This window comes from Rhizobium sp. CBN3, assembly GCF_030518245.1.
GTDB classification, from domain to species: domain Bacteria; phylum Pseudomonadota; class Alphaproteobacteria; order Rhizobiales; family Rhizobiaceae; genus Rhizobium; species Rhizobium aethiopicum_A.
Map to the genome: position 1 here is coordinate 1 of NZ_JAULSE010000013.1, position 109,840 is coordinate 109,840.

Here is a 109,840-nt window from a genome sequence, read left to right on the forward strand (position 1 = left end):
GAATGCCCAGACTCGCGTAAACCTCAATCTCTCGAACCGCCCGGTGCGGACCCGCATGCCGGGTGGTGTGGCAGGGGTGCGATCACATCGATCGCCCCCTATGCCGATTTCATCTCAGGCCCGAACCGGAGCCCTGGCCGGAAGCAGAGCGTTGATCACGACTGCGACGCCGATGTTTGCCGCAAGCGCCAGCAGTCCGGTGTAAACGGTGAAGGGTTCGCCGCCGAGGCTGATCAGGTGCAGGGGCTTCCAGCCGGCATCCCAGACGAGATAGGTGCCGCCGCAGAAGCCGACGAACCAGCCGGCAAGCAGAGCGGGTGCGCGGAACCAGCTGGTATAGAGGCCGAAGACCAGCGCCGGGAGCGTCTGCAGGATCCAGATGCCGCCGAGCAGCTGCAGGTCGAGTGCGAACTGCGTCGGCAGGAAGAGGATGACAAGCAGCGCACCGATCTTGACGACGAGCGACGTGACCTTTGCGACCTTGGCTTCGCCCGCATCGCTGACTTTGGGATCGACATAGGCTTTCCAGAAATTACGGGTGAAGAGATTGGCCGCGCCAATGCTCATCACTGCTGCCGGCACCAGCGCGCCGATGGCGATCGCCGCAAAGGCGAAGCCGGAGAACCAGCCCGAAAACAGCGTTTTGAACAGCGTGGGAACGACGTCATTGGCGCTGTCGAGCTTCAGGTTGGCGGCATGGCCCATATAGCCGAGCAGCGCCAGAAGGCCGAGCAGCAGCGTATAGGCGGGCAGCAGGATCGCGTTCTTGCGGATCGTCTTGCCGCTGTTGGAGGCAAAGATTCCCGTCAGCGTATGCGGATACATGAAGGCTGCGAGCGCCGAACCGAGAGCGAGCGTGGCATAGGCGACGTACTGATTGCCACCGAGCAGCAGGTTGCCGGAACCCTTGGCCTGGAAAGCTGCGTCCGCCGAGGCGAAGACATTGGCGTAGCCGCCGAGCTTCGACGGGATCAGCGCGACCGCGGCGATCACCACGATATAGATCATGATGTCCTTGACGAAGGCGATCAAGGCGGGGGCGCGCAGGCCTGCCGAATAGGTATAGAGCGCCAGCACGATGAAGGCGATCGCGAGCGGCAGTTCGCCATGCAGTCCGAGCGCCTTCAGAACCGCCGTCATGCCGACGAGCTGCAGGGCGATATAGGGCATGGTGGCGATGACGCCGGTAGCCGCGACGGCGAGCTCGAGACCGCGCGATCCGTATTGCCCGTGAACGACGTCGGCTGCCGTCACATAGCCGAAATCCTTGGCGCGTTTCCACAGGACCGGCATAACCATGAAGACGAAGGGATAGACGACGATCGTATAGGGTAGCGCGAAGAAGCCGTAGGCGCCGACCGTATAGACCAGCGCCGGAACGGCGATGACGGTATAAGCGGTGTAAAAATCGCCGCCGACGAGGAACCAGGTGATCCAGGTGCCGAAGTTGCGGCCGCCGAGACCCCATTCATCGATATGGGCCAGCGTCTCGGGCTTGCGCCAGCGGCTGGCGACGAAGCCCATGACGGTGACGAGGGCGAAGAAGAAGATGAAGACGGCAAGCGCCGTGCCGTCGATGTCAGTCGTCATGGCGAACGCTCCGATAGGCGATCCAGGTCAGCGTCGCGGTGATCGGCACCCAGAGAAGCTGATACCAGTAGAAGAAGGGAAAGCCGAAAAGCGACGGCTCACGGAGATTGTAGAATGGCGGCCAGAGCAGCCCTATGTAAGGAATGATCAGCAGCCAGAGCGCTGCCTTGCTATGTGGTTTTTCCATGTCGGGTACCTTTCAAGCGCCGCGGCCGGCGGTCGCCATGTTCCAGTTGTCGGCGTGGAAGGCAGGTCTGTCAGCCGGTGGTCGCGGCGAGCCCGGTTCGGATCGCTCGACCTTTTCAGCCGATCGAAAGCGGATGTAACGCATATGAATTCCTCCCAACGACTGACACTTGGCCAGCCGCGGATGGAGTCCTAGGACGTCGGTTTTGCCCTCACAAGATGGGTGTCAGGCCGAAATGCGGGGCTCTACCCAGAAGTGGGTAGACCGGGATTCATCTCACTTTGGAGATGATGCCGTGATCCAGCGCATAGCGGATGAGGCCTGCCGTCGTTGCGATACCGAGCTTCTTCTTGAGGTTCTTGCGGTGCGTTTCCGCCGTCGCGGCGGTTATTCCGAGCGCTTCGGCGATCTCCCGGTTGCTCCTGCCGGCAACGATCAGTCCGAGAATGTCGCGCTCGCGTGGCGTCAGCGGATCACTGCCCTCTTCCGCGCGTTCGCCCATCAGTGCGTCGAAGACGCCCGAGGAGAAATAGGTGCCCCCGGCCGCCACGGTGTCGATGGCCGAGACGATCTCGTCGGTCGAAACATCTTTGAGCACGTAACCGGCAGCGCCATGCATGACCGAGGAGGAGATATATTCGCGGCTGTCATGCATGGAGAGCATCACGACCCGTGCCTGGGGAAGCTCGTTCCTGAACAGCTCGATCGCATCGATGCCGCTGAGTTTCGGCATGTTGATGTCCATCAGCACCACCTGCGGCTGGATCTGCCGGGCGATGTCGAGACCCGTTTGGGCAAGCCCGGCGGTGCCGGCGACTTCGATATGGTCGAATGTTTCCAACACGGCTTTCAATCCGTCCAGCACCAGCGGATGGTTGTCGATCAGGAGAACCCTGATTTTCGGCCGTTCGCTCATGCGGCTTCTGCCTGCTTGCCGGCCGGCAGATTGGCCGATCTCGGCATCATCGCCGTCAGCGTCGTGCCGGACTCGCTGCTGTTGATGAGCAGCAGGCCCCGGAAGTGGGCCATCCGCTCCTGCATGTTGCGCAGCCCGAGCCCTGATCCGCCGGCTGCGCCGTCCTTGCTGCCGTCGAAGCCGGTGCCGTTGTCTGAAATCGTCATGCGGGCGCGGCCTCCGTCGCTCCAGAGCTTCACCGAAAGCTTCGAGGCGCCCGAGTGCCGCTCGACATTGTTGAAGGCTTCCTGGGCGACGCGATAGAGGGCGGTGTTGGCCTCGGCTTTCAGTGTGCCGGTAAAGCCTGAAGCGTCGATATCAGTCTCGATCCCCGTGCGCTCGGCGAAATGATGACAGAGCGCCTCCAGCGCGGCTGTCAGGCCGAGATCGTCGAGCACACGAGGGCGCAGATCGTGCGACAGCCGGCGGATTTCCTTGATTGCGCCGTTCAGCGCCTCGACGCCACGGTCGATGGTCAGCGCTGCATCGTCGACATTGATCCTGACCTTGCGGCCGGCGAGATCCATCGCATAGCGCACCCCGAGAAGGTTCTGGGAAACGCCGTCATGCAGCTCGCGGGCGAGCCGCGCGCGTTCTTCCTCCTGGGTATCGATGACCCGCTGCGTCAGCTCCTTGAGCCGGCTGTCAGCCATACGGCGCTCATGGAAGGTCAGCAGCATGCAGGTCGTGAAGACGACGAGCACCGAGGGTACGGCAATCAGTGCGACGATGACGAAGGTTCGTCTGATATTGGCGCGCATCACGGCGTTGGCGGCCGCACTCTGGGCAAAGACGTCGTCGAGATAGACACCGGTTCCCACCACCCAGTGCCATTTGTCGAGGCTGACGACGAAGGAGAGCTTGTCGGCGATCTGTCCGGTCGAGGGTTTCTGCCATTTGTATTGATGCAGGCCGCCGCCGGCCTTTGCCGTGGCGATGAGCTCGGCAATCACCTTGTCGCCGTCAGGATCGGTAAGATTCAGCCAATTTTGCCCATGCCGGAAGCTCTGGCGCGGATGGACGATATTGTTGCCGTCATAGTCATAGACGAAGAAATAGCCATCCCTGCCGTAATCGAGCGAGGTCAGAATTTCAGCTACCTGCTGCTTGGCGGCTTCGTCGTCGGGACCGGCCTTGTCGTAGATCGCCTGGATGGCCGACAAGGCAAGATTGGTCAGGTTGAGGATTTCGGTTTCCTTGGTCTTCAGCATGTTCTGCTCGAACGTGTCGATGCTGTTCTTGGCGAGATTTGCCGATTGCCAGGTGATGAAGGAGGTGATCGCAAGGATCGAAACGACGAGCGGGACGATCGCCAATGCGATGATCTGGTGTCGTAGGGTCAAGGCTCGTTCCTCCCGAAATTGCGTCCGGAATTATGCCGTTTGTCCGAGATGAGTCCAGCAGCTTGCCGGCGGCACGAGATGATGGTTATTCCAGCGGCACGAACAGGCCGAGCTTGACGTCCCGCAGCACGACGTTGGTGTGCATGCGGCGGATCTGCGGGTTGTCAGCCATGATCAGGGCGGCGATGTCATCATAATGCTCGACGTCGCGGGCGGTGACGATCGCGATCAGATCGACCGCGCCGGTGACGTAATAGACCTGCTGGATATGATCCTGTTTTTCCGCCCAGACGCGGAACTTCGCCAAGGCGTCGTAATTGTCCCGCTCGATCTCCATTCCGACAATGAACACCATCGATGTCCCCGTCGCCTTCCGGTCGAGGACGGCGACCTCAGCCTTGATGACGCCCTCCTCGCGCAGCCGCTTCAATCGCCGCTGCACGGCCGAGACCGACAACCCCACGCGTTCGGCGATCGTTTCGGCCTTCAGCTGGCAGTCGCGCTGAACGATATCGAGAATGTCGCGGTCAAAACGATCCAGCTGTTCCATTGTCCAGTCCATTTCGGCGGTTCGCGGCTCAGGCGTTCTGCCTGGTTTGCCGCATAAGGAAGATTATTTTGCACATTTAACGCAGAAGAGGCAGAAATTGCGCGAAAAAACCGCGCACTTTTATCATTATCCTTCGCAAACTCAGTTCAGCCGGACCCATGCATGTCGGATCAGCCCATTCCTGCTCTTCGCGTCGAAGATCTTCATAAAAGCTTCGGCTCGCAACAGGTTCTCAAGGGTATTTCGGCTGAGGCCCATAAGTCTGACGTCATCTCCATTATCGGCTCGTCCGGTTCTGGCAAGAGCACCTTCCTCAGATGCATCAATTTTCTGGAAACGCCGGATCGTGGCCGCATCGCCGTGAACGGCGAGGAAGTCGCTCTGAAGAGCGGCCGCGGCGGACGGCTGCAGCCGCAGAGCTGGCGGCAGATCGAGCGGCTGCGAACCGGGCTCGGCATGGTCTTTCAGAGCTTCAATCTCTGGGCTCATCGAACCGTCCTGGAAAACGTCATCGAGGCGCCGGTGCATGTCATGGGCGTTTCTAGGCGCGAAGCGATCGAAAAGGCGGAAGCCCTGCTGCACAAGGTCGGGCTCTTCGACAAGCGTGACGCCTACCCCGCCTTTCTCTCCGGCGGCCAGCAGCAGCGCGCGGCGATCGCAAGAGCGCTCTGCGTCGATCCCGCCGTCATGCTGTTCGATGAGCCGACATCGGCGCTCGATCCCGAGCTGGTTGGCGAGGTGCTGAAAGTCATCCGCGACCTGGCGGAAGAGGGCCGGACCATGCTGATCGTCACGCATGAAATGCGCTTCGCTCGCGAGGTTTCAAGCCGCGTCCTCTTCCTGCACCAAGGGCGGATCGAGGAGGAAGGCCCGCCGGAACAAGTCTTCGGGGCGCCTGTCAGCGCCCGCTGCCGGGAATTCACCGGTCTCACCGCCCACTGATCTCGCATCGAGCCATCACCCATCACACGAACCAGGAGAACCCTGCGAATGAAACTGCTCCCCACGCTTTTCGCCGGCGTCGCATTTGCGCTTTCCGCCGTTGCGGCACAGGCCGACGTCCGCTTCGGCGTCATGAACGAATCTTATCCGCCCTTCTTCGCCAAGGACGCTTCGGGCGAATGGCAGGGATGGGAAATCGACCTGATGAATGCCGTCTGCGAAGAGATGAAGGAGAAGTGCTCGATCGTCGAGATCTCCTGGGACGGCCTCATTCCGGCTCTTCAGAGCAAGAAGTTCGACGTGATCTGGTCGTCGATGTCGAACACCGCCGAACGCTCGAAGGTGATCGACTTTACCGACAAATATTACAACACGCCGAGCACCCTGATCGGCCCTAAGGACCAGAAGCCGGGCGCCACGGCCGAGGACGTGAAGGGCAAGACCATCGGCATTCAGGTGTCGACGATCCAGTCGGAATATTACAAGAAGTATTTTGCCGCTGCCGCCGAGGAAAAGACCTACCAGACGCTCGACGAGGCTTTCCAGGACCTCGCTTCCGGCCGCATCGATTACGTCTTCGGGGATTCCCTGGCGCTTGACGCCTTCCTGAAAAGCGATGCCGGCAAGGATTGCTGCGCTAACATGGGCGATGTCGCCGACGACAAGGAGATCCTCGGGGCTGGCGTTTCCGGCGGCCTGCGCAAGGAAGATTCCGAGCTGAAAGCCAAGCTGAACAAGGCAATCGCGGCGGTGCGCGCCAGTGGTCGGTATGACGCGATCACCAAGAAATACTTCGACTTCGATATCTATGGCGCGAAGTAAGCTCTCCTAGAAATGGCGACCGCGCAACAAGGCATTCTGGACCTGCTGTCCCCCTATCCTCCGGGATGGGGCGGCGTTCTTCTGGCCGGTGCGGTCTCCACGGTCGCGATCTCCGCCTGCGCCTTCGCCGTCGGTCTGCTGCTCGGCACGGGCGGTGCGCTGGGAAAGCTCTCGGGCAACCCAGTGCTCCGCCTGGTGCTCGATCTCTATACGACGGTCATTCGCGCCGTTCCCGAACTGATCCTGATCGTCGGGCTCTATTATGCCGGCACCGATGGCCTCAACCGGCTGTTGGCGGCATTCAACCTGCCGCCGGTCGAGGTGAACGGCTTCGTCGCCGCCGTCGCCGTGCTCGGTTTCGTGCAGGGCGCCTATATGACCGAGGTGCTGCGCGGCGCGATCCTTGCCATCCCCGTCGGCCAGATCGAGGCCGCCAAGGCTTTCGGCATGGGGCCGATGCTGCGCTTCCGCCGCATCCTGCTGCCGGCGCTGTTGCCGAACGCGCTGCCGGGTCTTGCCAATCTCTGGATGTCGGTCACCAAGGACAGCGCGCTGGTCGCGGTCGTCGGCTATCAGGAGTTAGCGCTCGCCACCCGTCTCGCCGGGGCAAGCACCAAGCACTACTTCGTTTTTTTCTTCGCTTCGGCTCTTCTCTATCTCGCCATCACACTCGCTTCCAACGTCGTCTTCAAACTGATCGAAGGGCGGGTGCGGCGGGGACAGCCGCGTCTGGCCGGAGGAAAGCGGCCGCCATGAGTTTCACCTGGATCTCCTCCTATTGGCCGCTGCTTCTGACCGGCGCCTGGCAGACCGTCGCGCTGCTTGTCATATCAGTGGCGTTCGGTTTTGTGATCGCCATCGGTCTCGCCTTCGCGCAGGTCAGCGGCGGCTGGCTGACGCGGCTTGTCGCCCGCGGCTACTGCACCTTCTTCCGCGGCACACCGCTGCTGATCCAGCTTTGGCTCCTCTATTACGGGATCGGCTCGCTGCTGCCCATGATCCCCGGCATCCGCCAGAGCCTGTTCTGGCCTATCCTGCGCGAGGGCTTTTTCTTCGCTTCCGTCAGCTTCACGCTGAATTATGCGGCCTATGAGGCGGAAGTGCTGCGCGGCGCGCTGCTTGCCGTTCCCAAGGGCGAGCTCGAGGCCGGTCGGGCTTTCGGCCTGTCGCCCTGGAAGCTCACCCGCCGCATCTGGTTGCCGCGCGCCATTCGCATCGCCCTGCCGACCATCGCCGGAGAGATCGTCATGCAGCTCAAAGCGACGCCGCTCGCTTTCACGGTGACGGTGATGGATCTCTACGCCGTCGCCAATAAGGTTCGCCAGGACACGCTGCTGGTCTACGAACCGCTCATCGTCGTCACCCTCTTCTATCTCGCCCTGACCGCGGTGATCGCCCACGTCTTTCGAGGTCTCGAAGCGCAGGTGCCGGTTCGCCGCTAGGCCACGAAAAGCTCGCCACTTTGTTTTGAAAAGCCCGCTGCCGGTAACGGCGCGACAGCCTGAATGGAGACTACCTGATGAGCACAACGCGAATTCTCGACGGGGGCATGAGCCGCGAGCTTCTACGGCTGGGCGCCGAACTCAAGCAGCCGGAATGGTCGGCGCTGGCGCTGATGAGCTCGCCTGACATCGTGCGGGAAGTGCACCAGGAATTCATCGCCGCCGGGTCTGAGATCATCACGACGAACAGCTATGCGCTCGTGCCCTTCCATATCGGCGAAGACCGATTTCATGAGGAGGGGCCGGCGCTGATCCGACTTGCAGGTCGTCTGGCGCGTGAGGCTGCCGGTGCCGTGACCGATAGAAAGGTGCTGGTTGCCGGCTCGCTGCCGCCGATCTTCGGCTCCTACGAGCCGCAGAATTTCCAGCCTGCCCGGGTGCAGGACTATCTTGAGGTGCTGGTCGAAAATCTCGCGCCCTTCGTCGATATTTGGCTCGGTGAGACTTTGAGCCTGATCGCCGAGGGTGAGGCCGTCCGCAAGGCGGTGGCGGCATCGGGCAAGCCGTTCTGGATTTCCTTTACATTGGCGGATGACGAGACGGCGATCAGGGGCGGCGCGCCGAAACTCCGCTCCGGCGAAAGCGTCGAGGAGGCGGCGTCCTGGGCGGTGTCATCGGGTGCGGCGGCTTTCCTGTTCAATTGCAGCAAGCCCGAGGTCATGCGGGCTGCGGTCGAGGCGGCGGCACGGGTGTTCCGGGAGAGGAATGCTCCCATCGAAATCGGCGTCTATGCCAATGCCTTCGAAGGGGAAACAGGCGAGGCAGCCGCCAATGAAGGCCTGCACGATACCCGTGACGACCTGAACGACGATGCCTATTCGCGCTTTGCCTGTTCCTGGGCCGAGGCCGGAGCGACGATCATCGGCGGCTGCTGCGGCATCGGCGCTGCCCATATTCATCGCCTCAGGAACACGCTCTTCGGTTGAAGGGACGACCGACGAGATGCAGGCTGGGACGATGGCTACATCTGCCGGCTCTGTCACTCACTCCGCCTTCGGCGCCGTCTTCTGAAGCTCGAGAAGAAGCTCGATCAATTTCGGGGCCATCACCCTGATTTCTGAGACATGGACGGCGCTCAGCCTCGTCAGAAGCTCGTCCGCCTTGTCGGTCAGGGCGAGCGTCTGGCGGCGCCGGTCGGCAGGATCGGCATGGCGTTCGACGAGCCCGGCATCCGACAGCCGCCCGACAAGCTCGGTCGCCGTATGGGGCGCAATGATGAGCCTATCGGCTAGCATGCCGATGGTCATAGCATCCCCGCGTTGGCCCTTGATCGCCAGCAGAGCCTGGTGCTGCTGCGGAGGCAGCCCTTCAGACTGTGCGGCGGAGGCGCTGAAATCCATGAATTGACGAAGTGCGAATCTGAGGTCGGCAAGAGCCTCGTAATCCTCCCGTCTCAGCGGCGGCGCGGCTTTCTTCAAACTCGTTCTCCTCTGCCGCTGGGTCTGCGGGTGGCGATCCGTGCGGGAGTTATTTCCGGTATCGAATAGATGGGCGGGCGTCAGCCGGTCAAGCGAAGCATGTTCAAAAGGCATGTTCGTCTTCACGCTTTCATCCGTTGATTTAGATCGTATTACGATATATTCAAGCCGCTCAAGCATACCTATTTCCGCGTAGCAGAGGCTTCCATGGCGCAGCATCAAACCAGCAACCGGCCGCACGACTTTACGGGCGGTCTTTCCCGGCGCGAGGCCGGAGATTTCACCACCGACAGGCGGGTTCTCGTCCTGATCGGCATGGCCATCATCATCGGCTCGGCCGGCGCCTTTGCAGCATGGTGCCTCGTCAGCCTCATCGCGCTGGTGACCAATGTTATCTGGTTCGGGAAGATCGGCATCGAGCCCGCCTCGCTGGCCGGCGTAACGCGTTCGCTGTGGGTGGTGCTGGTGCCGCCGCTCGGAGGGCTCGTGATCGGGCTGATGGCCCGCTTCGGATCCGAGAAGATCCGCGGCCACGGCATTCCGGAAGCGATCGAGGCCATTCTGATCGGCGGCAGCCGAATGTCGCCGAAGGTCGCTGTCCTGAAGCCGCTGTCTTCGGCGATCTCGATCGGAACGGGCGGTCCGTTCGGCGCCGAGGGACCGATCATCATGACCGGTGGCGCGATCGGCTCGCTGTTTGCCCAATTCTTTCACATGAGCGCGGCCGAGCGGAAGACGCTTCTCGTTGCGGGTGCGGCCGCAGGCATGACGGCGATTTTCGGCTCGCCGATCGCCGCGGTCATGCTGGCGGTCGAACTGCTGTTGTTCGAATGGAAGCCGCGCAGCTTTATTCCCGTCGCCGTTGCCGCCTGCGTGTCGATCTGCTGGCGCCCCCTGCTGTTCGGCGCCGGGCCGCTGTTCGAGACCCATTTCCAGGTGACCCTGCCCTGGTGGGGAATTTTCGCCTGTGCGGCAATGGGCATCATTTCAGGTCTGCAATCCGGCTTGCTGACGACGCTGCTCTACAAGATCGAGGACCTGTTCGAAGCCCTGCCGATCCACTGGATGTGGTGGCCGGCGCTCGGCGGTCTCGTCATCGGTCTCGGTGGTCTGATCGAACCGCGGGCCATGGGCGTCGGCTACGACATCATAGACGGCCTGCTCAACAATCGGCTGCTCGCACCGGCCGTACTGTCGATCCTGCTGGTGAAGACGATCATCTGGTTGTTTGCCCTGTCGTCCGGCACTTCGGGCGGCGTGCTCGCGCCGCTCCTGATTTTCGGCGGCGCACTCGGATGGCTGGTCGGGCTCGTCATGCCCGGCAACGATCCCGGCTTCTGGGCGCTGCTCGGAATGGCGGCGATGATGGGCGGAACAATGCGCGCGCCGCTGACGGGGACCTTCTTCGCGATGGAGATCACCGGCGACGTCAGCACCCTCGTTTCCCTGCTCGCGGCAACGGTGGTGGCCTATGCCGTCACGGTGCTGCTGCTGCGCCGCTCGATCCTCACCGAGAAGATCGCGCGCCGCGGGCAGCACATCACCCGCGAATATGGCGTCGATCCGTTCGAGCTGTCCCGAGCCAGGGAGATCATGATCAGCGATGTCGACACGCTTCCTGTCAGCATGACGGTCGGTCAGGTATGCGACTTGTTCGTCTCTCAAGAGAAAACTCACCGGATCTATCCGGTGGTCGATGCTGCGGGCAGGCTGGCCGGCATCGTATCACGGGCCGATGCCCTTCTCTGGCAGGGGAAGCCGGAGCTGGCCACCCAAACGCTCGGCGAAAACGTCACAGACGACTCGGTTCCCGTGGGGCACCCTGACGATACGGTCGCCTTCATTGCCGACCTGATGCTGTCGACGGACAGCGGCCGCATTCCGATCATCGATCCAGTATCGGGCAAGCTGTGCGGCCTGGTCGCCCGCAAGGACCTGCTGCGGTTGCGCAGTTCCTACCGGTCAGCGGAACTGGACCGGCGGCCCTATCTGACGGCCGGCGCGAGGAGCAAGCCGTCATAACTGTTCTGCGGTCTTTTCCGGGCAATACGGGGCCGAGCGTCTTCGGCCCACGTGAGCTAACGAGTGACGGCTGCTTGCCACTCACCCAGTCTTGTCTATATAGTCATTATAGTCATTCTGGTCAGGAGAACGCGCGATGCAGCCGTCACCACATGTCGATGAAAGCTGGACCGTTGCCAGCGCAAAGGCGAAGCTTTCCGAAGTCATCGAACGCGCGCAATCCACGCCGCAGACGATTACGCGAAACGGCAAGCCGAGTGTCGTGGTCGTCTCTGCCGAGGAATGGCAGCGGAAGACCGCCCGCAAGGGCACGCTTGCCGAATTTCTGATGCAATCGCCCTTACGCGACGCCGGTCTGGACCTTGAGCGCCAACGCGATGAACCGCGTGATCCGGCGCTGTGAAGCTTTTGCTCGATACCAATGTCCTGTCCGAGGTGACCAAGCCGAACCCTGATGCGCGCGTCCTGGAGTGGCTGAACAAGCTCGACGAGGATCGCTCCTTCATCAGCATCGTATCGGTGGCAGAGATCCGGCGCGGTGTTGCCCTGATGGACAAGGGACGCAAACGCGATGCGTTGGCCGAATGGCTTGCCCACGACCTGACGCAACGCTTCGAGCATCGCATCATTCCGGTGGATGAACCGGTTGCCCTGGCCTGGGGAGACCTTATGGGCCATGCAAAACGCGGTGGCCGCGGCCTGTCGTCGATGGACGGCCTGATCGCGGCTACCGCAGTTGCTCACCATCTCGGCCTTGCGACGCGCAACACCAGGGATTTCGAGGGCTTTGGGATCGAACTGATCGATCCCTGGGCCGGGTGAAATATCTCCAGCCTGCAGAACCGATAGAGGCCGCAGCCTTCAGTGCAGTCCGAACAGGTTCAGCAGCTTCTCGCGGTGTCGGACGAATTCCGGAGCACTGCGGTCGCGCGGGCGAGCCAGATCGATTTCGATCAGGCGCGGTTCGGCTCCCTTCTCCCGCGGCAGGATTAGGATCCGGTCGGCGAGATAGATCGCCTCTTCGAGGTCGTGTGTGACGAGAATGGTCGTTACATCCTCGTCGCGCCAGATCCGCGCGAGCTCCTGCTGCATGCCGATCTTGGTCATGGCGTCGAGCGCGCCGAGCGGTTCGTCGAGCAATAGGATTTCGGGCTGGACGGCAAGCGCCCGGGCGATGCCGACGCGCTGCGCCATGCCGCCGGAGAGCTGCCGGGGATAGGCCGCCTCGAATTGCTGCAGGCCGACAAGCTTGACATAGTGGCGTGCCCGCCCCCTCGCCTGCTCGTGGGAGAGGCCTCTCGTTTTCAGTCCGAAAGCGACGTTGTCGAGTACCGTAAGCCAGGGAAGAAGGCGCGGCTCCTGGAAGATGACGGCGCGTTCGGCGCCGACGCCTCGTATTGCCTTGCCATCGACCAGAACCTCCCCGGTATCGGAATCCTCAAGCCCGGCGAGAACCCTGAGCAGGGTCGTCTTGCCCGAACCGCTGGCGCCGACGATGGCGAGGCTTTCGCCGGAGCGGATATGGAGATTGATATCCTTTAGAACCTGCAGGGGTTTGCCATTCAGTCTGTAGGATTTGGAGAGACGACGGATCGTCACCTCTCCGCGGCGAATATCCTCGGCGATGCTCATCGCGGTTCCTCAGTTGCTTGCCGGCTTGGCGTCGGCGGTAAAGAGAATGTCCTTGGCCGCCAGCTGGCCTTGCTTCAGCTTGCCTTCGCGAACCAGGACGTCGATCCAGAACTGGATGTCGCGCTCGACCGGCAGGCCGCCGGCGCGCACGCCGTAACCGCGGAAGTACTGCGCGATATCGGGATTCTCGCCACGTTCGGCGAGCGCCTTGGCGAGGATCTTCTTGGTTTCCTCGGGATGCTCGCGGGCATAGTCGAGAGCGCGGGCCGACTGTTCGACGAAGATTTTCGAGGCGTCCGGATGTTGCTTGATGAAATCACGGCGCAGGACCACGAAGCCGCCGGCAATGTCGCCGAGTACGTCGGTATCGTCGAAAACCGCACGCAGTCCGCCGTTCTTGAGTGCGGCGCCCTCGAAGGTCGTCTGCCAATATCCGAAGGCGGCGATATCGACTTGCTTGGAGCGCAGCACCTGCTCGAGCTGGGGTCCGGGAACGACGACCTGATTGGCGGAGTCGCTCGGCAGGCCGACGGAATGCAGGGCCTCGCGGATGGTATAATCGAGATGCGCACCGAGCGTGTTGACGGCGATGCTCTTGCCGGCAATGTCCTTGATACTCTTGATCGGGCTGTCTTCCAGCACGTAGAAGGTCGACTGCACGTCGTCATTGATGCCGTTCGAGGGATAGACGGCGACGAAGTCGTTGCCGCCGATGATCGAATTGAGGACGGCGGAGGTGGCGGCACTGCCGATCTCGACATCACCGGATGCGAGAGCGATGAGGGACGCCGGGCCGCCCTGGGCATAGCCGACATTCTCAAACGTGATGCCGGTGCCGTCGAAATAGCCGAGTTCGGCGGCGAGTTCATGGGCGGCAAGGCCGCCTTGGCTCGCGAGGTAGCGCAGCTTCACCGTGTCGGTGGCTGCGGCGGGCGTCGCAAGACCGAGAGCGATCAGGGCCGGCAGGAGAAGATTGCGTGGATGGAGTGTCATGGAATGTCCTTTCGGAAGAGGAAAATCTGGGGAAGCGGGTCAGGTGCTCGGCTGAGACCAGCGGCAGAGACGGCGCTGCAGGAGAACGAGCAGGGCATTGGCGGCAAGCCCGAGGAAGGCGAGCAGCAGGATCGCCGCAAACATCAGCGGGATCTGGAAATTGTACTGGGCGTTCATCACCTGAAAGCCGATGCCTTTGTTGGCGCCGATCATCTCGGCAGCAATCAGCAGCAGGAGCGCAGTCGTCGCCGAAAGACGCAGGCCAACGAAAATCGCCGGGACGGATGCCGGCAGAATGACACGGCGGAAGACGGTCAGCGGCCCGGCGCCATAGGTGCGCGCCATCTCGATGAGCTTCTTGTCCACTTCCTTGACGCCGCCGATGGTGGAGAGCAGCACCGGAAACAACGTCGCCCAGAAGATCACGAAGATCTTCGAGGTTTCGCCGAGGCCGAGCAGCAGGATGAAAACCGGATAGAGCGCCAGCGCCGACGTCTGTCGGAAGAGCTGCAGGATCGGGTCGAGCGCCTGTTCGACCAAGCGAAACTGGCCCATGAACAGGCCGAGCGGAATACCGACAACAACGGCAAAGGCGAAGGCGGTTCCGGAGCGTTGTAGGCTGATGGCGATGTCATCGAGCAAGGCGCCATTGGCAAGATTGGTCCACAGCGCCGACAGGATCACGTTCAAGGGCGGGAAGACGGCGGGATTGATCCAGCCCCTGGTGCTCGACACCTGCCAGAGCACGAGGAAGCTGATGAGCAGACCGTAGCGCGGCAGAAATGCCGCGAGCACTCCGCGCACATGGGAGACCAGAGGGGAACTACTGCTCTTGCTGCTTTTCAGCCGGCCGAAGCTTCTCGGAAGAGCCTGATTGATTTCGTAGGCCATGGCTTTCTCCTCACTCCGCTGCCTCAAGGACGGCGCGTCCGGCAGCCCAACGGTTTGTCGGGAAAGGCAGGCCGAGATTTTCCCGGAGCGTCTTGCCTTCATAGGCAGTGCGGAACAGGCCGCGGCGCTGGAGTTCCGGAATGACGAGATCGACAAAGTCGTCGAGCGCCGTCGGCAGCCAGGGCGGCAAAATGTTGAAGCCGTCGGCCGCTTCGTTCTCGAACCATGTCTGCAGCGTATCGGCAATCTGCTCGGCCGTGCCGACGATGGTGTAGTGCCCGCGGGCGGATGCGATCCACTGATAGAGCTGGCGGATGGTGAAGTTGTTTTCGTCGGCGATCTGGCGGATGAGGGCCTGGCGGCTCTTCATGCCTTCGGTCGGCGGTGCCGGCGGAAGAGGCCCGTCGAGATCGTAACCGTGCAGGTCGAGCGTGCCGCCGGTGAGGCCGTTGAGGAGGCCGATTCCATCCTCTTCGACAATGAGCGAGGTCAGGCGATCATATTTTTCGCGTGCCTCCGCCTCGGTCCTGCCGACGAAAGCGGATACGCCGGGCATGACGAGGATATGATCGGGGTTGCGGCCGAAGCCGCGGGCGCGTGCCTTGATATCGCGGTAGAATTCCTGGGCTGTTTCGATGTGCTGATGGGCGGTGAAGATCACTTCGGCGGTTGCTGCGGCGAGCCCGCGGCCGTCTTCCGACTGGCCGGCCTGCACGATTACGGGATGCCCCTGCGGCGAGCGCGAGACGTTGAGCGGGCCGCGCACGCTGAAATGCTCGCCGCGGTGGTCGGTGTCGTGCAGCTTCGCCGGATCGAAGAAGACGCCGGTCTCCTTGTCGCGGATGAAAGCGTCATCCTCGAAGCTCTCCCAGAGTTTGCGGACGACATCGACATGCTCGGCGGCGCGGCGATATCGTTCGGCATGCGGAAGCTGGGTTTCGCGGTTGAAGTTTTGCGCCGTGAGGTCGCCTGTCGTGGTGACGACATTCCAGCCGGCGCGCCCGTTCGAGATCAGATCGAGCGAAGCGAACTTGCGGGCGGTCGTATAAGGCTCCTCATAGGTGGTCGAGGACGTCGCGATGAAGCCGAGATGGGTGGTGAGAGGCGCAAGGGCGGAGAACAAGGTGACGGGCTCGAAGCCGGCCACCCGGGCGTTGCCGCCTTCACGCGCTCCACCGAAACCGACGGCCAATCCATCGGCGAGGAAGTAGGCATCGAAGAGGCCGCGTTCCGCCGTCAGCGCGAGCTGCTTGTGAAACTCGAAACTGGTCGCGCCATCGACCGGCTGGTCGGGATGCCGCCACGATGCAACATGCTGTCCACCGCCGGGAAGAAATGCCCCAAGCCTGATTTTCCGTGTCATTTCGCATCCTCTCCGTTCATCGTCTGTCGTCGGAATATTAATTACGTACTCTATAAATTTAATAGAGAAACATCATTTCGTAGTTTCGGGAGAAGAGTGAATAGATTTGCGGGATTGGGCTGAAACTGGAAATCAACATCGAAGCGCGCACCGAGACATAGCTCGTCCTGCGGCGGCTCTTCGATGTGCGCGCGGGCAGAGCCCAGCGAGCGTGCTAAGATTTAAGGAAGCACGTGGCTCGGCGCGAGTTCCCGCGGGAAGTGTCGCCGGCGATCAATGCGCGTTCGTGTCCGGGTATCAGCCCCGTTTCGGCCGGGCCGGGGCATGCTCCAGGCCGGTGGCGGCCTTTTTCAGGCAGTCGAGGTAGCGGTCGCGGTTGGCGATGCCGTCGTCGCGCGGCGTGACCAGGCAGAGCGTTGCGGCTGCATGACCCTCCTCGCCCCGCACCGGCACGGCGAAACAATGGGTAAAGCTGTCGACAATGCTGTTGAAGGTGAAGAGACCTTCTCGCTCGGCCTGGCGGACCTCGCCGATGAAGCTTTGCGGATCGAGCCATTCGCCGTTCGGCAGACGAAAATCATGCGACGGAATGAAGTTCAGGATTTCCTGATCCGACAGATGCGCGACCAGCAAGCGCCCGGAGGCCGTCCACGGGATCGGCACCGACTGGCCGATATCGGTCGAAATGCGGAATGGCCGCGCGCCTTCGCGCATGCGCACGACCGTATATTTGTTTCCGTCCAGCATGCAGAACTGCGCCGTCTCCCGCGTTTCGTCGGCGAGCTGTTCCAGTGCCGCCTCGCATTCGCGGGTGAAATCGAAATGGTTTTCATAGGCGGCGCCGAGGAAATAGAGCTTACGGCCGAGGTAGACGCGCCCCTCGCCGCCCGTGAATTCGAGAATGCCATTGCTCAGCAGCAGGTTGACGAGTTCGTAAACCGATGAGCGCGGTGCGCCGATCTGCGCTGCGATTTCATTCGGCTTCAAAGCCTGCCGCTTCTGGCGCAGGAAATCGAGGATTTCGAAGGCGCGGTCGAGCCCTCGGGCACGCTTGCCGATTGCTTCGTCCTGAATTGCGTCCATTGCTGTCGATCCCAATTTCTGTTCGGCCAAGCTTTTCAAACCCTCTGCCGCATCTGTCAACCGATCCTGTTGTTCCCGGCCGACGAAAATTTTTTTCATCCCTCTTGCGAGGTGGAAAAATCGGCATAAGATCGCTGCGTCCGGTATTTAGATCATATGTACATTATATTGGACAAGAACAGATGGCAAGCGTTAACGCTGCCACACAAAAGGGGATCGACATGAAAAATTCTGAAAACAGCATTTCTGCCTCGGGTCGCCGGCGCCTTCTCGCTGGCGCTGCCGCTGCTGCCACCCTGCTCGTTCTTTCCACCGGCTCGGCCTCGGCTGCCGCCAATTGCATCAAGGGTGACAGGAAGGCGCCCTTCACGATCGGCTGGGCGAACATCTATTCGGTGCCGACCTGGATGAAACAGACCGAAGGCACGATCACGGCTGAAGTGGAAGAGCTGAAAAAGGCAGGCCTCGTCAAAGACCTGATGATTACGGACGCGCAGGGCAATGCCCAGACGCAGATCCAGCATATCCAGTCGATGATCGACGCCAATGTCGACGCCATCGTCGTGATCGCCGGTTCCTCCACCGCGCTCGACCGCGTCATCTCCGACGCCTGCGACAAGGGTATCGCGGTGGTGAATTTCGACAGCCTGGTCAATACCGACAAGGTGACGGCGAAGATCAACACCGATTCCAACGAATGGGGCGCGACGGCTGCCAAGTGGATGGTGAGCCAGCTCGGCGGCAAGGGCAAGATCATCGTCATGAACGGCCCGGCCGGCATTTCGGTGAGCGACGACCGCCGCAAGGGCGCCCAGCCGGTGCTCGATGCCAATCCCGGCATCCAGGTGATTACCGAAACCAACACGGAGTATAATGTCGCGCCGGCACAGGAAGCGATGACAAGCCTGCTTTTCGCCAATCCGGAAATCGACGGCGTGCTGTCGCTCGGCGGCGCCTTGTCGGCCGGTTCCGTCCTCGCCTTCGAGCGTCAGGGCCGCGATCAGGTCCCGACAACAGGCGAAAATGCCCGTCAGTTCCTCGAGCTCTGGAAAGAGAAGGGATTGAAGGGCTGGGCGACGATGCAGCCCAACTGGCTCGGGGCGCTCTCCGTCTATACCGCGGTCCAGGCGCTGCAAGGCAAGGATGTCCCGACCTTCGTCAAGGTGCCGCTGCCTGTTATCGACGACAGCTCGATCGGCAGCTATCTCGCCCGCGCCGACAAGTTCCCGGCCGACGGCTATATCTACTCGGACTATGACAAGGCGCTCTTCGACAAGCTGCTGACCAAGTAATCCGCGTCTGGGGAACGTCGTTATGACGGAAGAAAACCCGCTGCTGGAGGCCCGGCAGGTGTTCAAGGGATTTTTCGGCAATCCGGTTTTGAAGGGCGTCGACATCGCCCTTCTGCCGGGCAGGGTTCATGCCCTGCTCGGCGAAAACGGCGCCGGCAAGTCCACTCTGATCAACCTCCTCTCCGGCGCCCTCCAGCCGGACGGCGGGTCCATCCTTGTCGACGGCAAACCCGTCGGGCGTTTCAGCCCGGCGGCGGCCCGCAAAGCCGGTATCGCTGTGGTTCAGCAGGAGCTGAGCCTGACGGCCAGTCTCTCGATTGCCGAAAATATCGGGCTCGGCACCTTTCCGCGCCGCTTCGGCCTCATTGATTACCGAGCGCTTCATCGCCGGGTGCAGGAGGTCTGCGGCATGGTCGGGCTCACCGAACCGCTCGACATGCCGGTCGCCGACCTCGCGCTCGGCCGCCGCCAGATGGTGGAGATCGCCAAGGCGCTGTTCCGCAAGCCGCGCGTGTTGATCCTCGACGAGCCGACCTCGTCACTCTCCGCCCATGAAGCCGGCGTCCTCGCCCGGCTGATCGAGGCGCTCCGGGGTCGCGGCATGGCACTCCTCTATATTTCCCACCGCCTCAACGAGGTGCAGGCGCTCTGCTCGCATGTCACGGTGCTGAAGGACGGCGGGGTCACTGCGGATCAGTCGCTCTCCGGCATCGACGGCGAAGGGCTGGTGCGTCTCATGGTCGGCCGCGAGACCGGCGACCTGTTCCCGTCGCGCGGCGCCACTACACCCGGTGTCATACGCATCAGCGTCGAAGGCTTTTCCGCCGGCACGGTGCGCGACATCGCCTTCTCCGCCCGCGCCGGCGAGATCGTCGGCGTCGGCGGTCTTGTGGGTCAAGGGCAGGAGGACCTGCTGCTTGGCTTCTACGGCGCCATTCCTTCGTCAGCCGTCCGAGCGGAAGTCTCCGGCAAGTCCGGCCTGCCCGCTGACGTCGGCGAGGCGAACGCGGCTGGCATCGTCTATGTCCCGGCCGACCGCAAGCACGAGGGGCTGGTGCTGTCGCATTCGATCGCCTCCAATCTCATCCTGCCGTCGCTCGGACGGCTTGCCGCCAAGGGCTTGCGCGACCGGCGGGCGGAAACCGGCCTGGTCGCCAAGCTCGCACACCGGCTGACGATCAAGGGTGATACGGCCCGGCCGGTGCAGGCGCTTTCCGGCGGCAACCAGCAGAAGGTGGCGCTCGCCAAATGGCTGCCGCTCGATCCGTCCGTGCTGCTGCTCAACGACCCGACGCGCGGTGTCGACATCGAGACCAAGCGGGAAATCTATCTCATGCTCCGCGCCTTCGCCGCCGAGGGGCGGCTCGTCATTCTCGCCAGTTCCGATACGCCGGAACTCGTGCATCTCTGCGATCGTGTCGTGGTTCTGCGCGAGGGCCGCGTCGCGGCGGTGCTGTCGCAGGATGATATCAGTGAAGGAGCGATCGTCGGTGCGGCCATGGGCGTCACCACCACGGCACAGGGAGAGGCGGCATGAACACCAATTCTTCATCCCGGCTCTATCCCTCGATCCAGATGCGCCGCAATCGCGGCCTCTCCGGCCTCTATCTTGTGGTCGCGGCCTTTCTCATCCTCTATGCGATGCTCTTTCCGGGCATCCTTTCGATCGGTGGCTTCTCGAAGTTCACGCAGAACTGGTTCCCGCTCGCACTCGTCACCATGGCGCAGGCGCTGCTCATGCTGAACGGCGGCATCACGCTGGCGATCGGTCCGCTCGTCAGCCTCGGCGCGGTCATCGCCGCGACGACGATGGAAGGGGCGCTCGGCGTGTCGGGCGGCATTCTCGCGGTCGCCGCCGCCGGCCTTGCGGTCGGCGCCGCCACCGGCGCCATCGTCACCTATCTGAGGCTTCCCGCTATCATCGTCACGCTCGCCGGCTCCTTCATCATCAGCGGCGTCGCACTCATCCTGCTGCCGCGGCCGGGTGGCATCGTTCCCGACTGGCTGTCGACGGTGCTGGCCGGCCATACGCCCGTCGCCTTTCTGATGCTCTTGGCGATCCTGGCGCTGTGGAAGCTGTTTCTCGCCACGCCGCTCGGCCTCGGCATCTATGCGGCCGGCGACAACCCGGTCGGCGCATTCCGTTCCGGCGTGCCGGTCGAACGGGTGAAGGTCACAGCTTTCGCGCTCTCCGGTCTGCTGGCAGCGCTGACCGGCCTCTTCGTCGCCGCGCAGACCGGCTCCGGGGATCCTGTCATCGGCACGCCCTTCACGCTGAATTCGATCGCTGCCGCCGTGCTCGGCGGCGTCGGCTTCCTCGGCGGCAAGGGCACGATGCGCGGCGCGATCTGCGGCAGCCTGCTGCTCTCGGTCATGATCAACGTCATGTTCTTCCTCGGCTTCCCGCCGGTGGCGCAATACGTCGCGCAAGGCTTGATCATCGTCGGCGCGGTCGCCGTTCCGGAACTTCTTGGCGCATGGAGGGCAAGGCGATGAACATCATCAGATCAGCATTCCGCAACCCGCCGCTCCTGACCTTTCTTCTGGTGGCGCTCGTCTGGATCATCGCAAGCTTCACGCTGCGCGGCTTCGGCGCCTACGGCCATTTGCGCTACCTCCTCGAGCTCGCCGCCGTGATCGGCATCGTCGCCGCCGGGCAGACGTTGGTTATTCTGATGGGCGGCATCGACCTGTCCGTCGGCGCGGTCATCACGGTCACGGCGATCCTTCTGCCGCTGATTTCGCCAGCTTGGGATCCGACCGGCCTTGCCGGCACTACGGCAGCGCTTGCTATCGCCACCGGCATCGGCTTGATGAACGGCGCAGGTGCCACCTATCTCCGCGTCCCACCTATCATCATGACGCTTGCCATGGCGACCTTCCTGCAGGGCCTGCTCGTCATCGTCGCCGGTGGCAGCGCCGTCACCGTCAGCAATCCCGCCGTCATCCTGCTCGGGCAGGCGCGGCCGCTCGGCATTCCCTCGGGCATCATTCTGTGGCTAGCCGTCGCGGTGGTCGTCCTGCTGCTCGTCCACCGCATGCCGATCGGCGCCCGTTTCCTCGCGCTTGGAGCGAACCCGCTGGCTGCCCGGCTTTCCGGCGTCAGCGTCACTCGCAACACGCTGATCGCCCATACCCTGTCGGGCCTTTTCGCAGGGCTTGCCGGCATTCTGGTTCTCGGCATGAACCGGCAGGGTTATGTCGGCATCGGCGATCCCTATCTGCTGACCTCGATCGCTGCCGTCGTGCTCGGCGGCACCTCGATCCTCGGCGGCCGCGGCACCTATGCCGGGACCATCCCGGGAGCGATCCTGCTTGTGACGGCGACGGCGCTGATCACCGTCGTCAACGCATCGCCCGGCTGGCGGTCGATCATGTTCGGCACGCTGATCCTCGCCCTTCTGCTCGTTTCCGGCCGCGAGGCGCGCCGATGACGGGACGCTATGATGGGCCGGTGATCGACCCGCACCACCATCTCTGGGACCTCGGCCTTCAGCGTCATCCCTGGCTTCATAAAGCGCGGGTATCAGGTGAAGGGATGGTGTTCGGGAGCTTAGCGCCGATCCTGCGCGACTATGGCATCGACGATTATCGAGCCGACGCCGCGCGCCAGAACGTGGTTGCGACCGTCCATGTCGAGGCCGGCTGGTCCGCTGCCTATCCGCTGGAGGAGAGCCGCTGGCTGGATGGCCTCGACCGCGGCTCCGGTGTGGCGCACCGTTATATCGCCGGCATTGCCCTCGACCGGCCGGACGCCCTGCGCCTGCTCGAGGCGGAAGCGGAACATCCCAACGTCGTCGGCATCCGCGATATTCTGAGCTGGCATCCCGATGTGGCCAAGAGTTTTGCGTCGCGTCCGGATCGCATGAGCGATCCTGCCTGGCGAGCAGGCCTTGCCCATGCCACGCGGCTCGGGCTCGTCTTCGACCTGATGCTCTATCCCTGGCAGATGGGTGAAGCGCTCGAGCTCGCCCGGGCTTTTCCGCAAACGCTTTTCGTGCTCAATCACGGCGGAAGCCCTGCCGACAGGACACAGGAGGGCATGGCGCTCTGGCGCCGCGGCCTGCGGGCGCTCGGCAGAGAGCCCAACGTGCGGCTGAAGATTTCCGATCTCGTCGCCTACGACAATGACTGGACACTCGAAAGCCTACGGCCGGTGATCGAGCATTGCCTCGATTGTTTCGGGCCTGAACGTTCGATGTTTGCGAGCGATTTTCCGGTCGCAGGTCTGCACGCCTCTTTCGACGAGGTCTACGAGGTTTTCCGTACGGCCGCCTCACACTTCTCTCTGGACGAGCAGCGCGCTCTGTTTTTTGCCACCGCCAACGACACCTACCGTCTCGGCATCGCCGATCCGGCCGACGCCCGGAGGGGCTGCTATGTCTGACCTTCATGCTGCGTGGGAAAACGTGCTGATCGACGAGCGGGTGCGCGGCTTTCCACCGGGCCATCCGCCGCTTTCGCTCTCGGAAATCGGCAAGCAGGGATGGAAGCCCTATGACGGCAGGATGGCTCTGCCGCTGATCTCGCTCGACCGGCAGGCCTTCTCCTCCAATGTCGAACTGATGATGGCCTATGTGAAAAGCCATGGCGCCGACATCGCTCCGCATGCCAAGACGCCGATGTCGACGGTGCTGGCAGAGGCGCTTGTGACGGCGGGTGCCTGGGGCACCACGGTCGCCGATATCCGCCAGGCCGCCGTCCTGTTCAAGGCGGGACAACGCCGCCTCATCCTCGCCAACGAGATCGGCGGCGTGGCGGCCGCCCGACGGCTTGCGGCTTTGCTCGGCCAGTATCCCGATGCGGAACTCCACGTCTTCGTGGATTCGGCAGCGCTTGTCGAAGCGCTCCGATCCGCCTGGCGAGAGCGTACGGACCTGCCGCCTCTGGGCCTGCTGGTGGAGCTCGGTGCCGGCCGGGCCGGCATCCGCAGCGCCGCTGCCGCGGAGGCAGTTCTCGATGCGATCCTTACCGCGGAGACGTCGACCTTCCGGTTGAGCGGCATTGCCGCCTATGAAGGTGCTGCCGCGACCGCCGATTCACAAGAGACGATGCTTCGCATCGAGGCTCTGATGGCGATGACGGCAGATTTTCTGCCGAAGGTGCGCGCCCGCACGGGCCCTGACCGGGCGCTTCTTGTGACGGCAGGCGGCTCGGTGTTTTTCGATGCCGTGATTGCCGGGCTTTCGGCCGCGATTGCGGCCGATCCGGCCTGCCGGCTGATCCTGCGAAGCGGCGCCATCTTCTTCCACGATCACGGCGTCTACGAGCGCGGCCTTGCCGGCCTTGATGCGCGCGGCGGCTTCGGTATCGGCGGCGAGACGCTTTCGGCTGCGGCAGGGTTTCGTCCGGCGCTGCGGGTCTGGGCCGAGGTCCTGTCGCGGCCGGAGCCGCGGCTTGCGATCTCAGGCATGGGCCTGCGCGACGTGGCGATGGACCAGGGGCTGCCGCGGCCGCTGGCGCTCTATCGCGATGGGGCATGTCTCGGCGATCTCAAGGGCGCCGAGGTTTTCCGCCTCAACGATCAACACGCCTTCGTCGCCCTTGCCGAGGCGAGCGACGTCCGCGTCGGCGACGTGATCGAGTTCGGCATCTCGCATCCCTGCACCTGCCTTGACCGACACGCCATTCTCTATGGTCTCGACCCCGAGCATTCGGTGACGGCGGCCTATCTCACAAGCTTCGGCTGACCTCTCCTTCCAAAAGCAAGAAAAGGAAAACCTGCCCATGATCCAGCGTTATCAGAAAGGTTCGCGAATGAGCCAAGCCGTCAGCTATGGCGGTCTCGTCTATATTGCCGGCCAGGTCGCGGAAAATCGCAAGGCTGGGATCGAAGAGCAGACTCGCGATGTGCTCGGCAAGATCGACGCTCTTTTGAAGGAAGCCGGTACGGACCGCTCGCGTCTGATCGCCGTCAATGTTTTCCTGCCGGCAATCGTCGATTTCGAGGCGATGAACGGCGTCTATGACGGCTGGATCGACATCGAAAACCCGCCGGCGCGCGCCTGCACCGAAGCACGCCTCGCCGATCCCGATCTGCGCGTCGAGATGACCGCGGTCGCCGCGCTCTGACGGTGAAGTAACCGCCCGGACTGGAGACATCATGCACAGCGGCCTCGTCAACCCGATCGACTTCTTGCGCGAGGGCCGGCAGGCCGGCCACCTCGCCATTCCTTATTCTGTGGACCGTTCGCCCTATTATCAGATCCGCATCCCGGTCCTTCATCTCAGGAACGGCGAGGGTCCGTCTCTGCTGATGATGGCGGGCAATCATGGTGACGAGTATGAGGGTGAACTGCAGCTCGGCCGGCTGATGCGGCTGTTGGACGTTGCGGAAATCCGCGGCGCCGTCACCATCCTGCCGATGGCGAACCTGCCGGCGGTGATGGCGGCCAAGCGCTGTTCGCCCTTCGACGGCGGCAACCTCAACCGGGCCTTTCCCGGCGATCCGATGGGAACGCCGACGGCGCGGATGGCGCATTTCCTCGAACGTGGACTCTTTCCGCGCCACGACGTCCTGCTCGACCTGCATTCGGGCGGCACGTCGATGGCGCACCTGCCCTGCACGCTGATCGAGCGGCAGGCCGATGCCGTCCGCTTCGAGCGATCCGTCTCGCTGATGCGGGCGATGGGCGCGTCGCATGCCTTCATCGCCGATAACGGGTCGGCGGCGCCGACATCGATGGGGGCCGCGGCAAGGGCGGGGATCATCGGGCTTTCCGGCGAGTTCGGCGGTGGCGGAACCGTGACGCCCGCGACGATGGCCTTCACGGCGGCGGCAATCGACCGGCTGCTTTTGACACTCGGCATTGTCGAGCGCCCGGTCCTGTCGCGCGGACCACTCCCTCAGCCCGGGCCGCTGCAACTGCTTTCGCTATCCCGGCACAGCCAGGGCATCTATGCGAGCCGCAGAGGCTGGTTCGAGCCGGCTGTCGGGCTCGGCACCGCCGTTGCCGCCGGCGATTTGGCGGGATGGTATCATGATCTGGAACGCCTGGACCAGCCGGAGGAAGAGCTGCGCTTTGCCGAGAGCGGCATGGTGATTTCCCACAGGCTGCATTGCGACAGCCAGGCGGGGGACTGCCTGATCCAGGTCGCCGAACCCATCGCATCCTGAGCCGATCCCCGCGCGCGAGATCCCACTTAGCTGATTGCGTCCACCGCGGCCTTGACCCAGTCGAGGCGCTTTGCCGGAATGAGGCCGTAGTTGTAGAAATTGACGCCGTCGGCGCCGGCATCGACGGCGGCCTTGGCGCGGGCCGCCAGCACTGCAGCCTCTCCGACCTCGGGATAGAAGACGCGCAGGCCGGCTCCAAGGAACTTTTCCCGCCCGATTGCCGCTCGCCCAGCTCGGATGACATCGCCGACGGCCTCCGGCTTCATGTCGTAACAGCAAAGAATCGCGCCGTCGCAGAGCTTGCCGACGGCTGCGAGATCGACGCCGCCGAGCCAGCCGTCCTTCAGGTCGATAAGCACGATACGCGTCGCCGGATCGGCCGCGGCCTTGATCTCGCCGATCAGGCTGGTCACCGGCTCGCTGCGCCACGCAAGATAGGCATGAAGATCGGAATGACCCCGGAAGGCATCGATGCCAGCCGCCGGGAAATCCGGGAACTGCCGCTCCGGCACGGCCCGTTCGCAGAGCTCGGCGATGAAGCGCGCCACAGTTCTGCGCGCGCCTTCCACGGGCACGCCGGCCCTGGCGGCGCGCGCGATACAATGATCGCAAAAGCAGAGCGACAGCAGGAAATCGTCTTCGGCATTCAGGCCGACCCCGTCCTTCTCGTGATGATATTCATGCGCGAAGCCCATGAAGTTCGGGCTCTCGAGCTCGACCATGTCAGGCCGGTAGTTCGTCGTGATGTCCTGCACGAGAGTGACGACATAATCCCGCGCGGCTGGGCTGGAGGGGCAGAGGTTGTAATAATTGGGATTGCCGAAGGCGTTTCGTGTCACGTGATCGGGATGCAGCATGCCGAGACGGGTATTGTGCAGACAGACCGTCCAGCAGGAGACCTTGAGACCCGTTGTCTCGCGCTTGCTGACGAGCGCTTCCAGCATATCGCCGCGCTCGGTCACGTTGCCCGCCATCAGCGGCCGAATCAGCTTGTCCTGCCACAGGCTTTCATCCGGCCGGAAATAGACCGTTCCGTCCTCGGGGAAGTAGGCCTTCTGCTGGGGGCTGCGCGGCTGGAGGAAGCGGCCGGCATGATAGGAAGTCGCCAGGCTGACCGTCGTGACGCCTGCCCGGCCGGTAAGCTCGGCAGCGAAGAGGTCGAGCCCCTGGTCCTGGATATCCCAGGGATAAGTCCACATGGAAAGATGCATGGCGCGCTCCCGTCGAATCTGTCCACTTTATAGAACATGTGTCCATAATAGTGTCCAGATCGATCTTTGAGCGCCACCACGTGCAGGCGCGCCCGCCGCTAAGGGGATCCGAGCCGGGACCGCCCATGCCGCTTCGATTGGTCATCGTCGCCCGCGCCGCGTCATCATCGGCTGATCGTGGCCTGCAGGGCATCGATCGAGGATCGGATACCGGCTTCGGCCGACATGGTGAAGTCTTCCATCTCAAGGCTGACCCAGCCGTTGTAGCCGACCATGCGCACGACGGAGAAGAACTCCTTCCACCACTGCAGATCATGGCCGGCGCCGACGGCGACATAATTCCAGCTGCGGTTGGCGACGTCGGTGACGTCCTTGAGTTCGAGCAGACCATTGACGTCGGCGAGACCGCGCTCGATGCGCGTGTCCTTGCCGTGGCAATGATGGATGGCGCTGCCCAGAGCGCGGGCCGAAGCAATCGGATCGGCGCCCTTCCAGAACAGATGGCTGGGATCGAGGTTCATGCCGACGGAGGAGCCGACCTCGTTGCGCAGGCGGAACAGGGTCTCCGGGTTCCAGACCAGCATGGCCGAGAAGTTTTCGAGCGCATATCTTTCGACGCCGACTTCCCTGGCGAGCTTCACCAGGTCGTGCCAGAGCGGGAAGGCACGGTCTTCCCACTGGTAGCGGTCGCGCTCGGGCATCTCTTCGGGCCAGCTCTTGGTGTAGACGAGCCAGTTCGGCACGGTGTCGCCGGGGGCGGCTTCGGGCAGCCCGGACATCGTCACGATCGTCTTGACGCCGATTTCGCCGGCGAGGCGGATCGTCTGCTCCATCTCCTTGCGGTGACGCTTGCCCATCTCGCCCGGATCGAGCGGATTGGCCGAGCAATTGAGGGCGGCAATCTCCAGGCCGCGGGCTTCGATTTCCCTAAGCTTGCTTTTCAGCAGACCCTTGTCGGCCAGCAACGCGTCGGCGCGGAAATGCGGCGCGCGCGACCAGCCGCCGCCGGTCATCTCGATGCCTTCGACGCCGAGTTTGACGCATTTGTCGAGCATGTCAGTGAAAGAAAGGTCGCCCATAACATCGGTGCAAATGGAAAGTTTCATCTCGTTATCTTTCTAAAAGAGAGGATTGGGGGACGCGCCTCGGGAGGAGGATGGAGGAGATCCGGCGCGCCCCCCTGCTCGGTCACTCGAAGGCGACCCAGGCAGCGCCCGCATCTGCCGAGCGGACGCAGTTTTCCAGCCAGCGCACGCCTTCGGTCCCGGCCCTAATGCCGGGATAATGATGACCCTTGAGGAAGGCCACGTCGCCGCGTCGCTTGGCGTCGATCGCCTGGGCGATCCAGAGGTAGATGTTCGCCCAGCTGTCGCCGAGGCCCTCGGTGTGCAGCCCGCCCATGCGGTCGGCCGCCAGGCTTTCTTCTTCGAGGTAGGGCATGCCGTGGTGCAGGGTGCGGTTCGGTTCACCCTGCACTTCGTAGATCAACTGATCCGGATGGGAATCGGACCATTCGACGGAGGCCTTGGAGCCGACGAAACGGTAGCGCTGCGATCCCATGTTGCCGGCGTCCACTGAGGAAACCCAAAGACGGCCGCGGGCGCCGTTGTCGTAATGCATGAGAACGGTCGCATGGTCTTCGAGCGGCGCGCGGGTCGGAATGAAGGCCTTGCGGTCGCAGAGCAGCCTTTCGATCTTCAGATGCGGCAGCACCACTTCGGAGAGATAGTAGAGATGGGTGCCGATATCGCCGAGAACGAAAGTCGGGCCGGCCGTCTTCGGATTGGTGCGCCATTTCACGGCTTCACCTGCGCCGACATCGTCGCCCGAATTGAAGCCGTGGGTATATTGCATGTCGACGATCCTGATATCGCCGAGCATGCCCTTCCTGACCATCGCCGCCATCTGGTGAACCAGCGGATGGCCGGTGAAACCATAGGTGACGCCGACGATCAGGCCCTTCTCTTCTGCGAGCCTGGCAACCTCGTCGCATTCGGCAACTGTGAAGAACAGCGGCTTTTCGCAGATCACATGCAGCCCGGCTTCCAGGCATGCCTTGGTGATCTCGTAATGGGTGAAGTTCGGCGTGGCGATCGAGACGACTTCGACGCCGTCCTCGCGCCCGGCCTCCCCGGCGATCAGCTCCTTATAGTCGCCGTAGCATCGGTCGGCGGCGACGCCGATCTTCGTGCCGAAATCGCGCCCGCGCTCGGCGTCGAGGTCGAAGGCTCCGCAGACAAGCCGATAGGTGCCGTCCCGCTGGGCGCCGGTTCTATGCTTGTAGCCGACCTGCCCGGTGCGGCCGCCGCCGACCATGCCCCAGCGCAAGGGGCGTTCGATCAATCTTTCTCCGTTGATCATCCGATCATCGCTCCTGAAATACCTGCCGGATCACTCCGCCGCCATGGCGGTCGGACGTCCGTAGAGATTGGGTTTCGCTATCATGTTGACTGGTTCGAAGCCGCCGCTGACTACGGCCCGTAGGGCGGCGTCGGCCACGAGCGTCGCCGCATATCCGTCCCAGGTGGAAGGGCCGGAGGCCGTGCCATTCGAGGCGGCGACGATCCATTCGCGGAATTCCTGGTCATAAGCGTCGATAAAGCGCTCGCGCCAGTCCTCGGGGATCGCCTGACGAATACCCTTCGAATCCGAAATCACGGTCGCCGGGCGGTTCGGAAGCGCGGCGACACCCGCCTCGCAGCTGACCTCGCCGCGGATGTCGTAGCCATAGGCGATGTTCACCGAAATCTCGACATCGACGAGCGCGCCGGAGGCCATATGCAGGAGCACGAAAACTGGGCCGCGCAACGGGCCGCCGCGCGAGGAACGGCGCGGCGCGCGCACCTCTACCCCAATGACCTCGTCGGACAGGAGCCAGCGGGAAATATCGGCGTCATGCACCAGCGTGTCGTTCAGCGGCATCTCCGAGGTGTAGAGCCCCTCGGGAACTGAGGCATTGCGATGCACGGAATGGAACATCAGCGGTGCGCCGAGTTTGCCTCCGTCGATGACCGCTTTCAACCGGCGATAATCGGCATCGAAGCGGCGCATGAAGCCCACCTGTATAAGCCGCCGGCCGACGGCGACTTCGGCCTCCATCACGCGAAGCGCGGCGGCCTCGGATGTCACCAGAGGTTTTTCGCAGAAGACCGGCTTGCCGGAGGCAATGCAGGCGAGCAACTGCTCCTCATGCGCCGGCCCCCACGAGCAGATGATCACGGCCTCGACCTTTTCCGAAGAGATCAGCGCCGAAGGGGTGGCGAATACCTCCGCCCCTGCGGGGGCGGCAGCGACGGCGCGGGCCTGATCGATATCGGTCACGCCGACGACTTCAACGCCGGAAACGACATTCGTCAGGCGACGGATATGATCTTGACCGATCATACCCGTACCGATGACTCCAACCTGGAGGCTCATTTCGCCCCCCAATATTTGTCGAAGTAACGCTGCATTTCCGAGCGCATGAAGGTGCCGCTGTGGTCTGCCTTGTCCTCCCAGGCGAAGACGCAGGCGGTCATGATGCCGTCGAAGCCGATCTCGGCGAGCGTGCCGAAGAATTCGTCCCAGGGAACCTCGCCCTGGCCGATATTGAGGTGCTGGTGCACCCGGGCATTGGTGCCGGGCGGGTTGAGGATATATCTGAGGCCCGACGAAGCCTTGTGGTTGAAGGTGTCGCCGACATGGACATGCGCCAGCACGTCCTTCGCCTCGCGCAGCATCGCCTTGGTGTCGTCGCCGAAATAGAAGGTGTGCGGGGCGCAATAGAGGAACTTGACGCTCTTCGAATTGACCGTGCGGATGATGTCGAGCGCCGGCTGCAGCGTCTCGCACCAGTCCTCCGGGTGCGGCTCGACATTGAGCTGAATGCCCTCGCGCTCGAAGACCGGCACCAGCTCTTCCATCGAGCGCCACCAGGCGTCCTCGCAGGCCTCGATCATCGAGCCGGTATGGCAGCAATAGCAAGATCCCTTGTCCGGATGCGGGCCGCGGCCGAACTCCGAATTCATCGTGTCGACCTCCAGCTCGACCGCGATTTCGATCGCCCGCTTCCAGTGCTTCACCGCCGCCTTGCGCTCGGTCTCATCGTTGGAGGCCCATCGGTACATCGGCAGCAGCGAGGCGATCCCGACATCCGCCTCCTTCAGCGAGCGCTTCAATGTTTTGATCCGCTCGGGAAAGACGCGCGGCGCCTTGAACCATTCGAGGAAATCGCCGCGTGGGGATAGCTCGATCCAGTCGTAGCCGAGTTCCTTCACCTTTCCGGGCAGCTCCTCGAGCGAGAGATGCCGATGCATGAACGGGTCGATTGCGATCTTCATTTTGACCTCCAGATTGCGGACATGATTTTCCCTTCTCCGGCCGCCGTCTTTCTGGCCCGCCGGAAGCTGTGCGTTATTGCGCTGTCTCTTGTGTGGTGCCGTCAGCCGTTAGCGTGCCGGCGGCGGCTGCCCTTCGTGGCTGGCCACGTAGGTGTCGATCTGCGCTTCGAGGCCGGCCATGGTTTCGCCGCCGGCCATCAGGTCGGTAATCTCCTCGCGGCTCTTCTCGCCCCTGCGGAAATCGGCGGCGATGGCCCCGCGGATGAGCACGGCGAAATGATCGCCGACCGCCACCGCATGCATGACCTGATGGGTGATGAAAATCACGGCCAGGCCCCGCCGCTTCGCCTCGTTGACGATCCGCAGCACGTGTGCCGCCTGCTTGACGCCGAGCGCGGCCGTGGGTTCGTCGAGGATCAGCACACGCGCCCCGAAATGCACGGCCCGCGCAATCGCCAGCGACTGGCGTTCGCCGCCCGAAAGCCCGCCGACGAGACGGTCGCCATCATCGATCCGGGTGATGCCGAAGTCCTGCACGGCCTTGACCGCAATCTCATTGGCCTTCCTGCGGTCATAGACCTTGAACGGCCCCCAGCCCTTGGTCGGCTCGACGCCGACGAAGAAGGAGCGGCCGATCGACATCAGCGGAAACGTGCCGCCGAACTGATGCACCGTCGAGATGCCCTTTTCCTGTGCCTCGCGCGGTCCGCTGAATTCGACCGGCGCACCGTCCATCAGGATGGTGCCGCGCGTCGGTTTGTGGACCCCGGCAAGCGTCTTGATCAGCGTCGATTTGCCGGCGCCGTTGTCGCCGAGCAGGCAGAGCACTTCGCCCGCCCGGACCTTGAGCGAGATGTCGTGCAGCACGTCGATCGGGCCGAAGCTCTTGTCGACATTTCGAAGTTCAAGAATTGGAATATTGTCGGACATGGTTGAAGCTCACTTGTTTTTCTTCGACACGAAGCTCAACGCCATCTGCCGGAACGTGTCGTTCATCAGAACGGCGGCCATCAGCATCACGCCGATGAACAGGTTGGACCAGTTGCGGTCGATGTCGGTGAAGTAAATGCCCTGGTTGACGACGGCGAAGGTCAGTGCACCGAGAAAGATCCCGGCCACGGAGCCGAAGCCGCCGGTAAGCAGCACGCCGCCCACCACGATCGAGACGATCGTATTGAAGATGTAGTTCATGCCGCCCGAGACCTGCGCGGAATTGAAGAGGATGGCGCCGCACATTCCGACGAAAGAGGCGGCCGTGCTCGACAGAACGAAAAGAGCGATTCTCAGGCGGTCTGTCGGGATGCCGGCGTTGCGCGCGCTGACCTCGTCTCCTCCCATCGCGAAGATCCAGTTGCCGTAGCGTGTTGCGTGCAGAACGAAGCCAAAGACTACGGTCAGCGCGACCCACCACAGAATGATCACCTGGAATTTGCCCTGAATGAGATCGCCGAACAGGGTCTTGGCCCAGGCCGGTGCATTGAGCGGAACCGAAGCGGCTCCGGTCAGAATGACCGATCCTGCAAGGACGAGACCCTGCACCGCGACCAGCGTGCCCAGCGTGATGATCAGCGAGGGCACGCTGGTGCGCACCGCCAGGAAACCATTAAGCAGTCCCACGACAACACCGATGGCGAGCGCACCGAGCATGCCGACGACGATCGGCAATTCGTAATAGCCCGAGAGAATGGCGATCGTCATCGAGCCCGCCGGGATCATCGCGCCGATCGAGATATCGAGTTCGCCTGATATCATGAGGAGGCCGACGGGCAAGGCGACGATGCCGAGATTAGCCGCGAAATTGATCCAGCTTGCCGCGCCGAAGAGCGCGCCGAGGCTCACTCCGCCGAAGGCGACATAGAAGGCGATCACCGCGACGAAGCTCAACATGGCGCCGAATTCCGGACGGCGCACAAACAATCCAATGGAAAAGCCGTTCATCTCCCTGCCCTCACTTCTTCTTTTTCGCCGCGTAGGACATCGCCATCAGCCGGAACTTGTCATTCATCATCACGGCGAGCAGCAGGAGCGCCCCGATGATGACGCTGCCGAGGTTCGGGTCAATGCCGGTGAAATAGATGCCCTGATTGACGATCGCGAAAGTCAGCGTGCCGAAGACGATGCCGACCACCGATCCGGCGCCTCCAGTCAGAAGAACGCCGCCGATCACCACGCACATGATCGAATTGAAGATGAAGGATTGCCCGCCGAGCACCTGCGCACTTTGATAGACAAGCACCTGGCTGACGCCGACGAAGGCGGCGGAAAAGCCCGACATCATGTAAAGCGCGATGGTCAACCTTTGCGTCGGAATGCCGGCGTTACGGGCCGAGACCTTGTCGCCACCGAGAGCGAAGATCCAGTTGCCGACGGGCGAGATGTGCAGCAGCCAGAAAAACGCCGCCACGAACAGGACCCACCAGAAGACCGTCACCTGGAACATGCCGCCGATGAAATCGCCAAGGATCGCCTTGACGGTCGGGCTCGGCACGAGCGATACGCCGGTGCTGCCGGCAATGAGCACGGTGAAGCCCAGCGTCAATCCCATGACGCCGAACATGGAACCGATGGTGATGATCAAAGACGGCACGCGGGTGCGATTGACCAGATAGCCATTGAAGAGCCCGACGATCAGCCCGACGCCTAGGCCGGCGGAAATTCCCACGATCTCGGGGAGGCCGTAGTGGCCTGATATGATCGCCACCGTCAGCGATGATGCCGGGATCACCGCGCCGATCGACAGGTCCATTTCACCTGCGATCATCAGGAGCCCGATCGGCAGCGCGACGATACCGATCTCGGCGGCGACGTTAAGCCAGCTTGCATAGCCTGCAGCGGACAGGAAAACCTTGCCGCCCAGCAGGGCGAAGAAGACGAACACCGCAATCAAGCCCAGCAACGAGCCGGCTTCAGGGCGCCGGGAAAGCTGACCGATGGTCGCCTTGGCATGGCCGCTCGAAGGAACCGAAGAGGCGAGGACATCGTTTCTCGCGTTCATTTGACACCACCATAAAGCCGCGCGACCGATACGGCCGGCGCTTTTGAAAGAATGGAAGCCGCTTGCGTGAGGGGCAGGCAGCTTCCGACGTTCGGCCGATCCCCTTACCGGGCGCCGGCCTTCACACCTGCCAGGGTGGCGTCGACGTTGGAGGCGTCGATGACGCCGGGCCCGGTCAGGATCTCACGCGTCGGTACGGTGAGGCCGTAGTTGACGTTGCCGTTCAGGATCGAGACTGCGAGGTAGCCCTGCAGGTAACCCTGCTGGTCGATCGCGCAAAGTTGGCTGCCGCTCTTGATATTGTTCAGAACGGTCTCATCCATATTCATGCCGCAGACCTTCACCTGCCCCTGCTTGCCGGCCTGCGTCACACCGTTGACCGCCGAATTCGTGTCGACGTTGCCGATCGCGAAGACGGCCTTGATCTCGGGATGCTGCAGAAGATGTGCCTTGAGGGCCTGCGCCACGGCGGTTGCCGAACCGAACGAGGTCGCCGGCAGCGGCAGCGCCGAACCGGTGCCGCCACCTTCGGTCACACCATCGGTCATGCCTTTGCAGAAGGCTTCGATGTTTGCCGCACCGGGCAGCGTATTGAGGCAGACGGCGTTCTTGAGATCATGCTTGGCGAAGTAGGTGCCCGCTGCCTTGCCGGATAGATAGTCGTTGGAGCCGACATAGTTCATCGCGCCAAGACGGTCGGCGGCTTCGATTCCGCCGGCATTATAGATAACCAGCGGAATTTTCTTGTCGACGACCGCTTTGAAGGCGGGATCCATGGCTTCCGGCACCCAGTCTGGACCGACGATCGCATCGGCGCCCTGGTCGATCGCCTGACGGATCAGCTCGGCCGCATCGACGCCAAGATTGTCGTAGTTCTGGGGGCCGAGCCAGACGACCTTGCCGCCCTGCGCTTCGGCGACCTTGCCGGCATCCTCGGCGCCTCGCTTGACGATCGACCAGAAGGGATCGTCCGGCTTTCCGCCCACGACGAAGATGTTGGCGGCCATAACGGCCGTGGCGGTGCAGATCATAACGGCGGCAGCCGACACGGTTGCCGCGAGGCGGCGAAATTTAGTCATCTCAATCTCCTCCCATGGTCCGCCTCCCTGGCGTGACCGTGAAGAGAAACATATCACCGCTTGAAATTCTCGAAATGTGAAATCATACTAAACATGCATAAAGTATCACAGAGTATCAATCACAATGATACGAACGTTCCGACGATGGAGAGAATAATCATGCGGCGGCCGACCATCTCCGACCTTGCCAAGGAGGCCGATGTCTCCATTGCGACCGTCAATCGGATTCTGGCCGGCACCGCTTCCGTCAAAGGCACGACGGTGCAGCGCGTCCAAGCTGCGGCCGAACGGATCGGCTTTTACGGGGCCGGCGCAATCGAGGACCGGTTGCGCAAGTCGGTGCCGAAATACCGGCTCGGCTTTCTGCTGCAGCAATCCAGCCGCGAGCTCTACCAGTTGTTCGGCAAGAAGATCGTCGAGGCGTGCCGCGCCAGGCGTGACGAAATCATCGATCCCGTGGTCGATTTCGTGGATCTGTTGACGCCGGAAAATATTGCCGGTCGGCTCAAGGCACTCGGGGCAAATTGTGACGCCGTCGCCGTGGTCGCCGCCGATCACCCGGTCATCGCCCAGGCCATTCGCGAGCTACATGAGAAGGGCAAGCCTGTTATCGCCTATATTACCGACCAATCCGCCCGGGAACGCGCCGCCTATGTCGGAGCCGACAATTGGAAAATGGGCCGGACGGCGGCATGGCTGATCTCCAACATGACCCACGGACCGGGGCGCATTGCCGTCTTCATTGGCAACCACCGTTACCAATGTCAGGACGTCTCCGATGCGAGCTTCCGCTCTTATGTGCGCGAACATGCGCCACATCTGACCATCGAGGACAGCCGCCCCACGCATGAGGAGCCGAACGAGGCCTACCGGATGGTCAAGGAACTGCTGGCGACGACGGACGACCTTACCGGCATCCTGATCGTCGGCGGCGGCATTTCAGGAGTGTTGCGGGCTCTGAGAGAAGTTCCTCAGGAACGGCGCCGAACCATCCGTCTCGTCTGCCGGGACATTGGCCCGGAGACGCGAAAAGGTCTATCAGAAGGGATGATTACCGCGGCGCTCTGTCATCCGCTGGAACAGACCTCCGCGATTCTGGTTGAGACAATGATCGAGACGATCGTCCAGGGTGGGTCGGGCAGTACGATCCAGCGGACCATCACCTTCGAAATCGTGACGCCTGAGAATATCTGAGCCCGCGACCGGAGAGTCGGCGCGGGCTGGGAGTGAAGCGATCGTCTCAGATGTCGAGGACAAGGCCCTTGGCTTTCAGCACCGGTGCCAGATTGCTGACGTCGATGACCGATTTGCCCGCCTTGTAGGCTGCGATATAGCCGGCTTCGGCATCTTCGCGCGCCTGCGACAGTCGGGCGGCCTCCTGCGCTTCCTGCCTGCGCACGACCACCAGACCGTCGGCATCGCCGACGATGATATCGCCGGGATTGATGGTTTCGCCGCCGACGATGATCGGATCGTTTACCGCCGCGATGGTTTCCTTGACCGTCCCCTTGATGCAGACGCTGAGCGAGAAGACCGGAAAACCGAGTTCCCGCAGTTGCAACGTGTCGCGCACGCCGGTGTCGGTGACGAGACCGCCGATGCCCTTTGCCAGGCAGGCATTGGCAAGCACGTCACCGAAGGAACCGGCCTCTTCGTATTCACCGGCCGAGACGACGATGATGTCGCCCGGCTTTGCGTAGTTGATGGCGAGCTGCAGCATGATGTTGTCGCGCGGCGCGCATTTGACCGTGAATGCCGGACCGCAGAGTTTCATGCGGTAGTCGACGGGCTTGAGCCGCGAGGAGAGTGCGCCGCGGCGTCCCTGGGCTTCGTGGATGGTCGCCGGCGAAAATCTGGAAACGGCCTCGACGTCGGCTTTGCTGGGCCGTTCAGCGATATCTTTTATATGGATCATGGATGCCTCACCTCGTTGGTAGACGGCGGGCATATCCCGCCGTCTGATCTCGGTTGAATTGTCTTCGGGAGGTTCCGAGACCGGTTGGTCTACGGGATCGGGTCGAATTTCAGCTGCGCGAGCGGCACGACTTTGTCGGTACGGGTCATCTTGTATTCGGTGCTCGGGCCGAGCCACTTGTCCCAGATCTTGTTGATCTCGCCGGACTCATCGAGCTTGTGCAGGATTTCGTTGATCTTGGCGGTGAGCGCCGGCTGATCCTTGGCCATGCCGATGCCGATCGGCTGGTAGAGCATCGGCTCTTCGATCATCCGCATTTCCTTGCCCTTGCTCTTCGATTCATTGACAAACTTGGTCGTCGTCATGGTGTTGGCCACCATGCCGCGCGCCTTGCCCTGCTGAACGGCGAGATAGGCCGAGGCGGTATCCTGGAACGTCAGCGGTTCCGATTTGTTGAGCTTGATCGACATTTCCGAAGTCGAGCCCTTGGTTGAAGCGATGCGCTGGCCTGCATAATCGGCCTTCGTCTTGCCGGCATCGTCCGCCGGCACGATCAGCATTTCCTTGGCGAGGTAATAGGGATCGCTGAACTGGATCTGTTCGGCGCGGCTCAGCGTATAGGCAAGGTTAGCAACGGTGATGTCGACGCGGCCAAGCTTGACCTCGGGCACGCGGGCCTCGACCGAAACCGGCTTGATTTCTGCCTTGACGCCCAATTCCTTGGCGATGGCACCGCAGAGATCGACGTCGAAACCGGCCATTTCGCGGGTCTTCGGATCGGGCGAAGCGAAGGGAGGAACGTCGGCGAAAGTCGCGCAGCGCAGGGTCTTTGCCGACATGATGTTGTCGAGCTGATCGGCTTTCGCGGGCATCGCCGCCGCCAGGCCGGCCAATGCGACGGTGAGGCTCAGGTATTTCCAGTTCATTGCTGTTCTCCTTTGTTTTTGATGGTTGGTATCAATGCCTGAGATCAGCGAGGAAACGCTGAGCCCGAGGATGGGTCGGATTGCTGAAGAAATTTTCAGGCGTCGCCATTTCGATGATCTGGCCGGCATCGATGAACCAGATCCGATCCGCGACCTCGCGCGCGAAGCCCATTTCATGGGTGACGCAGAGCATGGTCATGCCTTCCGATGCCAGGCTCTTCATCACGGCCAGAACTTCGCCGACCATTTCGGGATCGAGCGCGCTCGTCGGCTCGTCGAACAGCATCACCGGCGGCTCCATCGCAAGGGCGCGGGCGATCGCCACACGCTGCTGCTGGCCGCCCGACAGTTGGCCGGGATAGGCTCGGGCCTTGTCAGCGAGGCCGACGCGGTCGAGAAGTTTGAGCGCCTTCTCCTGCGCGACATCGGGCGCCACGCCCTTCACCCGGATCGGCGACATCGAGACGTTTTCAGCCACGGAAAGATGCGGGAACAGGTTGAAGTTCTGGAAGACGAAGCCGATCCGGCTTCGCATCGCGTTGAGTTCCTTCGCCCGCATCGACGCATGGATGTTCTGTCCGTCGAGCGAGATCGATCCGCTGTTGATCTCTTCGAGACGATTGATCGTGCGGATCAGCGTGGATTTTCCCGAACCGGATGGACCGCAGATGACGACCACCTCGCCGCGCGCGACTTCAGCATCGATGTTCTTCAGGACCGGATAGTCGCCGTAGCTCTTGCAGACCTGCGAAAGCCGGATCGTCTGCGATTCCTGCGCGGAAACTGACATGGTCATAGCTGCTCCGATACGATTTTCGATGGCGCGGCCACAGTCGCCGAGGGAACGTTGAGAAGTCCGGCGCGCCGGCGCGTGATGCGCCGCTCTAAGCGATTTGCGAAGTAGGTGAGCGTCCAGCAGATGATGAAGTAGACGATCGCCAGGATGAGGAAGACCTGGAAGGGCTGCGTCAGGAGCTGGTTGTTGACCTGGCTTGCCGCAAAGGTGAGATCCGGCACATTGATCACATAGCCGAGCGTCGTATCCTTGATCGTCGAGACGAAAGTGGAGAGGATGCTCGGGATCATGTTGTAGAGCGCCTGCGGCAGGATGATGTAGCGCATCGCGCCCATATAGCCGTGGCCAAGCGCACGCGCCGCGTCCATCTGGCCGGGTCCGAGCGCAACGATGCCGGCGCGGACGACTTCGCTGAGAAACGCGCTCTGATAGACCACGAGCGTCGTCAGCATGGTGACGAAGCTCGGCACATCGGCGCCGGTCAAGAGCGGCACCAGGAAATAGCTCCACAGGATGAGCATCAGAAGCGGCACGCCGCGGGTGAAATAGACGAGCGCGGTGACCGGCCAGCGCAGCAGCCGCGACTTGGAGAGCCGCGCCATTGCAAACAGAATGCTGGCCGGAAAGGCGAGAGTGATGCTGAGCGCCGAGAGGATCAGCGTATTGGCAAGCCCGCCGAGCGGTCCGTTCGGATATTGGCCGATCAAGAGCAGCAGCCAATAGTCTTTGATGATGGCGATCATGTCCTGGATCATGCGCGGGCACTCCGGGCAGGATCGGCGCGCATCGACAGATAGGCGCCGATGCTCATGATCACGAGGGAAAAGAAGAGGTAGAGAACCGTGCCGATCAGGTAGATCTCGAAGGTGCGGAAACTGAGGTTCTCGATTTCCTTGACGGCATGCGTCAGTTCCGACGCGCCGATGACGACGGCGAGGCTGCTGTTCTTGAACAGGGAGACGCTGTGATTGATGAGCGGCGGCAGAGCGTTGCGCACGCCTTGCGGCATGATGACGAAACGCATCGCCGAGACGTAGCCGTGGCCCAGTGCACGGGCCGCCTGCATCTGGCCGTCACCGACCGAGCGCACGCCGGAACGAAGATCTTCGCTGAAATAGGCAGCCTGGCAGAGCCCCAGCCCGATCACCGCGAAGATGGATTCTGCATTGTGGCTTGCAAGCCAATTCGCGATGCCGCTCGGCATCAGCGTGAAGATCCCGAAATACCAGAGCATGAGCTGCACCAGCGTCGGGACGTTGCGGTGATAGGAAACGTAAGCGGCGACCAACGGATCGCCGAAGCGAAAGGGGGACAGACGCAGACCCAGCAGCAGAAGCGCCAGCGTCATCGCCAGCAACCAGGATCCGGCATAGATGATGAAGGTCATCTCGATGCCATGCAGCAGCATGGCGGCATATTCCGGATTTCCGAGGATCGCCGAAAGGTCGAAGCCGCTCACGGTTTTGGCTCCCCGGATTGATCCGTCTTCGCCACAGGCTGCGGCTTGGCCGTCTGCAGGCCGCCCATGACCTGCAGCGTCGGGGTGATCTCCATATGCCCGATGTTGACCGCGACGGGAGCTGCGATAGCGAAGGCGATCGCATCGGCGATATCGGCTGCCTGCGGCAATTCGAAACCGTCGATGAACCGTTCCCGGACGCTGGGGTCATTGCCGTGGACGTGATTGAAGATGTCGGTAGCGACCCGGCCGGGGCAGATTTCCGTGACCCGAACCCGCTTGCCAAAGGCGTCGATGCGCAGCTGGTTGGACAGCATGCTCACCCCCGCCTTGGTGGCGTGATAGGACGAGTTGCCGCCGAAATTGTAGGCGCCGGCGATCGACGAGATATTGATGACATGGCCGCGATCGCGCGCCACCATGCCGGGCACCACCAGGCGGCAGAGGTGCAGCACCGCCCGCAGATTGACGTCGACGATGAGATCGATGTCGCCTTCGTCGGCTTCGAGGAACTTCTTCGGCCGGTCGACGCCGGCATTGTTGACGAGAATGTCGTATTCCACCCGATCCGCGAGCTCGGCCATCGCCTTGCGGTCGGTCACATCGATGGCATGAGGGATGCAGCCGGTCCGCGCGGCCAGCTGCTGCAGCGCCTCAGTGCTGCGGGCAACGGCATGGACCTCGATGTTCTCCCGGCGGAGCCGCTCGACAACGGCTGCGCCGATTCCGGAGGATGCGCCGGTTACCAGTGCGGTCTTGTAGTCGGAGAATGGCATTGTCGTTCCCTTGTTGTTGATCGAGAGAGTAGCGAAGCTTTAACTCCTTGCCTAAGACCGATTATCTCTGGAGCAATAAGCAACGGTTATGGAGCCTTGCGCGGCTGCCGAAGAAGAGAAAGATGCGATGTCGGCGCTATTGGCAGTGTTCGTGCCTCAGCAAGGCCCGGCCGGTTGACGATCGCGTCGCGTTGCAAAAGCTATACGCGTCTGCAAACATGCCATCCCAGCAGATCAGAACGGTTCCCCGATCCTCATGGACATCAGACGCCTTAAATCCTTCATCGTGATCGTCGACAGCGGCAGCATCACGCGCGCGGCGGATCTTTTGCATATCGCGCAGCCGGCGCTCAGCCAGCAGTTGGCGGCGCTGGAGGAGCATTTCGGCCAGAAGCTTTTGATCCGCAGCCAGCAGGGTGTCAGCATGACCGATGCGGGCCATGCGGTGTATCGCCACGCCCAGATTATCCTCCGGCAGATGGAGCAGGCGCAAGCGGATGCATCAGCGGCCGGCAATTCCTTGGCCGGGCGCGTATCCGTCGGTCTGGTTCCTTTCAGCAGCGCTGCCACGTTGTCGGTCGATCTGCTGGCGGAGACGCGGAAGCGGCATCCCGGCATCCTGCTGCATCTGACCGAAAGCGTGGGTCAGACCTATAGCCAGATGATCATGAACGGCCGGCTGGAGATGGCCCTTCTGCATGGAACCGGACCAATCAAAGGCGTGCGGTTCGAACCGATCCTCAGCGAGGAATTTTTCCTGGTCGCACATCGCGATTTTGCGATCGAGGCGGATGCGAAACCTGTCGCGGTCAACGCTCTCGATGGGATACCGATGCTGCTGCCGCCGGCCTATAATTTTGTCCGACGCGCAGTCGATACCGCCTTCACGCGCACCCGCACCAATTTGAAGGTCGTGGCGGAAGTCGAGATCGTCCGCACCCTGGGACGCGCGGTCGGCGACGGTCTCGGCGCGACCATCATGCCGAAGGCCATCGCCGATCGTATCGTATCGGAATCGAGCGAGCCGTTGATCTGCCGGCTCGTCTCTCCGCGGATTGAGGAAACCCTGTCGCTTTGCGTTTCCGACCAGAATCCCCTGTCGGAGCCGGCGCTTGCCGTCCGGGACATCCTCCTCGAGCTCACAGCGCGGCTGAAAGACTGAGACGGGGGCTGCCGGTCAGCGCATATCCCTGCAGAACTCGGCAATGCGGGCGCAGCCCTCGCCGAGTTTTTCCATGCTGGTGGCGTAGGAAATGCGGAAGAAGGGGCTCATTCCGTAAGCCGCGCCTTGCACGGTCGCGACATGATGCTCTTCCACGAGCGCCATAACGAAATCGACATCCGTTTCGATCTTGCGCCCGCCCTTGCTCGTCTTGCCGATCAGCCCGGAGATGTTGGGATAGATGTAGAAGGCGCCTTCCGGCCTGTGGCAGCGCAGCCCTTCGACCTCGGACAATTTGTCGAGGACGAAGTCGCGTCGTGTCTTGTAGATCGCCGCCCGCTCCTTCAGGAGATCCTGAGGTCCGTCGAGCGCCGCGGTCGCGGCTGCCTGGGTGAGTGTCGCGATGCCGCCGCCGTTCTGACCGTTGACGTTGCTGATGGCTGCCATCAACTCTTTCGAGCCGGCGCAGAAACCGAGCCGCCAGCCCGTCATCGCGTAAGCCTTGGAGACGCCGTTCATCGTCAGGACGCGCTCATAGAGCCTCGGCTCGACTTCCGCCATGGTGCAGAACTGGAAGTCGTCATAGACCAGGTGCTCGTAAATATCGTCGGTCATGATCCAGACGTGGGGATGGCGCAGCATGACCTCGGCAATGGCGGCCATCTCGGCCCGGGAGCAGGCCGCACCGGTGGGATTATTCGGAAAATTCAGGAAGAGCCATTTGGTGCGTGGTGTAATTGCCGCCTCCAGATCCTCCGGGCGCAGCTTGAAGCCGGTCTGTTCGTGGCAGGGAACGGCGACAGGGACGCCGCCGGCGAATTTGACGATGTCGGCATAGCTGACCCAGGAGGGTGTCGGAATGACGACCTCGTCGCCCGGATTGCAGGTGGCGAGCATCGCATTGAAGATCACCTGCTTGCCGCCGCCCGAGACGACGATCTGGCTGGCGTCATAATCGAGATTATTGTCGCGCTTGAATTTCCTGATGATCGCGGCCTTGAGGGCCGGCGTGCCGTCCATCGGCGGATATTTCGTATCGCCCGCGAGAGCCGCCGCATGCGCCGCTTCGATGGCGTGCGCCGGCGTGAGGAAATCCGGTTCGCCGGAGGAGAGGCTGACGACTTTGATCCCTTTGGCGGCGAGCTCCCTGGCCCGCTGGGTCATGGCGGCGGATGCGGATATCGAGACGTTTTTCAGGCGGTCGGCTTTGATGGACATCGGAATGGTCCTTCGGTGAGGGATTGGAGTTATGGATCGCCCGCGGGCGATCGGGATTGTGTCATTCGGCGAGTTCGGCAGCGGGAGCGAGTGCCGCGCCGCTGGCTTCGATCTCGCCGCGCACGATGCCGGCCAGTTCGAGGGCGCCGGGCGTGTCGCTGTGAACGAGGATGGAGCGTGCCGGCATGGCGATCACGGCGCCGTCGATCGTCTGGACGGTCCCGTCGAGCAGGAATTGCCGCACCCGGGCGCGCACCGAGGCTTCGTCCTTGATGACGGCGCCCGGGAGCCCGCGCGCGACGAGTTTGCCGTCGGCATCATAGGCACGGTCCGCGAGGAAAAGCGCCAGCGTCTTCAGGCGCGCGCGTCTGGCCGCCAATTCGATCTCGCTGCCCGACGTGACGAAGACCACGAGACCGGGGTCCACGGTAGCGATCGCATCCATCATCAGGTCGGCGAGGACGGGGTCGCGATTGACCATACTGCCCATGGCCGCATGGAAGCTGATATGAGAGACGGTGACCCGCTCGGCTCTCGCGATCGCCATCAGGGCGCCGAGCTGATAGAGCATCTGCTGGCGAAGCTCGTCTGCCGAAAACGGTATTTCGCGCCGGCCGAAACCGAGCCGGTCGGGCAGGCCGGGATGAGCGCCGATGCCGACGCCGTTGAGCTTGGCGAGCCGGACCATGCGCGCCATCGTGTCGGGATCGCCGCCGTGGAAACTGCAGGCGATGTTGGCCGAGGAGACGATTTTCATCATCGCTTCGTCGTCGCACAGCCGGTAGGGACCAAATCCTTCGCCCATATCGGAATTCAGATCGATCTTCATGAGTTCCTCCTTATGAGGGTCCTAAGCCATCGCCTTCAAAGCGCGCTTGACCATCCGGGACGTCCGTCTGACGTCATCGACATAGCTAGTGACGGCCTGTTCGACAGCGCGCGCTTCGGCGTGTGTCGAGCGAACAAAGCTCAGGCGGGTGCCGATGCGGGCCTGTCCCAGCCGCCAGAGATCGCATTCGATCACGCCGGCGATTTTCGGATATCCGCCGGCGGTGTTCGCATCGCTCATTTGCACGATCGGTTCGCCACCGGGCGGCACCTGGATAACGCCGGGCACGACACCGTGGGAGCGCATCTCGATCGATGCCACCGGCTTGATGGGTTCGCCTGACAAGCGGTAGCCGGTCCGGTCGCTTCGGGAGGAAATCCTCCACATCTGGCTCCAGAAGGCTGCGCCGTCTCCGGCGAAAAGCTCATGCTCGCCAGCCGGCAGGGCGCGGATCGGCAATACGCCGTCGACCGGGGCAGGAAAGACATCGCTGAGTGCTGTCGCCGGTTCGACGACGGCGAGGCCCATGGCCGGCAGCATGGCAATCTCCGCGTCCTCGCCGACCGCGATCCGATCGCCTTTCGCCAGTGGCCGGCCTGCATTGCCTCCGAAGCCGCCGCGGAGCGACGTGCTGCGCGAGCCCATGACGACCGGGATATCCAGCCCGCCGCCGAGCGCGACGTAGGAGCGCGCCAGCCGCGGAGGCTGCTTCAGTTCGAGAACCTGTCCGGGCTCGGCGACATAGGCGCACCAGGCAAGCCGTTCCGATCCGTCGAGATGGGGATTGCCGTCGGCGCCGGTCACGGCAAAGGCGATGCGCCGCTGGAAACGCAGGCGGAACGGGAAGGTCTGCACTTCGACCACGGCAGCGTTCTCGTCGTTGCCGACGAGAATATTGCCGATCCGGACCGCAAGCGGATCCATCGCGCCGCTCGCCGATACGCCGATATCGCGATAGCCGGAGCGGCCGAGATCCTGCACCGTATTGAAAGGGCCGCTTTCCAAGATCTCGATCATAGCTCGATCCTCGCCGGCAGGAAGCGGACCGTATCTCCCGGCGCCATCATGGCCGGGATCGGCGAGGCGGGATCGAACATTTCAAGTGTCGCGAAGCCTATGGAATTCCAGCCGTTCGGGCCTGTCAGCATGGCGACGCCGGTCTGCATGCCGCCGATGGTCACGCAGCCCTTCGCCATCTTCAGCGAGGGGACGGTCTTCCGTGGCATGTAGATACGTGGGTCGAGACCATGCAGATAGCCGAAGCCGGGAGCGCTTCCCAAAGCGAAAACACGATAGGTCGCTTGATGATGGATGCGCACCACTTCGCGGTCGCTTAAGCCCGAGAGATCGCAAAGGGCCGGAAGATCGGTCGCGTGTTCGCCGCCGTAATGGACGGGGATCTCGATGGTCTTGCCATCGAGATCGATGCTCTCAGCATTCGCCCAGGCCTCCAGCAGCCGTGCGACCACCGCATCGGGGTCCTCGGGCGTCTCCTTGAAAATCACCAGCAGATTGGTCATCCCCGGAATGTCTTCCGCAAGGTCCGCCCAGCCTTTCACGGTCTGGGAGAGAGCCCAGATCCGCCGCTGCGCGGCAAGGTCGAATTCACCGGGCGTCTCGAGCAGGAAGGCCCTGGCGCCGATCGAGGAAACCCTTGCGCGGCTTTTTGTGGCCGGAACGATCTCGCGTTGCGAAGCATGCCTGTTCGTCGTGACGATCATGATGGGAACTCGATTTCGAACAGAGGATCGCCGTAGCCCACCAGCGCGCCGGGCGCGGCGAGCAGCCTGGTCATAACGCCGGAGCTGGCGGCGCGAAGGGGGAGCAGCACATCCGCTACCCTGATGAAGCCGAGGATATCGGTGTCGGACACGGACCGCGGCAAATTTTGCGGCACGGCGGAGGCGGCCGGATGTTCGACACAGAAGTGGCCCGCCATCGGCGCCTTCACGACCGTCTGTGTTGAGCCCGGCGCGCGCGGCGCTGCCTCCGTCGCGCTGATTCGCGCCTCCCCCTCCCCCGAAATGACGATGCGAAGCTGTGCGCCCGGACGGGAGATTTCCAGCCCGTCCACTCCGGCGGCCGTCAGTGCTTGGGTCAGCTGGGCAATGGTGGCCGGATCGCTGAAATCAATCGAACTCATGCCGCCGCCCTCCGCAGCTTTAGCCATTGTTCGAGATAGTGAATGTCCGTCTCGCCACGGGCGAAAGCATGGTCCTCGAACAGGGCGCGCAGGAAGGGAATATTGGTGGCGATTCCCTCGACCTCGGTGCCGGCAAGCGCTTCGCACATTCTTGCCATGGCTTTCACCCGCGTCGGCGCATGCACGATCAGTTTGGCGATCAGCGAGTCGTAATAGGGCGAGACCTTATAGCCGGCATGGATGTGCGTATCGACGCGGATGCCCGGCCCCTGCGGCAAAGCCAGATGGGTGATGACACCCGCCGACGGCAGGAAGGTGTCGGGATCTTCGGCGTTGATGCGGCATTCGAAAGAATGGCCTTTGCAGATCACCTCACTTTGGACGAGGTTCAGAACCTCACCCTGGGCCGCCTTTATCTGCGCCTGGACGATATCGACCTCGCTCGTCATCTCGGTGACGGGATGCTCGACCTGAAGCCGCGTGTTCATTTCGATGAAATAGAAAGCGCCGTTCTCATAGAGAAATTCGAAAGTTCCGACGCCCCGGTAGCCGATCTGCCGGCAGGCCTCGACGCAGGCCATGCCGACCGGCCGGATGATGTCGGGCGCGATTCCAGGCGCCGGCGCCTCCTCCACAACCTTCTGATGGCGGCGCTGCATCGAGCAGTCTCGATGCCCCAGCCACACGGCATTCCCGTGGTCGTCGCAAAGAACCTGTATCTCGATATGGCGCGGATGCTGGAGGAACTTCTCCATATAGAGCGAGGGTGAGCCGAAAGCCTTGCGGGCTTCTTCCCGGGTCAGCGCGATCGCTTCAAGCAACTGGTCGGCCTTCGGAACGACGCGCATGCCGCGCCCGCCGCCACCGCCTGATGCCTTGACGATGACGGGATAGCCGATCTCCAGCGCGAGCCGCCCGACCGATGCTGGATCGTCGGGCAGCGCAGTATCCGGCCCGGGAACGCAGGGCACGCCGGCTGCCATCATCGCCCGCTTGGCCGCGATCTTGTCGCCCATGGTCGCGATCGATGAAGCCCTCGGACCGATGAAGACCAGCCCTGCCTTTTCGACGGCGTCGGCGAATGCCGCATTTTCCGACAGAAAACCGTAACCGGGATGGATGGCGCCCGCACCGGTCAGGCGCGCCGCGAGAAGAATGGTATCCTGATTGAGGTAGCTTTTCGCCGCGCTCGACGGTCCGATGCAGAGAAAGCTGTCAGCGGTGCTGCCGTAGGGCGCTTCCCTGTCCGCCTCGGAGCAGATGGCGACTGTCGTAAGACCGAGCTCGCGACAGGCACGCTGAATCCGTGCTGCGATCTCGCCGCGATTGGCGATGAGGACGGAATCGAAGCGGCGCCCTGAGACAGCGGGTTGTTCAGATGTTTCCGGCATCAGACAATCTCCGCCAGCAGATCGCCGGTCTCGACCTCTCCGCCGTCTATTTCGGTCAGGCGCATGATGCGCCCGGCCCGCGGTGCGGTGATCGTGTTGAAGACCTTCATCGCCTCGATGATGAAGAGCGTCTGCCCCTCCTCCACCGCGTCTCCGATCGCGACAAATGGTGGTTCCCCGGGCGCCGGGGCCTTGTGGAGAACGCCGAAAACAGGCGCCGTCACCGCATGAGAGGTTTGCTCGACGCCCGAGGGCGCACCGGCGATCGGTCTCGGCTTTTGCTCGGGTTCGGCGACAGCCTCCTGGCTCGCTGCCGTTCGGAAAATCCGAACCGTCACGTCCTTTTCCGTCACGGTCAGCTCGGTAATATTAGATCGTCCGACAAAGTCGATCAGCGTCTTGATCTTCGAGAGGTCCATGTGCGTGCTCGGAATTTCAAAATACCACCGCGCATAGCCGAAGTTTCAGATCGCCCGGTGTTGTGATTTCGTAGCACGACGGGCGGATTGATGGGGTCAGACGAAGTTTTGATGGAGCGCAGTCCGCGTCCTATGGGGCACGTGATCGGACAGTCGCGAATTCCCCTACTGACAGGCGTGGGACCCTCGAAATTCTGGTCAGAACCCTCCTTCTTTTTGATGCCGCACGGCGAGAATCGTCAAAATGTCGCCATCCACACGGTACCGCGCGACGTATCCGCTATCGCCGAAATCGATCAGCCATTCCCGGTATTGCTCGGACATGTCTTCGATGAGACGTCCCATGTGGGGATGTGCGCCGAGGACGCTCACGCCTTTGAGGATGGTTTCGCCAGCCCGCTTGGCGATCGATGGGTTTTTCGGTCGCAAGAATTCCCGGAGCCTCTGAAGGTCGCGGATTGCGGCCGGGGAGAAAATTACTTGTGGCATTCGGGTGCGGACAACTCGTCGTCAGTTCCCCACGTCGAAAGCCATTTTTCGACCTCGGCGCCGGTGACATGCAGTCCCGTCGCTTCAAATTCATTCCAGGCGCCAAGCGTCTCCTGCCGCAGCGCCTCGCGCTTCTCCTCGCGCTCGACATATTGCGCAATCGCTTCACGCATGATCCAGTGGGACGAACGGCGGCGAGCCTCGGCCAATTGTTGGACGCGGCCCTTCAGCTCGTCATCGAGCTTGAGCGAGGTTGGCGATGCCATAAGGCTTTCCTTAGCTACAGGTAATACCTGGCGCTAACATAGGCTTCCCTGCGGTATTTGTCTATGAATGAATTTACCTATCGCGCCGCGCTTTATTCTTACTGTCATGTGCTTTCTGTGCGTGCTTGGTTCCGGCACCGTCAATCCCTTGCAGGGGCAATGCTCTCCCGCAGGATAAGCTGGCTGCGGATGACGGTGCGCATCGTTGCCGCATCCTGCGTCTGACCGATGGCGGCGAGCAGAAGTTCCACGGCCGCGCGTCCCATCTCTTCCACGGGCTGTTTGATTGTCGAGAGCGGCGGCGAACAGAATTCGCAGACCGGGGAGCCGTCGAAGGAAACGACGGACACGTGCTCTGGAATAACAAGGCCTGCGCGTTGAATAATGCTCATGAACGAGATTGCCATGTCATCGCTCGTTGCGATGACAGCCGTCGGCCTGACGGCGAGCTTCATGAAATCATCGGCTGCGCGAATGCCGATCTCGAAGCCATGCTGGTATTCGAGGTCGCCGCCAGATCTCGACACGGCCTCCTCGGAAAGTCCCTCTGTGCGTAGAGCCTCAAGGACCCCGGCGTAGCGCTCGACGTCGTGGTAGTTTCCCTCGGGGCCGGCTATATAGAGGAAGCGCCGATGACCCGAACGGATCAATTCCATCGTCGCGTCACGGATCGCCTCCCGGTCGTTGGTGACGACGCTCGGCAAACCGGCATCACTCATGTCGAACAACATCGAGACGATCGGCAGGCCTGCCCCCGCAGGCGAACGCCCTTCGATCTCCGGAAGTTTCGACGAGAAGATAATGGCTCCCCGAACCGTGCCGCTGAAGGCAAGATCAAGTATGTGCCGTTCGGAAGCTTCCTCGCGATCGAGATTGGCGATCATCAAGTTATACCCCCTCTGGATCAGGGATTTATTGATGCTTTGCAGGACCTGCGGGATGATCTGCGAGGCGCCATAATAAGGCGAACCCGGCAAAATGATCATGATGGTATTGGATTTTCCGACCCTGAGGCCGCGCGCCATCGCGTTCGGCGTGTAGCCGAGTTGCCTGGCGGCCGCATTGATCTTGGCGCGGGTCTTCTCGTTGACCCGTCCGGGATTGGCAAGCGCCCGGCTGACCGTCGATATCGCGACACCGGCGAGCCGCGCAACGTCAGCCATCAACGCGCCCGACGGCTCTTCTGCCGCCACATCCTTGTTTTTATTCACCTTTAGTTCCGTCTCCCGGATGCTTCAATTTGCAATTCTAAGGCAGGTGACGGTTTATAGCAAACGTTTGCCAAAAATCGCTTGCTTAAAAAACCAGCTTGGCTATCATCTGAGCATGGCAAACGATTGCCACTAATTAATGCTTTGAAAATGCATGACTTATTGGATGCGGAGCCGCTGTTTCGCATGCAGGCGGGTTGTGCCTTGAGAATGGATAGGTTATGGCCATTGGCGACAGACTACGCTTCGGCGTCGATCTCGTGACGTTCTTCCATCCCGGCTTCTGGGGCGTCGGCAGCCATGATGCGATCGTCGACTATGCACGCGCCGCGCCGCGCGCCTTCTGGGACAAGATCCTCGACAGCGTCCAGGCCTCCGGCGTCACCGGCGTCGAGTTGACCTTCTCTCCCTTCAACTGGCAGGACGCGATCAAGACCTACGGTTCGATCGATGGCTTTGCCGCCGAACTGGCAAGGCGCGGCCTGACGCTTTGCAGCGGCTTCTTCGCAGAGCTCGAGGCAGCGGGAGACTTTACCGACCCTGAAGCCCAGCGCGCGCTGATCGACAAGGCGGAACGATATGCCGATTTCCTGAAAGCCTGCGGCGGCGACATCATCGTGATCGGCGCGCCCCTGCGCCAGACGCTCGGCGCCCAGCCGGTGCAGTTCCACGATTTCGATCGCGCCAAGACGATCGCCGATTTCCTCAACCGGCTCGGCGCGATCCTCCATGCCGGAGGCGTCCGGCTCGCGCTGCATACCGAGGCTCACTCGATCTTTGCCGCGGCGCGCGATGTCGATCTGATGATGCTGCTGACCGATCCGGCCTATGTGCATATGTGCCCGGACACTGCCCATATCATCGTTGCCGGCTCCGACCCCGTCCAGCTCGTCGATCGCCATCACGAGCGCATGATCATCGCCCATTGGAAGGATGCGATCGGTCCGATGCCGGCCGATACTCCGATCGACAAGCACATCCATGAACGCCATCAGCCCTATTTCTGCGGCTTCGGCCTCGGACGGGTCGACTGGCCGGCCTGGATCCGGCTGCTGCGTGACCGGGCCTATGAAGGCTGGGCGATCCTCGAACTCGATGCCGCGCCGGATCCCGTCCGCGACATCGCCAACGGGCTGACGCTCGTCCGGCAGGCGCTCCTGCCGATCTACCGCTGATATCATTCCGAAGACGATAAACGCCCCGCCAAGAGGGCATTTTCAAGAGGTGGAACAATGAAGACCATGATGAAGCTTTTTCTTGCCGGCGTGGCTGTCGCCGGTCTCTTCGCCGCGGCGCATGCCGAAGACAAACCGACGATCGAGATCATGTCGTCCTGGACGTCGGGCGGCGAAGCCGCGGCCCTCAACATCATCAGAAGCGAATTCGAAAAGCGCGGCGGCGTCTGGAAGGATTCCTCGATCGCCGGTTTCGGCGCGGCCGATGCGGCTTTTCAGAACCGTATCGTTGCCGGTGATGCGCCCGGCGCCAAACAGGGCGTCATCGGCCTTGCCGCCGCCGATTTCGTCAGCCAGGGCCTGTTCAATTCGATCGACGATGTCGCCGCCGCCGGCAAATGGGCCGATGCCCTGCCGAAATCGATCCATGATCTCATCTCCTATGACGGCAAGGTCTATCTCGCGCCGACCGGCGCCCATGGCGAAAGCTGGGTCTTCTATTCCAAGGATGCCTTCGGCAAGGCCGGCATTGCGCAGGAGCCGAAGAGCTGGGACGAGTTTTTCGCCGATCTCGACAAGCTGAAGGCCGCCGGCGTCGTTCCCGTCGCCTGGGGCGGGCAGCCCTGGCAGCAAACCAAGGTCTTCAATATGATCCTGCTCTCGCAGGTCGGGATCGATGGCTTTCTGAAGATCTATGTCGACAAGGACAAGAGCGAAGCGTCTGTCGCGGGCGTCAAGAAGACGCTTGAAATCCTCGGCAAGCTGCGCGGCTATGTCGATGCGGGTGCTGCCGGCCGCAACTGGAATGATGCGACCGCGATGCTGATCACCGCCAAAGCAGGCGTGCAGTTCATGGGCGACTGGGCCAAGGGCGAATTCACCGTCGCCGGCAAGGAGCCGGGCAAGGACTATGGCTGCATGATCGCTCCTGAATCCAAGGGCATGGTCTACATCGCCGACGCGCTCTGGTTCCCTAAGACTGGCAATGCCCAGACCGACAAGGCGCAGAAACTTCTTGCCGAGGTCGTCATGGACCCGACCGTCCAGGTCGAATTCGCCCTTAAGAAGGGCTCGGTCCCGATGCGCGCCGACGTCGATAAGTCGAAGCTTGATGCCTGCGCCCAGAAGGGTGCAGAACTGATGGCTGCCGGCGCGATCGTACCGGATCAGGCCATCGTGCTCACACCGCAGCAGGTCGGCGCGCTCGATGATTTCGTCGACGAATACTGGAGCGGCGGCTCGAACGACGCGGCGTCTGCGGCCGAGAATTTCTTCGCCATCTTCGAGTAGGATCGTGCCCGTGGCGTCGGATTGATCCCGACGCCACGGCGCGTGTTCCGCTTTCCATCCGTCTACGAGCTGGCCGATGTCCGTCAAACGCAAGCGCAATCCTTCCGCGACCATCGCCCTCTTGCCGACATGGTTCGCCGCGGTCGTGGTCTTCATCGGCACGATGACCTGGTCGATCCGGCTGTCCTTCACCAATTCCACGCTCTTTCCATCTTCAACCTATGTCGGCTTCGCGCAATATTCGAAGCTCTTCGCCTCGGCCAAATGGCTCGCCTCGCTGCAGAACGTCTTGATCTTCGGCGTCCTCTATGTGTCGGGCTGTCTGCTGCTCGGCTTCCTGCTGGCCGCCGCACTCGACCGCAAGATTCGCTTCGAAAGCGCCTTCAGGACGATCTTCCTCTATCCCTACGCCATGTCCTTCGTGGTGACGGGGCTGATCTGGCAATGGATGCTCAATCCGACGCTCGGCATTCAGGCGAGCGTGCGTGCGCTCGGCTGGGACAGCTTCGTCCTCGACTGGGTCGTCAATCGCGACATGGCGATCTATGCGCTGGTGCTTGCCGGCGTGTGGCAGGGCGCGGGGCTCGTCATGGTCATTGCGCTCGCCGGCATACGCGGCATCGAGGCCGAGCAATGGAAGGCGGCGCGCATCGACGGCATTCCCGTCTGGCGCATCTATGTCTCGATCATCTTGCCCCAGCTCGGGCCGGCGCTCGCCGCCGCCGGCATGCTGCTCGCCATGGGCGTGATCAAGACCTACGACATTGTCGTCGCCATGACCAATGGCGGCCCCGGCAATGCCACCGAAGTGCCGGCAAAATTCATTATGGACAATCTATTCGGGCGCCAGAATCTCGGCCTTGCCACGGCAGGGGCGACGGTGCTCGTCCTCGGCGTCATCATTGCGGTCGCACCGTTCCGCTATGCGATGCATATGCGCAATCGGGCAAAGGGAGCGGCGTGATGAACCAGCCTCACCCGAACGGGCCGAAGCCGGCGCGCCTCACGGCTGGACGCATCGGTCTCTATGCCTTTCTCGTCGTCGCCGCGCTTTTCTTCCTTCTGCCGCTCTATACGATGGTCGTCACCTCGCTGAAGAGCATGGACGAGATACGGCTCGGACAGATCTTCGCCCTGCCGGCAAGGCTCGATTTCTCCGCCTGGGTGACCGCCTGGTCGGGCGCCTGCATGGGAACCGTCTGTGTTGGCATTCGCAGCGGCTTCTGGAATTCGGTGGCGATCACCGTCCCCGCGGTCGCGATCTCGGTCTTCGTTGGCGCCGTCAACGGCTATGCGCTGTCGCTTTGGCGGCCGCGCGGGGCGAATGCGCTCTTTGGCTTGTTAATGGCCGGTGGTCTCATCCCCTACCAGATCTTCCTCTATCCGATGGTTCGCGCCATGGCGAATATCGGTCTCTACAATTCACTCGCCGGCATCATTCTCGTCCATGTCATCTTCGGCCTGCCGCTGGTGACACTGCTCTTCCGCAACTACTTCGTCAGCGTGCCGGAGGAGCTCTGCAAGGCGGCGCGCGTCGACGGCGCCGGCTTCTGGCGCATCTTCTTCGAAATCATGCTGCCGATCGCCGTGCCGATGGTCGTCGTCGTCTCCATGCTGCAGTTCACCGGCATCTGGAACGACTTCCTGCTCGGTCTGGTCTTCGCCGGGCGCGACAACCTGCCGATGACCGTGCAGCTCAATAATATCGTCAATACCACGATGGGCGAACGCACCTACAATGTGAACATGGCGGCGACGATCCTGACCGCCATCGTCCCTCTCGCCATCTATTTCCTGTCCGGCCGCTGGTTCGTGCGCGGCATCGCCGCCGGCGCAGTCAAGGGGTAATGCTTCCATGCAATCCGCCGTCTCCGTCAAGGACCTGAAGATCGCCTATGGCCACCATACGGTGATCGAGAAGATGTCGATCGACGTCGCGCCGCGCGAGTTCCTGGTGCTGCTTGGCCCTTCCGGCTGCGGCAAGTCCACGCTGCTGAACGCCATCGCCGGCCTGCAGGACATTACGGCGGGCGAGGTCTGGATTTCAGGCAGGAACGTCAGCTGGGAGGAGCCGAAGGACCGCGGCATCGGCATGGTCTTCCAATCCTACGCGCTCTATCCGCGCATGTCGGTGCGCAAGAACCTCTCTTTCGGCCTTCGTGTCGCCGGTCTGCCGAAGCCAGAGATCGAGGCCCGCGTCGCCCGGACCGCTGCCCTTCTCCATCTCGACAAATTGCTCGATCGGCGCCCTGCCGAGCTATCCGGCGGCCAGCGTCAGCGTGTCGCCATCGGCCGGGCACTGGTGCGCGAAGTGGATGTGTTCCTCTTCGACGAACCGCTGTCGAACCTCGACGCCAAGCTGCGCAACGAATTGCGCGTCGAGATCAAGAAGCTGCATCAGAGCCTCGGCAATACCATGATCTATGTGACCCACGATCAGGTGGAGGCCCTCACGCTTGCCGATCGCATCGCCATCATGCGCGACGGGGTGATCCAGCAGCTCGCCTCGCCGGCGGAGATCTACCGCCATCCGGCCAACCTCTTCGTCGCCGGCTTCATCGGTGCTCCGGCGATGAATTTCATCGAGGGCCGGATCGAGCGCGGCGGCGACACTCCCCTCTTCCGAAGCAACGGGCTGACCGTCGATCTCTCCGGCTATGCTTTCCGGGCAGCCGTGGCGGAAGGGCCTGTTGCATTAGGATTTCGCCCTGAGCATCTTGTGCTCGACGGGACGGTAAACGGGCTGGCCACCATTCCTGGCCGGGTTTCCGTCGTCGAGCCGATGGGATCGGATACCGTCGTCTGGTTCGACTGGGCGGAGCAAAGCCTTTCGCTTCGTTTTATGGGCGACGTCGACCTCAAGCCCGGCGATGCCGTGGCTCCGGGCCTGGATATCGCCAAGGCGTCGCTCTTCGCTGCCGATGGATCGCGGCTATGACGCGCCATCCCTTCGCTTTCCCGCAATTCCGGACGCGTCTCGCGCTGCATTGAGGAATTGCCCCAGGACAGGATTTGAAAAAGACATGTCTGAGATCGTTTATGATGCGCTGGTGATCGGCTCCGGCGCGGCGGGTTCCTTTGCCGTTAAAGAGCTGACGGCCCAAGGACTGTCGGTGCTGCTGCTCGAGGCTGGACCCGCCGTCGGCCCCAGGGATTTCGACCCGATGCGCAAGAAGGCACCGGCAAGCAGCATCAATATCTGGGAGCGTGCACGCGCCACCCTGAAAGGCCAGCCGATCCAGGCGCGGGCGGCCTTTTTTACCGAACGCTTCAGCCACTTCTTCGTCAACGATCGCAAGAACCCCTATACGACGCCGAAGGGTGAGCCCTTTCTCTGGATCCGCGGCCGCCAGGGCGGCGGGCGTCTGCACAGTTTCGGCCGCGTGCTGCTGCGCTGGACCGACGATGATTTCAAGATCCGAGCGCGCACCGGAAAGGGCGTGGACTGGCCGGTTTCCTATGACGAGCTCACGCCCTTCTATAACGAGGTGGAGGCCTATCTCGGGCTCTACGGCAACAAGGACGATGTGCCGACCTTGCCGGACGGCCTTTATGCGAAACCGGCCAACCTGACGCCGGCAGAACAGATCTTCAAGCAGGCTGTGGAAAGCCGCTGGCCGGAACGGCACGTTGTCTCCTGGCGCTATATCGCGCCGGACGCCGAACGCATGCCGCGACCGCTACGGGACGCAAAGGCGACCGGCCGGCTGACGGTCCGCTACGACGCCATCGTGCGCCGCATCACCACCGACGAAAAAACCGGCCGCGCCACCGGTGCGGAATTCATCGATCGCAATACGGGGAAGGTTTCGACGGCGCGTGCCGCGACGGTCGTGCTCTCGGCCTCGCCGATCGAGAGCATACGGCTGCTGCTGAACTCGGCATCGGCAAGACATCCCGATGGGCTCGGAAACAGCTCGGGCGCGCTCGGACGTTATTTCATGGATCAGCTTCCATGCCTCGCCTTCGGCTCCTTTTCCAAGGCGAAGGGTTGGGCCGTCGACGATTCCGCTCCGGTCGATCCCTTCTATAATCCCTCAGGTGGGATTTTCATCCCGCGCTTCGGCGAGGGTGACGCCGCCCGCGGCGATTTCGACTATCAGGGCAGCGTCGGCAGGGCGCCGGTTTCAGAGGAGGTCGATGCACGTCTCGCCTTCTTCGGCTTCGGCCGGATGCTGCCCTATGCCGACAATCGAATCACCCTCGATGGCAAGCGAAAGGATGCCTGGAACATTCCGGTGCCGCACATTCGCTGCGTTATGCAGGAAGAGGAGCAGGCGCTGCTTCGCCGGCAGGAGGAAACGCTGATCGCCATGGTCAAAGAAGTCGGCGGCGAACTCGAATTCATCGGCTCGCCCACCGGCCTCAAGGAGATGGGCAGGGGCGCCTTCCCCGACGCCGATGCCTTCAGCCGCTTCATGTTCCGCAAATGGTTCCGCAGAACCATGTGCATGGGCGCGGCAATCCATGAAACCGGCGGGGCCCGCATGGGCGAAAGCCCGGAGGTTTCCGTGCTCAACGCCTACAACCAGGTCTGGGACGCCCCGAACATCATCGTCACTGATGCCAGCGCCTTCCCGGGCAGCGGCATCGCCGGCACGACGCTCACCGTCATGGCGCTGACGATCCGCGCCTGCCGCAACCTCGTCGACCGCTACAGGACGGGACTGCTCTAGACACGCCTCCGCCTCGGTGCGGCCGGCGTCGAAAAGATCCCGGCATGCGGAATGACGAAAGAGGCGAACAAGTGAACGAGCTTCGGGTTATCCAACCGTCACACAAACTTTGCAGTGACATGCTCCTGTCAAATGAGCAGGAAGGGAAAGCCATGTCTAAAACACATCAGGACCAGCTCAGCCGGATAAAGGCCGAAATCGCCGACAGCTTCGATGAGGAGCTGGAAATGCAGTTGGAGGAAGACCGGCTGGACGATCTGGTCGTCGAAGGAATGACGGAACCGGCGGAGCAGACGCTCGATCGAAAGATCTATTTCCGCGAACTGTTCCGGCTGCAGCATGAGCTGGTGCGGCTGCAAGATTGGGTCCAGTACAAGCAACTGAAAGTGGTGGTGCTTTTCGAAGGCCGGGATTCGGCCGGCAAGGGCGGCGCGATCAAGCGCGTGACCCAAAGGCTCAACCCGCGCGTCTGCCGAACCGTGGCACTGCCTGCGCCGACCGAACGGGAGCGCCATCAATGGTATTTCCAGCGTTATGTCCCGCATCTTCCCACCGCCGGCGAGATCGTGCTCTTCGACCGCAGCTGGTACAACCGTGCCGGCGTCGAGCGCGTGATGGGGTTCTGCACCCCTGACGAACTCGAGGAGTTCTTCCGCTCGGTGCCCGAATTCGAACGGATGCTCGTCCGTTCCGGCATCGTGCTGATCAAATACTGGTTCTCGATCACCGATGAGGAACAGGAATTCCGCTTCAAGATGCGCATCCACGATCCGCTGAAGCAATGGAAGCTTTCGCCGATGGACATGGAAAGCCGCATCCACTGGGAGGAATATACCAAGGCCAAGGAAGAAATGCTGGCGCGCACACACACCAAGGAGGCGCCCTGGTGGGTGGTGCAGGCCGTCGACAAGAAGCGGGCGCGGCTCAACTGCATCGCCCATCTTCTTGAGCAGGTTCCCTACGAGGATGTGCCGAAGCCTGAGATTCAGCTGCCGGATCGTATCCGTCATGCCGACTACATCAGGGCGCCGGTTCCGCCTGAAATGCTCGTACCGGAGCGCTATTGAAAGCATAGCTGCAACAAGTCGGATGCCGAAGCGTTGAAACCCAGACCGCATGGTCACTGGACCGTGCGGTCAATGCGTGTTTCCCAACGGCCGCATCGTGAAGTATAAAGACGGGCGTCCCATCGGCCGATAATACGGAGATGACAGGAGGTTGGTCATGTCGGGCTTTTGGAGATTAATCGTTCAGGAGATTGTGCTCTCGGCGATTCTGGCGGCCGGCACTGTTATCGGCCTTCCCAAGCTTACCGATCCGAACACCAGTGCCAATTATCCGTTGGCAATCGTGGTTTTTCTGGCGATGTCAGGGGCCTTGGTGGCTTATGAGCTTCTGACACGGAAGCCATCCTGATGCTCTCGTTTACCGGCCCGTTGGCGCAGCCAGCGGCCGACCGAGAGATTGCGCTACCACGTCCGGCAAGATCGCCACGCCGCGCGAGAACACGGCGTAACGATCGCACCGCCGGCAGCTGTCAGGCCGCGATGTCAGCCATATGGTTCAACTCCTCGACGGCATCATCCGGCAGCGCCAATCCGGCAGCGGCGAGATTCTCCCTGAGATGGCCAAGCGACGAGGTGCCCGGGATCAGCAGGATATTGGGTGCGCGGCGCAACAGCCAGGCGAGCGCCACCTGCATCGGCGTGGCGCCGAGGCGCGCGGCGACATTGGAGAGCGTGGACGATTGCAGCGGCGTAAATCCGCCGAGCGGGAAAAACGGCACATAGGCGGTGCCCTGACGGGCGAGATCGTCGATCAGCCGGTCGTCGTTCCGATGCGCCAGATTGTACTGGTTTTGCACACAGACGATCTCGGTGATCCCGCGGCCTTCGGCGACCTGTTTCGATGTGGCGTTGCTTAAGCCTAGGTGATGGATCAGACCCTGCCGCTGCAGGTCAGCCAGAACCGTCAGGGGTGCTTCTATCGAGCCTTCGGCCGGGCTATGCAGGTTAAATGCGATCCGGAGGTTGACGACGTCAAGCACATCGAGGCCGAGGTTGCGAAGATTGTCGTGAACCGCCTGCGTCAGTTCCTGGCGCGAGAAGGCCGGAATCCAGGATCCATCCGTGCCGCGCCGTGCGCCGACCTTGGTGACGATGACGAGATCGTCCCCATAGGGATGGAGCGCTTCACGGATGATCTGGTTGGTTACGTGTGGGCCATAGAAATCGCTGGTATCGATGTGGTTTACACCGCTTGCGATCGCCTCGCGCAGCACCGCCAGGGCGGCGTCATGATCCCGGGGTGGGCCGAACACGCCAGTCCCGGCAAGCTGCATCGCGCCATAACCAAGTCGTCTCACCTTGCGGTCGCCGATATTGAATGTGCCGGACTGATTTATGATGGACATGATCTCGCTCCTTTCAAGAGATGAGACCAACTTACTCCTTGGCGGTGCGTGTGATAATTGGGTACAATGCGCACGGGCCGTGCGGAGTGGCGAACAGTGAAAGCAGACCTGAGTGACCTCAACGCCTTCGTTGCAGTGGCGCGGGCGGGTGGCTTTCGCGAGGCAGCGCGTGCCAGTGGCAGCAGCGCCTCCTTCTTGAGCGAAGCGGTGCGTCGCCTGGAGGCCGATCTCGAGGTCAGACTCCTCAATCGCACGACGCGTAGCGTCGTTACGACCGAAGCGGGCAAGGGTCTGCTGGAGCGGCTCGCCCCTGCTTTGACGGAGGTGGAGGCCGCGCTCGACGTGGTCAACCGTTTTCGCGACAGGCCGGCTGGTTCGCTGCGGCTCAATGTTCCGGTCAGCGCTGCGCGGCTGGTGCTGCCCGCTATCGTCCCGCCATTCCTCGCCGCCTATCCCGACATTCGCCTGGAGATCGTCGCCGAGGAGAGCTTTGTCGACGTGCTCGCTGCCGGGTGTGACGCCGGCATCCGTTATGACGAGCGCCTGGAGCAGGATATGATCGCGATTCCGATCGGTCCGCGCCACCAGCGCTTTGCCACTGCGGCGTCGCCTGCTTATCTCGACCGCCACGGGCGGCCGCAACATCCGAGTGAACTCCTCGATCATGCCTGCTTGTTGGGGCGTTTTGCCAGCGGTGCGCTGACCACCCCATGGGAATATGAGCGCGACGGCGAGGTGGTGCGGGTCGAACCGACCGGCCCGTTGATTGTCAGGGTCGGCGGGGCGACCGATCTTTCCGTCGACGCGGCGATAGCGGGCATAGGAATCATCTGCATTTTCGAAGACTGGCTGCGCCCGCATTTCGACAGCGGCGCACTTGAGCCTATTCTCGAGCCGTGGTGGCAGCGCTTTTCCGGGCCGTTCCTCTATTATCCCGGCCGGCGTCTGGTGCCTGCGCCGCTCAGGGCATTCATCGATTTCGTCAAGGCGTCGGCCAACCGGGCTTGACGTCGGTTGGCGAGCGGCATGCCTTCGGCCTCAGTTGAGCGCCGGTCCGTCAGAGCGTGACCTCGGCATTGTCGCCCATGTCAGGTTTGCTGTTTGTGACCGCTGCGGCCGCCATTTTGATATAGCTGATGATGGTGCCGGGGCTGTCCCAATATTCAGCCGAAGACGGGGTGACCTTGAGGATGCGGATGGAGGGATCGTCGGGATTGTCCCACCAGGCCTTTGCCGGAGTGGCCCACAATTCACGGATCTTCTCGCGATCGTTCTGCACCTCGGCCGCCCCCGATACGGAAACATATTTCTGTGCCTTGGTGTCGGCAAAGGCCAGGCAGACGCCCGGCCAGCGGGCGACCTCGTCATCCTTGTGACTGGCGAGATCAGTCAGAAAATAGACCGCGTTTTCAAGTTGCGCGCTGTAGGCGGACATCGGCCGGGGGCGCAGATTGTCGCCATTGCGGGTCGTCAACATGCAGAACCCTATTCTGTCGATCAACTCCCATACGCGTGTCGCGTCATCCTGCTCGGCCATCGTCATCTCCATTTGTGCGAAAGACGGAGTAACCATCTGCTGGAGCCGATGTTCCCGCGGTTTACGTGGCCAATTCCCGGAAGGTGATTGAATAACGCAGTCGATCGACAGGCGGGATGGAATGCTCCCAGAGCGTTCTTGAGGCCCCGGCCATGAGATAGGCAGAGCCGGGTTCAAGCACGAGCGATCGTCGCTGCCACTTGTCGCCGTTCCGGCGCCTCAGCCTGAAGGTGCAGGACGAAAGCAGGGATATGCCGACGACCCGGCCGAACACGGATTTATCCTTGTGCCAGCCGATCGGCGCGCCGGCGGCGTATTCCGTCACGAGAGCATGTTCCAGCGCCTCCGGCACGATATCCGCGAAGCGTGCGGCGACCTCGCGAATGAGGAGCAGCGATGAGGGTATTTCCTCTGCTTTTCTCATGCGCTGACTCTCGAAATCGTATCTCCAGCCGAAGGAGACGGTCCTGCGTTTGCCTTCGAACCCATGAAAGTCGAAGGCTTTGAACGGCAGGACAGGTATTGCTTCGAGAAGCGAGCGCTGCAGATCGGCGGGCACAATATCCCGCGAATATCGGAAACCCTCGGGAAAGCCGTCGTCGGCCCCGCCAAAGAGATCCTTCTGTGCCATCAAGGTCACCGCTCGTTCCTCAATGCACGCTCGGGGTTTCCATGACCATCGCGAAATCTTCTGCGACCAATTCGCTGACTGCTATGAGAATTTCCTCCCGTGAAAAGCCCGATGTCAGTGCGCGCTGGATCAACTCCTGCAAATCCGGCTCCACGACATCACGGCAATCCGCGAGGCGTTCCTCCGAAATGGTGAGGCTATTCAATTCGTCCATTGTCTATCCTTTCGGCAAATGTAACCGCTGAGGCCGGGGCAGGATTCTAACGCGCGGCCGTCTGCTTGCGCCCGACCAACAGCCCTTCGCGCTGCATCTTCTTGCGTGCAGCCTTTCGCTGCCGGCTGATCGCCTGCGCCTTTTCCCGGACGCGGCGTTCGGACGGTTTCTCATAGGCGCGCCGTTCCTTCATTTCGCGAAACAGCCCTTCGCGCTGCATTTTCTTCTTCAAGGCCCTGAGGGCCTGATCGACATTGTTGTCTCTGACGAGTACCTGCATGTCGGATTCTCCTTGTTGGATGAGTGTCGATCGTCTTTCAGCCGAACTGCGCGGCGATCGGCGTCTACATTCGCTGCGGCTAAAGAGGCTGAAATGCCTGGCCTACGGCCGCAATCGCAGTCGCTGTGTTTCGTCGCTCAAAAAGAAATCCTCTGCCGGCCGCGGCCGGATTCATCGTTTGTTGCTGGGATTGCCCATAGCGCGCGCGGATGACGCCCACCGCCGATCCTTGACGTTCTTTGACGAGTCGGCACTGCTTGAGTGACCGATGGGATCGGGTTCGGCTCTAAAAATAGGTGGCGGCGATGGGGATTGCAATGGTGTGCGGGCACCATAAAGCAGCACCAGAAAAACGCCGCCGTACCTAGTCGCCCCAGAAGTTCCTTCAAGTTTACCGCGTGTAAATTGTTCTAAATTGCTTCAAATTTGATTGAAGCGGCGTACGTAATGGTCGTTTTATGAAGCGACGACACACGTTATAGGTGAATTTTAACCTTTCGTTAAATAACCCGTTGACTTGAAGTATTAATAAGTTGTTAAAGAAGCCGCTCTCAAGAGGTCAAGTTGGCCCGTTAATATACAATTTCAGGAGAAACTAATGGCTTCGCCGATTCACGCAACTGATGATAGTGCAACATTTCAAGAAACTGACGTAATTTCCGGAAATCTGCTTTCCAACGATTCGTCCGATAACGGTCACCTGTTCCTGCGCGCCTTTGACGGTGCCAGCGTTGGTGCTAAGGGGGGCATGAGCCAGGTCACCGAAATTCAGGGTGAGTACGGCACGTTCTTCGTCAAGCCGGACGGCAGCTATACCTATGTTCTGAGCGATGCTGCCAAGATCGGCTTCACCAACGGCGAACTGCTCCAGGAGAAGGTATCGTACAAGATCTCCGACGGCAGCGGTCACACCGATGTCGGCCTTTTCACGCTGAACATACAGGGCGTTACCCAAAAGCCGATCGCTGTCGACGATACCTACAGTTTCACGGAAGGCAGCCCCATCGCCGGCAACGTTCTGGACAACGACATTGCCGGCGACAACGGCAAGCTGTTTCTCCGTCAGTTCCTGAGCACGAAGGTGGACTCCAAGGCTGATGCCGTCACCGATGTTCAGGGCACCTACGGCATGTTCCACGTCAAGGCCGACGGCTCGTTCACCTATGATCTGACGAGCGATCTTAACGATGGTCAGACCTACACGGAAGTTCTCCGTTACTACAAGATCTCCGACGGCGAAGGCCATACGGACACTGCCCTGGTGACGCTCAACATCACCGGCACGGACGCTCATCCCGACGGCGTCGGTGTTTGATCGGCAGCAATAGATCAGTGAGACAAGAGGCCCGCCGCGCAATCGGCGGGCTTTTTGTATATGCGCCGCTGTTGGAGCAAGGGGTTGCAAAACTAGCTATTTTTAGCTAGTTCTTATATAGGAGAGGCCGTCGTAGTCTCGATGGTCGGAGGACACGCCCTTGACCGAACACATCGAACCCAAACAAATCGAAACGGACGATCTAACGAAAATCTGGTCTGTCACCGAGTTCTGCGCTCGTCATCGGATAGATGTCGAGGAGCAAGCGTTGTTGCTCAAACTCTTCGGGCCATTCGCGACAGCCTGCGAGTTGCTCCATAATGCCAGGCGTGCGCCTCGATACCGATGAGGTCCTCGCTCGCCGACCGGCGATATTCCCCGCTTCCTTAGTTGATCTCGACTTGCCATCCCCGAAACCGGCAGAAGGACCACCTGATCGGGTGACGTTCGTTGTCGTGCTCCCGAGGGATAGGTGAATTCCCATCCGCCGTCACGTCCGCTGTGAGCTGGAGCGACCCTCCATGACTTTCCGGATCGGACAATCTCCTGAATTGCTCCTCACTCTCTGCACAAAATCTGCAATCCGGCGCGGCATCTTCCCGCCATGAGCAAAAACGATATCCCGCCGCGCCTCACATCGCCCACCTTGCCGGATCGCCTGCGCAAGGACGGGTGGTGGCTGACCGAGGTTCCTATCGAGGCAAGGTTGGGAAATACGCTCATTGTGATTGAAAATCGGCATCCGCAAGAGGAGCACCAATGGACACAGCAGACATCTTGACACAACCGATGCCCATCAGGCGCGGCAGCGGCCGGGTCGCCGCACTCCTTGCGCTGGTGGCGCTTGCCGACTTTCTGATCTTTGGCCACGCGCCCGGGATCAATCTTTTCCTCTTTGCTGTTGCGGTCTGCGTCGGCGTTCCGTTCTCGGCGCGCAGGCAGCCATCGCCTTCGAGGGCGGCTCTTCTCGTGGGCTTTCTGGTCCTGGCTGCGGCTCCCCTGCTGGAAGCGCCTTCACTCACGGGCCTTGCCTTTTGCATCGGCGCGCTGATGTTGGTTGCTCTCATCAGCGCCAAGCTCATGCCTCGCCGGCCAACCGCGCTGCCTCTGGTATTTTGCCGTTTCGCACTTGTCATTCCCTTGCGACTTGGCGGGGATATCAGGAAATATCTTGCGACACCGGGTAAACATCTATCCCTAACCGGCGTTCAGCAGAGCATTGCCCTCTGGATCATGCCTCTCGTTCTTGCCGCGGTCTTCGTGTCTCTCTTTGCGGCTGCGAACCCGCTTATCGAGATCGCGTTGCGGAGCATCGATTTCGGCATTCTGCTGCAGTTCCTCGACCCTTGGCGGATCGGCTTCTGGTTGATGACCGCCATCGTGGTTTGGGCGATGCTGCGGCCGCGTTTGAAGCGGCGTGGTGCGCGGTCGCAGGCCGGCAGGACGTTCATGATCGTGCCCTCCAGAAATGCGCCGCTCGGCCACGCCTCGCTGCTGCGGTCGCTCGTTCTGTTCAATGCCGTCTTTGCCGTGCAGACACTCCTCGATCTCGTCTATCTCTGGGGCGGCGCGGATCTGCCCGATCACATGAGCCATGCTGAATATGCACATCGTGGCGCCTATCCCCTGATTGCCACCGCGCTTCTGGCCGCCGGCTTTGTCCTCGTTGCCATGCGGCGCGGCGGGCCCGGCGATTATAGTCCGCTCATTCGCGGCCTTGTCCACGCTTGGATTGCCCAGAATGTCCTCCTCTGCCTGTCGTCGATGCTGCGGCTCGGGCTTTACGTCGAAGCTTATTCGCTGACCGAACTGCGTGTCGCCGCCGGTCTCTGGATGGGGCTCGTCGCCATCGGCCTCGTCCTGATCCTGCTGCGCATTCTGCTCAACCGATCCAACCAGTGGCTGATCGCCGCCAACCTCGCCTCCCTCGTCACGGTCCTCTACATCAGCGCCTTCATCGATTTCACGGCTTTCATCGCCCGCTTCAATGTCTACCATAGCCAGGAGATCACCCAGGAAGGCCCGCCGCTCGACCTTGCTTATCTCTCCTCGCTCGGCCCCTCCGTCATTCCGGCGCTCGATCTTTATCTCAGCATGCTCCCGGAACACCTGATCGACCGGAGGAGCGAAGCGGTGACAGTTCGGTACTACCTCGCCAGGAATTTCGGAATGCGCCGGAGTGACTGGCGGAACTGGACCTTCCGGGCGGCGCGGCTGGAGAGCTATCTTCTGGCCCCTGCAGCCATTGCAAGATAGGACGAGAACGATAACAACAGGCACGACAACCAGTACAGGACCGGTGATGGCGCCCCGCATTCTCGTCGTCGATGACGAGCCTCATATCCGCGATGTGATTTGCTTTGCTCTCGATCGTGCCGACTTGGCATCGATGGCGGCCCGCAACGGCACCGAGGCGATGGCGGCCTTCCGCCGCGGCAACATCGATCTGATCATTCTCGACATCGGTATGCCCGGTATGGACGGTCTGGAAGTCTGCCGTCAGATCCGCACGACGTCAGGATTGCCGATTCTGTTTCTGTCGGCGCGCGACGAGGAGATTGACAGGATATTGGGGCTCGAAATCGGCGGGGACGACTATGTGACGAAGCCTTTCAGCCCGCGTGAACTCGTGGCGCGGGTGAAGGCGATCCTGAAGCGCAGTGGCAGTGAAGCGGGGCCTGACAGGCGCCACGCCACGCTCATCGCCGGCGAGCTCAGCCTGGATCGCGCCGGCAGGACCGTTATGTTCGGCAAGTGCGCTATTGCGATGACGGCGCTCGAATTCGCCATCCTGGACGCATTGCTGTCACGGCCCGGTATGGTTTTCAGCCGCGAGCAATTGATGGAGGCGGCCTACGGCGCCGGCACCTATGTCGCCGATCGCACGATCGACAGCCATATCCGCAATATCAGGGCCAAATTCGCTGCCGCCGGCGGCTCCGGGGTCATCGCAACGGTTCACGGCATCGGCTTCAAGCTCGGCGGTGAAATCGGGAGGAAGGCGTGATGCCGGCGCCGAAGGTCAGGGTGAAATGGCGGCCGCCGCTGGCGCTGATCGTCTACGCGGTGCTTCTCACGGCGATGGCGCTGCCTGTCCTGATCGTCATCTGGTTTCGCGCCACCGAGGCGAGCGCGAACCGGATGGAGCCGGTGGAGATCATCGCCCTCGTCGTCGTCCTCGTGCTGACGCTCGCCGTCGCCTATGTGCTGACGCGCACCATCACCGGTCCCGTCGACGCCCTGATCGCCCGGACGGATGAGATCGCCCGCGGCGGCAAGGCAGCAATCCGTCCGCTTGAAAGCTATGGGACGCGGGAGATCGCCGTGTTGTCGCAGAGTTTCCTCGATCTCGCGGGAAAACTGGTCGACCGCACCGAATATGTCCGCTCCTTTGCCGCACATGTGTCCCACGAATTGAAATCGCCGCTGACGGCCATTCGGGGCGCGGCGGAGCTTCTGCGCGATGATGATGCCGACAGGGCAATGACGAAGGCGCAACGCCTGCACTTTCTGGACAACATCGCCGCCGACGCTGTCCGTCTCGACGCCTTGCTGCAGCGGCTGAGGGAACTTGCGCAGGCGGAAATGCCGATGACCGGGGGCGGAAGCAGCATTGCAAGCGTCATGGCCCTACTGCGCCAGCGATTTCCCGCTCTTGATATCTCAGGGACAGGCGATACGGAGACATTGATTGCGCTTCCCGACGAGGCGGCCATCATCGTCTTCGCCAACCTTGCCGCTAACGCCCTTCAGCACGGCGCCGCGCTGCTTGAATTCACAGTGTCCGCCGACGCCCGAACGGCCCTCATTCTCGTCCGTGACGACGGCGGCGGTATTTCCGAGGCAAACCGCGACCGCATCTTTCAGCCGTTCTTCTCGACCCGCCGCGAAGAGGGCGGCACCGGCATGGGGCTCGGCATCGTCCATGCCATGCTCAGCTCCCACGGCGGCACGATTCATCTTCGGCAGACGACCGGCGCCGGCGCCGAATTCGAGATTGCGATACCCTTGCTTTCCCAGCGCGGCTGAGGAGACCGCGCCGTCAGCTTTTCAGATAGCTGACGACGGCATCGGCGATCATTCCGCGATGGCGTTCGATGGTGTCACCGTCCGATAGGTTGCGCCGGAAGATCGTGCCGAACGTGTAGCGGTTCGAGACGCGGAAGAAGCAGAAGGCGCTGATCATCATATGGATGTCGATCGGGTCGGCCTTCCGCCGGAAAACGCCCTGGTCGAAGCCGCGCTGCAAAATGCCGGCGATGGTTTCGATGACCGAGACGTTGAGATCGCGGATCGCCTCGGAGCGAAGCATATGGGCGGCATGATGGATGTTCTCGATGCTGACGAGACGGACGAAATCGGGATTGGCCTCGTCGTGATCGAAGGTCGTTGAAATCAGCGTCCGCAACGCCTCTTCCGGCTCAAGATTGGACAGATGCAGATCGGATTCCAGCGAGCGTATCTTGCGGTAGGACTGCTCGAGGACGGCAAGATAGAGCCCTTCCTTGCTGCCGAAATAATAATAGATCATCCGCTTCGAGGTGCGCGTCTTCTCGGCGATCGCGTCGACGCGGGCGCCGGCAAGCCCATGGGTGGAGAATTCCTCGGTTGCGACGAGGAGGATATCTTCCTTCGTCTGCTGTGGATCGTTCTTTCGGCCGTTTTCGCCCCGTTCCGCCATGAGCCTGATTGCCGATCCTCTAACTTATTGTCATGCCTAAGGAATTCAGACTGTGGGCGGCGTTCGACGCGAACGTCTCCATCTGTCTTTCCGTCAGTCTTATTCACCTTGGCCGCATGTTTCAATAGATGACACTTGACATACGAACTAGTTAGTACATTTTGGAGGCGCGACAATGGAGGAATTGATCGCGACCGCAATTGTTCGGTCACGGCACGCTTTCGCATGTCTGACGGATGGTCGGCGGACGGCCTGAACAAGGCCGGGCTTGGAGGAGCGAATGACCCGTATTATCGACTTTTATTTCTTCGCACTGAAAGCGACGATCGCCCTGTTGCTGGCGGGCATGGTCGTCCTCGTCTTCGGGAACGTCGTATTGCGTTATGCCTTCAACCAAGGCATTACCTCGTCGGAAGAGCTGTCGCGCATCTTCTTCATATGGCTGACTTTCCTCGGCGCGGTGGTGGCAATGCGCGAGCATGCCCATCTCGGCGTCGACTCCCTCATCATCCGCCTCCCGAAACCCCTCGCCAAGCTCGCCGTGCTACTCGGCTATGGAATGATGCTGGTCGCCACCTGGCTGATGATCAGCGGCAGCTGGGCCCAGACGCTGATCAACCTTCACGTCTCGGCCCCGGCGACCGGAATTTCGATGGGCGTCTTCTACGGCGCGGGGCTCGCCTTTGGCGTGCCGGCCTTTTTCATCCTTCTCTGGGACGCTTTTGCCATCGTGACCGACCGCATCGACGTGACGACCGCTGAACTCGTGCGTGACAGCGAGGAACAGGCGGCACTCGAAGATCCCGCGCAGACGGCCTTCCCCGTTCTGAAGCCGAAACACTGAGGAGCGCGTCATGACCGTCACGATCTTCCTCGGCGCTCTTCTTGGTCCCATGGCTCTCGGGGTGCCGATCGCCTTTGCCCTCATCATTACAGGCGTGGCGCTGATGATGTATCTCGGCATGTTCGATGCGCAGATCGTCGCGCAGAACGTGCTGAACGGCGCCGACAGCTTTCCGCTGATGGCCGTGCCCTTTTTCCTTCTCGCCGGCGAAGTGATGAATACCGGCGGCCTTTCACGCCGCATCGTCAATCTCGCCATGGCCATGGTCGGCCATATCAGGGGCGGCCTCGGCTTCGTCGCCATCTTCGCGGCCTGTGTGCTGTCGAGCCTTTCGGGCTCGGCCGTGGCCGACGCGGCCGCCCTCGGCGCCCTGCTCTTTCCGATGATGCTGAAATCGGGCCATGATCCGGCCCGCGCCGGCGGTCTGCTTGCTTCCGCCTCTATCATCGGCCCGATCATCCCGCCCTCGATCGGTTTCATCCTTTATGGCGTCATCGGCGGGGTTTCGATCACCAAACTGTTCCTGGCGGGTATCTTCCCGGGCCTGATGATCGGCGCGGCCCTTTGCGTCACCTGGCTGATCGTGGCGCGCAAGGAGCAGTTCGCCCTTCCACCGAAGCAAAGCAGGGCGGTGCGGATGAAGGCATTCGCCGAGAGCATCTGGGCGCTGATGCTTCCCCTGATCATCATCTTCGGCCTGAAATTCGGCGTGTTCACGCCGACCGAAGCCGGCGTCGTCGCGGCTGTCTATTCGCTCTTCGTATCGATGGTCGTCTATCGGGAACTGCCGCCGTCGCGGCTGTTCGAGGTCTTCGTCGCGGCCGCGAAAATCACCTCGGTGGTGATGTTCCTGGTTGCCTGCGCCGCCGTTTCGGCCTGGCTGATCACCGTCGCCGACGTGCCCGGCGAACTCGCCGCTCTCGTCGAACCGCTGATGGATAATCAGACACTGCTGCTGTTTGCCATCATGGTGCTGATCGTCGTCGTCGGTACCGCCATGGACATGACGCCGACGATCCTAGTCATGACGCCGGTGTTGATGCCCATCATCAAGCAGGCGGGAATCGATCCGGTCTATTTCGGCGTGCTGTTCATCATCAATAATTCGATCGGGCTGATAACGCCGCCGGTCGGCACGGTGCTTAACGTCATCTGCGGCGTGTCGAAGCTTTCGATGGAGGATCTGATGAAGGGCGTCATTCCCTTCATGATCGCCGAACTGATCGTTCTGTTTCTGCTCGTCCTTTTTCCCACACTGGTGACCGCGCCGGTCGCCTGGTTCGGGCACTGACTTCGCCTGCGGCGATGGAATTTCAACATGGCCGGAGGGAGATGCCGGCCTCATCCTGGGAGGAAAACATGCTGACTAGACTGACGAAACTGGCTCTGGGGCTGGCCCTGCCGATTGCTCTCCTGGCAAGCGGCCCTGCCATGGCCGAAATCCGCGAACACAGCCTCAAATTCGCCGCTGCCAACAATAAGGGCCATCCCCAGGTCATGGGCATGGAGAAGTTTGCCGAGCTGATGAAGGAAAAGAGCGGCGGCAAGATCGAGGTCAAGCTGTTTCCGGGCGGTGTGCTCGGCGGCGACGTCCAGACGGTGTCGGCGCTGCAGGGCGGCGTGATCGAGATGACGGTGCTCAACGCCGGTATTCTCGCCAGCAACGTCAAGCAGTTCGGCGCTGTCGACCTGCCCTTCCTTTTCAACAGCGGCGAAGAGGCCGACAAGGTGATGGACGGCGCGTTCGGCACCGACCTGATGAAGCTCCTGCCCGATAATGGCCTCGTTGGTCTCGGCTATTGGGAGCTCGGCTTCCGCAATCTCACCAACAACCGACATCCCGTCACCAAGCTCGAGGATATCAAAGGCCTGAAGATTCGCACGATCCAGTCGCCGATCCCGATCGAACTCTTCAACAGCCTCGGGGCCAACGCCGTCCCGCTGCCCTATACGGAACTCTATACAGCGCTCGAGACCGGCACGGTCGACGGCCAGGAGAACCCGGCCGCCAACATTATCAACGCCAAATTCTTCGAAGTGCAGAAGTACATGACGATCACCCGTCACCAGTACAATCCGCAGATCGTGCTCATCAGCAAGAAGTTCTGGGACGGCCTGAACGATGAGGAAAAGGCAGTCTTCCAGTCGGCCGCGACGGAAGCCCGCGACTATCAGCGCAAGGTGTCCAGAGAAAAGGATGCCAACGCGATCGCGGAAATCAAGAAGACCGGCATGGAAGTCGCCGAACTCAGCCCGGAAGAGACGCAGAAGCTGCGCGACGCCGTCAAGCCGCTGATCGACAATTTCACGGCTGAGATCGGCGCGGAGACCGTCACACAGCTCTTCAAGGAGCTCGACACGGTTCGCGGCAAGTAAGCGGATCAGGGCCCACAGCGATCCTGCGGGCCTTTCCCATCACGAGAGAAACGGGGAACTGGCGTATGGCCGAGACACTCTTGAAACCGTTGAAGGCCGGGCTGATCGGCTCCGCCATCCAGGCTTCGCTGACGCCTGCCATGCACATGGAGGAAGGTGCGGCGCAGGGGCTGGATTACGATTATGAGCTGATCGATCTCGTCAAGCTGAATGCCTCGCCTGCCGATCTTCCACGGCTGGTCGCGGATGCCGAAGCCCGTGGTCTTGCCGGCCTCAACATCACCCATCCCTGCAAGCAGCTCGTCATTGCGCTGCTCGACGAACTGTCGCCAGAAGCCCGGGCGCTTGGCGCCGTCAATACCGTCGTGCTGAAGGACAACAAGCGCTTCGGGCATAATACCGACTGGTGGGGCTTCGCCGAGAGCTTCCGGCGCGGGCTGCCGCAGGCCGATCTTTCCTCGGCCGTGCAGCTTGGAGCGGGCGGAGCGGGTGTCGCAACCGCCTATGCGATCCTGACGCTTGGCCTGAAGAGACTGACGGTCTTCGATCGCGAGCATGAGCGCGCCGTCGATCTGGCGGAAACGATGTCCGCGCTCTTTCCCGATGCGTCGATCACCGCCGGCAACGACCTTGAAGCCGCGATGACGGATGCATCCGGGCTCATTCATGCGACGCCGACCGGCATGGCCAAATATCCCGGCACGCCGCTTCCGCCCGAACTCCTGGAAAGGCGGCATTGGGTCGCCGAAGTCGTCTACTTCCCCCTGGAGACCGAGCTGCTGCAGCAGGCGAGGCAGCGCGGTTGCCGGACGCTCGATGGTGGCGGCATGGCGGTCTTGCAGGCGGTCGGCGCCTTTCGCCTGATTACCGGCAGGGAACCCGATGCCGCTCGCATGCTCGCCCATTTCAAGACCATGACGACTTAACGTTCTCGCAAGGACCACTCCCGATGAAGACATCGATTGCGACTGTTTCGCTGAGCGGCGACCTCCGCGACAAGCTGGAGGCGATCGCCAAGGCCGGCTTCGACGGGGTGGAGATCTTCGAGAACGATTTCCTGGTCTTCGACGAAAGCCCGAAGGAGGTCGGCCGGATCGTGCGCGATCTCGGCATGGAGATTACGCTCTTTCAGCCGTTCCGCGATTTCGAAGGCATGCCCGAGCCGCTGCGCAGCCGCACCTTCGATCGGGCCGAGCGCAAATTCGACCTCATGCAGGAAATGGGCACCGACCTCGTCCTCGTCTGTTCGAACGTTTCGCCGGCTTCGCTCGGTGGTCTGGACCGGGCGGCGGCCGATTTTCATGAACTCGGCGAACGCGCCGCCAAACGCGGTCTGCGCGTCGGCTACGAAGCGCTTGCCTGGGGCCGCCACATTCATGATCACCGCGACGCCTGGGAGATCGTCCGGCGGGCCGATCATCCGAAAGTCGGCCTGATCCTCGACAGCTTTCATACCCTGTCGCGCAAGATCGACGTGAACTCGATCCGGTCGATCCCGAAGGAGAAGATCTTCATCATCCAGCTTGCCGACGCGCCGTCGATCGATATGGACCTGCTCTATTGGAGCCGACACTTTCGCAACATGCCGGGTGAAGGCGACTTGCCGGTGCTCGACTTCATGAAGGCTGTCGCTGCAACCGGCTATGAAGGCTATCTCTCGCTTGAGATCTTCAACGACCAGTTCCGCGGCGGTTCGCCGAGTGCGATCGCCGTCGACGGCCGCCGCTCGCTGATTTATCTCGGCGACCAAGTGAAGCGGCAGCAGCCGGAGAGCGCACTGCCGGTGCCTTCAATGCCGCCGCGCGCTGCCGTCGAGGGCATCGCTTTCATCGAGTTCACCGCCGACGAGGACGAAGCGCGGGAGCTCGAGGCGCTGTTTGCAAGCCTCGGTTTCCGGCAGGCGGCGAGACACAAGACCAAGCGCGTGACGGTCTTCCGCCAGGGCGCCATCAATCTCGTGATCAACACCGAGCCGAAGGGCTTTGCCAGCGCCTCTTATGCCGTGCACGGCACCTCGGCCTATGCCGCCGGCCTGATGGTCGATGATGCCGAGGCAGCCCTGCAGCGCGCCGTGGCGCTTGGCGCCGAGCGGTTTTCCCAATCGCTCGATGCCGGCGAGATCGAGATGCCGGCGATTCGCGGCGTCGGTGGCGGCATCCTCTATTTCCTCGACCGCAAGAGCGAGCTTGGCCGGATCTGGGAGATCGAATTCGATGGGCGCGACGACGATGAGCCCTGCCAGCCGGCCGGGCTGCAGTCGATCGATCATATGGCGCAGACGATGAAATACGAGGAGCTGCTGACCTGGCTGCTCTTCTATACCTCGCTCGTCGAAGCTGAGAAGACGCCGATGGTCGATATCGTCGATCCCTCCGGCATCGTCCGCAGCCAGGTGGTGGAGAATGCGGACGGGTCTTTACGCATCACCATGAACGGCGCGGAAAACCGCAACACGCTGGCCGGCAGCTTCATCGCGGAAACCTTCGGCTCCGGCATCCAGCATCTCGCCTTCAGGACCGACGACATCTTTGCCACCGCCGCTGCCCTTGCCACAAACGGCTTCGTGTCGCTTACGATTTCGCCGAACTATTATGACGATCTGGAAGCCCGCTTCGGCCTCGACGCCGAATTTGCCGATCGCCTCAAAGCCCACAACATCCTCTACGACCGGGATGATTACGGCGAATATTTCCAGCTTTACAGCCCGACCTATGGCGAGGGCCTGTTCTTCGAGATCGTCGAGCGGCGCGGCTATCGTGGTTATGGCGCCGCGAATGCTATTTTCAGGATTGCGGCACTGAGGAAACATCTGAGACCGGCTGGCCTGCCCCGCACCTGAGAGGCCGTCAGGCCGACGCCCGCAGCATCAGTTCGGCATTGAGAAGAATGCGGCCCGCCGGTGCGGTAGGTGCCTCCCCCTCGCCGAGCCGGTCGAGCAGCAGCTCGATCGCCAGCCGGCCGATCTCGTTATAGTTCTGCGCGACCGTGGTGATCGGCGGGCAGGCGTAGCGGGACAGTGGATGGTCGTCATGTCCGGCGACACGCAGGTCATGGTTGGCGCCGTGGCCGACCTTGAGGCCCAGCTGGTAAGCGGCGGCGATGACGCCGAAGGCGACGCGGTCGTTGGCGCAGAGTACGGTGCGCGTCGGGAAGCCCTGGCCCGACGTCAGGATGCGGGTTGCCTCCTCGAAGCCGAAACGCTCGAAATCCCAGCTCTTGCTGTCGACAAGCTCGACTATGCTGGGCGCCATGCGGAATTGCTCCATCGCCTCTAGGTACGCCGTCTGGCGTGTCAGCGCGTTGGTGTTGACATGTGGCATGCCGAAGTAGCAGGGCGGCTCGCCCGAGCGGCAGAGATAGTCGACGATCAGGCTAAAACTCTGGCGATTGTTGGTGCCGACGAAAGAAGACGTCTCATCGAGCGGCGAGTCCACATAGATGAGGGGCACGCTGCGGCCGAGCTCATCGAGCGTCGCATGATGGGATTCGACGCCGAGCGGCGCGATGATCGCGCCGGCGACATTCATCGATTTCAGCGTCTTGATCGCCCGGTCTTCCATCTCGGCCTTGCCGTCCGACGATAGGACGAAGGCGAGGAAACCCGTCTCGTTGGCGATCATCTCGATGCGGCGGGTGAGCGCCATATAGAAGGGATCGGTGGAATTGGGAATGATGACGCCGAGAATATTGCTGCGCCGCCGGTTGAGATTGACGGCGAATATGTTCGGTCGGAACCCCGATTTCTTCAGCGCCTGCTCGATCGTCTCCCGGGTCTTCTGGCGCACGGACATCGGGTCGCTGAAATATTTTGAGACGGTGGGACGCGACAGGCCGACGAACTCCGAAAAGTCCTCCATGGTTTTGATCGTCTTTCCCACCATCTGATCTCCTGACATGGCGTTTCTGACGGCTTTCTAGATGACTCATCGCCGAACGAAAAGCGGTCCTGTCGAGCGGCCGTCATGACGGCGATAGTTCAAGATTAGTCGATGGAGAACTGCACCTTCATCGTTGCCGGATCGGCGGATTTTTTGGTGATGAAAGGCAGCACCTCGCCGAGCGGCAGGCGGTGGGACACCAGCGCCGCCATCGCGCCCCCGTCCCGTTTGAGGATGGCAAGGGCCTCGGGAATGTTGCGGTTTAGCGAATGGGATCCGGCCAAACGGATCTGGCGCCGGAAGATCTCGAAGGGCGAGATGGAAATGCGCTGGTCGGGCGCGCAGACACCGAAGACGAGAACCGTGCCGCCATCGGCGGTGAAATCGATCATGCCTTCCACGACGCGGGCGATTCCGGTCGCATCGGCGACGAAATCGAAGGCCCGGCGGCGTTCCGCGAGTGCCTGGGAACCCGAAACTGTTATCTCCAGCCCCAGCTTTTCCGCAAAGGCAAGCCGTCCCTCATTGATATCGGCGACCGTTACCGATGAAACGCCCTTGGCTTTCAGGGACAACGCCAGCAACAGCCCGATCGGTCCGGCGCCGAAGACCAGCGCGGTCTCCGTTCCCGCGGGACCGGTCCTCAGGCCGGCGCTGTTAAGGCCGTTCAAGACGCAGGCGAGCGGCTCGGCAAGTGCGGCGAGGTTGAAGTCGAGATCGCCGATCTCATAGAGATGATCGGTCCTGACCAGGCTGTATTCGGCAAAACCGCCGTTCTCCGTCACCCCGTAGGCCTTCAGGTCACGGCAGAGATTGGTCAGTCCCTTGCGGCAGGCCGGGCATTCGCCGCAGGGAAGGTTGGGATCGACGACGACCCGGGCGCCGAGGGCAAGGCCGGAGACGTCGCCAGCGACCGCCTCGACCACGCCGGCATATTCATGGCAGGGAACCAGCGGGAAACGGCCCTCGCCGTAACGGCCATGAAGGACGTCGATATCGGTATGGCAAAGGCCGGCCGCGCGCACGCGCACCAGCGCATGGCCGGGCCTCAGCTCCGGCAGCGGCAGTGCCGTGGTGACCGCGACGCCCTTTTCGGTATAACAAATGGATTCCATCTCGCTGGCTCCTGGATTGCCTAGCTGCGGGAGAGCGATCAACTCATCCAGTTGCCGCCGTCGACATTGTAGGTCTGGGCGAGAATGTAATCGCTGTCGGCGGAAGCCAGGAAGACGGCCAGGCCCTTGATGTCGTCAGGTGTGGCGAAACGGCCGATCGGAACGGATTTGGCAACGGCGGCCTTCTTCTCGCCCGGCTTCAAGCCTTCCCACTTGGCGAAATGGGCATCGACGATATCCCAATGCTCGCCGTCGACGACACCGGGTGCGATGGCATTGACGTTGATGCCGTATTTCACCAGCGCCAGCGCGGCCGACTGCGTCGCGGAGATGATCGCTGCCTTCGAAGCACAATAGAGCAGCACCAGCGCCTCGCCGCGGCGGCCGGCCTGGCTCGCCATGTTGATGATCTTGCCACCCCTGCCCCGCTCGATCATGACATTCGAGACGGCCTTCATCATGAACAGCGGTCCCTTCAGATTGATCGAGAAGACCTTGTCGTAGCTCGCTTCGGTGATCTCGTTGACGGGCGCCATGTCGAAGATGGCGGCGTTGTTCACCAGGATGTCGATGCCGCCATGCGTCTGGTCGATCTGCTTGACGACGGTCTCGATGGCCGAAAGATCGGTCACATCGAGCTTCATCGCCGTCGCGGCCGGCCCGATCGCTTCGGCTGCCTTGGCAGCCCTCGCGATATCGATGTCGGCGATGACGACCCTTGCACCTTCCTTGACATAGGCCTCGGCGAAGCCCAGTCCGATCCCGCGCGCGCCGCCCGTGATCAGCGCAACCTTGTCCTTCAGTCTCATGATCTTGTCCCTTTCCCTGGAAAGCGTGTTCAGTGCGTCGAAATGGATGTGTGGTTCATTCTCTCCAGTGCCAGTCCCTGATCATCAAACAGGTGGCAATCGCCGGCATTAAAGGAGAGCCGTACTTTTTCGTGCAGTCGGTGGCTATCCGCGCCGTCCGTCTCGACGATAGCAAGTTGTTCGCGCGCGATCTGCACATAAACATAGGTGTGACCGCCGAGCCGTTCGACGACCATGATTTCGCCCTCGACCAGCCCCTCGGCCCCGATGCTGAGATGCTCAGGGCGGATGCCGAGCGTCAGATTTTCGGCAGGCCGCGTTCGGTTTTTTGCCGGGACCGTCAACATCTTGCCGCCCGGCAGGGTCACGTCAACGCCTGACGGGCCGGCATTCTGCGGCGCAACCGGAATAAAGTTCATGGCGGGCGAGCCGATGAAACCCGCAACGAATTGGTTCGCGGGGTTATTGTAAAGTTCCATGGGGGCGCCGACCTGCTCGATACGGCCGTCGCGGAGCACGACGATCTTGTCGGCAAGCGTCATCGCCTCGACCTGATCGTGGGTGACGTAGATCATCGTCGCTCCGAGCTGGTCATGGAGACGGGCCAGTTCGATGCGCATCTGAACGCGCAGGGCGGCGTCGAGGTTCGAAAGAGGCTCATCGAACAGGAATATGCGCGGCGAGCGCACCATCGCCCGGCCGATTGCCACACGCTGACGCTGGCCGCCCGAAAGCTGCTTCGGCTTGCGATCAAGGAGATGCGCGAGCTGCAAAAGCCCCGCGACTTCGTTGATCTTGGCGTCCCGTTGAGACTGGGGGATGCCGGCGAGCTTCAGCGCGAAGCCCATATTCTCCTTGACCGTCATGTGCGGATAAAGCGCATAGGTCTGGAAGACCATCGCCAGACCGCGCTGGTCCGGCGGAACCTCATTGGCATGATCGCCGTCGATGATGAGATCGCCCTCGCTGATGTCTTCGAGGCCGGCAATCATACGCAGCAGCGTCGACTTTCCGCAGCCCGACGGCCCGACGAACACGACGAATTCACGATCCCTAATGTCGAGGTCGACGCCTTTGATCACGCTAACCGCGCCGAAGGTCTTCTTCACTTCCTTGAGACTGAGAGTAGCCATATCGTTTCCTATTTAACCGCGCCGAATGTCAGGCCGCGCACGAGCTGGCGCTGGGTCATCCAGCCGAAGACGAGGATGGGAGTGATGGCGAGCGTCGAGGCCGCCGAGAGTTTCGCCCAGAACAATCCCTCGGGTGATGAGAACGAGGCGATGAAGGCCGTGAGAGGCCCGGCTTTCGAGGCGGTGAGGTTCAAGCTCCAGAACGCCTCGTTCCAGCACAGGATCGTCGAGAGCAGCGCCGTCGAGGCGATCCCGGGAAGGGTCAGCGGCAGCAGGAGATGCCAGATCTGTTCGAAGGTGCTGGCGCCGTCCATGCGGCTGGCTTCGAGGATTTCGTGGGGGACGTCCTTGAAGAACGAATAGAGCATCCACACGACGATCGGCAGGTTTGACAGCGTGAAGACGATGACGATGCCGCTTCGCGTGTCCAGCAGATTGCTGTCGCGAAACAGGAGATAGATCGGCACCAGCACCCCGACCGCGGGCAGCATTTTCGTGGACAGCATCCACATCAGCAGATCCTTTGTCCGCCTCCCCGGAAAGAAGACTGCGGTATAGGCGGCCGGAATGCCGATCGCCAGGCACAACAGGGTCGAACCGATGCTCTCGATGACGCTGTTCAGCGCATAATGAAGGTAGTCGGCGCGGGCGTTGACGTCGGCGAAGTTTTCGAGCGTCGGCGAGAACAAAAGTTTCGGCGGCGTGGCCACGGCGTCGATTTCCGTCTTGAACGACGTTATCAGCATCCATAGGATCGGGAAGAACATCAGGAATGCGACGGTCCATGCGCCGATCCCGCACCAGAGCTTCTGGGATCCGATGAGCTTGTTTCGTTTTGCCATCATCGTTCTCCTCACGTGTCCAGATTGCGGGCGACGGTGCGGATCAGGAAGGCTGCGACAATATTCGCAAGGATGATCGCAAAGACGCCGCCCGCCGAAGCCGCTCCGACATCCCACTGCAGCAGCGCTTTATTGTAGATGAAGTAGGTGAGCGTGGTGGTGGCCGTGCCCGGTCCGCCCGTGGTGGTGACCTGAATTTCGGCGAAGACGGCAAGAAGGAAAATGGTTTCGATCATCACCACGACGGAGATCGGCCGAAGAAGATGCGGCAGAATGATGTGAACGAAGGTCGACAGCCCTTTCGAACCATCCAGCCGCGCGGCCTCCATCTGCTCCCGGTCGAGCGACTGCATCGCCGTCATCAGGATCAGCGTTGCGAAGGGAATCCATTGCCAGGCGACGATGACAATGATCGAGGTCATCGGGATCTGCACGAACCAGTCGATCGGCGTCAGACCGACGAGCTTCGCGATGTAGGCGAACAAGCCGTTGACGGGATGCATCAGCAGGTTCTTCCAGATCAGCGCGGTAACGGTCGGCATGACGAAGAAGGGTGCAATGATGAGAAGGCGGGCAATGCCTCGGCCGGCGAATTCCACGTCGAAAAGCAGTGCGAACAGCACGCCGAAGCCGACCGAAAGCGCCAGAACGGAAACCAGGATGACGAGTGTGCGGAAAATGGCTGCGAGAAGGCCGTCATCGACGACGAGGTAGGTATAATTGTCGAGGCCGGCGAACCCGGCGCTCAGCGGGTCTAGCAGATTGTAATATTGCAGCGAGAACCAGAGCGTCAGCGCAAGGGGAATAACCATCCATGCGAGCAGAAGGCTGACAGCCGGAGCAAGAAGCGGACCCGTGCGGACCGATCGGCTGGAACGCTTCTGCGTCTGCCGGATGATTGCACCCGAAATCGTCGTCATCGAAAACCTCTTCGCGGGGCGCGCGACGGCCATCAATGGCGGCGATCGGCGGAGCGATTGGGAAGAAACCAGATCCGGAGTTCCGGCAGCCGACACTGCCGGAACCCTCCGGGAGGAGCCCGCGGCCTTAGCCGCGGGCGAGGCCGCTACTCACTTCGGGTAGCCGGCCTTTTTGATGTCGCGCTCGACCTGCTTCTGGGCGTTGTCGAGAGCAGCGTCGACGGTCTGCTGGCCGGCCAGAGCCGCGGAGATCTGCTGGCCGACAATCGTGCCGATCCCCTGGAATTCCGGGATCGCGACGAACTGGACGCCGGTATAAGGGACCGGGTCCTTGGTCGGCTTGGACGGATCGGCCGAAAGAATGGCTTTCAGCACGGTGTCGGCGAAGGGAGCGGCCTTCTGATACTCGGCGAGCTCATAGGTCGACTTGCGAGTGCCGGGCGGGACCGCGACCCAGCCTTCCTTCTCGCCGACCATTTTCACATAGGCCTTGGATGTCGCCCACTTGATGAAGGACTTCGCCGCTTCGGCCTTGGTCGAGGTGGCGGGGATGGCGAGGTTCCACGACCAGGACCAGCTCGATCCGTTCGGCGTGACATTGACCGGGGCGCGGGTAAATGCCGTCTTGTCGGCAACCTGGCTCTGCTTCGGATCGTAGACGCGGCCTGCCGCCGACGTCGCGTCGATCCACATCGCGCAATGGCCGGTCGAGAACAGCGCCTGGTTCTCGTTGAACCCGTTCGAGGTGACGCCCGGAGGGCCGTATTTGGTCAGGAGGTCGACATAGTCGGTCACCGCCTTCTTCCACGGCTCGGAATTGATCTGCGGCTTCCAGTCCATGTCGAACCAGCGTCCGCCATAGGTGTTGATCATGGTTCCCAGGAACGCCATGTTTTCGCCCCAGCCGGGCTTGCCGCGCAGGCAGAGACCGTATTGCTCCTTGGACTTGTCGGTAAGCTTCTCGGCAAATTCCCTGATCTGGTCGTAGGTCGGCTGCTCCGGCATCTTCAGGCCGGCGGCGTCGAACAGGTCCTTCCGGTAAAGGGTGAAGGAACTCTCGGTGTAGAACGGCACGGCGTAAAGCTTGCCGTCGACGGTCAGGCCGGTCTTGATGGGAGAGAGCAGATCGCCATAGTCATAATCGTCGCCGAGATCGTCGAGCGACTCGAGCCAGCCCTGCTTGCCCCAGATCGGCGCTTCGTAGCCGCCGATCGTCAGGATGTCGTACTGGCCGCTCTTGGTCGCGATATCGGTCGTCACCTTCTGACGCAGGACGTTCTCCTCGAGCACGACCCAGTTGAGCTTGTTGCCGGTCTCCTTTTCCCATTCCGGCGACAGTTTCTGCATGATGATCATATCGCCATTGTTGACGGTGGCGATCGTCAGCTCCTCGGCATGCGCCATGCCGGCGGCCAGCGCGAGGCCGGCTGCGGATGCAGACAGAATGAGAGTGAATTTGTTCATGGTCTCCGCTCCTCCTTTACGGGTGTTCACGCATAAACTTACATGCGTAAACTTTCTATCTGCCTGTCTGTTGATATTGTCAAGCAGGATTTACGCGGCCGGTATCTCCCGGTGGGCCGAATTTATGCTGAAAGTATCGTAATGCAGCTGAAAAGGTGGGATTTTGCAGTGCAATGCGGCCCCGACTTTCACTATCGCATCGCAATAAAAACTTATCGCGCGTAAAATTCTTCTTGACTGACTTCGGCAGCCGGGTTACGGCCGAAACGGGACGCGTTTTAGTGACGCGCGGAGCGCGGACGCCGCCGCTTCCCACATGAAGGAGATTGCAGATGCCGTTACCTCACAGGGCACTCGCGCCGGAAGCGCTCGGCCCGACGATCACCGTCGGCGAGATCCTGGTGGAAATCATGGCGACGACGGTCGGCGCCGGCTTCCTGGAACCGCAATCCCTGACCGGGCCCTATCCGAGCGGCGCGCCTGCTATCTTCATCGATCAGGTCGCCCGCATGGGCGGTTCGGCCGGGATCATCGCCAGTGTCGGCGACGACGATTTCGGCCGGCTGAACGTCGAACGCTTGCGCCACGACGGCGCTGATGTGTCCGCCATCGCCACCAGCGCCGACTGGCCGACAGGCAGCGCTTTCGTTCGTTACCGCCAGGACGGAGCCCGCGACTTCGTCTTCAACATTGCCAGATCCGCCGCCGGTCAGATTGCTCTGACGCCTGCGGCCGAGGCGCTGGTCGAGCGCGCCGGCCATGTGCATGTCATGGGAACGGCTCTTTCCATTCCTGGCGCCCGCGAGGTGATCCTCTACGCTATCGAGGCGGTGCGCGCTCGCGGCGGGTCAGTTTCCCTGGACCCCAATCTGCGTAAGGAATTGCTGACGGATGGCGACGCTCTGGGAAGCTTCGACAAGGTGCTTGCTGCGGCCGATCTGTTGCTGCCATCAGGCGAGGAGCTTTTCACGGCCGCTGGGGTGAGCGACGAGGCCGGGGCTGTCGCAAGGCTGCTGGAGAGCGGCATCGGCGAGATCGTTCTGAAGCGGGGCGAGCAAGGCGCGTCCTTCTTCGGCCGCGACCTCGTGCGCGTCGATTGCGTAGCTTTCGCTGTCGAAGAGATCGATCCGACCGGTGCCGGAGACTGTTTCGGCGCGGCCTACCTCACCTGCCGCCGCAAGGGCATGGCTCCGGAGGCAGCCCTCCTCCACGCCAATGCGGCCGGCGCCCGCAACGTGACCCGGCTTGGCCCGATGGAAGGCGTTTCCACTCTCGCCGAACTGACGGCCTTCATCACTGAGACCCCGAGGAGATAGATGATGGACCGGATTTTGACCCGTCTTGCAACTGCGCGGCGCGAAGGCACCCCCTTCGGCATTACCTCCGTCTGTTCCGCTCATCCCCTCGTCCTCAGGGCCGCTATCCGGAGGGCGGTGCGCGACGGTGGGCCGGTGCTGATCGAGGCGACCTGCAATCAGGTCAACCATCTCGGCGGTTATACCGGCATGACGCCCGAAGCCTTCATCCACTTCGTTGAAGGTCTGGCCGCAGAGGAAGGGCTCGATCGTTCGCAGATGATCTTCGGCGGCGATCACCTCGGTCCCAATCCATGGCGCAAGGAAAAGCCGGAGGCTGCGCTCGGGAAGGCCGAGGCCATGGTCGAAGCTTATGTCCGCGCCGGCTTCGGCAAGATCCATCTCGATGCCTCGATGGGCTGCGCCGGAGAACCGGCCGCGCTCGACGACCTCACGATCGCCAAGCGCGCCGCACGACTGGCGCAGGTGAGCGAAAGGACAGCGAGGGCAATCGGCGGGCCGCTGCCTTTCTATATTCTCGGCACCGAGGTTCCGGTGCCGGGCGGTGCCGATCATGCCCTCGAAGAACTCCGGCCGACCGCGGCGGATGCAGCCCGCTCGACGATCGCCATTCATCGCGAGATCTTTTCGCAGGCGGAGTTGGAAGATGCTTTTTCCCGCGTCGTCGCTTTCGTCGTCCAGCCGGGCGTCGAATTCGGCAGCGAGAACGTGGTCGGCTACAGGCCCGAGCTTGCGACTGAACTGACCGCACTGCTCGACGAGGAACCGCAATTCGTCTTCGAAGCTCATTCCACGGATTATCAGACGCGCGATGCCCTGGCGCGGCTGGTGCAGAACGGCTTCCCCATCCTGAAAGTCGGCCCAGGCCTGACCTTTGCGTTGCGCGAGGCCGCCTATGCGCTCGATATGATCGCCTCGGAGATGGTTGCCGGTTACGGCCACAGGCCGTTGGCGGCCGCGATGGAGGCGCTGATGCTGTCGGCACCGGGCGACTGGCAGGCCCATTATCACGGCGACGAGCCGGGTTTGCGTCTGCAGCGGCACTATAGCTACAGCGATCGTATCCGCTATTACTGGAACAGACCCGAGGCCGAAAACGCGTTCGAGAGACTGCTCGGCGCGCTGCGCGGAAAGCCGATCCCGGAGACGCTGCTGCATCAGTATCTGCCGCAGCTTTCGGCGGCCGAAGCCGGCGATCCCGAGACTATATTGATTACCGCGGTCGACCATGTGCTGGCCGATTACCAGAGCGCCTGCGGCACGGCGCCCTGAACTTTTCCGAGCAAAAAGAGGACGCCTGCTGCCGGACGGAGAACCCGCCCTCCCCTCTCGACGCTTACCGCGTCGTATAGCCGCCGTCGATAACAAGCACCTCGCCGGTGATATAACTTGCCGCCGCCGAGCAGAGGAACAGGGCCGCACCCGCCACCTCTTCCGGCTGCCCGACACGTCCCATCGGCGTCATGCTGCGCCAGGTCGGGAACCAGTCTGGATTGGCGATGCCGCCGCGTGACATGTCGGTCTCGATATAGCCGGGAGCAATGGCATTGACGCGGATGTTCTCGGCGGCGACTTCGCTTGCCAGGCTCTTCGTCATCATATGGACCGCCGCTTTGGAGGCGTTATAGGCGACCTGGTTCTGCGGAATGTTGGACACGATGCCGGAGATCGAGCCGATATTGAGGATGACGCCGCCGCCCTGGCGCCGCATGGGTGCAAGTGCTGCGCGGCAGGCGCGGAAGACGGCGTCGACATTGACTGTCATGATCTCGCGCCAGATGGCATCGGAGAATTCGCCGCTATCGCCGTGAATGGCGATGCCGGCATTATTGACGAGGATATCGAGCCGGCCCCCCCGTGAGAGGGTTTCGGCAACGAGGGCATCGGCGGCATTATCTTTCATCATGTCGGCGGCGACGAACTCGCAATCGACGCCGGCCTTGGCGAGCCGCTCTTCCCCGGCCGCGCTGCGGGTTCTTCCGCTGATGAAGATTTTGGCACCCGCCTCGCCGAGCGCTTCGGCGATCGCCAGGCCGATGCCGCGCGTGCCGCCGGTCACAAGCGCCACCTGTCCGTTCAGGCGAAATCTGTCGAAGATCATGGCCGTTTCCTTTCTGTGGCTACGGGAGGCCGGCGCATCTGCTCAGATGTCGGTGCTCTGCGGCAGAATGACGAGGTCGCGGATGGTGACGTTGCGTGGGCGCGTCAGCATGAAGAGCACGGCTTCGGCCACTTCTTTCGGCTCCATCAGGCCACCGGCGGCGAGTGCCTCGTCGAGCTTCTCCTGCGGCCAATCGCTGAGAAGGGCGGTCACGACAGGCCCCGGCGCGACGGCGCCGACCCGCAAGCCGTGCTTGGCGACCTGGCGCCTGAGGGTGTGGACGAAGGCCTGGACCGCATGTTTCGAAGCCGTATAGATCGGCTCCCAGACCACCGGGACCAGGCCGGCGACGGAACTCGTCAGGATGATATCGCCGGTCTTGCGTCCGACCATGTGCGGCAGAACGGCGTGCACCGAACGAAAGGCGGCGTTGATGTTCAGGTTGAGCATGCGATCCCACGCGTCCGGGTCGCCATCAAGCACTTCGCCGCCGATATAGGAGCCGGCATTGGCATGGAAAATGTCCAACTGGCCCGCTTTCTCCAGAATAGCCGGCATCATCTGCGTCACGCTTTTTGGATCCAAGAGATCGACGACCAGGGGAATGGCCTTTTCGCCGAGTTTCGAGCACACATCTCTCAATGCCTCTTCGTTGCGGTCGATCAGCACGACGCGGGCGCCTGATGCAAGCATGATCCTGGCGCACTCCAGGCCGATACCCGACGCCGCCCCCGTGATGGCCGCGGCTTTTCCAGACAGATCCTGTCCCATTTTCTTCCTCTGCTTTCCTGTTGATTTAGGCCCGGCCGTGCGAAATGCGCGATCGGCGTGCCAGCGAGTCGACGATGACGGCGACGGCAAGAACGGCCCCCGTGATCATGTAACGAAGCGATGACGACAGATCGAGGAGCGTCAGACCGCTCGCGATCGACTGAATGACGATGATGCCGAGAAGGGCCGAATAGGCGCTGCCGCGTCCGCCGAACAGGCTGGTGCCGCCGATGACCGCCGCAGCGATGGCGTTGAGATTGACGTCGCCGGTGCCGGCCTGCTGACTGGCCGTCGCCAGTCGCGCCGCCGAAAGCACGCCGCCGGTCGCGGCCAGCAGGGCGCACATGACGAAGGCGCTCGCATAGATGCGCGATACGTTGATGCCCGAGCGGCGGGCAGCCTCCCTGTTGCCGCCGACGGCATGCATGGAGCGGCCCCACTTCGTCCGGGTCAGCGCATAGTTCATCGCTGCGACGAGGCCGACGAAAAGTCCGAACATCCAGGGAATGCCGCGCGATTGGTTGAGATAGAAGGCGACCGCTTCCAGGGCGAGGGTAATGATGACGGCGCGCAGGAGCAGTCCGCCAACGGATTTCGAGGACAAGCCCGCCGCCCGTCGGCGCGCCGCCGTGCGGTAGCTCGCGAAGAAGAAGGCAAAGCCGGCAACCGCCACCAGCAGATAGGCGACCGGGTCGGGCATGACCATGATCTGGCCGAAGTTCACCAGCCAGGACCCATAGGGAAGATTGATCGAACCGGTTGCTCCAAGAATATAGAGCTGCAGGCCGAGAACCGCGAGCAGTCCGGACAGCGTGGACACGAAGCTCGGCATCCCGAAGCGGTTGAACAGGAACGCGTAGAGCGAGCCGATCAGAGCGCCGACGATCATCGCGGCGAGCACCGCCACGACCACCGGCCAGCCCTGATTGACCCAGAAGACGCCGGTGAGCGCCGAGGCAAAGCCGCTGACCGAACCGACAGAGAGATCGATCTCGCCGACGATCAGGATGCAGACGATACCGAGCGAGATGACGCCGACCGTCGAGCAGTCGAACAGCATGTTGACGAGGTTGGCGCTTGAGAGAAACACCGGATTGAGCGCCTGGAACACCGTCCAGATGATCGCCAGGCCGACAATCACCGGCAGCGAGCCGAGGTCGCCCGAGCGGATGCGGTCCCAGAAGGCGCGGACCGACCCGGCAAAACTGTCGTCATGGCGCACTCTTTCGTCGCGCCGGTCGAGAAGCGCGGGTGTTACCGGCTCGTTCTGAATGGTCTTCATCATGGCCTGCCCTCCTCATTCTCTTGGCTTTGCGCCTTGCGGCGCATCGCGCGGCGGGAGACGGAATTGTTGGATGCGCCGGTAATCGCGCTGACCAGCTCTTCGTTGGACGCGTCGGGCATGAAGGTGCCGTTGTTGCGGCCGAGCCGGAGGACGACGATACGGTCGGCGACGGCCCGCACATCCTCCATGTTATGGCTGATCATGATAACGCCAAGGCCGCGTTCACGCACGCGTTCGATCAGATCCAGCACCTCGGCCGTCTGGGCAACGCCGAGTGCGGCCGTGGGTTCGTCGAGCATGATCAGTTTCGGTTCGAGCAACAGCGACCGGGCGATCGCCACGGTCTGACGCTGGCCCCCGGATAGCGAGGCGACGGGCTCGCGCACGCTTGGGATTCGCGCGGAAAGTTCGTTCAGCAGCTTCCAGGCGCGGATCTCCATCGCGACCTCGTCGAGCTGGAAGGGATTGAGCTCCTTTCCGAGAAAGATATTGGCGACGACGTCGAGATTTTCACAAAGCGCCAAATCCTGGAACACGGTCGCTATGCCCAGATTGAGCGCAGCGCTGGGGCTCGATAAATCTGCCTGTTGGCCCTCGAACAGGATGGTGCCCGAGGTCGGCTGGTGGACGCCGGCCAGAATCTTGACCAGTGTCGATTTGCCGGCGCCATTGTCGCCCACCAGCGCCACGACCTCGCCGGCATGCACGTCGAGTTCGATGTCGGTCAGCGCCGACACCGCTCCGAAATTCTTCGAAACTCCGCGCAGGCTGAGGACGGGCTGGCGCAAGTCAAAAGTGTGAGAGGTGTCAGACATCGCCTGGCCTTTCCGAAAAGCGAAGCGGAAGCGCGACCGATGGCGGCCGCGCTTCCCTGGCGGATTACTTGATAATGCCGAGCTTCTTGCAGCCCTCGGCGTAACGACCGGTGCAGAGCTCTTCGGCAGTGTTGATCTTCTTGTCGATGATCTCGGCCTTCAGGTTCTCAGCGGTCACGACAGCCGGCACGAAAAGCTGTGCCGGCGTGTCATAGAGCGTCATCTCGGCCTTGATCGTCTCGCCTGCCAAGAGCTTCACGGCGACGTCGGCAGCGGCAGCGGCGACGATTTCGCTCGGCTTGGAGATCGTGTTGTACTGATCCCCCGATATGATGAGCTGCAGCGCCGCGATCGTCGCGTCATTGCCGGTCACCGGCGGCACGGGATCGACGCCGGCCGCCTTGAAGGCGGCGATGGCGCCGCCGCCGGTGCCGTCATTGGCGGCGACGACTCCGACGATTTGTTTGCCGAAGCGGGTGATCTGTCCGGCAGCCCATTGCTGGGCATTCGCCGGCTGCCAGTTCGGCGTATCGAATTCGGCAAGCGTCTTGTATCCGCCGCTCGCCAGACCCTCGTGAATGCCGTCCTTGATCAGCCCGGCGGCGGCATCGGTCGGCGAACCGTTGATCTGCAGAATGCCGCCGCCGTCGGTCGGCACGTTCTTCGCCTTCAGATGCTGAACGAGCGATTCCGCAATCGCCTTGCCGATCGCCTTGTTGTCGAAGGAGACATAGAAATCGGCCTTGCCCTTCGGGATCGGACGGTCATAAGCGATGACCTTGACGCCCTGACTTTGGGCGAGCTGAACGAGCGATGCGGCCGCCGCCGAATCCACCGGATCCAGCACGATGACCTTGGCGCCCTGGGTGATGGCCGAATTGAACTGCTGCTGCTGTTTGGCGATGTCGGCATCGGCATTCTGGTAGATGACCTTGCAGGACGCACAAAGCTTCTTCATTTCGGCAACGAAGCCCGGATGGTCGTGCTCTTCATATCGGGTCGAGCCCTGGTCGGGCATGAGGAATGCGACGGTCGCATCCGCAACAGCGCCTTGTGCAAAGGCGGAAGTCCCGCCGAGCAAGGACAGCATAAGTGTCGCGGCGCCTGCCGCTCTCGTCGAAGATTTCATCATTTCCATCTCCTCCCATTGGAAAAAATCGTGTAGTCCATGATTGCAGTGTTCTGCTGTGCCGTTCGGCTGAATGAGCGGCTGTGCCTGTCCCAGCCGTTTGCTGTTTCTGGACAAGCGTCTCCTCTCGCGAGCCGCTCTTCGCGCGCTCACGTTCAAGCCTGCGTCAGTTTTCGTTCCTCCTCCTTGTCCTCCCTATTGCCGTCTTCGGCGGAACTTATGCCGCCTTCGCCACGTTGATATTGTCACCCAACAATCGCCGGAAGCGGGATGGTGTCATGCCTTTTTCCGCGAGAAACTGGCGGTTGAAGTTGGACAGATTGTTGAAGCCAACCTCGAAGCAGATGTCGGTGATCGACGCATGGTCGTCGCTCATCAGGATCTGGCAAGCGAGATTGATGCGCAGGCGTTTCACATATTGCACGAGCGACATGCCGGTATGACGGCGGAAGGCGCGTGAGAAGGCGCCTGTCGACTGCCCGGCGATCGCCGCGAGATCGGTTTCGTCGAAGGATTTCGTCAGATTTTCCCGGATATAAGCGAGCGCCTTGTTGATGCCGGCCGACATATAGCCCGAGGGATCGGGCAGATAGCTGGGGCTTGCGAGAAGCTGCGCATCCTGCGCCCGGCTGAGCAGCCCGACGATCATCATGAAGAGCTCGATACGGCGTACGCCCTGGGCCTGCTGCACCTCGTTCATCAGAGGCGCCACCTGCCGGCTGGTTTCACTGCCGAAGAGCACGCCCCGGCGGGACGCTTCGAGGACCGGCTCGAAGGGACCGAGCTCGGGCAGCACCTTCATCGTGTCGCTGATAAAATTCTCGCTGAACTGGATAAGCTGGCATCGAAGCGGAATGCTCGATCCCTTCGGGACGTCGCTTATCCAGTTGTGAGGAAGATTGGGGCCAGCCAGCACCAGATTGCCCGGTTCGAACTCGCCGATGAAATCGCCGACGAAATAGCGTCCCGTGGTCGCCACGACGAGATGCAGCTCGTATTCCGGATGAAAGTGCCAGCGAACGGTGTGATAGGGATAACCATGCGCCTTCGTTGCGAAGGATTCGCCCGGTCTGATCTGAACGACTTCTAAGTCAGGTTCCATCGATCCTCCTCCGAGGGGCGGTTCTACGTCCGCCTGCCAAATTCCCTTTTGGCTTTATTATTATGACGAGTGTAGTGGGCTCGCTTCATGCCCGCCACCACGATTCCCGGCCAAAACCGATACTTTTTTGATGATTGACGCTACGCCGGCGGCGCAAAGACGACGGCAATCTGAAATTCATCTCAGGCGGCCAGGGCGGCAATGACATTCCTGACCAGTGCAGCCGAAGACAGCCGGCTCGTGGCGCAGCTCGGGGCGCCGATGGCCCCGACACGCACGGAAACGCCGCCGCGCGCATTGGCGATCGCAAACATCGACTCGTCGGTCAAATCATCGCCGATGGTAATCGGGCAGCGGTTCTTGAAAGGATCGGACTGGAAAAACCGCTCAAGCGCATCGCCCTTGCTCGACCGTGCCGGTCGGAGCTCGAACACCCTTTTACCGAGCTGCAACGCCCAGTTCGGTCCGGCAAGTTCCGCATAGTGGTGCATGCGCTCTTCAATGACTTTTTCATATTCGGGCGCCAGCCGGTAATGCGCGGCAACGGCTGCCCCCTTATCCTCGATCAGAACTCCCGGATAATGTTCGGCTTCGGCGGTCAATGCATGTTTCAGCGCCTGGAATTCGGGGGTCGCCTCGACCGTATGCATTCCGGCGGCGCTCCTGATCTCGGCGCCATGCAGGCCTGCGGTTGGAAATGCAAAGGGCTTGAACAGCTCGTCTGCATAGGCAAGCGAGCGCCCGGTGACCAGCGCCAAGGCGCCGCCGAGCTTGTTCGAAAGGCGATGAAGGTGTCCGGGCAGGTCTTCTGGGACCTCAATCGCATCCGGCGTAGGCGCAAGGTTAAGCAGCGTTCCGTCGATGTCGAGAAACATCGCCCAGTGCTCCGGTTCCTCCAGTACCATTGAAAGCATTTCCTGCGTAGCGGCGTCGTTCTGCACGGCATTCTCCAAATTCTGCAATCATTGAAGCTAGGTCGCCGGCCGACGAGGACAAGATGAGTTAATGAGCTCCGGAACATCCAGAGGCTGCTCGGCGTTTTATTCTGCCGCCTGCTCGACCCCTCGCGGAAAGGGACATTGATGGCCAAACGCAATCCGGAGCCCCGTGACGGGGCGAGTGCCCCATTGGCGCATGGCGCGATGGTCCTGCCGTTGGTAACGATCGACGACTACAACAATGAATTGCGTGACAAGAATGGTTTCGTTGGCGACAACGCCAACAAGAAGACCTTTCAGCAGAAGATCGAGGATTGGAGAAACCATGTCCGCAAGTTCGGAGACGATCCGCTCGGCAGGGTCGAGACGACGAAGCTTTCCAAGAAAAAGATCGAGTCTCTCCTGAAGGGAGACGACATGGAGGCCGCCGCACTGATCATGGGAGCGGTGGAGGACTTCGCACAGGATTTTGCCGAGGTTATCAAAAAATTCCTCAAGGACGAGCGCTGGTCCAAGACCGAGCGCATCGTCGTCGGCGGCGGCTTCAGGCAAAGCCGTTTCGGGGAGCTGACGATCGCCAGGACCATGGTTCTGCTCAAGGCGGCCGGCATCGATATCGAAGTCATCCCGATCGTCCACCACCCCGACGAGGCTGGACTGATCGGCTCCGTCCACCTCATGCCGTCCTGGATGTTCAAAGGCTATGAGGCGATGCTGGCCGTCGATATCGGCGGCACGAACGTCCGTGCCGGAGTCGTCGAGTTCGGAAAGGAAAAAAAACTGCACTTTGCCGATGCGAGTGTCTGGGAATCGACCATCTGGCGTCACGCCGACGACGAGCCGAGCCGCAGTGCGACGATAGAAAGGCTGGCGGCGATGCTGCAGGAACTGATCGATAAGGCAGAAAAGGCGAATCTGAAGCCGGCCCCGATTATCGGGATCGGCTGTCCCGGTATCATCAAGGCAGACGGCTCGATCGAACGCGGCGGACAGAACCTGCCAGGCGGAAATTGGGAAAGCGACAGCTTCAACCTGCCCGCCGCGCTGATGAAGGCCATTCCCGCAATCGGCGATCACAGCACATTCGTGATGATGCACAATGACGCCGTCGTGCAGGGCTTGTCGCAGATCCCTTTCATCGACGACGTATCGACATGGGCGGTGCTGACCATCGGCACAGGGTTGGGCAACGCCCATTTTACCAATCGAGAGGGAATGAAAGCGCGGTAGCCTCGACCAAGAACGGGAAAGCGGCCGGCAAAGCAATGATCATGTCCCCCCTGCGCGCGGATCGCAATATGGAGTCGGCCGGCGCTGTGTCGCCCTATGGTAAATAACAGGTAAACAACGAGGAATTCCGTAGACGGAAGCAAATTCGCCCGTAGGTTCCGCTAGGCAGGAGGTGATTTCCGGAGGGCAGGTCGGCATGGGACCGTTCAACGATCATACCTCTCGAGACACGATTCGCATGGCGCGAGCGTTTGCAATCCTCACAGTCGACGGTCACATGCGACTGTTCTCTGCGCCCAGCTCAGCTGCGGACGCAATTCGTGACTCCTGTAATACGCATAGTCCGACCAGAACGCGGCCGTCGTATTCGCGGGCATGCCGTCGCATTGTCGCTGTCGCAAGCGCCATCTCGGGGGCGATGCTTGATTGAGCCCCTCTCCTTTTCCGCCGCACATGGAAAAGATGGTGATAAAGTCGCCGGGCGGTTCTCCGCCGGTTCAAATTGCGCTTATCTCTCCTTCACGCAAGCTCACATGCAGACGAAAGATGGAAGATGAACTTCAAGGGAATAAGCGCTCCGCTCAATGCCGGCCGTCTCGAACAAATGCTCGGCCTTGCCCCGTCACGCCGCGATCCCGAATCCCAAGATGGAAATGTCAAGTCTTCCGGTGTCGAGCCCGTCCGCGGCTTGGAGGACGAAAGCCTCTGCCGTTCGTCTGCCTATAAATAAGAAGCGGCATTTACCTGGGCGGTCTGTGTCAAGCGACGACAGTTACCCCCACGATGAGTCGGCGGTGGCTTTCACGCCCGTCGAGAATGACGTCGGGCCGGCGTCGGCGATGCGGATTCCTCGCCGTTGTCAGCTGACAATTGCGCTAAGATTCCGGAATTCCACGCATTTTTTTCGATGAATTCAGTTTGTTATATATTGGCTAACCAAGAAATCGCTTGACGGAATCGCCAGACTCACGATCATTTGCGCAAAATTGCCCGATTTATCAGGATTTGCGTGAATGCCGACCAAGGCCGCGATTGTTGAGAAAGCCAGAAGAGCGAGTCAAGTCTCGATCGACGAGACGATTGCGCAGGACTCGACGATGCTCAGCAGCCAGCTCCAGGTGCTGTTCGAGCGGTTGTTTTCGCCCGATGCCCGCAAATCGCTGCGGCGATTCAGCAGCACCGAGGCCGCGAAGCTGCTCGGCGTCACCGACAGCTATGTTCGCCACCTCACCGCCCAGATGGAAAGCATCAATCCCGAAAAGACGGCGGCCGGCCGCCGTGTCTTCTCGCTCGAAGAAATCCATGCGATGCGCCAGCATCTGGGGCGCACCAAACCCTCCTATCTGCCGACGCGCCGGCCGGGCGACCATCTCCAGGTGATCGCCGTCACCAATTTCAAGGGCGGATCCGGCAAGACGACAACGTCAATCCATCTGGCGCAGTTCCTGGCGCTGCGCGGCTATCGTGTGCTCGCCGTCGACCTCGACCCGCAGGCGTCGATGTCGGCGATGCTCGGATATCAGCCGGAGTTCGATGTCGGTGAAAACGAGACACTCTACGGCGCTATCAAATATGACGAGACGCGCCGCGACGTGGCCGACATCGTCCGCCAGACCTATTTCCCCGGTCTCGATCTCATTCCGGGCAATCTCGAACTGCACGAGTTCGAGCACGATACCCCGAAGGCGCTGGCCGAGAACAATCGCGACGACAAGGACATGTTCTTCATGCGGGTCGGCAATGCGCTGCATTCGCTGGAGCAGAGCTACGACGTCGTCATCATCGATTGCCCCCCTACCCTCGGCTTTCTGACGCTGTCTGCTCTCTGCGCTGCGACTGCCGTGCTGATCACCGTGCATCCACAGATGCTCGACGTGGCGTCGATGAATCAGTTCCTGACGATGACCTCCGATCTTCTGGCCGTCGTCAAACAGGCGGGCGGCAATCTCGAATATGACTGGATGCGCTATCTGATCACCCGCTATGAGTCCAATGACGGTCCGCAGGCGCAGATCGTTGCCTTCCTGCGCAGTCTGTTCGGCGAGCGTGTGCTGACCTCGATGATGGTGAAGTCAACGGCGGTTTCGGACGCTGGCCTGTCCAAGCAGACGATCTACGAGGCGGGCCGAGAGACGATGCATCGCCAGACCTATGACCGCGGCGTCGAATCCGTCGACAACGTCAATGCCGAGGTCGAGCAACTCATCCGCAGTGCATGGAGCAGGACATGAGCCCAAAAGGTCGCGATATCCTGAAGAGCATGGTCGGTGCCGTCGAACCGGCACGGCCGGAGGCGCCAAACGCGCCGCCGCCGCATCGACCATCGGGTGCGGTCAAGGCGATGAACCTGTCGCTGGGACGGCTAGGAGAGGAAGCAGCGGCCGCCAAGGCCCTGCGTGAGTCCCTCGCCTCTGGCGACAAAGTGCTGGAGATCGATCCGGCTGTCGTCGAAATGTCCTTTATCCGCGACCGCATCCCGGTCGACAAGGATCCTGAGTTCGAGCGATTGAAGCAGTCGATCCAGGAAAGCGGACAGCAGGTTCCGATTCTTGTGCGCCCGGACCCGGTAAAGGCCGGGCATTACCAGGCCGCCTATGGCCACCGGCGCTTGCGTGCGGCCGCGGAGATCGGTGTTCCCGTCAGGGCGGTGGTGCGCAAGCTCACGGATGAAGAGCTGATCCTCGCGCAGGGTCAGGAGAACGGCCCGCGTGTCGACTTGAGCTTCATCGAACGGGCGCTGTTTGCGCGACGCATGGATGAACATGGCTTCAGTCGCGACATGATTGCCCAGGCGCTGGCGACGGATAAACCGGAAACGTCACGGCTGCTGCAGGTGGCGCAGACGATCGATCCCGAGATCATCCTTACCATTGGACCGGCGCCGAAGGTGGGGCGTCCCCGCTGGTTGGCCTTTGCCGAAAAATTCAGGGAGACAGGCGGGCGGAAGAAGGTGCAGGCCGCAATCGCTGGCGCCGCTTTCCATGCGCTGGAGAGCAATAGCCGGTTCGATGTCATCTGGAAGGCACTGGAGGAGAAGGGCACGCCGCAGCGGGTCGAGCAGACGCTTCGGACGCAAAGCGGCGGGACGCTTGCTTCGGTGAGCCGCTCGGGCAAGAGCTTTCGCATCACCGTCAAATCGGCGGCATTTTCGGAATTCCTGGCTCGGCGGTTGGCAGGCCTCGCCGCCGAATTCGAAGAGGAAAATGAGGGAAAATGAGGCAGTTACACTAATTGTCAGCTGACAATTTGAACAGGAGATAACGCGCAAAAGAAAAAAGCCCCCGAACGTCACCGTCACGGAAGCTTTCCTCGTAGTCTTGAACACCTCCGAGAATCGCACTTCCGAGAATCGCTGTCAAGAGTTTTTGGCGCCGTTTAGGTGAGCGGATTTCTTTTGCCTCATCGAGGTGGAAGAGATGGAAACCGGAAGTATAACGACGCCCTTTGGGCGGCGGTCGATGACGCTTGGAATGCTCGCAAACCAGGTCATGGCAGGTGAGATCAAGCCTGATCAGTCGGTCGACAAATGGAAACTGTTTCGCGCGTTGTGCGAAGCAAAGCCGTTGCTCGGCATCACCGATCGCGCGCTTGCGGTGCTCAACGCGCTGTTGAGTTTTTATCCGAAGAACGAACTGGCCCAGGAAAACGGCTTGATCGTCTTCCCGTCGAATATCCAGCTGTCGCTCCGAACGCATGGTATGGCCGAACAGACCGTGCGGCGCCATCTTGCCGCACTTGTCGAGGCAGGGCTTCTGTTGCGCAAGGACAGTCCTAATGGCAAGCGCTATGTCCGCAGGGACAGGGCAGGGGAGGTCAACGAGGCCTTCGGCTTCTCGCTGGCGCCACTGCTTGCCCGGGCCGAGGAGATCGAGCAGCTCGCAGCCGAGGTGATGGCCGAGCGGCTGCACGTCCAGCGCTTGCGCGAACGCATCACCCTCTGCCGGCGTGATATCGCGAAGCTGATCGAAGCGGCCGTCGAGGAGGACGTACCAGGGGATTGGCAGGGGCTGCATCAGGAATTTCGGGACTTGGTCGAAGGCCTGCCGCGGTCGCCGACGACAGCCCAGATCGAACAGCTGCTGGATGAATTGACAGCACTTCGGGCAGAGATCCTTAACCGGCTGGAAATTCAGATTAAATCAACAAAACAGCGCGGCAATGCCCGTTATATCGAGCGTCACATACAGAATTCAAATCCCGAATCCATTTCTGAACTTGAACCAGGCTTCGAAACGAAGCAGGGCGCAGCGGCGGCGCAAGACAATGGGCGAGGGGCCGTGACGATGGAAGGGAAGAAGCACGAGGATGCCGAGATGACCAGGCCGGAGGAACGGCAAGGCGGGGGGCCGGGCGGTCGCCATGATGCCGGCGGACTGAAATCCTTCCCGCTTGGCCTGGTCCTGCAGGCCTGCCCGGAAATCCTGGCCTACGGGCCGAATGGCGTGATCCGCAACTGGCGCGAGCTGATGAGCGTCGCCGTCACGGTTCGATCGATGCTGGGCGTCAGCCCGTCGGCCTATGAGGAGGCGTCAAATGTGATGGGTGCTGAGAACGCGGCGACCGTGATGGCATGCATCCTGGAACGCGGAGGCCACATCAATTCAGCCGGTGGTTATCTTCGCGACCTGACGCGGCGAAGCGAAAAGGGAGAATTCGCGATCGGCCCGATGCTGATGGCGCTCCTGCGCGCAAATGCGCCGGCTGGCCGAAAGGTTGGGTAGGTCCTCGACGGTTGCCGGTGGTCGGTGGATGCCGGCGAAACATGTCGAAACGGGGGAGGGGCGATGTGCGGAGTTTCAGCGAATAAGCCTTCGCTCCAGGAAAGCCTGCATATCGCGGCGTCCGTCCACCACGCAATAGACGACGACGTCGGTGCCTATGATGCGATAGATCATACGCCAGGGTTTATGGTGCAGTTCCCGGTATTCGGAGATGCCGATGCTGACCAGTTCCTTTGGGATATTTCCGCGGGCGGGGAGTTCTTCGAGGTCGGCACAGGCGTTCTCGATTTCCGTCAGGATGCGTTCCGCCGTTTCGGTGCCGTCGCGACCGGCGATCAAACGATAGAGATCCTCGACGTCGCGCTCCGCGTCTTCGGCGAAAAGAACACGATACGGCATCAGGACTGGCTGTCGGCCAGACGCTTGCGAATGTGCGCGAAGGATTCCGCAGCGGGGCGCGTCTTACCTTCCTCGACTTGCCGATTGGTGAGCGCCAGCACCTTCAGGAGCGCCAGGGTCTCCTGCGTTTCTTCATACTGGCCGACATCCTGAAGGATCGCTTTCGCTTCGCCATGAAGAGTAATGACGACAGGCTGCGGGTTGTCCTTCAGCGTCCGGATGATTTCGGGCGCATGCGCCTTGAGATAGCTGATCGGCTTGACCTGTTCTGACAGCTTCATGCGATAACTCCGTTTCGACCAGAATATAGATCATCAAATGGTCGATTGGAAGAGTTCAGGCCAGTCATCCGAACATGCGGCTCAGGCGTTCAGGCGCGCCTCTTTTTTCCCCTCAGCGGCTCCGAAAGAGAATGTCGTTTCTTATAATGGATTTTGTCTACTGATTTTATAGATTAAGCTTTGCAACCATTGGGCGGATCATGGCGTCATGACTTACCTCCTCAGCCTTCTCGACAAAAGCCCGATCGAACAGGGCCTTTCCGCTGCCGATGCGCTGAGGGCGACGGTAAAGATCGCCAGCCGGGCCGAGGAGCTTGGTTATCACCGTTTCTGGGTCGCCGAACACCATAACATGTCCAACCTGGCGAGCTCCGCACCGGAGGCGTTGATCGCCTATCTCCTCGCCAGGACCTCCAAGATCCGCGTCGGCTCCGGCGGAGTCATGCTGCAGCATTACAGCGCCTACAAGGTTGCCGAGACATTCAATCTACTGGCATCGCTGGCGCCCGGCCGCGTCGATCTAGGCGTCGGCAAGGCGCCGGGCGGTTTTCCGCTGTCGACGCGGGCTCTGCAGCTAGCCGTCGATCCGTCCAGGAAGCCGGATTTTGCAAGCCAGCTTTCCGATCTAAACACCTATCTCGCTGCCGACCCCAATTACGCCGGCGCGCAGGCGACGCCTTTCCCGCCGATGGCTCCGGAACGGTTCCTGCTCGGCGCCAGCGTCGAAAGCGCTGAACTCGCTGCCGAAAAGGGCTGGGAGCTCGTCTTCGCCGGCCACCTGAACGGTGATCCTGACAATCTCAGCAGGACGTTCGAGGCCTATGAGCAGGCATCCGGCGGTAAGCGCCCGATCCTCGCGCTCGCAGCCTTTGCCGCCGAAAGCGAGGAATATGCCCGCGAACGGGTCGGCAATCTGCGCATTGTCAAGGTGTTCCTGCCGAACGGCCAGACCGTCAATGTTGGCAGCGAGGAGCAGGCGGCCGAATTTGCCCGCCAGGCAGGCGTCACCGATTACCGCATCGAGGAGAAGGTGCCGAGCGTACTCCACGGCACGGCAAAGCAGATCCGCGGCGAACTGGACGAGCTTCACCGCCGCTACGGCGTCAAGGAGTTCGTGCTCGACACGCCGGCGCTTTCAACTGCCGACCGCCTTGCCTCCATCGAGCTGCTTGCCGCTGAGCGGCTTTCCCTCGTCGCCTGACCGTTTCCAAGGAGGATACACCCATGGCTCAGAAACACGTCACGTTCGGCATCATGCTGCAGGGTCCAGGCGGCCATATGAATGCCTGGAAACACCCGAGCGGACCGGCCGATGCCAGCGTCAATTTCGACTTCTTCGTCACGACGGCGCGCAAGGCGGAGGCGGCCGGCATCGCTTTCGCCTTCGTCGCCGACGGGCTCTATATCAATGAGCAGTCGATCCCGCATTTCCTCAACCGGTTCGAGCCGATCGCCATTCTCTCGGCGCTGGCGGCCTCCACCTCGAAGATCGGCCTCGTCGGCACGGTCTCGACCTCCTACAGCGATCCTTTCACCATCGCCCGCCAGTTCGCCTCGATCGATCTCATCAGCGGCGGCAGGGCAGGGTGGAATGCGGTGACCTCGCCGCTCGAAGGCTCGGGGCGCAATTACAGCCGCGAACATCCCGAACACGAGCTGCGCTACGAGATCGCTGAGGATTATATCGACGCGATCAAGGGCCTCTGGGATTCCTGGGACGACGATGCTTTCGTGCGCAATCGCGAGACTGGCGTCTTTGTCGACAAGGCGAAGATGCATCGCCTCAACCATAAGGGCCGTTTTTTTCGCGTCGAGGGGCCGCTGAACATCGGCCGTTCGAAGCAGGGCCAGCCGGTCGTCTTCCAGGCCGGCGCCTCGGATTCCGGCATCAGGCTCGCCGGCAAACATGCCGACGCCGTTTTCACCAATGGCGGGCCGTTCGAAGAGGCGCAGATCTTCTACCGCCAGCTCAAGGACAGCGTGATTGCGCATGGCCGCAGTGCCGCGGAAGTCGGTATCTATCCGGGTATCGGGCCGATCGTCGGCGCGACGCCCCAGGAGGCGGAAGCCAAGTACCAGGCGATCCGCAATCTCGTCACGATCGAGGAGGCGCTCCTCTACCTCGGCCGCTTCTTCGATCATCATGATTTCAGCGTCTATCCGCTCGACGAACCGTTCCCTGAACTCGGCGATATCGGCAGGAACAATTTCCGCGCCACCACCGATCGCATCAAGAGGACGGCGCGAGAAAAGGGGCTGACGCTGCGCCAGGTCGCGCTCGATTCAGCAACGCCGCGAACTGCCTTCATCGGCACCGCCGAGAATATCGCCGGCGAGATCATCCGATGGGTGGATCATGGCGCCGCCGATGGCTTCATCCTCGGTTTCCCCGTCATCGCCGAGGGCTTCGACGATTTCGCCCGATACGTCCTGCCGATCCTCACCGAGCGCGGCTATTTCGATCCTGTTCTGAAGGGCGAGACGCTGCGCGACCATCTGGGCCTGCCCTTCCGCGAAAGCCGCTATGCGGCCGCTACGGATGAGCTCGAACGCGGAAAGGCTGTCGGCGCCTGAGGCGCCGGCGAACCGCCATGGACCTCATCGCTCAGAACCCGCGCAGCAACGATCCGGTCGAGAGGGGCATTGCCCGTTATCTCGATGAAATCATCGCGCTTCGCCGCGATCTGCACCAATATCCCGAGCTGGCGTTTCAGGAGCTGAGGACCAGTAAGCTCGTCGCATCCCGCCTTTCCTCCTGGGGATACGAGGTGGCGACGGGCATTGCAGGCACCGGCATCGTCGCCACCCTCAGGCGCGGCGAAGGCAAGAGGCGGCTCGGCATCCGGGCTGATATGGATGCGCTGCCGATCGAGGAGGCGACCGACCTTGCCTATGCCAGCAGCAACCCCGGCGTCATGCATGCATGCGGCCATGACGGGCATACGTCCATCCTGCTTGCCGCCGCCCGCTATCTCGCAGAGAGCGGCAATTTCAGCGGCACGCTCAGGCTGATCTTCCAGCCGGCCGAAGAGATCGGCGCCGGCGCCCGCAAGATGATTTCGGAAGGGCTGTTCGAACGATTTCCCATCGATGCGGTCTTCGGGTTGCACAATTGGCCCGGCGTCCCAGCGGGTCAGTTCGGCTTCGTCACCGGCCCCGCCATGGCCTCGGTCGACCAGGCGGTCGTCAGGATCGTCGGCAAGGGCGGCCATGGCGCCGAGCCGCACCGCGCCGTCGACCCGGTGCTGGCGTCGGCCTCCTTCATCACCGCCCTGCAAAGCGTCGTCTCCCGCAATGTCGACCCGCAGGACATGGCGGTCGCCACCGTCGGCTCGATCCATGCCGGCTCTGCCTCGAACGTGATCCCGGAAAGCGTGGAGATGAAGCTCACCATGCGGGCCTTCAGCGAGACGGTTCGCCAGCTGCTGCAGGAACGCATTCCGGCCCTTGCCCGCGCCCAGGCCGAAAGCTTCGGCGCCGAGGCGGATGTGAACTACCGGCTCGGTTTTCCGGCGCTCATCAATCACGCCAAGGAAACGGCCTTTGCCCGCGACGTCGCGTATGACGCGCTCGGTCTCGCCGCGGTCGAGAAGGATTTCCGGCCGAGAACCGCAAGCGAGGATTTCGCCTTCATGCTGCAGGCCAATGCCGGTAGCTATCTCTTCGTCGGTAATGGCGACAGCGCTCCTCTCCACAGCGCCCACTACGATTTCAACGACGCGATCATCGCGCCGGCCGCCCGCTACTGGGTCCGGCTCGCAGAAACCTTCCTCACTGAAGACAACGGGTGACGAACGAAATGAGCGATACGTTTCTCTATACGAGCCCTCTCGATCCCCGGGCCAAGCCGCTGATCGATGAACTGATCCGCGAATATGACAGCCGCTACGGCAATTATTTCAACGCCGAAGGCGCTGCAGCGGAGCTGAACCGCTATCCCCCGGAAGCCTTCGCGCCGCCTCACGGCAATTTCCTGCTGCTGATCCGGAATGGTGAAACCATCGGCGGCGGCGCCTTCAAGCACTACGACGATCGCACGGCCGAGTTCAAACGCATCTGGACGCGCTCCGATCTGCGCCGCCAGGGGCTTGCCCGCAAGGTGCTGGTGGAGCTGGAAGCCCAGGCGGCCCGCCAGGGTTATGGCAGGATCTATCTGACGACCGGTTTTCGCCAGCCGGAGGCCGTCGGCCTTTATCTGAACTATGGCTACACCGCGCTCTTCGACACGGCTGCCGACCCCGAGATCTACAAGAGCCTGCCCTTCGAGAAGGACATCACCTATCTCGCTGCGCCGGCTTTCGAAAGCGAACCGCGCCTGAAGGTGGCCGGCGCAAATCTCTGAAACGGCAGACCGACAATCATAAAAGGGAAACAACAATGGCACTGACGACGGATTTTGCGAGCATCGAGCCCGGCAGCAGGACGGCAGAACCGAGGCAAGACAATTCCCGCTACCGCATCGTGCCGGCGCGCCATCCCGAGCGGCTGGCGGGCACGATATTCGCCGCTGTCGTCATCGTCGCCGTGCTCTATTCGACCTTCACCAATCCGCGTTGGGGTTGGAGTGTCTTTGCCGAATGGTTCTTTGCCGAGCCGGTGCTCGTCGGCCTTGGCAGGACATTGCTCCTGACCGCGCTCGCCGCCGTTTCCGGCTCTATTCTCGGAACGGCTCTGGCGCTCGCCCGTGTTTCCAAGTCGCCGCTGCTATCAGGCCTCTCCTGGGGCTATATCTGGCTGCTGCGCTCGATCCCTATGATCGTGCTGCTCTTGATATTGAACAATCTCGGTTATCTCTACGAAACGATCAGGATCGAGGTTCCCTTTACCGAGACGGTCTTGTTCAGCTATCCCACCGTGCAGTTGCTGACGCCCTTTGCCGCCGCTTACCTCGGCCTGACGCTCAACCAGTCGGCCTTTTTCGCCGAGATCGTCCGCGGCGGCATTCTGTCGGTGGATCATGGGCAGCTGGAGGCCGCGGCCGCGCTTGGTCTGCCGCGCCGCCGGCAAGCCTTCCGCATCGTGCTGCCGCAGGCCATGCGCTCCATCCTGCCCACCGGTTTCAACGAGCTCATCGGATTGGCCAAGAGCACGTCCGTTGTCTATGTGCTGGCGCTGCCGGAGCTCTTTTACACGGTCCAGGTGATCTACCGCCGCAATCTCGAAGTCATTCCGCTGCTGATGGTCGCAACGGTCTGGTATCTGATCATCATGACCGTGCTGTCGGTCGCCCAGTATTATGTCGAGCGCTACTTCTCCAAAGGCGCCGTGCGCAATCCGACGCCGCTGCCTTTCCAGGCATTCCTGGAACGCTTCCGCCGCCCGCTGCCGACTCTTGGTAACACGACCGGCGCGCGCAATCCCGGCTTCCATGATGCGACGGCGCTGCGGACAGGCGGTGCGGTGCGCATCCACGCGATCTCGAAAAGCTTCGGTTCGCTGAAAGTGCTCGACGATGTCGAACTCAACCTGCCGGCCGGCAGCGTGACCGCCATCCTCGGCCCATCGGGTTCGGGGAAGTCGACTCTGCTGCGCTCCATCAACCACCTGGAACGTGTCGACGAGGGCTTCATTTCCGTCGACGGCGATTTCGTCGGCTACAGCAGGAAGGGCGATACGCTCTATGAGCTCAAGGAGAAGGATATCCTCAGGCGCCGCGCCGATATCGGCATGGTCTTCCAGAGCTTCAATCTCTTCCCGCATCTGACCGTGCTCGAAAACCTCATCGAGGCGCCGATCCAGGTTCGCGGCATCGGCCGCGAGGAAGCCGTACGATTGGCGCAGGAACTCCTCGCCCGTATCGGCCTCAGCGACAAGATCAACGCCTATCCGCGCCAGCTCTCCGGTGGCCAGCAGCAGCGCGTCGCGATCGCCCGGGCATTGGCGCTCCGCCCCAAGGTGCTGCTGTTCGATGAGCCGACCTCCGCGCTCGATCCCGAACTCGTCGGCGAAGTGCTCGATGTCATCAAGGAGCTGGCCCGCACCGGCACGACGCTCGTCATCGTCACCCATGAAATCGGTTTTGCCCGTGAGGTCGCCGACACTGTCGTGTTCATGGAAAGCGGCCGTATCCTGGAGGCCGGCCCACCGGCCCGGATCTTTACGCAAGCGGAACATCCTCGAACACGCGAATTCCTCGCCAAAGTTCTCTAGCGCCGAAAGCGCTGGCGAAATGCCGGGCCGCGACGGGCTGCTCCGGTCGAATGACAACAACTACAACCTTAAGATGAAGTGGAGAAGGGGTATGACATTTACAGATAGAGCAAGGCTTCTGATAGCGGGAGCTGTCACCATTGCAGCGATCGGTTTCGGTTCCGCTCAGGCGCAGCAGAAGTTCGATCTCAGCCCTGAACAGCCGAACCGGCTGCGGGTGGAAAAGAACGAGAAGCGTATCGCCGAAACCAAGGACTTCAAGTTCGTCGAAAACGGCGTCTTCACCGTCGGCATCAGTTCGAGCGGCAATCTTCCGCTGCATGACTACGCTTCCGATTCCAAGACTGTCATCGGCTATGACGTCGATCTCGCGCAGGCGATCGCCGACGGTCTCGGCCTGAAGCTCAATCTGGTTTCCGTCGCATGGGCGGATTGGCCGCTCGGGCTCACCTCCGGCAAGTTCGACGCGGTGATCTCGAACGTGACGGTCACGGAAGAGCGCAAGGAGAAATTCGATTTCTCCACCTATCGCAAGGATGAGCTCGGCTTCTACGTCAGGGTCGACAATCCGATCACCTCGATCAAGCAGCCGAAGGATATTGCCGGCTTGAAGGTCATCACCGATGCCGGCACCAACCAGGAGAAGATCCTGCTGGAATGGGATCGGCAGAATGTTGCGGCCGGCCTGAAGCCGATCGAGGTGCAATATTACGATGATGACGCGGTCAAGGATCTTGCCGTCCAGTCCGGCAGGGCCGACGCCGTCTTCAGCGTCAACGCGACGCAGGCCTATTCGGCGGGGATCAACGGCAAGACCAAGCTTGTCGGCACTGTCAGCGGCGGTTGGCCGATCACCGCGGAGATTGCGGTCACCACGCGCAAGGGCAGCGGGCTTGCGGCGCCCGTGACCGATGTCGTCAACGATCTGATCGCCAGCGGCGCCTATAAGAAGATCCTCGATACGTGGAATCTCGGTCCCGAGGCGATCGACAAGGCGCAGACCAACCCGCCCGGCCTGCCGAAGAGCGGTTCGTAACGTTCACTTGGCGGACCGGCATGCGAGCCGGTCCGCCTCTGCTTTTCGATGCAAACGGAGACATATCGACCGTGACGCCCTTTCCCGCGATCCGCACCTTCTTCCTCGCAGCGCTGACGGCAGCCTTGACCGGCCTTGGCGCCGCCCATGCCGCAGATGATTTCGACCTCAGCCCGCAGCAGCCGGGCAGGCTTCACGCCGCGAGGAACGATGCGGCCATCGCTGCGATCCCGAAAGACTTCACGTTCGTCACGCCAGGCAAGTTCACCATCGCCGTGAGCCCCGGCGGTCCTCCGCTTGCGATCTATGCCACCGACGCCAAGACCGTCGTCGGGGCGGATCCCGACTATGCCTATGCCATCGCCGATAGCCTCGGCCTGACGCTGGAGATCGTCCCAGTCGCCTGGATCGACTGGCCGCTCGGCCTCACCTCCGGCAAATATGACGCCGTCATCTCCAATGTCGGCGTAACCGAGCAGCGCAAGGAGAAGTTCGATTTCTCCACCTATCGCCAGGGCCTGCACGGTATCTTCGTGAAATCCGACAGCCCCATTAGCTCGATCAAGGAGCCGAAGGATGCGGCCGGCCTCAGGATCATCGTCGGCGCCGGCACCAACCAGGAGCGCATTCTGGTGAAGTGGAGCGAAGAGGACCTCTCCGCCGGCTTGAAGCCGATCGAGCTGCAATATTACGACGACGAGGCGGCGAGCCTGCTCGCGCTGCGTTCCGGCCGGGCAGATGTCATCGTCCAGCCGCACGCCCAGCTCGTCTTCATCGCCGCGCGCGACAAGAACATCAAACGGGTCGGCACGCTGAGCGCCGGCTGGCCGGATCGTTCCGATGTCGCGATCGCCACCCGCAAGGGAAGCGGGCTGGCGAACGCGCTGACCATCGCCACCAACGGCCTGATCAAGGACGGCACCTACGCCAAGATCCTCGACCACTGGCATCTTTCCGAGGAGGCCTTGCCGGCATCCGAGACCAATCCGCCCGGCCTGCCGAAATATTGAACGGAAGGCATGACATGAGCGGCCGCGATATATCCATCAGCCATATCGGTTTCCTCACCCCCGGCAACTATCCCGACGATGATCCCCTGTCGGGATTGGAGCAGACGCTTCAGCAACTGCAGTATGGCGAGGAGTTGGGCTTCGAAAGCGCCTGGGTCCGCCAGCGGCATCTCGAGCCGGGGATTTCTTCGGCGAGCGCCTTCCTGGCGGCGGCCACACAGCGCACCAGCCGGATCGAACTCGGAACGGCGGTCATTCCGATCGGTTATGAAAGCCCCTATCGGCTGGCCGAAGACCTCGCCACGGTCGATGTCCTCTCGCGCGGGCGGCTGAACATCGGCGTCAGCGCCGGCCGGCCGCTGCACGCCGAGCTGATTGGCCCACTCGCCTTCGACGGGGACTGGACGAGCTACGATTTCTCCCACGATCGCGTTTTGCGCTTCGCCGGCAATCTGCGCGGCAGCTATCTCGGCGACGAGCAGACCTTCATCAAGACGCCATTCGGCCCGCAGCGGCCGCGCCTGCAGCCTTTTGCCAAAGGTTTGATCGACCGCATCTGGTATGGCGGCGGGTCGCAGCGCTCGGCCGAATGGGCCGGCCGCAACGGCTTCAATCTGTTGACAGGCAATGTGATCACCGGGGAGGGGACGGATGATTTCTTCGTCGCTCAGTCCAGGCTCATCAAAACCTATCGCGCCTCTGGAACTGAGCGCCGTATCGCGCTCGGCCGCGTCATTGTGCCTTTCGACAGCGCCGATGCGGCAACGCGCCGCCGTTACCGCGATTATGCCGACGGTCGCCATCAGCGGACGCTCTCGCCGCAGGGCGAGCGGCGCACCCTGTTCGCCCGAGATATCGTCGGCACGTCGGACGAGATATTGGAGCGGCTTTTTTCCGATCCGATCCTGCCCGAGGTCCGCGAATTGAGGCTGGAGCTTCCTTACGAGTTCGAGCACGAGCAATATCGCCAGATTCTCCACGACTTCGTGACGGCAGTCGCGCCCGCGCTCGGATGGAAAGCGCAAGCCGGAATTCGGGCCGCTTCCTAATTTGATCACCATCATCGACGCCAGAACAATCGCTTTACGAGGAACATTCATCAGTGACCAAAACGGTAGAATACTTCTTTTCGATCGGCTCGCCCTGGTCCTACATCGGCTTCGACGCCTTTACCGAACTGGCGGGCCAGAACGACGTGGTCATTACGCCCTTTCTGACGACGGTGGTCGAAGAAAACGGCGGCATCTTCTCGCGCAACCGTCCGGAAATCCGCCGTGCCTACTGGACGCGGGACCTCAAACGCTGGGCGCGCGTGCGCGGCAAGGAGCTCAGGCTCGAGCATCGCCCCGAGCTCAGCGATCCCACGCCGGCATCTCTCTTCGTGATTGCGGCCTATCTCGACGGGCAGGATTGGATCGGTGTTGCCCGAGCCCTGCAGCACGCCTTCTGGAGCGAGGCGAAGGATATCGGCCGGCCCGATGTGCGCGAAGCGATCGTTAACGCCGCCGGTGTCGATGGCGCCGCACTTCTCAGGCGGCAAGCCGACGAAGATGTCCAGAACAAATGGTCGGCGGATCGGGTGCATGCCCGCGACAGCGGCGTCTTCGGCTTTCCGAGCTACCTCTACGACGGTGAGCTCTATTGGGGACAGGACAATTTGCCCTTCCTCGAACGGCATCTCGGCGGCGACAGGCCTTAGGAGCAATCAACCGGGGCGAAGACGAATATTTTTTCACCCCGGCGAGCAAGGAGAGACGCCCATTCCTTTAATCTATCAATTTTGTAGACAATAGTTGAAGCAATCACAGAGAGGAAAACTGATGTCAGGTTTCAAACTCGTCGGCATTGCTGGCAGCTTCAATCGTCCTTCGAAGACACTGGCCCTCGTTCGGCATGTCGCCGAACTTGCGAGCGATCGATACGGCTTTACCAGCAAGACCTATGATCTCAACGATGTCGGTCCTTCCCTGGGCAGTTCCTTATGGCGCAAGGACCTCGACGAGCAGGCGAGGCGCGTCCTCGACGAGATCGTACAGGCCGATGCCCTGATCATCGGCTCGCCGACCTACAAGGGCTCCTATCCCGGGCATTTCAAGCACCTCATCGATCTGATCGACCCGCATGAACTGCGGGCGAAGCCGATCATCATCACGGCGACTGGCGGCGGTGACCGGCACGCGCTGATGGTCGAGCATCAGCTTCGACCGCTGTTCGGCTTCTTCATGGCCCATACGTTGCCGACTGCCGTTTACGCCTCCGATCGCGATTTTACCGCCTACGCGGTCTCTTCGGATGCGCTTTCGAACCGGATCGGCGAAGTGGTCGGGGAATTGGCGGCTTTCTTCCCCGAAGTAAAGCCGGCACTGGCGGCGGCCGAATAGTCGCCGCCATGCTCCGATCTCAAAAGACGGCGCCGGACGATGCGGAAAGGCCCGAAGCGGGCGAACAGATGTGGAGTGTCTTCGAATTCGCCCGGCGCTATCGCCTCGCCAAGCGGGAAGAGAACCGCCTGCTGATGCTCTACGGACCGACCGCACCGCTTGGCGATCTTCTCGCTAATGCGCGACGTCATTCGCTGATTTCCTGATGCAGCTCGCCCAAAAGTGCGCAGCGGTTTCGGGATAATGACATCAGAAGCGCTCATCACGAGTCCGGTTTGATGCGGCGTGCTTTCGCCAAGAACATCAGTTTCAGACAGGAGGTTCGCATGAGGTTTGATTTTCACTTCTGGCTGAAGCTCGCGATCAGCCGCCTCCTTGATTTGAAGCCAGCGCGGAAGTTTCAAGACGAATTGCTCATCCGCGACGAAGAGCGCGACCAGTCTGCACGCGAATACGAACTTCATTACTGGGGCGCTATGCCCGGCCTTTGGTATTGAGGGGGTGGTATGATGGCAATCGTCATTGAGACTGGCCTCCGCCGGCGCTCTGCGGAGAGAGCGAGGGGAAGCCTTATGTCGCGATTCCGGCATGCGGCTGGGATCTGCACGATAACGGGCTCATTCACATTTCTGTTCGCGCTGGTGATCGGGCTGATTCGATGAGTGATGTGCTCATTCTTCCCGGCCTGTTCGGTTCGGCGGAAGGACATTGGCAACAGCACTGGCTGCAGGACCAGCCGGGTAGCCGTTGCGTTACCCAGGACGCTTGGGACCATCCGAACCTTGATCGCTGGCTGCTTCGACTGGACAGCGCACTCGAGGAGGCCGGCGAGGCCTATCTGGTTGCCCATAGTCTCGGATGCCTGCTGGCTGCCCGACTCGCCGGGCGGAGCACGGCGCACCGCGTGAAAGGGGCATTGCTTGTTGCGCCATGCGACCTGGCGGTCACGGAAATTCTGCATCCGGGGCAAATCTCGTTCGGCGAGATGCCGTCGGCGCCTTTGCCTTTTCCTTCCGTCGTCGTCGGCAGTATGAACGATGCCTACATGCCGGTCGACCGGTTGACCCTGTTCGGCCGCCTGTGGAACGCCGAGACCCGAAATATCGGCCTGGCCGGACATATCAACGTCGCCAGCGGCTTCGGCCGTTGGCGCAACGGTTACCGGCTGCTGGAGGCCTTGAAGATGCAGCCGCGGGGTCGACGGCATATTGCTTCGATGTCACCGGCTTTCGCGATGTGAATGGAGCCGGAATGTCCGACAACGCCGCCGACCTTC

Annotated in this window: 117 protein-coding genes (1 of these 117 cut by a window edge); 58 read left to right on the forward strand and 59 right to left on the reverse strand. The window is 61.8% G+C overall.

The window, feature by feature from the left end; genetic code table 11:
- Window positions 1-114: 114 nt before the first annotated feature.
- The 6 genes from mctP to QWJ46_RS19710 form a co-directional block, all read right to left on the reverse strand.
- Complete coding sequence (gene mctP, locus QWJ46_RS19685) at window positions 115-1,590, reverse strand: sodium:solute symporter family monocarboxylate transporter (RefSeq protein WP_302753075.1); 1,476 nt, start codon at window positions 1,588-1,590, stop codon at window positions 115-117.
- Window positions 1,580-1,777 (reverse strand): DUF3311 domain-containing protein, encoded by a 198-nt coding sequence (locus QWJ46_RS19690; protein WP_302753077.1) that lies wholly within the window; start codon window positions 1,775-1,777, stop codon window positions 1,580-1,582. The genes mctP and QWJ46_RS19690 overlap by 11 nt, the downstream gene beginning before the upstream one ends.
- Window positions 1,778-1,789: 12 nt before the next feature.
- A complete protein-coding gene (locus tag QWJ46_RS19695; RefSeq protein WP_302753079.1) occupies window positions 1,790-1,921 on the reverse strand; it encodes a hypothetical protein in 132 nt (43 codons plus the stop codon).
- Window positions 1,922-2,048: 127 nt separating this feature from the next.
- A complete protein-coding gene (locus tag QWJ46_RS19700) occupies window positions 2,049-2,693 on the reverse strand; it encodes a response regulator transcription factor (protein WP_302753081.1) in 645 nt (214 codons plus the stop codon).
- Entirely contained in the window at window positions 2,690-4,075 is a 1,386-nt protein-coding gene (locus QWJ46_RS19705; RefSeq protein WP_302753082.1) for a cache domain-containing protein, read from the reverse strand. The genes QWJ46_RS19700 and QWJ46_RS19705 overlap by 4 nt, the downstream gene beginning before the upstream one ends.
- Window positions 4,076-4,160: 85 nt before the next feature.
- Window positions 4,161-4,625 carry an Lrp/AsnC family transcriptional regulator gene (locus QWJ46_RS19710; protein WP_302753084.1) on the reverse strand — a complete coding sequence of 155 codons (465 nt, stop codon included), beginning with the start codon at window positions 4,623-4,625 and terminating at the stop codon, window positions 4,161-4,163.
- Between the two features lie 162 nt (window positions 4,626-4,787).
- On the opposite strand from QWJ46_RS19710, the gene QWJ46_RS19715 reads away from it, so the two are divergent.
- The 5 genes from QWJ46_RS19715 to QWJ46_RS19735 all read left to right on the forward strand — a co-directional run bounded on the left by QWJ46_RS19715 (window position 4,788) and on the right by QWJ46_RS19735 (window position 8,817).
- Entirely contained in the window at window positions 4,788-5,567 is a 780-nt protein-coding gene (locus QWJ46_RS19715) for an ABC transporter ATP-binding protein (RefSeq protein ID WP_302753086.1), read from the forward strand.
- Between the two features lie 48 nt (window positions 5,568-5,615).
- Window positions 5,616-6,389, forward strand: coding sequence for a transporter substrate-binding domain-containing protein (locus QWJ46_RS19720; RefSeq protein WP_302753087.1), 774 nt, complete (start codon window positions 5,616-5,618; stop codon window positions 6,387-6,389).
- A 12-nt stretch (window positions 6,390-6,401) separates the two neighbouring features.
- Window positions 6,402-7,145, forward strand: coding sequence for an ABC transporter permease (locus tag QWJ46_RS19725; protein ID WP_302753089.1), 744 nt, complete (start codon window positions 6,402-6,404; stop codon window positions 7,143-7,145).
- Window positions 7,142-7,831, forward strand: a complete 690-nt coding sequence (locus tag QWJ46_RS19730) for an ABC transporter permease (RefSeq protein WP_302753091.1) — start codon at window positions 7,142-7,144, stop codon at window positions 7,829-7,831. Before QWJ46_RS19725 ends, QWJ46_RS19730 begins: the two co-directional genes overlap by 4 nt.
- Window positions 7,832-7,908: 77 nt before the next feature.
- Window positions 7,909-8,817, forward strand: a complete 909-nt coding sequence (locus QWJ46_RS19735; RefSeq protein WP_302753093.1) for a homocysteine S-methyltransferase family protein — start codon at window positions 7,909-7,911, stop codon at window positions 8,815-8,817.
- A gap of 57 nt (window positions 8,818-8,874) precedes the next feature.
- Here QWJ46_RS19735 and QWJ46_RS19740 read toward each other — a convergent pair whose 3' ends face one another.
- The gene (locus tag QWJ46_RS19740; RefSeq protein WP_302753094.1) at window positions 8,875-9,309 is read right to left on the reverse strand and encodes a MarR family winged helix-turn-helix transcriptional regulator; all 435 of its coding nucleotides are present in this window, start codon (window positions 9,307-9,309) and stop codon (window positions 8,875-8,877) included.
- A 207-nt stretch (window positions 9,310-9,516) separates the two neighbouring features.
- Between QWJ46_RS19740 and QWJ46_RS19745 the strand changes: the two genes are divergently transcribed.
- From QWJ46_RS19745 to QWJ46_RS19755, 3 genes are all read left to right on the forward strand, one after another.
- A complete protein-coding gene (locus QWJ46_RS19745; protein WP_302753096.1) occupies window positions 9,517-11,331 on the forward strand; it encodes a chloride channel protein in 1,815 nt (604 codons plus the stop codon).
- Between the two features lie 136 nt (window positions 11,332-11,467).
- Window positions 11,468-11,734, forward strand: a complete 267-nt coding sequence (locus QWJ46_RS19750) for a type II toxin-antitoxin system Phd/YefM family antitoxin (RefSeq protein ID WP_302753098.1) — start codon at window positions 11,468-11,470, stop codon at window positions 11,732-11,734.
- Window positions 11,731-12,153, forward strand: a complete 423-nt coding sequence (locus QWJ46_RS19755; RefSeq protein WP_302753100.1) for a type II toxin-antitoxin system VapC family toxin — start codon at window positions 11,731-11,733, stop codon at window positions 12,151-12,153. Before QWJ46_RS19750 ends, QWJ46_RS19755 begins: the two co-directional genes overlap by 4 nt.
- Before the next feature lie 39 nt (window positions 12,154-12,192).
- On the opposite strand, the gene QWJ46_RS19760 is transcribed toward QWJ46_RS19755, so the two are convergent.
- From QWJ46_RS19760 to QWJ46_RS19780, 5 genes are all read right to left on the reverse strand, one after another.
- Window positions 12,193-12,963 carry an ABC transporter ATP-binding protein gene (locus QWJ46_RS19760; RefSeq protein ID WP_302753101.1) on the reverse strand — a complete coding sequence of 257 codons (771 nt, stop codon included), beginning with the start codon at window positions 12,961-12,963 and terminating at the stop codon, window positions 12,193-12,195.
- A 9-nt stretch (window positions 12,964-12,972) separates the two neighbouring features.
- Complete coding sequence (locus tag QWJ46_RS19765) at window positions 12,973-13,956, reverse strand: ABC transporter substrate-binding protein (RefSeq protein WP_302753103.1); 984 nt, start codon at window positions 13,954-13,956, stop codon at window positions 12,973-12,975.
- A gap of 39 nt (window positions 13,957-13,995) precedes the next feature.
- Entirely contained in the window at window positions 13,996-14,847 is an 852-nt protein-coding gene (locus tag QWJ46_RS19770) for an ABC transporter permease (protein WP_302753105.1), read from the reverse strand.
- 10 nt (window positions 14,848-14,857) lie between these two features.
- On the reverse strand, window positions 14,858-16,210 hold the full coding sequence (locus tag QWJ46_RS19775; RefSeq protein ID WP_302753106.1) for an LLM class flavin-dependent oxidoreductase: 1,353 nt from the start codon (window positions 16,208-16,210) through the stop codon (window positions 14,858-14,860).
- Between the two features lie 297 nt (window positions 16,211-16,507).
- A complete protein-coding gene (locus tag QWJ46_RS19780; protein WP_302753108.1) occupies window positions 16,508-17,293 on the reverse strand; it encodes an IclR family transcriptional regulator in 786 nt (261 codons plus the stop codon).
- A gap of 221 nt (window positions 17,294-17,514) precedes the next feature.
- Here QWJ46_RS19780 and QWJ46_RS19785 point away from each other — a divergent pair, with 221 nt between their 5' ends.
- Genes QWJ46_RS19785 through QWJ46_RS19820 form a run of 8 tightly spaced genes read left to right on the forward strand, consistent with a single transcriptional unit; the run spans window position 17,515 to window position 25,702 of the window.
- Window positions 17,515-18,585, forward strand: coding sequence for an ABC transporter substrate-binding protein (locus tag QWJ46_RS19785; protein WP_302753109.1), 1,071 nt, complete (start codon window positions 17,515-17,517; stop codon window positions 18,583-18,585).
- A gap of 22 nt (window positions 18,586-18,607) precedes the next feature.
- Window positions 18,608-20,122, forward strand: coding sequence for a sugar ABC transporter ATP-binding protein (locus QWJ46_RS19790; RefSeq protein WP_302753111.1), 1,515 nt, complete (start codon window positions 18,608-18,610; stop codon window positions 20,120-20,122).
- Window positions 20,119-21,081 (forward strand): ABC transporter permease, encoded by a 963-nt coding sequence (locus QWJ46_RS19795; protein WP_302753113.1) that lies wholly within the window; start codon window positions 20,119-20,121, stop codon window positions 21,079-21,081. The genes QWJ46_RS19790 and QWJ46_RS19795 overlap by 4 nt, the downstream gene beginning before the upstream one ends.
- On the forward strand, window positions 21,078-22,019 hold the full coding sequence (locus QWJ46_RS19800; RefSeq protein ID WP_302753114.1) for an ABC transporter permease: 942 nt from the start codon (window positions 21,078-21,080) through the stop codon (window positions 22,017-22,019). Before QWJ46_RS19795 ends, QWJ46_RS19800 begins: the two co-directional genes overlap by 4 nt.
- Window positions 22,016-22,972 (forward strand): amidohydrolase, encoded by a 957-nt coding sequence (locus tag QWJ46_RS19805; protein WP_302753116.1) that lies wholly within the window; start codon window positions 22,016-22,018, stop codon window positions 22,970-22,972. The genes QWJ46_RS19800 and QWJ46_RS19805 overlap by 4 nt, the downstream gene beginning before the upstream one ends.
- Window positions 22,965-24,275, forward strand: coding sequence for an alanine racemase (locus QWJ46_RS19810; RefSeq protein WP_302753118.1), 1,311 nt, complete (start codon window positions 22,965-22,967; stop codon window positions 24,273-24,275). Before QWJ46_RS19805 ends, QWJ46_RS19810 begins: the two co-directional genes overlap by 8 nt.
- Before the next feature lie 37 nt (window positions 24,276-24,312).
- On the forward strand, window positions 24,313-24,657 hold the full coding sequence (locus tag QWJ46_RS19815; protein WP_064807056.1) for a RidA family protein: 345 nt from the start codon (window positions 24,313-24,315) through the stop codon (window positions 24,655-24,657).
- A 31-nt stretch (window positions 24,658-24,688) separates the two neighbouring features.
- Window positions 24,689-25,702 (forward strand): succinylglutamate desuccinylase/aspartoacylase family protein, encoded by a 1,014-nt coding sequence (locus QWJ46_RS19820; RefSeq protein ID WP_302753123.1) that lies wholly within the window; start codon window positions 24,689-24,691, stop codon window positions 25,700-25,702.
- A gap of 26 nt (window positions 25,703-25,728) precedes the next feature.
- Here QWJ46_RS19820 and QWJ46_RS19825 read toward each other — a convergent pair whose 3' ends face one another.
- The 9 genes from QWJ46_RS19825 to QWJ46_RS19865 form a co-directional block, all read right to left on the reverse strand.
- Window positions 25,729-26,913 (reverse strand): hypothetical protein, encoded by a 1,185-nt coding sequence (locus QWJ46_RS19825; RefSeq protein ID WP_302753124.1) that lies wholly within the window; start codon window positions 26,911-26,913, stop codon window positions 25,729-25,731.
- 164 nt (window positions 26,914-27,077) lie between these two features.
- Window positions 27,078-28,019 carry a sugar phosphate isomerase/epimerase gene (locus QWJ46_RS19830; RefSeq protein ID WP_302753126.1) on the reverse strand — a complete coding sequence of 314 codons (942 nt, stop codon included), beginning with the start codon at window positions 28,017-28,019 and terminating at the stop codon, window positions 27,078-27,080.
- Between the two features lie 82 nt (window positions 28,020-28,101).
- Window positions 28,102-29,274, reverse strand: a complete 1,173-nt coding sequence (locus QWJ46_RS19835; protein ID WP_302753128.1) for a Gfo/Idh/MocA family protein — start codon at window positions 29,272-29,274, stop codon at window positions 28,102-28,104.
- Between the two features lie 30 nt (window positions 29,275-29,304).
- Window positions 29,305-30,330, reverse strand: a complete 1,026-nt coding sequence (locus tag QWJ46_RS19840; protein WP_302753129.1) for a Gfo/Idh/MocA family oxidoreductase — start codon at window positions 30,328-30,330, stop codon at window positions 29,305-29,307.
- Window positions 30,327-31,232, reverse strand: coding sequence for a sugar phosphate isomerase/epimerase family protein (locus QWJ46_RS19845; protein WP_302753131.1), 906 nt, complete (start codon window positions 31,230-31,232; stop codon window positions 30,327-30,329). The genes QWJ46_RS19840 and QWJ46_RS19845 overlap by 4 nt, the downstream gene beginning before the upstream one ends.
- 108 nt (window positions 31,233-31,340) lie before the next feature.
- Window positions 31,341-32,162, reverse strand: a complete 822-nt coding sequence (locus QWJ46_RS19850) for an ATP-binding cassette domain-containing protein (RefSeq protein WP_302753132.1) — start codon at window positions 32,160-32,162, stop codon at window positions 31,341-31,343.
- Between the two features lie 9 nt (window positions 32,163-32,171).
- On the reverse strand, window positions 32,172-33,170 hold the full coding sequence (locus tag QWJ46_RS19855; RefSeq protein WP_302753133.1) for an ABC transporter permease: 999 nt from the start codon (window positions 33,168-33,170) through the stop codon (window positions 32,172-32,174).
- A 10-nt stretch (window positions 33,171-33,180) separates the two neighbouring features.
- Window positions 33,181-34,227 (reverse strand): ABC transporter permease, encoded by a 1,047-nt coding sequence (locus tag QWJ46_RS19860; protein WP_302753135.1) that lies wholly within the window; start codon window positions 34,225-34,227, stop codon window positions 33,181-33,183.
- A gap of 104 nt (window positions 34,228-34,331) precedes the next feature.
- On the reverse strand, window positions 34,332-35,306 hold the full coding sequence (locus tag QWJ46_RS19865) for a sugar ABC transporter substrate-binding protein (RefSeq protein WP_302753137.1): 975 nt from the start codon (window positions 35,304-35,306) through the stop codon (window positions 34,332-34,334).
- Window positions 35,307-35,465: 159 nt separating this feature from the next.
- On the opposite strand from QWJ46_RS19865, the gene QWJ46_RS19870 reads away from it, so the two are divergent.
- Window positions 35,466-36,500, forward strand: coding sequence for a LacI family DNA-binding transcriptional regulator (locus tag QWJ46_RS19870; protein ID WP_302753138.1), 1,035 nt, complete (start codon window positions 35,466-35,468; stop codon window positions 36,498-36,500).
- Between the two features lie 46 nt (window positions 36,501-36,546).
- Here QWJ46_RS19870 and QWJ46_RS19875 read toward each other — a convergent pair whose 3' ends face one another.
- The 6 genes from QWJ46_RS19875 to QWJ46_RS19900 form a co-directional block, all read right to left on the reverse strand.
- Window positions 36,547-37,221 carry a 4-carboxy-4-hydroxy-2-oxoadipate aldolase/oxaloacetate decarboxylase gene (locus QWJ46_RS19875; RefSeq protein WP_302753140.1) on the reverse strand — a complete coding sequence of 225 codons (675 nt, stop codon included), beginning with the start codon at window positions 37,219-37,221 and terminating at the stop codon, window positions 36,547-36,549.
- A gap of 89 nt (window positions 37,222-37,310) precedes the next feature.
- On the reverse strand, window positions 37,311-38,147 hold the full coding sequence (locus QWJ46_RS19880; protein ID WP_064819702.1) for an ABC transporter substrate-binding protein: 837 nt from the start codon (window positions 38,145-38,147) through the stop codon (window positions 37,311-37,313).
- A 31-nt stretch (window positions 38,148-38,178) separates the two neighbouring features.
- Complete coding sequence (locus QWJ46_RS19885) at window positions 38,179-38,943, reverse strand: amino acid ABC transporter ATP-binding protein (RefSeq protein WP_302753145.1); 765 nt, start codon at window positions 38,941-38,943, stop codon at window positions 38,179-38,181.
- A complete protein-coding gene (locus QWJ46_RS19890; RefSeq protein WP_302753147.1) occupies window positions 38,940-39,698 on the reverse strand; it encodes an amino acid ABC transporter permease in 759 nt (252 codons plus the stop codon). Before QWJ46_RS19890 ends, QWJ46_RS19885 begins: the two co-directional genes overlap by 4 nt.
- Window positions 39,695-40,402, reverse strand: a complete 708-nt coding sequence (locus QWJ46_RS19895) for an amino acid ABC transporter permease (protein ID WP_302753149.1) — start codon at window positions 40,400-40,402, stop codon at window positions 39,695-39,697. Before QWJ46_RS19895 ends, QWJ46_RS19890 begins: the two co-directional genes overlap by 4 nt.
- Window positions 40,399-41,178, reverse strand: coding sequence for an SDR family oxidoreductase (locus QWJ46_RS19900; protein WP_302753151.1), 780 nt, complete (start codon window positions 41,176-41,178; stop codon window positions 40,399-40,401). Before QWJ46_RS19900 ends, QWJ46_RS19895 begins: the two co-directional genes overlap by 4 nt.
- A gap of 256 nt (window positions 41,179-41,434) precedes the next feature.
- On the opposite strand from QWJ46_RS19900, the gene nac reads away from it, so the two are divergent.
- Window positions 41,435-42,340, forward strand: coding sequence for a nitrogen assimilation transcriptional regulator NAC (gene nac / locus QWJ46_RS19905; protein ID WP_302753153.1), 906 nt, complete (start codon window positions 41,435-41,437; stop codon window positions 42,338-42,340).
- Between the two features lie 15 nt (window positions 42,341-42,355).
- On the opposite strand, the gene QWJ46_RS19910 is transcribed toward nac, so the two are convergent.
- The 10 genes from QWJ46_RS19910 to QWJ46_RS19955 all read right to left on the reverse strand — a co-directional run bounded on the left by QWJ46_RS19910 (window position 42,356) and on the right by QWJ46_RS19955 (window position 50,306).
- Window positions 42,356-43,558 carry a pyridoxal phosphate-dependent aminotransferase gene (locus tag QWJ46_RS19910; protein ID WP_302753155.1) on the reverse strand — a complete coding sequence of 401 codons (1,203 nt, stop codon included), beginning with the start codon at window positions 43,556-43,558 and terminating at the stop codon, window positions 42,356-42,358.
- Between the two features lie 61 nt (window positions 43,559-43,619).
- On the reverse strand, window positions 43,620-44,387 hold the full coding sequence (locus tag QWJ46_RS19915; protein WP_302753157.1) for a 5-oxoprolinase subunit PxpA: 768 nt from the start codon (window positions 44,385-44,387) through the stop codon (window positions 43,620-43,622).
- Window positions 44,388-44,408: 21 nt separating this feature from the next.
- Window positions 44,409-45,404 carry a biotin-dependent carboxyltransferase family protein gene (locus tag QWJ46_RS19920; protein WP_302753159.1) on the reverse strand — a complete coding sequence of 332 codons (996 nt, stop codon included), beginning with the start codon at window positions 45,402-45,404 and terminating at the stop codon, window positions 44,409-44,411.
- On the reverse strand, window positions 45,401-46,108 hold the full coding sequence (gene pxpB / locus QWJ46_RS19925; RefSeq protein ID WP_302753161.1) for a 5-oxoprolinase subunit PxpB: 708 nt from the start codon (window positions 46,106-46,108) through the stop codon (window positions 45,401-45,403). The genes QWJ46_RS19920 and pxpB overlap by 4 nt, the downstream gene beginning before the upstream one ends.
- Window positions 46,105-46,530, reverse strand: coding sequence for an acetyl-CoA carboxylase (locus QWJ46_RS19930; protein ID WP_302753162.1), 426 nt, complete (start codon window positions 46,528-46,530; stop codon window positions 46,105-46,107). Before QWJ46_RS19930 ends, pxpB begins: the two co-directional genes overlap by 4 nt.
- Window positions 46,527-47,921 (reverse strand): acetyl-CoA carboxylase biotin carboxylase subunit, encoded by a 1,395-nt coding sequence (accC, locus tag QWJ46_RS19935; RefSeq protein WP_302753163.1) that lies wholly within the window; start codon window positions 47,919-47,921, stop codon window positions 46,527-46,529. The genes QWJ46_RS19930 and accC overlap by 4 nt, the downstream gene beginning before the upstream one ends.
- Window positions 47,921-48,340: a biotin/lipoyl-containing protein gene (locus tag QWJ46_RS19940; RefSeq protein WP_302753165.1), complete on the reverse strand. Its 420-nt coding sequence runs from the start codon at window positions 48,338-48,340 to the stop codon at window positions 47,921-47,923. The genes accC and QWJ46_RS19940 overlap by 1 nt, the downstream gene beginning before the upstream one ends.
- Before the next feature lie 198 nt (window positions 48,341-48,538).
- Window positions 48,539-48,829 carry a type II toxin-antitoxin system RelE/ParE family toxin gene (locus tag QWJ46_RS19945; protein WP_302753167.1) on the reverse strand — a complete coding sequence of 97 codons (291 nt, stop codon included), beginning with the start codon at window positions 48,827-48,829 and terminating at the stop codon, window positions 48,539-48,541.
- Window positions 48,817-49,095, reverse strand: coding sequence for a CopG family ribbon-helix-helix protein (locus tag QWJ46_RS19950; RefSeq protein WP_184458968.1), 279 nt, complete (start codon window positions 49,093-49,095; stop codon window positions 48,817-48,819). The genes QWJ46_RS19945 and QWJ46_RS19950 overlap by 13 nt, the downstream gene beginning before the upstream one ends.
- A gap of 140 nt (window positions 49,096-49,235) precedes the next feature.
- Complete coding sequence (locus QWJ46_RS19955) at window positions 49,236-50,306, reverse strand: LacI family DNA-binding transcriptional regulator (RefSeq protein WP_302753170.1); 1,071 nt, start codon at window positions 50,304-50,306, stop codon at window positions 49,236-49,238.
- 221 nt (window positions 50,307-50,527) lie between these two features.
- Here QWJ46_RS19955 and QWJ46_RS19960 point away from each other — a divergent pair, with 221 nt between their 5' ends.
- From QWJ46_RS19960 to QWJ46_RS19995, 8 genes are all read left to right on the forward strand, one after another.
- Window positions 50,528-51,481 carry a sugar phosphate isomerase/epimerase gene (locus tag QWJ46_RS19960; RefSeq protein WP_302753172.1) on the forward strand — a complete coding sequence of 318 codons (954 nt, stop codon included), beginning with the start codon at window positions 50,528-50,530 and terminating at the stop codon, window positions 51,479-51,481.
- A 57-nt stretch (window positions 51,482-51,538) separates the two neighbouring features.
- Entirely contained in the window at window positions 51,539-52,771 is a 1,233-nt protein-coding gene (locus tag QWJ46_RS19965; protein ID WP_302753174.1) for an ABC transporter substrate-binding protein, read from the forward strand.
- Between the two features lie 76 nt (window positions 52,772-52,847).
- Window positions 52,848-53,735, forward strand: a complete 888-nt coding sequence (locus tag QWJ46_RS19970; RefSeq protein ID WP_302753176.1) for a carbohydrate ABC transporter permease — start codon at window positions 52,848-52,850, stop codon at window positions 53,733-53,735.
- Entirely contained in the window at window positions 53,735-54,619 is an 885-nt protein-coding gene (locus QWJ46_RS19975) for a carbohydrate ABC transporter permease (protein ID WP_302753177.1), read from the forward strand. The genes QWJ46_RS19970 and QWJ46_RS19975 overlap by 1 nt, the downstream gene beginning before the upstream one ends.
- A gap of 7 nt (window positions 54,620-54,626) precedes the next feature.
- Window positions 54,627-55,709 (forward strand): ABC transporter ATP-binding protein, encoded by a 1,083-nt coding sequence (locus tag QWJ46_RS19980; protein ID WP_302753179.1) that lies wholly within the window; start codon window positions 54,627-54,629, stop codon window positions 55,707-55,709.
- 85 nt (window positions 55,710-55,794) lie between these two features.
- A complete protein-coding gene (locus QWJ46_RS19985; RefSeq protein WP_302753181.1) occupies window positions 55,795-57,447 on the forward strand; it encodes a GMC oxidoreductase in 1,653 nt (550 codons plus the stop codon).
- A gap of 152 nt (window positions 57,448-57,599) precedes the next feature.
- Complete coding sequence (ppk2, locus tag QWJ46_RS19990) at window positions 57,600-58,514, forward strand: polyphosphate kinase 2 (RefSeq protein ID WP_302753183.1); 915 nt, start codon at window positions 57,600-57,602, stop codon at window positions 58,512-58,514.
- A gap of 157 nt (window positions 58,515-58,671) precedes the next feature.
- Complete coding sequence (locus QWJ46_RS19995) at window positions 58,672-58,863, forward strand: hypothetical protein (RefSeq protein WP_302753184.1); 192 nt, start codon at window positions 58,672-58,674, stop codon at window positions 58,861-58,863.
- Window positions 58,864-58,984: 121 nt separating this feature from the next.
- On the opposite strand, the gene QWJ46_RS20000 is transcribed toward QWJ46_RS19995, so the two are convergent.
- The gene (locus QWJ46_RS20000) at window positions 58,985-59,860 is read right to left on the reverse strand and encodes an aldo/keto reductase family oxidoreductase (RefSeq protein ID WP_302753185.1); all 876 of its coding nucleotides are present in this window, start codon (window positions 59,858-59,860) and stop codon (window positions 58,985-58,987) included.
- A gap of 96 nt (window positions 59,861-59,956) precedes the next feature.
- On the opposite strand from QWJ46_RS20000, the gene QWJ46_RS20005 reads away from it, so the two are divergent.
- Window positions 59,957-60,868 carry a LysR substrate-binding domain-containing protein gene (locus tag QWJ46_RS20005; RefSeq protein ID WP_302753186.1) on the forward strand — a complete coding sequence of 304 codons (912 nt, stop codon included), beginning with the start codon at window positions 59,957-59,959 and terminating at the stop codon, window positions 60,866-60,868.
- A gap of 49 nt (window positions 60,869-60,917) precedes the next feature.
- Here the strand turns inward: QWJ46_RS20005 and QWJ46_RS20010 are convergent, their stop codons facing one another.
- The 4 genes from QWJ46_RS20010 to rpsU all read right to left on the reverse strand — a co-directional run bounded on the left by QWJ46_RS20010 (window position 60,918) and on the right by rpsU (window position 62,522).
- On the reverse strand, window positions 60,918-61,397 hold the full coding sequence (locus QWJ46_RS20010) for a pyridoxamine 5'-phosphate oxidase family protein (RefSeq protein ID WP_302753187.1): 480 nt from the start codon (window positions 61,395-61,397) through the stop codon (window positions 60,918-60,920).
- A gap of 61 nt (window positions 61,398-61,458) precedes the next feature.
- Window positions 61,459-62,028 carry an alpha-ketoglutarate-dependent dioxygenase AlkB gene (locus QWJ46_RS20015; protein ID WP_302753188.1) on the reverse strand — a complete coding sequence of 190 codons (570 nt, stop codon included), beginning with the start codon at window positions 62,026-62,028 and terminating at the stop codon, window positions 61,459-61,461.
- A 19-nt stretch (window positions 62,029-62,047) separates the two neighbouring features.
- Window positions 62,048-62,242 (reverse strand): hypothetical protein, encoded by a 195-nt coding sequence (locus QWJ46_RS20020; RefSeq protein WP_302753189.1) that lies wholly within the window; start codon window positions 62,240-62,242, stop codon window positions 62,048-62,050.
- A 46-nt stretch (window positions 62,243-62,288) separates the two neighbouring features.
- Window positions 62,289-62,522 (reverse strand): 30S ribosomal protein S21, encoded by a 234-nt coding sequence (rpsU, locus tag QWJ46_RS20025; protein WP_302753190.1) that lies wholly within the window; start codon window positions 62,520-62,522, stop codon window positions 62,289-62,291.
- A gap of 598 nt (window positions 62,523-63,120) precedes the next feature.
- On the opposite strand from rpsU, the gene QWJ46_RS20030 reads away from it, so the two are divergent.
- The 6 genes from QWJ46_RS20030 (at window position 63,121) to QWJ46_RS20055 (ending at window position 67,866) form a co-directional block, all read left to right on the forward strand.
- Window positions 63,121-63,837, forward strand: coding sequence for an Ig-like domain-containing protein (locus QWJ46_RS20030; protein WP_302753192.1), 717 nt, complete (start codon window positions 63,121-63,123; stop codon window positions 63,835-63,837).
- 160 nt (window positions 63,838-63,997) lie between these two features.
- A complete protein-coding gene (locus QWJ46_RS20035) occupies window positions 63,998-64,186 on the forward strand; it encodes a hypothetical protein (RefSeq protein WP_302753193.1) in 189 nt (62 codons plus the stop codon).
- A gap of 255 nt (window positions 64,187-64,441) precedes the next feature.
- The gene (locus QWJ46_RS20040; RefSeq protein ID WP_302753195.1) at window positions 64,442-64,618 is read left to right on the forward strand and encodes a hypothetical protein; all 177 of its coding nucleotides are present in this window, start codon (window positions 64,442-64,444) and stop codon (window positions 64,616-64,618) included.
- Window positions 64,597-66,093 carry a DUF4173 domain-containing protein gene (locus QWJ46_RS20045; protein ID WP_302753197.1) on the forward strand — a complete coding sequence of 499 codons (1,497 nt, stop codon included), beginning with the start codon at window positions 64,597-64,599 and terminating at the stop codon, window positions 66,091-66,093. The genes QWJ46_RS20040 and QWJ46_RS20045 overlap by 22 nt, the downstream gene beginning before the upstream one ends.
- A 46-nt stretch (window positions 66,094-66,139) precedes the next feature.
- Window positions 66,140-66,844 (forward strand): response regulator transcription factor, encoded by a 705-nt coding sequence (locus tag QWJ46_RS20050; RefSeq protein ID WP_302753199.1) that lies wholly within the window; start codon window positions 66,140-66,142, stop codon window positions 66,842-66,844.
- Entirely contained in the window at window positions 66,844-67,866 is a 1,023-nt protein-coding gene (locus tag QWJ46_RS20055) for a sensor histidine kinase KdpD (RefSeq protein ID WP_302753201.1), read from the forward strand. The genes QWJ46_RS20050 and QWJ46_RS20055 overlap by 1 nt, the downstream gene beginning before the upstream one ends.
- A gap of 13 nt (window positions 67,867-67,879) precedes the next feature.
- Here QWJ46_RS20055 and QWJ46_RS20060 read toward each other — a convergent pair whose 3' ends face one another.
- Window positions 67,880-68,518: a TetR/AcrR family transcriptional regulator gene (locus QWJ46_RS20060; RefSeq protein ID WP_210633501.1), complete on the reverse strand. Its 639-nt coding sequence runs from the start codon at window positions 68,516-68,518 to the stop codon at window positions 67,880-67,882.
- Window positions 68,519-68,798: 280 nt separating this feature from the next.
- Here QWJ46_RS20060 and QWJ46_RS20065 point away from each other — a divergent pair, with 280 nt between their 5' ends.
- The 5 genes from QWJ46_RS20065 to QWJ46_RS20085 all read left to right on the forward strand — a co-directional run bounded on the left by QWJ46_RS20065 (window position 68,799) and on the right by QWJ46_RS20085 (window position 74,577).
- Window positions 68,799-69,362: a TRAP transporter small permease gene (locus QWJ46_RS20065; protein WP_302753203.1), complete on the forward strand. Its 564-nt coding sequence runs from the start codon at window positions 68,799-68,801 to the stop codon at window positions 69,360-69,362.
- Between the two features lie 10 nt (window positions 69,363-69,372).
- Window positions 69,373-70,653 carry a TRAP transporter large permease subunit gene (locus QWJ46_RS20070; protein ID WP_302753205.1) on the forward strand — a complete coding sequence of 427 codons (1,281 nt, stop codon included), beginning with the start codon at window positions 69,373-69,375 and terminating at the stop codon, window positions 70,651-70,653.
- A 68-nt stretch (window positions 70,654-70,721) separates the two neighbouring features.
- Window positions 70,722-71,738: a TRAP transporter substrate-binding protein gene (locus QWJ46_RS20075; protein WP_302753206.1), complete on the forward strand. Its 1,017-nt coding sequence runs from the start codon at window positions 70,722-70,724 to the stop codon at window positions 71,736-71,738.
- Window positions 71,739-71,803: 65 nt separating this feature from the next.
- Window positions 71,804-72,664, forward strand: coding sequence for a shikimate dehydrogenase (locus QWJ46_RS20080; RefSeq protein WP_302753208.1), 861 nt, complete (start codon window positions 71,804-71,806; stop codon window positions 72,662-72,664).
- Window positions 72,665-72,687: 23 nt separating this feature from the next.
- Window positions 72,688-74,577: a bifunctional sugar phosphate isomerase/epimerase/4-hydroxyphenylpyruvate dioxygenase family protein gene (locus QWJ46_RS20085; protein ID WP_302753210.1), complete on the forward strand. Its 1,890-nt coding sequence runs from the start codon at window positions 72,688-72,690 to the stop codon at window positions 74,575-74,577.
- Window positions 74,578-74,584: 7 nt separating this feature from the next.
- On the opposite strand, the gene QWJ46_RS20090 is transcribed toward QWJ46_RS20085, so the two are convergent.
- The 7 genes from QWJ46_RS20090 to QWJ46_RS20120 form a co-directional block, all read right to left on the reverse strand.
- The gene (locus QWJ46_RS20090) at window positions 74,585-75,595 is read right to left on the reverse strand and encodes a LacI family DNA-binding transcriptional regulator (protein ID WP_302753351.1); all 1,011 of its coding nucleotides are present in this window, start codon (window positions 75,593-75,595) and stop codon (window positions 74,585-74,587) included.
- 125 nt (window positions 75,596-75,720) lie between these two features.
- The gene (locus tag QWJ46_RS20095; RefSeq protein ID WP_302753212.1) at window positions 75,721-76,731 is read right to left on the reverse strand and encodes a zinc-dependent alcohol dehydrogenase family protein; all 1,011 of its coding nucleotides are present in this window, start codon (window positions 76,729-76,731) and stop codon (window positions 75,721-75,723) included.
- Window positions 76,732-76,769: 38 nt separating this feature from the next.
- Entirely contained in the window at window positions 76,770-77,540 is a 771-nt protein-coding gene (locus QWJ46_RS20100; RefSeq protein ID WP_302753213.1) for an L-iditol 2-dehydrogenase, read from the reverse strand.
- A gap of 29 nt (window positions 77,541-77,569) precedes the next feature.
- A complete protein-coding gene (locus QWJ46_RS20105; RefSeq protein WP_302753215.1) occupies window positions 77,570-78,673 on the reverse strand; it encodes an ABC transporter ATP-binding protein in 1,104 nt (367 codons plus the stop codon).
- A gap of 8 nt (window positions 78,674-78,681) precedes the next feature.
- The gene (locus tag QWJ46_RS20110; protein ID WP_368046097.1) at window positions 78,682-79,518 is read right to left on the reverse strand and encodes a carbohydrate ABC transporter permease; all 837 of its coding nucleotides are present in this window, start codon (window positions 79,516-79,518) and stop codon (window positions 78,682-78,684) included.
- An 8-nt stretch (window positions 79,519-79,526) separates the two neighbouring features.
- Window positions 79,527-80,435: a carbohydrate ABC transporter permease gene (locus QWJ46_RS20115; RefSeq protein WP_302753219.1), complete on the reverse strand. Its 909-nt coding sequence runs from the start codon at window positions 80,433-80,435 to the stop codon at window positions 79,527-79,529.
- Between the two features lie 150 nt (window positions 80,436-80,585).
- Window positions 80,586-81,899, reverse strand: a complete 1,314-nt coding sequence (locus tag QWJ46_RS20120; RefSeq protein ID WP_302753220.1) for a sugar ABC transporter substrate-binding protein — start codon at window positions 81,897-81,899, stop codon at window positions 80,586-80,588.
- Between the two features lie 332 nt (window positions 81,900-82,231).
- On the opposite strand from QWJ46_RS20120, the gene QWJ46_RS20125 reads away from it, so the two are divergent.
- Window positions 82,232-83,215, forward strand: a complete 984-nt coding sequence (locus QWJ46_RS20125) for a sugar kinase (protein WP_302753222.1) — start codon at window positions 82,232-82,234, stop codon at window positions 83,213-83,215.
- Between the two features lie 3 nt (window positions 83,216-83,218).
- Complete coding sequence (locus QWJ46_RS20130) at window positions 83,219-84,487, forward strand: D-tagatose-bisphosphate aldolase, class II, non-catalytic subunit (protein WP_302753223.1); 1,269 nt, start codon at window positions 83,219-83,221, stop codon at window positions 84,485-84,487.
- 64 nt (window positions 84,488-84,551) lie between these two features.
- Here the strand turns inward: QWJ46_RS20130 and QWJ46_RS20135 are convergent, their stop codons facing one another.
- The 7 genes from QWJ46_RS20135 to otsB all read right to left on the reverse strand — a co-directional run bounded on the left by QWJ46_RS20135 (window position 84,552) and on the right by otsB (window position 91,380).
- Window positions 84,552-85,316: an SDR family NAD(P)-dependent oxidoreductase gene (locus QWJ46_RS20135; protein ID WP_302753226.1), complete on the reverse strand. Its 765-nt coding sequence runs from the start codon at window positions 85,314-85,316 to the stop codon at window positions 84,552-84,554.
- A 42-nt stretch (window positions 85,317-85,358) separates the two neighbouring features.
- The gene (locus QWJ46_RS20140; protein WP_302753228.1) at window positions 85,359-86,087 is read right to left on the reverse strand and encodes an SDR family oxidoreductase; all 729 of its coding nucleotides are present in this window, start codon (window positions 86,085-86,087) and stop codon (window positions 85,359-85,361) included.
- 25 nt (window positions 86,088-86,112) lie between these two features.
- Entirely contained in the window at window positions 86,113-87,372 is a 1,260-nt protein-coding gene (locus QWJ46_RS20145) for a sugar ABC transporter permease (RefSeq protein WP_302753229.1), read from the reverse strand.
- Window positions 87,369-88,187: an ATP-binding cassette domain-containing protein gene (locus tag QWJ46_RS20150; protein WP_302753231.1), complete on the reverse strand. Its 819-nt coding sequence runs from the start codon at window positions 88,185-88,187 to the stop codon at window positions 87,369-87,371. The genes QWJ46_RS20145 and QWJ46_RS20150 overlap by 4 nt, the downstream gene beginning before the upstream one ends.
- Before the next feature lie 64 nt (window positions 88,188-88,251).
- Window positions 88,252-89,325, reverse strand: a complete 1,074-nt coding sequence (locus tag QWJ46_RS20155; RefSeq protein WP_302753232.1) for a sugar ABC transporter substrate-binding protein — start codon at window positions 89,323-89,325, stop codon at window positions 88,252-88,254.
- Window positions 89,326-89,533: 208 nt separating this feature from the next.
- Window positions 89,534-90,418, reverse strand: a complete 885-nt coding sequence (locus tag QWJ46_RS20160) for an AraC family transcriptional regulator (RefSeq protein WP_302753234.1) — start codon at window positions 90,416-90,418, stop codon at window positions 89,534-89,536.
- 182 nt (window positions 90,419-90,600) lie between these two features.
- Window positions 90,601-91,380, reverse strand: coding sequence for a trehalose-phosphatase (gene otsB / locus QWJ46_RS20165; protein ID WP_302753235.1), 780 nt, complete (start codon window positions 91,378-91,380; stop codon window positions 90,601-90,603).
- A gap of 120 nt (window positions 91,381-91,500) precedes the next feature.
- Here otsB and QWJ46_RS20170 point away from each other — a divergent pair, with 120 nt between their 5' ends.
- From QWJ46_RS20170 to repC, 4 genes are all read left to right on the forward strand, one after another.
- On the forward strand, window positions 91,501-92,586 hold the full coding sequence (locus QWJ46_RS20170) for an ROK family protein (RefSeq protein ID WP_302753237.1): 1,086 nt from the start codon (window positions 91,501-91,503) through the stop codon (window positions 92,584-92,586).
- 1,013 nt (window positions 92,587-93,599) lie between these two features.
- Complete coding sequence (gene repA, locus QWJ46_RS20175) at window positions 93,600-94,817, forward strand: plasmid partitioning protein RepA (protein ID WP_302753238.1); 1,218 nt, start codon at window positions 93,600-93,602, stop codon at window positions 94,815-94,817.
- A complete protein-coding gene (gene repB, locus QWJ46_RS20180) occupies window positions 94,814-95,803 on the forward strand; it encodes a plasmid partitioning protein RepB (RefSeq protein WP_302753240.1) in 990 nt (329 codons plus the stop codon). The genes repA and repB overlap by 4 nt, the downstream gene beginning before the upstream one ends.
- A gap of 199 nt (window positions 95,804-96,002) precedes the next feature.
- Entirely contained in the window at window positions 96,003-97,307 is a 1,305-nt protein-coding gene (gene repC / locus QWJ46_RS20185; RefSeq protein ID WP_302753242.1) for a plasmid replication protein RepC, read from the forward strand.
- 75 nt (window positions 97,308-97,382) lie between these two features.
- On the opposite strand, the gene QWJ46_RS20190 is transcribed toward repC, so the two are convergent.
- Together QWJ46_RS20190 and QWJ46_RS20195 are read right to left on the reverse strand one after the other, a co-directional pair.
- Complete coding sequence (locus QWJ46_RS20190; RefSeq protein WP_302753244.1) at window positions 97,383-97,706, reverse strand: type II toxin-antitoxin system RelE/ParE family toxin; 324 nt, start codon at window positions 97,704-97,706, stop codon at window positions 97,383-97,385.
- Window positions 97,706-97,987 carry a type II toxin-antitoxin system Phd/YefM family antitoxin gene (locus QWJ46_RS20195; protein ID WP_184458926.1) on the reverse strand — a complete coding sequence of 94 codons (282 nt, stop codon included), beginning with the start codon at window positions 97,985-97,987 and terminating at the stop codon, window positions 97,706-97,708. Before QWJ46_RS20195 ends, QWJ46_RS20190 begins: the two co-directional genes overlap by 1 nt.
- A gap of 208 nt (window positions 97,988-98,195) precedes the next feature.
- Here QWJ46_RS20195 and QWJ46_RS20200 point away from each other — a divergent pair, with 208 nt between their 5' ends.
- The 14 genes from QWJ46_RS20200 to QWJ46_RS20265 all read left to right on the forward strand — a co-directional run.
- Window positions 98,196-99,188: an LLM class flavin-dependent oxidoreductase gene (locus QWJ46_RS20200; protein WP_302753248.1), complete on the forward strand. Its 993-nt coding sequence runs from the start codon at window positions 98,196-98,198 to the stop codon at window positions 99,186-99,188.
- A gap of 23 nt (window positions 99,189-99,211) precedes the next feature.
- The gene (locus QWJ46_RS20205; protein WP_302753249.1) at window positions 99,212-100,561 is read left to right on the forward strand and encodes an LLM class flavin-dependent oxidoreductase; all 1,350 of its coding nucleotides are present in this window, start codon (window positions 99,212-99,214) and stop codon (window positions 100,559-100,561) included.
- A gap of 17 nt (window positions 100,562-100,578) precedes the next feature.
- Window positions 100,579-101,778: a M20 aminoacylase family protein gene (locus QWJ46_RS20210; protein ID WP_302753251.1), complete on the forward strand. Its 1,200-nt coding sequence runs from the start codon at window positions 100,579-100,581 to the stop codon at window positions 101,776-101,778.
- On the forward strand, window positions 101,775-102,329 hold the full coding sequence (locus tag QWJ46_RS20215; RefSeq protein WP_302753252.1) for a GNAT family N-acetyltransferase: 555 nt from the start codon (window positions 101,775-101,777) through the stop codon (window positions 102,327-102,329). The genes QWJ46_RS20210 and QWJ46_RS20215 overlap by 4 nt, the downstream gene beginning before the upstream one ends.
- Window positions 102,330-102,364: 35 nt before the next feature.
- Window positions 102,365-104,137, forward strand: a complete 1,773-nt coding sequence (locus QWJ46_RS20220; protein ID WP_302753254.1) for an amino acid ABC transporter permease/ATP-binding protein — start codon at window positions 102,365-102,367, stop codon at window positions 104,135-104,137.
- A 91-nt stretch (window positions 104,138-104,228) separates the two neighbouring features.
- Window positions 104,229-105,173 carry an ABC transporter substrate-binding protein gene (locus QWJ46_RS20225; protein ID WP_302753255.1) on the forward strand — a complete coding sequence of 315 codons (945 nt, stop codon included), beginning with the start codon at window positions 104,229-104,231 and terminating at the stop codon, window positions 105,171-105,173.
- Between the two features lie 71 nt (window positions 105,174-105,244).
- Window positions 105,245-106,183 carry an ABC transporter substrate-binding protein gene (locus QWJ46_RS20230; protein WP_302753256.1) on the forward strand — a complete coding sequence of 313 codons (939 nt, stop codon included), beginning with the start codon at window positions 105,245-105,247 and terminating at the stop codon, window positions 106,181-106,183.
- Window positions 106,184-106,197: 14 nt separating this feature from the next.
- A complete protein-coding gene (locus QWJ46_RS20235; RefSeq protein WP_302753258.1) occupies window positions 106,198-107,232 on the forward strand; it encodes an LLM class flavin-dependent oxidoreductase in 1,035 nt (344 codons plus the stop codon).
- A gap of 53 nt (window positions 107,233-107,285) precedes the next feature.
- A complete protein-coding gene (locus QWJ46_RS20240) occupies window positions 107,286-107,882 on the forward strand; it encodes a 2-hydroxychromene-2-carboxylate isomerase (protein WP_302753259.1) in 597 nt (198 codons plus the stop codon).
- A 121-nt stretch (window positions 107,883-108,003) separates the two neighbouring features.
- Window positions 108,004-108,564, forward strand: coding sequence for an FMN reductase (msuE, locus tag QWJ46_RS20245; protein ID WP_302753260.1), 561 nt, complete (start codon window positions 108,004-108,006; stop codon window positions 108,562-108,564).
- Window positions 108,565-108,572: 8 nt separating this feature from the next.
- On the forward strand, window positions 108,573-108,770 hold the full coding sequence (locus tag QWJ46_RS20250; RefSeq protein WP_184458915.1) for a hypothetical protein: 198 nt from the start codon (window positions 108,573-108,575) through the stop codon (window positions 108,768-108,770).
- A gap of 120 nt (window positions 108,771-108,890) precedes the next feature.
- Window positions 108,891-109,061, forward strand: coding sequence for a hypothetical protein (locus QWJ46_RS20255; RefSeq protein WP_302753263.1), 171 nt, complete (start codon window positions 108,891-108,893; stop codon window positions 109,059-109,061).
- A 161-nt stretch (window positions 109,062-109,222) separates the two neighbouring features.
- Window positions 109,223-109,804 carry an alpha/beta hydrolase gene (locus QWJ46_RS20260; RefSeq protein ID WP_302753265.1) on the forward strand — a complete coding sequence of 194 codons (582 nt, stop codon included), beginning with the start codon at window positions 109,223-109,225 and terminating at the stop codon, window positions 109,802-109,804.
- A gap of 11 nt (window positions 109,805-109,815) precedes the next feature.
- A protein-coding gene (locus QWJ46_RS20265; RefSeq protein ID WP_302753266.1) for a hypothetical protein crosses the window boundary here: on the forward strand, window positions 109,816-109,840 show its 5' portion. It continues 284 nt past the right edge of the window; the window shows 25 of its 309 coding nt (coding positions 1-25); its start codon is at window positions 109,816-109,818; its stop codon lies off the right edge, out of view.

Bases quoted from the DNA above. Each gene is read 5' to 3' on its own strand.
- accC (WP_302753163.1), bottom strand. From the start codon at position 47,921: ATGCCGGAAACATCTGAACAACCCGCTGTCTCAGGGCGCCGCTTCGAT.
- QWJ46_RS20130 (WP_302753223.1), top strand. From the start codon at position 83,219: ATGGACCGGATTTTGACCCGTCTTGCAACTGCGCGGCGCGAAGGCACC.
- QWJ46_RS20125 (WP_302753222.1), top strand. From the start codon at position 82,232: ATGCCGTTACCTCACAGGGCACTCGCGCCGGAAGCGCTCGGCCCGACG.
- QWJ46_RS19750 (WP_302753098.1), top strand. From the start codon at position 11,468: ATGCAGCCGTCACCACATGTCGATGAAAGCTGGACCGTTGCCAGCGCA.
- QWJ46_RS19815 (WP_064807056.1), top strand. From the start codon at position 24,313: ATGATCCAGCGTTATCAGAAAGGTTCGCGAATGAGCCAAGCCGTCAGC.
- QWJ46_RS19700 (WP_302753081.1), bottom strand. From the start codon at position 2,693: ATGAGCGAACGGCCGAAAATCAGGGTTCTCCTGATCGACAACCATCCG.
- QWJ46_RS19810 (WP_302753118.1), top strand. From the start codon at position 22,965: ATGTCTGACCTTCATGCTGCGTGGGAAAACGTGCTGATCGACGAGCGG.
- QWJ46_RS20140 (WP_302753228.1), bottom strand. From the start codon at position 86,087: ATGGGACAGGATCTGTCTGGAAAAGCCGCGGCCATCACGGGGGCGGCG.
- QWJ46_RS20050 (WP_302753199.1), top strand. From the start codon at position 66,140: ATGGCGCCCCGCATTCTCGTCGTCGATGACGAGCCTCATATCCGCGAT.
- QWJ46_RS19830 (WP_302753126.1), bottom strand. From the start codon at position 28,019: ATGAAACTTTCCATTTGCACCGATGTTATGGGCGACCTTTCTTTCACT.
- QWJ46_RS19855 (WP_302753133.1), bottom strand. From the start codon at position 33,170: ATGAACGGCTTTTCCATTGGATTGTTTGTGCGCCGTCCGGAATTCGGC.
- QWJ46_RS19725 (WP_302753089.1), top strand. From the start codon at position 6,402: ATGGCGACCGCGCAACAAGGCATTCTGGACCTGCTGTCCCCCTATCCT.
- QWJ46_RS19730 (WP_302753091.1), top strand. From the start codon at position 7,142: ATGAGTTTCACCTGGATCTCCTCCTATTGGCCGCTGCTTCTGACCGGC.
- QWJ46_RS19950 (WP_184458968.1), bottom strand. From the start codon at position 49,095: ATGGCATCGCCAACCTCGCTCAAGCTCGATGACGAGCTGAAGGGCCGC.
- QWJ46_RS19845 (WP_302753131.1), bottom strand. From the start codon at position 31,232: ATGAAGATCGCAATCGACCCGTTCATGCATCGGCATCTCTCGCTCGAG.
- QWJ46_RS19920 (WP_302753159.1), bottom strand. From the start codon at position 45,404: ATGATCGAGATCTTGGAAAGCGGCCCTTTCAATACGGTGCAGGATCTC.
- QWJ46_RS20255 (WP_302753263.1), top strand. From the start codon at position 108,891: ATGAGGTTTGATTTTCACTTCTGGCTGAAGCTCGCGATCAGCCGCCTC.
- QWJ46_RS20150 (WP_302753231.1), bottom strand. From the start codon at position 88,187: ATGTCTGACACCTCTCACACTTTTGACTTGCGCCAGCCCGTCCTCAGC.
- QWJ46_RS19875 (WP_302753140.1), bottom strand. From the start codon at position 37,221: ATGATCCATATAAAAGATATCGCTGAACGGCCCAGCAAAGCCGACGTC.
- QWJ46_RS19995 (WP_302753184.1), top strand. From the start codon at position 58,672: ATGTCGGGCTTTTGGAGATTAATCGTTCAGGAGATTGTGCTCTCGGCG.
- QWJ46_RS19715 (WP_302753086.1), top strand. From the start codon at position 4,788: ATGTCGGATCAGCCCATTCCTGCTCTTCGCGTCGAAGATCTTCATAAA.
- QWJ46_RS19890 (WP_302753147.1), bottom strand. From the start codon at position 39,698: ATGATCCAGGACATGATCGCCATCATCAAAGACTATTGGCTGCTGCTC.
- QWJ46_RS20235 (WP_302753258.1), top strand. From the start codon at position 106,198: ATGAGCGGCCGCGATATATCCATCAGCCATATCGGTTTCCTCACCCCC.
- QWJ46_RS19885 (WP_302753145.1), bottom strand. From the start codon at position 38,943: ATGACCATGTCAGTTTCCGCGCAGGAATCGCAGACGATCCGGCTTTCG.
- QWJ46_RS20225 (WP_302753255.1), top strand. From the start codon at position 104,229: ATGACATTTACAGATAGAGCAAGGCTTCTGATAGCGGGAGCTGTCACC.
- QWJ46_RS20095 (WP_302753212.1), bottom strand. From the start codon at position 76,731: ATGGAATCCATTTGTTATACCGAAAAGGGCGTCGCGGTCACCACGGCA.
- QWJ46_RS19865 (WP_302753137.1), bottom strand. From the start codon at position 35,306: ATGACTAAATTTCGCCGCCTCGCGGCAACCGTGTCGGCTGCCGCCGTT.
- QWJ46_RS19985 (WP_302753181.1), top strand. From the start codon at position 55,795: ATGTCTGAGATCGTTTATGATGCGCTGGTGATCGGCTCCGGCGCGGCG.
- QWJ46_RS20015 (WP_302753188.1), bottom strand. From the start codon at position 62,028: ATGGCACAGAAGGATCTCTTTGGCGGGGCCGACGACGGCTTTCCCGAG.
- QWJ46_RS19720 (WP_302753087.1), top strand. From the start codon at position 5,616: ATGAAACTGCTCCCCACGCTTTTCGCCGGCGTCGCATTTGCGCTTTCC.
- QWJ46_RS19860 (WP_302753135.1), bottom strand. From the start codon at position 34,227: ATGAACGCGAGAAACGATGTCCTCGCCTCTTCGGTTCCTTCGAGCGGC.
- QWJ46_RS19965 (WP_302753174.1), top strand. From the start codon at position 51,539: ATGAAGACCATGATGAAGCTTTTTCTTGCCGGCGTGGCTGTCGCCGGT.
- QWJ46_RS20115 (WP_302753219.1), bottom strand. From the start codon at position 80,435: ATGACGACGATTTCGGGTGCAATCATCCGGCAGACGCAGAAGCGTTCC.
- QWJ46_RS20190 (WP_302753244.1), bottom strand. From the start codon at position 97,706: ATGCCGTATCGTGTTCTTTTCGCCGAAGACGCGGAGCGCGACGTCGAG.
- QWJ46_RS20065 (WP_302753203.1), top strand. From the start codon at position 68,799: ATGACCCGTATTATCGACTTTTATTTCTTCGCACTGAAAGCGACGATC.
- QWJ46_RS19765 (WP_302753103.1), bottom strand. From the start codon at position 13,956: ATGACACTCCATCCACGCAATCTTCTCCTGCCGGCCCTGATCGCTCTC.
- QWJ46_RS19970 (WP_302753176.1), top strand. From the start codon at position 52,848: ATGTCCGTCAAACGCAAGCGCAATCCTTCCGCGACCATCGCCCTCTTG.
- QWJ46_RS19805 (WP_302753116.1), top strand. From the start codon at position 22,016: ATGACGGGACGCTATGATGGGCCGGTGATCGACCCGCACCACCATCTC.
- nac (WP_302753153.1), top strand. From the start codon at position 41,435: ATGGACATCAGACGCCTTAAATCCTTCATCGTGATCGTCGACAGCGGC.
- QWJ46_RS19710 (WP_302753084.1), bottom strand. From the start codon at position 4,625: ATGGAACAGCTGGATCGTTTTGACCGCGACATTCTCGATATCGTTCAG.
- QWJ46_RS19735 (WP_302753093.1), top strand. From the start codon at position 7,909: ATGAGCACAACGCGAATTCTCGACGGGGGCATGAGCCGCGAGCTTCTA.
- QWJ46_RS19940 (WP_302753165.1), bottom strand. From the start codon at position 48,340: ATGGACCTCTCGAAGATCAAGACGCTGATCGACTTTGTCGGACGATCT.
- QWJ46_RS20085 (WP_302753210.1), top strand. From the start codon at position 72,688: ATGAAGACATCGATTGCGACTGTTTCGCTGAGCGGCGACCTCCGCGAC.
- QWJ46_RS20205 (WP_302753249.1), top strand. From the start codon at position 99,212: ATGGCTCAGAAACACGTCACGTTCGGCATCATGCTGCAGGGTCCAGGC.
- QWJ46_RS20170 (WP_302753237.1), top strand. From the start codon at position 91,501: ATGGCCAAACGCAATCCGGAGCCCCGTGACGGGGCGAGTGCCCCATTG.
- QWJ46_RS19795 (WP_302753113.1), top strand. From the start codon at position 20,119: ATGAACACCAATTCTTCATCCCGGCTCTATCCCTCGATCCAGATGCGC.
- QWJ46_RS20105 (WP_302753215.1), bottom strand. From the start codon at position 78,673: ATGGCTACTCTCAGTCTCAAGGAAGTGAAGAAGACCTTCGGCGCGGTT.
- QWJ46_RS20200 (WP_302753248.1), top strand. From the start codon at position 98,196: ATGACTTACCTCCTCAGCCTTCTCGACAAAAGCCCGATCGAACAGGGC.
- repB (WP_302753240.1), top strand. From the start codon at position 94,814: ATGAGCCCAAAAGGTCGCGATATCCTGAAGAGCATGGTCGGTGCCGTC.
- pxpB (WP_302753161.1), bottom strand. From the start codon at position 46,108: ATGATCGTCACGACGAACAGGCATGCTTCGCAACGCGAGATCGTTCCG.
- msuE (WP_302753260.1), top strand. From the start codon at position 108,004: ATGTCAGGTTTCAAACTCGTCGGCATTGCTGGCAGCTTCAATCGTCCT.
- QWJ46_RS20075 (WP_302753206.1), top strand. From the start codon at position 70,722: ATGCTGACTAGACTGACGAAACTGGCTCTGGGGCTGGCCCTGCCGATT.
- QWJ46_RS19745 (WP_302753096.1), top strand. From the start codon at position 9,517: ATGGCGCAGCATCAAACCAGCAACCGGCCGCACGACTTTACGGGCGGT.
- QWJ46_RS20000 (WP_302753185.1), bottom strand. From the start codon at position 59,860: ATGTCCATCATAAATCAGTCCGGCACATTCAATATCGGCGACCGCAAG.
- QWJ46_RS20220 (WP_302753254.1), top strand. From the start codon at position 102,365: ATGGCACTGACGACGGATTTTGCGAGCATCGAGCCCGGCAGCAGGACG.
- QWJ46_RS20010 (WP_302753187.1), bottom strand. From the start codon at position 61,397: ATGGCCGAGCAGGATGACGCGACACGCGTATGGGAGTTGATCGACAGA.
- repC (WP_302753242.1), top strand. From the start codon at position 96,003: ATGGAAACCGGAAGTATAACGACGCCCTTTGGGCGGCGGTCGATGACG.
- QWJ46_RS19900 (WP_302753151.1), bottom strand. From the start codon at position 41,178: ATGCCATTCTCCGACTACAAGACCGCACTGGTAACCGGCGCATCCTCC.
- QWJ46_RS20060 (WP_210633501.1), bottom strand. From the start codon at position 68,518: ATGGCGGAACGGGGCGAAAACGGCCGAAAGAACGATCCACAGCAGACG.
- QWJ46_RS19870 (WP_302753138.1), top strand. From the start codon at position 35,466: ATGCGGCGGCCGACCATCTCCGACCTTGCCAAGGAGGCCGATGTCTCC.
- QWJ46_RS19800 (WP_302753114.1), top strand. From the start codon at position 21,078: ATGAACATCATCAGATCAGCATTCCGCAACCCGCCGCTCCTGACCTTT.
- QWJ46_RS20070 (WP_302753205.1), top strand. From the start codon at position 69,373: ATGACCGTCACGATCTTCCTCGGCGCTCTTCTTGGTCCCATGGCTCTC.
- QWJ46_RS19775 (WP_302753106.1), bottom strand. From the start codon at position 16,210: ATGACACGGAAAATCAGGCTTGGGGCATTTCTTCCCGGCGGTGGACAG.
- QWJ46_RS20090 (WP_302753351.1), bottom strand. From the start codon at position 75,595: ATGGAGGACTTTTCGGAGTTCGTCGGCCTGTCGCGTCCCACCGTCTCA.
- QWJ46_RS19770 (WP_302753105.1), bottom strand. From the start codon at position 14,847: ATGGCCTACGAAATCAATCAGGCTCTTCCGAGAAGCTTCGGCCGGCTG.
- mctP (WP_302753075.1), bottom strand. From the start codon at position 1,590: ATGACGACTGACATCGACGGCACGGCGCTTGCCGTCTTCATCTTCTTC.
- QWJ46_RS19910 (WP_302753155.1), bottom strand. From the start codon at position 43,558: ATGTCCATCAAAGCCGACCGCCTGAAAAACGTCTCGATATCCGCATCC.
- QWJ46_RS20155 (WP_302753232.1), bottom strand. From the start codon at position 89,325: ATGGAAATGATGAAATCTTCGACGAGAGCGGCAGGCGCCGCGACACTT.
- QWJ46_RS20195 (WP_184458926.1), bottom strand. From the start codon at position 97,987: ATGAAGCTGTCAGAACAGGTCAAGCCGATCAGCTATCTCAAGGCGCAT.
- QWJ46_RS19840 (WP_302753129.1), bottom strand. From the start codon at position 30,330: ATGAGCCTCCAGGTTGGAGTCATCGGTACGGGTATGATCGGTCAAGAT.
- QWJ46_RS19915 (WP_302753157.1), bottom strand. From the start codon at position 44,387: ATGAAGATCGATCTGAATTCCGATATGGGCGAAGGATTTGGTCCCTAC.
- QWJ46_RS20080 (WP_302753208.1), top strand. From the start codon at position 71,804: ATGGCCGAGACACTCTTGAAACCGTTGAAGGCCGGGCTGATCGGCTCC.
- QWJ46_RS20145 (WP_302753229.1), bottom strand. From the start codon at position 87,372: ATGATGAAGACCATTCAGAACGAGCCGGTAACACCCGCGCTTCTCGAC.
- QWJ46_RS19850 (WP_302753132.1), bottom strand. From the start codon at position 32,162: ATGTCCGACAATATTCCAATTCTTGAACTTCGAAATGTCGACAAGAGC.
- QWJ46_RS19880 (WP_064819702.1), bottom strand. From the start codon at position 38,147: ATGAACTGGAAATACCTGAGCCTCACCGTCGCATTGGCCGGCCTGGCG.
- QWJ46_RS19695 (WP_302753079.1), bottom strand. From the start codon at position 1,921: ATGCGTTACATCCGCTTTCGATCGGCTGAAAAGGTCGAGCGATCCGAA.
- QWJ46_RS20210 (WP_302753251.1), top strand. From the start codon at position 100,579: ATGGACCTCATCGCTCAGAACCCGCGCAGCAACGATCCGGTCGAGAGG.
- repA (WP_302753238.1), top strand. From the start codon at position 93,600: ATGCCGACCAAGGCCGCGATTGTTGAGAAAGCCAGAAGAGCGAGTCAA.
- QWJ46_RS19690 (WP_302753077.1), bottom strand. From the start codon at position 1,777: ATGGAAAAACCACATAGCAAGGCAGCGCTCTGGCTGCTGATCATTCCT.
- QWJ46_RS20055 (WP_302753201.1), top strand. From the start codon at position 66,844: ATGCCGGCGCCGAAGGTCAGGGTGAAATGGCGGCCGCCGCTGGCGCTG.
- QWJ46_RS19980 (WP_302753179.1), top strand. From the start codon at position 54,627: ATGCAATCCGCCGTCTCCGTCAAGGACCTGAAGATCGCCTATGGCCAC.
- QWJ46_RS20030 (WP_302753192.1), top strand. From the start codon at position 63,121: ATGGCTTCGCCGATTCACGCAACTGATGATAGTGCAACATTTCAAGAA.
- QWJ46_RS19780 (WP_302753108.1), bottom strand. From the start codon at position 17,293: ATGGACGCAATTCAGGACGAAGCAATCGGCAAGCGTGCCCGAGGGCTC.
- QWJ46_RS19945 (WP_302753167.1), bottom strand. From the start codon at position 48,829: ATGCCACAAGTAATTTTCTCCCCGGCCGCAATCCGCGACCTTCAGAGG.
- QWJ46_RS20260 (WP_302753265.1), top strand. From the start codon at position 109,223: ATGAGTGATGTGCTCATTCTTCCCGGCCTGTTCGGTTCGGCGGAAGGA.
- QWJ46_RS20100 (WP_302753213.1), bottom strand. From the start codon at position 77,540: ATGAGACTGAAGGACAAGGTTGCGCTGATCACGGGCGGCGCGCGCGGG.
- QWJ46_RS20120 (WP_302753220.1), bottom strand. From the start codon at position 81,899: ATGAACAAATTCACTCTCATTCTGTCTGCATCCGCAGCCGGCCTCGCG.
- QWJ46_RS20020 (WP_302753189.1), bottom strand. From the start codon at position 62,242: ATGGACGAATTGAATAGCCTCACCATTTCGGAGGAACGCCTCGCGGAT.
- QWJ46_RS19820 (WP_302753123.1), top strand. From the start codon at position 24,689: ATGCACAGCGGCCTCGTCAACCCGATCGACTTCTTGCGCGAGGGCCGG.
- QWJ46_RS20135 (WP_302753226.1), bottom strand. From the start codon at position 85,316: ATGATCTTCGACAGATTTCGCCTGAACGGACAGGTGGCGCTTGTGACC.
- rpsU (WP_302753190.1), bottom strand. From the start codon at position 62,522: ATGCAGGTACTCGTCAGAGACAACAATGTCGATCAGGCCCTCAGGGCC.
- QWJ46_RS19835 (WP_302753128.1), bottom strand. From the start codon at position 29,274: ATGATCAACGGAGAAAGATTGATCGAACGCCCCTTGCGCTGGGGCATG.
- QWJ46_RS19785 (WP_302753109.1), top strand. From the start codon at position 17,515: ATGAAAAATTCTGAAAACAGCATTTCTGCCTCGGGTCGCCGGCGCCTT.
- QWJ46_RS20110 (WP_368046097.1), bottom strand. From the start codon at position 79,518: ATGATGGCAAAACGAAACAAGCTCATCGGATCCCAGAAGCTCTGGTGC.
- QWJ46_RS20040 (WP_302753195.1), top strand. From the start codon at position 64,442: ATGAGCAAAAACGATATCCCGCCGCGCCTCACATCGCCCACCTTGCCG.
- ppk2 (WP_302753183.1), top strand. From the start codon at position 57,600: ATGTCTAAAACACATCAGGACCAGCTCAGCCGGATAAAGGCCGAAATC.
- QWJ46_RS19975 (WP_302753177.1), top strand. From the start codon at position 53,735: ATGAACCAGCCTCACCCGAACGGGCCGAAGCCGGCGCGCCTCACGGCT.
- QWJ46_RS20045 (WP_302753197.1), top strand. From the start codon at position 64,597: ATGGACACAGCAGACATCTTGACACAACCGATGCCCATCAGGCGCGGC.
- QWJ46_RS19790 (WP_302753111.1), top strand. From the start codon at position 18,608: ATGACGGAAGAAAACCCGCTGCTGGAGGCCCGGCAGGTGTTCAAGGGA.
- QWJ46_RS20160 (WP_302753234.1), bottom strand. From the start codon at position 90,418: ATGGAACCTGACTTAGAAGTCGTTCAGATCAGACCGGGCGAATCCTTC.
- QWJ46_RS19960 (WP_302753172.1), top strand. From the start codon at position 50,528: ATGGCCATTGGCGACAGACTACGCTTCGGCGTCGATCTCGTGACGTTC.
- QWJ46_RS19760 (WP_302753101.1), bottom strand. From the start codon at position 12,963: ATGAGCATCGCCGAGGATATTCGCCGCGGAGAGGTGACGATCCGTCGT.
- QWJ46_RS19825 (WP_302753124.1), bottom strand. From the start codon at position 26,913: ATGCATCTTTCCATGTGGACTTATCCCTGGGATATCCAGGACCAGGGG.
- QWJ46_RS20250 (WP_184458915.1), top strand. From the start codon at position 108,573: ATGCTCCGATCTCAAAAGACGGCGCCGGACGATGCGGAAAGGCCCGAA.
- QWJ46_RS19930 (WP_302753162.1), bottom strand. From the start codon at position 46,530: ATGAGTTCGATTGATTTCAGCGATCCGGCCACCATTGCCCAGCTGACC.